Source organism: Aestuariibacter sp. GS-14 (genome assembly GCF_006494365.1).
Lineage (GTDB): Bacteria > Pseudomonadota > Gammaproteobacteria > Enterobacterales > Alteromonadaceae > Alteromonas > Alteromonas mangrovi.
The window spans coordinates 1-115,343 of record NZ_VHIP01000015.1; the positions used below are offsets into that span (position 1 = coordinate 1).

Annotated in this window: 97 protein-coding genes and 1 tRNA gene (1 of these 98 running past the window's edge); 54 read left to right on the forward strand and 44 right to left on the reverse strand. The window is 49.7% G+C overall.

Annotated features, from left to right (window positions below; translation table 11 throughout):
* Nucleotides 1-238: hypothetical protein (locus FJ444_RS21510; RefSeq protein WP_219993916.1), on the forward strand; the 238-nt coding region annotated here is incomplete at its 5' end.
* Nucleotides 239-463: 225 nt separating this feature from the next.
* Here FJ444_RS21510 and FJ444_RS17975 read toward each other — a convergent pair.
* The 9 genes from FJ444_RS17975 to coaBC form a co-directional block, all read right to left on the reverse strand.
* Nucleotides 464-1,240, reverse strand: a complete 777-nt coding sequence (locus FJ444_RS17975) for a transporter substrate-binding domain-containing protein (protein ID WP_140960670.1) — start codon at nucleotides 1,238-1,240, stop codon at nucleotides 464-466.
* Between the two features lie 141 nt (nucleotides 1,241-1,381).
* Nucleotides 1,382-4,459, reverse strand: a complete 3,078-nt coding sequence (locus tag FJ444_RS17980; RefSeq protein ID WP_255439303.1) for an error-prone DNA polymerase — start codon at nucleotides 4,457-4,459, stop codon at nucleotides 1,382-1,384.
* Nucleotides 4,443-5,888, reverse strand: coding sequence for a DNA polymerase Y family protein (locus tag FJ444_RS17985; RefSeq protein ID WP_140960674.1), 1,446 nt, complete (start codon nucleotides 5,886-5,888; stop codon nucleotides 4,443-4,445). The genes FJ444_RS17980 and FJ444_RS17985 overlap by 17 nt, the downstream gene beginning before the upstream one ends.
* Nucleotides 5,863-6,555 (reverse strand): hypothetical protein, encoded by a 693-nt coding sequence (locus FJ444_RS17990; RefSeq protein WP_140960676.1) that lies wholly within the window; start codon nucleotides 6,553-6,555, stop codon nucleotides 5,863-5,865. The genes FJ444_RS17985 and FJ444_RS17990 overlap by 26 nt, the downstream gene beginning before the upstream one ends.
* 91 nt (nucleotides 6,556-6,646) lie before the next feature.
* Entirely contained in the window at nucleotides 6,647-7,135 is a 489-nt protein-coding gene (locus FJ444_RS17995; protein WP_140960678.1) for a hypothetical protein, read from the reverse strand.
* A 36-nt stretch (nucleotides 7,136-7,171) separates the two neighbouring features.
* Nucleotides 7,172-7,498 carry a DUF1820 family protein gene (locus tag FJ444_RS18000; RefSeq protein ID WP_140960680.1) on the reverse strand — a complete coding sequence of 109 codons (327 nt, stop codon included), beginning with the start codon at nucleotides 7,496-7,498 and terminating at the stop codon, nucleotides 7,172-7,174.
* Between the two features lie 121 nt (nucleotides 7,499-7,619).
* Nucleotides 7,620-8,192, reverse strand: coding sequence for a TetR/AcrR family transcriptional regulator (locus FJ444_RS18005; RefSeq protein ID WP_140960682.1), 573 nt, complete (start codon nucleotides 8,190-8,192; stop codon nucleotides 7,620-7,622).
* A gap of 92 nt (nucleotides 8,193-8,284) precedes the next feature.
* Nucleotides 8,285-8,875, reverse strand: a complete 591-nt coding sequence (gene slmA, locus FJ444_RS18010) for a nucleoid occlusion factor SlmA (RefSeq protein ID WP_140960684.1) — start codon at nucleotides 8,873-8,875, stop codon at nucleotides 8,285-8,287.
* A gap of 66 nt (nucleotides 8,876-8,941) precedes the next feature.
* A complete protein-coding gene (gene coaBC, locus FJ444_RS18015; protein ID WP_140960686.1) occupies nucleotides 8,942-10,147 on the reverse strand; it encodes a bifunctional phosphopantothenoylcysteine decarboxylase/phosphopantothenate--cysteine ligase CoaBC in 1,206 nt (401 codons plus the stop codon).
* A gap of 192 nt (nucleotides 10,148-10,339) precedes the next feature.
* On the opposite strand from coaBC, the gene radC reads away from it, so the two are divergent.
* The 9 genes from radC to mutM all read left to right on the forward strand — a co-directional run bounded on the left by radC (nucleotide 10,340) and on the right by mutM (nucleotide 17,188).
* The gene (radC, locus tag FJ444_RS18020) at nucleotides 10,340-11,014 is read left to right on the forward strand and encodes a DNA repair protein RadC (protein WP_140960688.1); all 675 of its coding nucleotides are present in this window, start codon (nucleotides 10,340-10,342) and stop codon (nucleotides 11,012-11,014) included.
* Between the two features lie 171 nt (nucleotides 11,015-11,185).
* Nucleotides 11,186-11,599 (forward strand): hypothetical protein, encoded by a 414-nt coding sequence (locus FJ444_RS21435; protein WP_181405219.1) that lies wholly within the window; start codon nucleotides 11,186-11,188, stop codon nucleotides 11,597-11,599.
* 88 nt (nucleotides 11,600-11,687) lie between these two features.
* A complete protein-coding gene (locus FJ444_RS18030) occupies nucleotides 11,688-12,389 on the forward strand; it encodes a YjbF family lipoprotein (protein ID WP_140960692.1) in 702 nt (233 codons plus the stop codon).
* Nucleotides 12,382-13,113: a capsule biosynthesis GfcC family protein gene (locus tag FJ444_RS18035; protein WP_140960693.1), complete on the forward strand. Its 732-nt coding sequence runs from the start codon at nucleotides 12,382-12,384 to the stop codon at nucleotides 13,111-13,113. The genes FJ444_RS18030 and FJ444_RS18035 overlap by 8 nt, the downstream gene beginning before the upstream one ends.
* A 3-nt stretch (nucleotides 13,114-13,116) precedes the next feature.
* Nucleotides 13,117-15,222, forward strand: coding sequence for a YjbH domain-containing protein (locus FJ444_RS18040; protein ID WP_304539689.1), 2,106 nt, complete (start codon nucleotides 13,117-13,119; stop codon nucleotides 15,220-15,222).
* Between the two features lie 186 nt (nucleotides 15,223-15,408).
* Nucleotides 15,409-15,645 carry a 50S ribosomal protein L28 gene (rpmB, locus tag FJ444_RS18045; protein WP_140960695.1) on the forward strand — a complete coding sequence of 79 codons (237 nt, stop codon included), beginning with the start codon at nucleotides 15,409-15,411 and terminating at the stop codon, nucleotides 15,643-15,645.
* Between the two features lie 12 nt (nucleotides 15,646-15,657).
* On the forward strand, nucleotides 15,658-15,813 hold the full coding sequence (rpmG, locus tag FJ444_RS18050; protein WP_012516577.1) for a 50S ribosomal protein L33: 156 nt from the start codon (nucleotides 15,658-15,660) through the stop codon (nucleotides 15,811-15,813).
* Nucleotides 15,814-15,896: 83 nt separating this feature from the next.
* On the forward strand, nucleotides 15,897-16,373 hold the full coding sequence (locus FJ444_RS18055) for a hypothetical protein (protein ID WP_140960697.1): 477 nt from the start codon (nucleotides 15,897-15,899) through the stop codon (nucleotides 16,371-16,373).
* The gene (gene mutM / locus FJ444_RS18060) at nucleotides 16,373-17,188 is read left to right on the forward strand and encodes a bifunctional DNA-formamidopyrimidine glycosylase/DNA-(apurinic or apyrimidinic site) lyase (RefSeq protein WP_140960699.1); all 816 of its coding nucleotides are present in this window, start codon (nucleotides 16,373-16,375) and stop codon (nucleotides 17,186-17,188) included. Before FJ444_RS18055 ends, mutM begins: the two co-directional genes overlap by 1 nt.
* Before the next feature lie 6 nt (nucleotides 17,189-17,194).
* Here mutM and coaD read toward each other — a convergent pair whose 3' ends face one another.
* Both coaD and FJ444_RS18070 read right to left on the reverse strand, forming a co-directional pair.
* The gene (coaD, locus tag FJ444_RS18065) at nucleotides 17,195-17,680 is read right to left on the reverse strand and encodes a pantetheine-phosphate adenylyltransferase (protein WP_140960700.1); all 486 of its coding nucleotides are present in this window, start codon (nucleotides 17,678-17,680) and stop codon (nucleotides 17,195-17,197) included.
* Nucleotides 17,681-17,734: 54 nt separating this feature from the next.
* Nucleotides 17,735-18,472 (reverse strand): 3-deoxy-D-manno-octulosonic acid kinase, encoded by a 738-nt coding sequence (locus tag FJ444_RS18070; protein WP_140960702.1) that lies wholly within the window; start codon nucleotides 18,470-18,472, stop codon nucleotides 17,735-17,737.
* A gap of 87 nt (nucleotides 18,473-18,559) precedes the next feature.
* Here FJ444_RS18070 and FJ444_RS18075 point away from each other — a divergent pair, with 87 nt between their 5' ends.
* The 8 genes from FJ444_RS18075 (at nucleotide 18,560) to glpG (ending at nucleotide 27,423) form a co-directional block, all read left to right on the forward strand.
* Nucleotides 18,560-19,618 (forward strand): glycosyltransferase family 9 protein, encoded by a 1,059-nt coding sequence (locus FJ444_RS18075; protein ID WP_255439307.1) that lies wholly within the window; start codon nucleotides 18,560-18,562, stop codon nucleotides 19,616-19,618.
* 146 nt (nucleotides 19,619-19,764) lie between these two features.
* Entirely contained in the window at nucleotides 19,765-20,199 is a 435-nt protein-coding gene (locus FJ444_RS18080) for a hypothetical protein (protein WP_140960704.1), read from the forward strand.
* Nucleotides 20,199-21,386: a hypothetical protein gene (locus FJ444_RS18085; RefSeq protein ID WP_140960706.1), complete on the forward strand. Its 1,188-nt coding sequence runs from the start codon at nucleotides 20,199-20,201 to the stop codon at nucleotides 21,384-21,386. The genes FJ444_RS18080 and FJ444_RS18085 overlap by 1 nt, the downstream gene beginning before the upstream one ends.
* Nucleotides 21,387-21,388: 2 nt before the next feature.
* Nucleotides 21,389-23,839: an EAL domain-containing protein gene (locus FJ444_RS18090; protein WP_140960708.1), complete on the forward strand. Its 2,451-nt coding sequence runs from the start codon at nucleotides 21,389-21,391 to the stop codon at nucleotides 23,837-23,839.
* Between the two features lie 173 nt (nucleotides 23,840-24,012).
* Complete coding sequence (locus FJ444_RS18095; protein WP_140960710.1) at nucleotides 24,013-25,209, forward strand: glycine C-acetyltransferase; 1,197 nt, start codon at nucleotides 24,013-24,015, stop codon at nucleotides 25,207-25,209.
* Nucleotides 25,206-26,231 carry an L-threonine 3-dehydrogenase gene (tdh, locus tag FJ444_RS18100; protein ID WP_140960712.1) on the forward strand — a complete coding sequence of 342 codons (1,026 nt, stop codon included), beginning with the start codon at nucleotides 25,206-25,208 and terminating at the stop codon, nucleotides 26,229-26,231. The genes FJ444_RS18095 and tdh overlap by 4 nt, the downstream gene beginning before the upstream one ends.
* A gap of 8 nt (nucleotides 26,232-26,239) precedes the next feature.
* The gene (gene glpE / locus FJ444_RS18105) at nucleotides 26,240-26,551 is read left to right on the forward strand and encodes a thiosulfate sulfurtransferase GlpE (RefSeq protein WP_140960714.1); all 312 of its coding nucleotides are present in this window, start codon (nucleotides 26,240-26,242) and stop codon (nucleotides 26,549-26,551) included.
* Nucleotides 26,552-26,553: 2 nt separating this feature from the next.
* A complete protein-coding gene (gene glpG / locus FJ444_RS18110; RefSeq protein ID WP_140960716.1) occupies nucleotides 26,554-27,423 on the forward strand; it encodes a rhomboid family intramembrane serine protease GlpG in 870 nt (289 codons plus the stop codon).
* A gap of 80 nt (nucleotides 27,424-27,503) precedes the next feature.
* Here the strand turns inward: glpG and FJ444_RS18115 are convergent, their stop codons facing one another.
* Entirely contained in the window at nucleotides 27,504-27,908 is a 405-nt protein-coding gene (locus FJ444_RS18115; RefSeq protein ID WP_140960718.1) for a flagellar basal body-associated protein FliL, read from the reverse strand.
* A gap of 177 nt (nucleotides 27,909-28,085) precedes the next feature.
* On the opposite strand from FJ444_RS18115, the gene ubiA reads away from it, so the two are divergent.
* Complete coding sequence (gene ubiA, locus FJ444_RS18120; protein WP_140960720.1) at nucleotides 28,086-28,955, forward strand: 4-hydroxybenzoate octaprenyltransferase; 870 nt, start codon at nucleotides 28,086-28,088, stop codon at nucleotides 28,953-28,955.
* Nucleotides 28,956-28,959: 4 nt separating this feature from the next.
* On the opposite strand, the gene FJ444_RS18125 is transcribed toward ubiA, so the two are convergent.
* Nucleotides 28,960-29,211 carry an accessory factor UbiK family protein gene (locus FJ444_RS18125; protein WP_140960722.1) on the reverse strand — a complete coding sequence of 84 codons (252 nt, stop codon included), beginning with the start codon at nucleotides 29,209-29,211 and terminating at the stop codon, nucleotides 28,960-28,962.
* Between the two features lie 173 nt (nucleotides 29,212-29,384).
* Here FJ444_RS18125 and rep point away from each other — a divergent pair, with 173 nt between their 5' ends.
* A complete protein-coding gene (rep, locus tag FJ444_RS18130) occupies nucleotides 29,385-31,406 on the forward strand; it encodes a DNA helicase Rep (RefSeq protein ID WP_140960724.1) in 2,022 nt (673 codons plus the stop codon).
* Between the two features lie 30 nt (nucleotides 31,407-31,436).
* Here the strand turns inward: rep and FJ444_RS18135 are convergent, their stop codons facing one another.
* The 3 genes from FJ444_RS18135 to FJ444_RS18145 all read right to left on the reverse strand — a co-directional run bounded on the left by FJ444_RS18135 (nucleotide 31,437) and on the right by FJ444_RS18145 (nucleotide 36,104).
* On the reverse strand, nucleotides 31,437-34,067 hold the full coding sequence (locus FJ444_RS18135; RefSeq protein ID WP_140960726.1) for an EAL domain-containing protein: 2,631 nt from the start codon (nucleotides 34,065-34,067) through the stop codon (nucleotides 31,437-31,439).
* A 169-nt stretch (nucleotides 34,068-34,236) separates the two neighbouring features.
* Nucleotides 34,237-34,629: a cytochrome c5 family protein gene (locus FJ444_RS18140; RefSeq protein WP_140960728.1), complete on the reverse strand. Its 393-nt coding sequence runs from the start codon at nucleotides 34,627-34,629 to the stop codon at nucleotides 34,237-34,239.
* A 203-nt stretch (nucleotides 34,630-34,832) separates the two neighbouring features.
* The gene (locus FJ444_RS18145) at nucleotides 34,833-36,104 is read right to left on the reverse strand and encodes a hypothetical protein (RefSeq protein ID WP_140960730.1); all 1,272 of its coding nucleotides are present in this window, start codon (nucleotides 36,102-36,104) and stop codon (nucleotides 34,833-34,835) included.
* A 305-nt stretch (nucleotides 36,105-36,409) separates the two neighbouring features.
* Here FJ444_RS18145 and FJ444_RS18150 point away from each other — a divergent pair.
* Nucleotides 36,410-36,486, forward strand: a tRNA-Arg gene (locus FJ444_RS18150).
* Between the two features lie 414 nt (nucleotides 36,487-36,900).
* Nucleotides 36,901-37,443 (forward strand): ECF-type sigma factor, encoded by a 543-nt coding sequence (locus FJ444_RS18155; RefSeq protein ID WP_181405220.1) that lies wholly within the window; start codon nucleotides 36,901-36,903, stop codon nucleotides 37,441-37,443.
* Here FJ444_RS18155 and FJ444_RS18160 read toward each other — a convergent pair.
* Nucleotides 37,440-39,713 carry a serine/threonine-protein kinase gene (locus FJ444_RS18160; RefSeq protein ID WP_140960734.1) on the reverse strand — a complete coding sequence of 758 codons (2,274 nt, stop codon included), beginning with the start codon at nucleotides 39,711-39,713 and terminating at the stop codon, nucleotides 37,440-37,442. The two genes, FJ444_RS18155 and FJ444_RS18160, sit on opposite strands and share 4 nt — an antisense overlap.
* A gap of 160 nt (nucleotides 39,714-39,873) precedes the next feature.
* Between FJ444_RS18160 and FJ444_RS18165 the strand changes: the two genes are divergently transcribed.
* Entirely contained in the window at nucleotides 39,874-43,149 is a 3,276-nt protein-coding gene (locus FJ444_RS18165; protein WP_140960736.1) for a hypothetical protein, read from the forward strand.
* A gap of 12 nt (nucleotides 43,150-43,161) precedes the next feature.
* Nucleotides 43,162-44,628, forward strand: coding sequence for a VWA domain-containing protein (locus FJ444_RS18170; RefSeq protein ID WP_140960738.1), 1,467 nt, complete (start codon nucleotides 43,162-43,164; stop codon nucleotides 44,626-44,628).
* 45 nt (nucleotides 44,629-44,673) lie between these two features.
* Here the strand turns inward: FJ444_RS18170 and FJ444_RS18175 are convergent, their stop codons facing one another.
* The 6 genes from FJ444_RS18175 to FJ444_RS18200 all read right to left on the reverse strand — a co-directional run bounded on the left by FJ444_RS18175 (nucleotide 44,674) and on the right by FJ444_RS18200 (nucleotide 51,803).
* Nucleotides 44,674-45,237 (reverse strand): hypothetical protein, encoded by a 564-nt coding sequence (locus FJ444_RS18175; RefSeq protein ID WP_140960740.1) that lies wholly within the window; start codon nucleotides 45,235-45,237, stop codon nucleotides 44,674-44,676.
* A 9-nt stretch (nucleotides 45,238-45,246) separates the two neighbouring features.
* The gene (locus tag FJ444_RS18180; RefSeq protein ID WP_140960742.1) at nucleotides 45,247-46,065 is read right to left on the reverse strand and encodes a hypothetical protein; all 819 of its coding nucleotides are present in this window, start codon (nucleotides 46,063-46,065) and stop codon (nucleotides 45,247-45,249) included.
* A 4-nt stretch (nucleotides 46,066-46,069) separates the two neighbouring features.
* Nucleotides 46,070-46,813: a PEP-CTERM sorting domain-containing protein gene (locus FJ444_RS18185; RefSeq protein WP_140960744.1), complete on the reverse strand. Its 744-nt coding sequence runs from the start codon at nucleotides 46,811-46,813 to the stop codon at nucleotides 46,070-46,072.
* Between the two features lie 150 nt (nucleotides 46,814-46,963).
* Nucleotides 46,964-47,842, reverse strand: coding sequence for a nuclease-related domain-containing protein (locus FJ444_RS18190; RefSeq protein WP_140960745.1), 879 nt, complete (start codon nucleotides 47,840-47,842; stop codon nucleotides 46,964-46,966).
* 59 nt (nucleotides 47,843-47,901) lie between these two features.
* On the reverse strand, nucleotides 47,902-51,195 hold the full coding sequence (locus FJ444_RS18195) for a DUF3427 domain-containing protein (protein WP_140960747.1): 3,294 nt from the start codon (nucleotides 51,193-51,195) through the stop codon (nucleotides 47,902-47,904).
* The gene (locus FJ444_RS18200; protein WP_255439312.1) at nucleotides 51,192-51,803 is read right to left on the reverse strand and encodes a bifunctional 2-polyprenyl-6-hydroxyphenol methylase/3-demethylubiquinol 3-O-methyltransferase UbiG; all 612 of its coding nucleotides are present in this window, start codon (nucleotides 51,801-51,803) and stop codon (nucleotides 51,192-51,194) included. Before FJ444_RS18200 ends, FJ444_RS18195 begins: the two co-directional genes overlap by 4 nt.
* Before the next feature lie 207 nt (nucleotides 51,804-52,010).
* On the opposite strand from FJ444_RS18200, the gene FJ444_RS18205 reads away from it, so the two are divergent.
* From FJ444_RS18205 to FJ444_RS18215, 3 genes are all read left to right on the forward strand, one after another.
* The gene (locus FJ444_RS18205) at nucleotides 52,011-52,439 is read left to right on the forward strand and encodes a DUF3010 family protein (RefSeq protein ID WP_140960751.1); all 429 of its coding nucleotides are present in this window, start codon (nucleotides 52,011-52,013) and stop codon (nucleotides 52,437-52,439) included.
* Nucleotides 52,440-52,733: 294 nt separating this feature from the next.
* Complete coding sequence (locus FJ444_RS18210) at nucleotides 52,734-55,232, forward strand: glycoside hydrolase family 9 protein (protein ID WP_140960753.1); 2,499 nt, start codon at nucleotides 52,734-52,736, stop codon at nucleotides 55,230-55,232.
* A 142-nt stretch (nucleotides 55,233-55,374) separates the two neighbouring features.
* Entirely contained in the window at nucleotides 55,375-56,457 is a 1,083-nt protein-coding gene (locus FJ444_RS18215) for a GDSL-type esterase/lipase family protein (protein ID WP_140960755.1), read from the forward strand.
* Here FJ444_RS18215 and FJ444_RS18220 read toward each other — a convergent pair.
* Nucleotides 56,441-57,244 carry a CPBP family intramembrane glutamic endopeptidase gene (locus FJ444_RS18220; protein WP_140960756.1) on the reverse strand — a complete coding sequence of 268 codons (804 nt, stop codon included), beginning with the start codon at nucleotides 57,242-57,244 and terminating at the stop codon, nucleotides 56,441-56,443. The two genes, FJ444_RS18215 and FJ444_RS18220, sit on opposite strands and share 17 nt — an antisense overlap.
* A gap of 188 nt (nucleotides 57,245-57,432) precedes the next feature.
* Here FJ444_RS18220 and FJ444_RS18225 point away from each other — a divergent pair, with 188 nt between their 5' ends.
* The 5 genes from FJ444_RS18225 (at nucleotide 57,433) to FJ444_RS18245 (ending at nucleotide 64,367) form a co-directional block, all read left to right on the forward strand.
* Complete coding sequence (locus FJ444_RS18225; RefSeq protein WP_219993917.1) at nucleotides 57,433-57,960, forward strand: cupin domain-containing protein; 528 nt, start codon at nucleotides 57,433-57,435, stop codon at nucleotides 57,958-57,960.
* Nucleotides 57,961-58,023: 63 nt separating this feature from the next.
* On the forward strand, nucleotides 58,024-58,929 hold the full coding sequence (locus FJ444_RS18230; protein ID WP_140960758.1) for an AraC family transcriptional regulator: 906 nt from the start codon (nucleotides 58,024-58,026) through the stop codon (nucleotides 58,927-58,929).
* A 114-nt stretch (nucleotides 58,930-59,043) separates the two neighbouring features.
* Nucleotides 59,044-60,258, forward strand: coding sequence for an MFS transporter (locus FJ444_RS18235; RefSeq protein ID WP_219993918.1), 1,215 nt, complete (start codon nucleotides 59,044-59,046; stop codon nucleotides 60,256-60,258).
* A gap of 229 nt (nucleotides 60,259-60,487) precedes the next feature.
* Nucleotides 60,488-62,914, forward strand: a complete 2,427-nt coding sequence (locus FJ444_RS18240; protein WP_181405221.1) for a bifunctional diguanylate cyclase/phosphodiesterase — start codon at nucleotides 60,488-60,490, stop codon at nucleotides 62,912-62,914.
* 118 nt (nucleotides 62,915-63,032) lie between these two features.
* Nucleotides 63,033-64,367, forward strand: a complete 1,335-nt coding sequence (locus tag FJ444_RS18245; protein ID WP_181405222.1) for an MFS transporter — start codon at nucleotides 63,033-63,035, stop codon at nucleotides 64,365-64,367.
* Here FJ444_RS18245 and FJ444_RS18250 read toward each other — a convergent pair.
* Nucleotides 64,364-65,374, reverse strand: a complete 1,011-nt coding sequence (locus FJ444_RS18250; RefSeq protein ID WP_140960764.1) for a LacI family DNA-binding transcriptional regulator — start codon at nucleotides 65,372-65,374, stop codon at nucleotides 64,364-64,366. The genes FJ444_RS18245 and FJ444_RS18250 overlap by 4 nt on opposite strands.
* A gap of 326 nt (nucleotides 65,375-65,700) precedes the next feature.
* On the opposite strand from FJ444_RS18250, the gene FJ444_RS18255 reads away from it, so the two are divergent.
* Complete coding sequence (locus FJ444_RS18255; RefSeq protein WP_140960766.1) at nucleotides 65,701-68,136, forward strand: glycoside hydrolase family 2 TIM barrel-domain containing protein; 2,436 nt, start codon at nucleotides 65,701-65,703, stop codon at nucleotides 68,134-68,136.
* Nucleotides 68,137-68,215: 79 nt separating this feature from the next.
* On the opposite strand, the gene FJ444_RS18260 is transcribed toward FJ444_RS18255, so the two are convergent.
* Nucleotides 68,216-68,635, reverse strand: a complete 420-nt coding sequence (locus FJ444_RS18260; RefSeq protein WP_140960768.1) for a Dabb family protein — start codon at nucleotides 68,633-68,635, stop codon at nucleotides 68,216-68,218.
* A 251-nt stretch (nucleotides 68,636-68,886) separates the two neighbouring features.
* Here FJ444_RS18260 and FJ444_RS18265 point away from each other — a divergent pair, with 251 nt between their 5' ends.
* The 3 genes from FJ444_RS18265 to FJ444_RS18275 are packed head-to-tail and all read left to right on the forward strand — an operon-like array spanning nucleotide 68,887 to nucleotide 72,142.
* Nucleotides 68,887-69,480 carry a gluconate 2-dehydrogenase subunit 3 family protein gene (locus FJ444_RS18265; RefSeq protein ID WP_140960770.1) on the forward strand — a complete coding sequence of 198 codons (594 nt, stop codon included), beginning with the start codon at nucleotides 68,887-68,889 and terminating at the stop codon, nucleotides 69,478-69,480.
* Between the two features lie 26 nt (nucleotides 69,481-69,506).
* Nucleotides 69,507-71,234 (forward strand): GMC oxidoreductase, encoded by a 1,728-nt coding sequence (locus FJ444_RS18270; RefSeq protein WP_140960772.1) that lies wholly within the window; start codon nucleotides 69,507-69,509, stop codon nucleotides 71,232-71,234.
* Entirely contained in the window at nucleotides 71,234-72,142 is a 909-nt protein-coding gene (locus FJ444_RS18275; protein ID WP_255439313.1) for a sugar phosphate isomerase/epimerase, read from the forward strand. Before FJ444_RS18270 ends, FJ444_RS18275 begins: the two co-directional genes overlap by 1 nt.
* Before the next feature lie 37 nt (nucleotides 72,143-72,179).
* Here FJ444_RS18275 and FJ444_RS18280 read toward each other — a convergent pair whose 3' ends face one another.
* On the reverse strand, nucleotides 72,180-72,692 hold the full coding sequence (locus FJ444_RS18280) for an NUDIX domain-containing protein (RefSeq protein WP_181405223.1): 513 nt from the start codon (nucleotides 72,690-72,692) through the stop codon (nucleotides 72,180-72,182).
* A gap of 13 nt (nucleotides 72,693-72,705) precedes the next feature.
* Nucleotides 72,706-73,704, reverse strand: a complete 999-nt coding sequence (locus tag FJ444_RS18285) for a LacI family DNA-binding transcriptional regulator (protein ID WP_140960781.1) — start codon at nucleotides 73,702-73,704, stop codon at nucleotides 72,706-72,708.
* A gap of 280 nt (nucleotides 73,705-73,984) precedes the next feature.
* On the opposite strand from FJ444_RS18285, the gene FJ444_RS18290 reads away from it, so the two are divergent.
* From FJ444_RS18290 to FJ444_RS18310, 5 genes are all read left to right on the forward strand, one after another.
* Nucleotides 73,985-76,606: a TonB-dependent siderophore receptor gene (locus FJ444_RS18290; protein WP_140960783.1), complete on the forward strand. Its 2,622-nt coding sequence runs from the start codon at nucleotides 73,985-73,987 to the stop codon at nucleotides 76,604-76,606.
* Between the two features lie 73 nt (nucleotides 76,607-76,679).
* A complete protein-coding gene (locus FJ444_RS18295) occupies nucleotides 76,680-80,027 on the forward strand; it encodes a glycosyl hydrolase (protein ID WP_140960785.1) in 3,348 nt (1,115 codons plus the stop codon).
* Nucleotides 80,028-80,100: 73 nt separating this feature from the next.
* A complete protein-coding gene (locus FJ444_RS18300; protein ID WP_181405224.1) occupies nucleotides 80,101-80,763 on the forward strand; it encodes a glutathione S-transferase family protein in 663 nt (220 codons plus the stop codon).
* A 189-nt stretch (nucleotides 80,764-80,952) separates the two neighbouring features.
* Nucleotides 80,953-81,624 carry a hypothetical protein gene (locus tag FJ444_RS18305; protein ID WP_140960789.1) on the forward strand — a complete coding sequence of 224 codons (672 nt, stop codon included), beginning with the start codon at nucleotides 80,953-80,955 and terminating at the stop codon, nucleotides 81,622-81,624.
* A gap of 106 nt (nucleotides 81,625-81,730) precedes the next feature.
* The gene (locus FJ444_RS18310; protein ID WP_140960790.1) at nucleotides 81,731-82,771 is read left to right on the forward strand and encodes an FUSC family protein; all 1,041 of its coding nucleotides are present in this window, start codon (nucleotides 81,731-81,733) and stop codon (nucleotides 82,769-82,771) included.
* A gap of 177 nt (nucleotides 82,772-82,948) precedes the next feature.
* Here FJ444_RS18310 and FJ444_RS18315 read toward each other — a convergent pair whose 3' ends face one another.
* The 10 genes from FJ444_RS18315 to FJ444_RS18360 all read right to left on the reverse strand — a co-directional run bounded on the left by FJ444_RS18315 (nucleotide 82,949) and on the right by FJ444_RS18360 (nucleotide 94,748).
* Complete coding sequence (locus FJ444_RS18315) at nucleotides 82,949-84,430, reverse strand: bifunctional GNAT family N-acetyltransferase/carbon-nitrogen hydrolase family protein (protein WP_219993922.1); 1,482 nt, start codon at nucleotides 84,428-84,430, stop codon at nucleotides 82,949-82,951.
* A 242-nt stretch (nucleotides 84,431-84,672) separates the two neighbouring features.
* Nucleotides 84,673-86,913 (reverse strand): arginine/lysine/ornithine decarboxylase, encoded by a 2,241-nt coding sequence (locus FJ444_RS18320; RefSeq protein ID WP_140960795.1) that lies wholly within the window; start codon nucleotides 86,911-86,913, stop codon nucleotides 84,673-84,675.
* Between the two features lie 332 nt (nucleotides 86,914-87,245).
* The gene (locus FJ444_RS18325; protein WP_140960797.1) at nucleotides 87,246-87,722 is read right to left on the reverse strand and encodes a hypothetical protein; all 477 of its coding nucleotides are present in this window, start codon (nucleotides 87,720-87,722) and stop codon (nucleotides 87,246-87,248) included.
* Between the two features lie 120 nt (nucleotides 87,723-87,842).
* Complete coding sequence (locus tag FJ444_RS18330) at nucleotides 87,843-88,739, reverse strand: alpha/beta hydrolase (RefSeq protein WP_140960799.1); 897 nt, start codon at nucleotides 88,737-88,739, stop codon at nucleotides 87,843-87,845.
* Nucleotides 88,740-88,743: 4 nt separating this feature from the next.
* Nucleotides 88,744-89,568 carry a fumarylacetoacetate hydrolase family protein gene (locus tag FJ444_RS18335; RefSeq protein ID WP_140960801.1) on the reverse strand — a complete coding sequence of 275 codons (825 nt, stop codon included), beginning with the start codon at nucleotides 89,566-89,568 and terminating at the stop codon, nucleotides 88,744-88,746.
* A gap of 24 nt (nucleotides 89,569-89,592) precedes the next feature.
* A complete protein-coding gene (locus tag FJ444_RS18340; protein WP_140960804.1) occupies nucleotides 89,593-90,495 on the reverse strand; it encodes a VOC family protein in 903 nt (300 codons plus the stop codon).
* A gap of 2 nt (nucleotides 90,496-90,497) precedes the next feature.
* Nucleotides 90,498-90,923: a heme-binding protein gene (locus FJ444_RS18345; RefSeq protein WP_140960806.1), complete on the reverse strand. Its 426-nt coding sequence runs from the start codon at nucleotides 90,921-90,923 to the stop codon at nucleotides 90,498-90,500.
* Nucleotides 90,920-92,500, reverse strand: a complete 1,581-nt coding sequence (locus tag FJ444_RS18350) for a bifunctional 3-(3-hydroxy-phenyl)propionate/3-hydroxycinnamic acid hydroxylase (protein WP_140960809.1) — start codon at nucleotides 92,498-92,500, stop codon at nucleotides 90,920-90,922. Before FJ444_RS18350 ends, FJ444_RS18345 begins: the two co-directional genes overlap by 4 nt.
* A gap of 11 nt (nucleotides 92,501-92,511) precedes the next feature.
* On the reverse strand, nucleotides 92,512-93,753 hold the full coding sequence (locus tag FJ444_RS18355; protein ID WP_140960811.1) for an amidohydrolase family protein: 1,242 nt from the start codon (nucleotides 93,751-93,753) through the stop codon (nucleotides 92,512-92,514).
* A gap of 95 nt (nucleotides 93,754-93,848) precedes the next feature.
* Nucleotides 93,849-94,748, reverse strand: coding sequence for a LysR family transcriptional regulator (locus FJ444_RS18360; RefSeq protein WP_140960814.1), 900 nt, complete (start codon nucleotides 94,746-94,748; stop codon nucleotides 93,849-93,851).
* A 123-nt stretch (nucleotides 94,749-94,871) separates the two neighbouring features.
* Between FJ444_RS18360 and FJ444_RS18365 the strand changes: the two genes are divergently transcribed.
* Nucleotides 94,872-96,188, forward strand: a complete 1,317-nt coding sequence (locus tag FJ444_RS18365) for a family 1 glycosylhydrolase (protein ID WP_140960816.1) — start codon at nucleotides 94,872-94,874, stop codon at nucleotides 96,186-96,188.
* A gap of 55 nt (nucleotides 96,189-96,243) precedes the next feature.
* Here the strand turns inward: FJ444_RS18365 and FJ444_RS18370 are convergent, their stop codons facing one another.
* Complete coding sequence (locus FJ444_RS18370; protein WP_140960818.1) at nucleotides 96,244-96,957, reverse strand: hypothetical protein; 714 nt, start codon at nucleotides 96,955-96,957, stop codon at nucleotides 96,244-96,246.
* 77 nt (nucleotides 96,958-97,034) lie between these two features.
* Here FJ444_RS18370 and FJ444_RS18375 point away from each other — a divergent pair, with 77 nt between their 5' ends.
* Entirely contained in the window at nucleotides 97,035-97,766 is a 732-nt protein-coding gene (locus FJ444_RS18375) for a hypothetical protein (protein WP_140960821.1), read from the forward strand.
* Here the strand turns inward: FJ444_RS18375 and FJ444_RS18380 are convergent.
* Nucleotides 97,727-98,935 (reverse strand): HAMP domain-containing sensor histidine kinase, encoded by a 1,209-nt coding sequence (locus tag FJ444_RS18380; RefSeq protein ID WP_140960823.1) that lies wholly within the window; start codon nucleotides 98,933-98,935, stop codon nucleotides 97,727-97,729. The genes FJ444_RS18375 and FJ444_RS18380 overlap by 40 nt on opposite strands.
* Complete coding sequence (locus tag FJ444_RS18385; RefSeq protein WP_255439315.1) at nucleotides 98,925-99,623, reverse strand: response regulator transcription factor; 699 nt, start codon at nucleotides 99,621-99,623, stop codon at nucleotides 98,925-98,927. The genes FJ444_RS18380 and FJ444_RS18385 overlap by 11 nt, the downstream gene beginning before the upstream one ends.
* A gap of 174 nt (nucleotides 99,624-99,797) precedes the next feature.
* On the opposite strand from FJ444_RS18385, the gene FJ444_RS18390 reads away from it, so the two are divergent.
* The 7 genes from FJ444_RS18390 (at nucleotide 99,798) to FJ444_RS18420 (ending at nucleotide 109,994) form a co-directional block, all read left to right on the forward strand.
* Entirely contained in the window at nucleotides 99,798-100,355 is a 558-nt protein-coding gene (locus FJ444_RS18390) for a recombinase family protein (protein WP_181405225.1), read from the forward strand.
* A gap of 137 nt (nucleotides 100,356-100,492) precedes the next feature.
* A complete protein-coding gene (locus FJ444_RS18395; RefSeq protein WP_219993919.1) occupies nucleotides 100,493-103,201 on the forward strand; it encodes an HAD-IC family P-type ATPase in 2,709 nt (902 codons plus the stop codon).
* A 74-nt stretch (nucleotides 103,202-103,275) separates the two neighbouring features.
* Nucleotides 103,276-104,394 carry a hypothetical protein gene (locus FJ444_RS18400; RefSeq protein WP_140960830.1) on the forward strand — a complete coding sequence of 373 codons (1,119 nt, stop codon included), beginning with the start codon at nucleotides 103,276-103,278 and terminating at the stop codon, nucleotides 104,392-104,394.
* A 139-nt stretch (nucleotides 104,395-104,533) separates the two neighbouring features.
* Entirely contained in the window at nucleotides 104,534-105,781 is a 1,248-nt protein-coding gene (locus tag FJ444_RS18405) for an amino acid aminotransferase (RefSeq protein ID WP_304539733.1), read from the forward strand.
* Between the two features lie 89 nt (nucleotides 105,782-105,870).
* Nucleotides 105,871-107,271, forward strand: a complete 1,401-nt coding sequence (locus FJ444_RS18410) for an ethanolamine ammonia-lyase subunit EutB (protein ID WP_140960832.1) — start codon at nucleotides 105,871-105,873, stop codon at nucleotides 107,269-107,271.
* 3 nt (nucleotides 107,272-107,274) lie between these two features.
* Nucleotides 107,275-108,120, forward strand: coding sequence for an ethanolamine ammonia-lyase subunit EutC (eutC, locus tag FJ444_RS18415; protein WP_140960835.1), 846 nt, complete (start codon nucleotides 107,275-107,277; stop codon nucleotides 108,118-108,120).
* Nucleotides 108,121-108,212: 92 nt separating this feature from the next.
* On the forward strand, nucleotides 108,213-109,994 hold the full coding sequence (locus tag FJ444_RS18420) for a DUF885 family protein (RefSeq protein WP_140960837.1): 1,782 nt from the start codon (nucleotides 108,213-108,215) through the stop codon (nucleotides 109,992-109,994).
* Here the strand turns inward: FJ444_RS18420 and FJ444_RS18425 are convergent.
* Entirely contained in the window at nucleotides 109,954-110,208 is a 255-nt protein-coding gene (locus FJ444_RS18425; protein WP_140960840.1) for a hypothetical protein, read from the reverse strand. The genes FJ444_RS18420 and FJ444_RS18425 overlap by 41 nt on opposite strands.
* Nucleotides 110,205-110,966: a hypothetical protein gene (locus tag FJ444_RS18430; RefSeq protein ID WP_140960842.1), complete on the reverse strand. Its 762-nt coding sequence runs from the start codon at nucleotides 110,964-110,966 to the stop codon at nucleotides 110,205-110,207. The genes FJ444_RS18425 and FJ444_RS18430 overlap by 4 nt, the downstream gene beginning before the upstream one ends.
* A gap of 150 nt (nucleotides 110,967-111,116) precedes the next feature.
* Here FJ444_RS18430 and FJ444_RS18435 point away from each other — a divergent pair, with 150 nt between their 5' ends.
* The 3 genes from FJ444_RS18435 to FJ444_RS18445 all read left to right on the forward strand — a co-directional run bounded on the left by FJ444_RS18435 (nucleotide 111,117) and on the right by FJ444_RS18445 (nucleotide 113,790).
* A complete protein-coding gene (locus FJ444_RS18435) occupies nucleotides 111,117-112,274 on the forward strand; it encodes a sensor histidine kinase (protein WP_181405226.1) in 1,158 nt (385 codons plus the stop codon).
* A complete protein-coding gene (locus FJ444_RS18440; protein ID WP_140960848.1) occupies nucleotides 112,271-112,924 on the forward strand; it encodes a response regulator transcription factor in 654 nt (217 codons plus the stop codon). Before FJ444_RS18435 ends, FJ444_RS18440 begins: the two co-directional genes overlap by 4 nt.
* Nucleotides 112,925-113,040: 116 nt before the next feature.
* Nucleotides 113,041-113,790 (forward strand): CPBP family intramembrane glutamic endopeptidase, encoded by a 750-nt coding sequence (locus tag FJ444_RS18445; RefSeq protein ID WP_140960849.1) that lies wholly within the window; start codon nucleotides 113,041-113,043, stop codon nucleotides 113,788-113,790.
* A 53-nt stretch (nucleotides 113,791-113,843) separates the two neighbouring features.
* Here FJ444_RS18445 and FJ444_RS18450 read toward each other — a convergent pair whose 3' ends face one another.
* Entirely contained in the window at nucleotides 113,844-115,070 is a 1,227-nt protein-coding gene (locus FJ444_RS18450) for a threonine/serine exporter ThrE family protein (protein WP_140960852.1), read from the reverse strand.
* Between the two features lie 166 nt (nucleotides 115,071-115,236).
* Between FJ444_RS18450 and FJ444_RS18455 the strand changes: the two genes are divergently transcribed.
* On the forward strand, nucleotides 115,237-115,343 hold the beginning of the coding sequence (locus FJ444_RS18455) for a DUF6491 family protein (RefSeq protein ID WP_140960854.1). Its footprint extends 379 nt past the window's final position; only the first 107 of its 486 coding nucleotides appear in the window; it begins with the start codon at nucleotides 115,237-115,239; the stop codon falls past the right edge of the window.

Here is a 115,343-nt window from a genome sequence, read left to right on the forward strand (position 1 = left end):
CCATGTAACAGTAGAACACCGCCCGCGCCGGCTACGGGGCTCCCAATTAAAAGAAAGGCCCACTCGATTGAGTGGGCCTTTTTTGTTTCTGCCAGTCAACGGGCTTCCCGAAAAGTGCAAAGCAAAAGAATCGTCTTCACGCAAAGTGCAAAACCTCACACCTGTCTTCCCGGAAAGTGCGCAGCACTTGTCCGGGATCTCAGCCAATCCACATGTTGAAGCCAATCAACCTGTTTGAGTAGATCCCGGATCGAGGCCGGGATGAAAGATGTATCAGTAAACACACCCGTCTTCCCGGAAAGTGCGTAGCACTTGTCCGGGACCTCAGCCAAACTTAATATTGAAGCCAAACAACATGTTTGAGTAGATGCCGACACAACGCCGAGATTACCGTACGTTGAAATGAATCGAAATTAGATGATGTGGAAGTGTGTCAGAATCGACGAGGTGTAGTTGAATCCTGCTATTGTGCTAAGCCAGTTTTAAGTTCATTTAATACGGTAAGGGGATTGCTTAATCCATACTGTTTCTTCAGATTTGAAATCACTTTCGGATGCTCATTAATATACTTACTTATATCCGCTACAAGTTCGGGGTTGTTGAGAGTAGACAAGCAAAATTCTACCGTAGTCACGGGCAAATCCGGGTCTAAAATGAAACGGTCTATATCGTCCATAGTGTTCATTAAGTAGTTTGCGACAAAGTAATCCATATCAACTGCATCAGCACGATCGAGTTGTGCAAGATACAGTGCTGCTTTGTTGTCTGTTACCGATATTAGTGTGGTTTTGCCGTTGTCGATTCGATCTTGCCAATACAACGGAGAGAACCCCAGAACAATGGCCAATTTACGAATTCGGCTAATGCCCTGCCCATAACGCTCTTGTTTAACAAATGTTCCAACCAGGCTATCTGTTAATGGTGCACTGTAATACTTGGTGGCATTGTCGTTTACCGGATTCGTCCATGTAGGGTGGTCAGGATAAACAAGATCTACATTGCCCTTTTCCATTTCAACCTGGAGGCGCAAAACGGGCATTGCAACATATTCAAACTTAACACCTGTGTGCTCTGAATATGCTTCGAGTAGTGCCCAGGCAAAACCTTTGTCAGCATCTGCGCCAAATTCATAGTGTGGGAAGTAAGGGATATTCTGTGAGGCAACTACATAGGTCTCTGCAAATACATGCAAAGGTATAAGAGAAATGAGTACAAACAGAATGGAACGCAATGAACGCATACAAAACAACCTCAGTTTGATACCTTCAAACTTAGCAAGTATGCCAAAGAATACAAGTGTTAGATTGTATAATGCCTATTCACTTTAGTAATGGGTAAAAGAACAGTGTTTCTGAAATAGGAGAACAAACAACATTTTGGTCTAATGAAAATCCCTGGACTTGATCATGAGCTCATCAAACAGGTCATTTCTGTTAACCAGCTTACCAGCGATAACATGGCACACACCCTCTTTCGACCTCTCAAGAATGCCGTGAATTTCCAGAATGCGTGCTGTTAAAAAAGTCGCTTTTTGCGCTCTTGCAGAGTTTTGCCAAACAATTACATTAATATTGCCCGTATGATCCTCGATAGTAACAAAGGTTACACCGCCAGCTGTAGCAGGTGCTTGCCTGCCAATCACATTGCCTACTACCCTTACAGGTTTCTTGTGCCCAATGTTTATCAAATCCCGGGCAAAGGTAATACGTGACAATTTTCCAGCCTCTGCTAGCAGCGCAATGGGATGTTTATCAATAGACAGTTGTAATGACGCGTAGTCTTCAATCATATCTTCTGCTACCGACGGGGCTGCAAGCGAGTATGAATGAGTTTCGGCCGTGGTAAATAAAGGAAGTGACTGTTGAGTATCGGCCACTTTCCATCTGGCATCGTACCTATGTGCAGAAATCGTCGAAAGGGCGTTTGCACTTGCAAGGGCGGCAATATCTGTTTGGCTTAGACCGCAATTGTGCAGCTGACTTAAATTGATGAAACCCGTTGGCGGCCGTGTATTAGCAATATGTTTTGCAGCTGTTTCGCTAAGCCCTTTTACTTGTCGCAACCCTAATCTAAGTTCCCCAGCCTTCGTAAGCGAATGATCATATTGGCTGTGATTAATACATACCGGTAAAACTGTAATTCCATGAGCCTGTGCATCTTTTACTAATTGCGCAGGGGAATAGAAGCCCATTGGCCAACTGTTGAGTAAGCCGGTATAAAACTCAGCTGGAAAATAAAACTTTAACCACGATGAAACATAAGCAAGTACTGCAAATGAGGCTGAATGCGATTCAGGAAAGCCATATTCACCGAACCCACAAATCTGGTCGAACAGCTGTTGTGCAAATGCGGCTGTATAACCTCGCTCTGTCATTCCATCAATGAGCTTGGATTTAAATTGATATAATTTACCCGTTTTTTTCCAGCTAGCCATAGCGCGGCGCAATTGATCTGCTTCCCCACCCGTAAAACCAGCAGCAACCATCGCCAGTTGAATAACCTGCTCCTGAAAAATTGGCACGCCCATGGTTCTGCTCAACACTGATTTAACTTCTTCAGAGGGGTAAGTAACCGGCATATCGCCATGACGACGTTGTAAATACGGGTGAACCATGTCTCCTTGGATTGGGCCAGGACGAACGATGGCAATTTGTACCACAAGATCATAATAGCAGCGGGGCTTCAACCGAGGAAGCATCGACATCTGGGCCCGTGACTCAATTTGAAATATGCCAACCGTGTCGGCTTTACAAATAGCGTCAAAGACTTGAGGATCATCACCGTACTTCGACACAAAAGGAATTGAAACAGGTAATTGGTAACGTTGTTCAATCAGCGCGAATATTTTCCTGATGGCAGTAAGCATGCCTAATGCCAGTACATCGACTTTAAGCAGGCCAAGCGACTCCAAATCGTCCTTGTCCCATTGAATAACAGTGCGGTCCGCCATTGCAGCATTCTCTACCGGAACCAGTTCGTACAAAGGTCCTGCGGAAATAACGAATCCGCCCACATGCTGTGAAAGGTGTCGAGGGAAACCCAGCAGCGACTCTGTAATGCTAAATAAATGGGTAATGGCCTTACTATTCCGATCAAGACCTAACGACGCGAGTTGCGCTTTCCAACCAACAGTACTGTCGCGCAGGTTGATTTGTTTTAGCCAGAAACTCAATTGTGCTTCTTCAAATCCTAATACCTTTCCCACTTCCCTGAATGCACTTTTAAAGCGGAATGTAATCACGGTAGCGGCAAGGGCTGTGCGCTCACGGCCGTATTTTTTATAAATGTACTGAATGATTTCCTCCCGGCGTTCATGTTCAAAATCCACATCAATATCCGGTGGTTCATTGCGCTCTTTAGAAATAAACCGTTCAAAAAGTACGTTAATTTGCCGGGGATCAACGGCGGTAATTTCCAGGCAATAGCACACAATAGAATTTGCCGCTGAGCCTCTTCCCTGATACAAAATTTGCTGAGACTGTGCATACTGAACAATGTCGTAAATAGTGAGGAAGAAGTACTCGTAGCCCTCCGAATGTATGAGTGCGAGCTCCTTTTCGATGGTGGCGCGAATACTGTTGGATACCCCTTCAGGAAATCGCTTTACAATGCCTTGTTCAACGCAATGTCGAAGATAAGTGGTTGCGCTAAACCCTTCAGGTACTAACTCACTGGGATACTGATATTTCAGTTCTCCGAGCGAGAAAACGCATTGCTTTGTCAGGCTTGAGCTTTCGGCAATCCATCCCCGGGGGTACAAACGGGTGAGAGAAGTAAGCGGTTTTAAACTTCGTTCGTGATTTCTGAGTGCCTCAAAGCCCAATTCTTCAACGGTTTTCCCCGTTCGAATAGCGTGTAAAACGTGTTGGAGTGGTTGCCTGTCGGGATGATGGCAAACCGCCTGCTGAGTAGCAATTATCGGAAACTGAAATTGTTGACTCAGCCTGGTTACGTTAGCAAAGAGCAGAGAATCTGAGCCGTCTAGTAATCGGGAAGCACCAATCCAACAACGACCCAGATGATGTTTTGCTAGCCACTGACCCCAATGTTCATCCTGATCGCTTCCTGTGGGAAGCCAGATAATAAAGCAGTCGCGAACTGATTTTATATCCCATTCGGCCAGCGAATATTGCCCTTTTGGCGAACGGCGTCGGGCATTGGTGATGATGCGACACAACTCGCTGTAGGCTCGTTTGTTAGGGCACAACAATGCAAACCGAAAAGCAGGGGAAAAGTTAAACAAGCTCCCAACAACAAGTTTTACCGGTAAGTTGCTGGATTTGATCTCCTGCCATGCTCTTACCACGCCAGCCACAGAGCATTCGTCGGTAATGGCAATGGCCTCGTAGCCATAAAATGACGCGGTATTTACCAGCTCCTCCGGGTGAGAGGCGCCCTCTAAAAAGGAAAAATTACTCTGACAAACTAATTCGGAAAACATGTCAGCTAAAATATCCATGTACAAACCACTGAGAATCATGGTCTCTGAATACCCAAAGTCGCTGACCTTTCGCATTGGTGGCAATAAAATAATCACGCTTTACAGGATAGTTATCCCACCAACCCGTTTGTAAACGTTCTGGCCCGTATATGATCCGTGTTGAATCAGTTAACGGCCGGGGAGGTGAAATTAACCAGCAGGGTTGCTGACCTTGTGGAATAACAGCCTTGGAGTTTTCCTCTTTGTCTTTCGAAAAGGGTACCTGAAGATCCGCGCGGTGGTCGGCGCGAACCTTTGGGCGCTGAACGGCATTCTGCCCCAGTTTTGCCAGTAAGGCGCCCATCAGCATATTCTCAGCATGCTTGCTAAATCGCTCGGCAAACAGGTGATCGCTAGTGGCGTGAAATACAACTGTGTTGTCGCAGCAAAGCTGAAACCCCCGTAAAGGCGAAGTGAGTTCTATCTGCTCCAGTTTTAAAGAGAGCAAGCTTAACCAATCCTGAGCGTTGTGAAGGGGCGCACCCGAACGGATATTAATCTGTTGCTGAGGAGAATCGGCCAAATGCAACATTAACACGAGTGAGTCTGTGGTGAGGTTATGGCTTTTAAGGAATGCACAGCATTGCTCTACGGGGTGAGTTAAAAAACGGAGCAACCTGGTACTGTCTTCTAATTCAAAAGGCAATTCACACTGATACTGAAATCGCTGTGAGGGATGGAAAACGGGCCGTGGAGTGTGCTTGTTTCCTTTCAGTGCCAGCACATAACTAATTAAAGTATTGTCGAAACGCTTGCCTAATTCTTCCAATGGTATCTGAAATACGGCATGTAAGCTGCGGATCCCCATACGGTTAAACTGGGTGATGTGTTTTTCTGACAGCGCAGTTACGGCCAAACTGGCCGATTGTAATGCGCAAATCGCCTGAGCGTTTGTTTCATATATTGTATCTACTTTACCCTTTGCCAGCGCCTGTGCGGTTTCTACAGTTGGGCCAGTGGCAAAGTGATATCGCAATCCAGTTTGTTGAAGCGTGTGATGAAACAACGCCACGAAATTTCCCACAGACTGGTAATAATGAATGATAGGGTCCAGTTTAATGGCTAATCCCTGAGGCGCTAATAACACAATGTCTGATGCGATCTGGTAAAGTTGACTGGCTAACAGTGTGAGTAACCGGTTTTCAGACTCAAATGAATACGGTAAAAGCTGAATGCTGCTTTGCAGAGCACTTGCCTGAGCCAGGCCCATGCCTCGTTGAATGCCTGCACTGGCAGCTGTGCCAGATACTTGTAATATCTCATTGTTAACAGGGCAGAAAACAACCAGCGCTGCGTGCTTATCTTCAGCAAGCTCATGAATAAAGTGATCGAGCTGCAAAAAGGGAAAGTCAACATAAAGCCATTGCATAATCGCGTACTGCCTAACTGGCGGTGAGACTGGTTTCATGCAGGGTACTTGTTTGGAGCATGGCTGATTGAATAGCTTCATTGCTGGCAGGCAAGGGATTGCTAAGCCTGATGCCTGCTTTGGGCCAGCTGCCAACTACCCGGTGTACGTCAATAAACCATTGCTCTCCCTGCAAATACAACTCGCAATCTATATTTACCGGCAAGGTAGCGAGTGAATGCCGGGTATAATCTACATTCAGTACCAAACACTGATATTGTTTGCTCAATACCTGCAACCGGCGTGCAGCTCGGACATCCAGCGTATCGAAACTATACACAATCAGACTGCAGGCCTGACTGCGAATACACTGTTCGCACGCCCACAATGCTTGTTGCGAGGTAGAGGGGGTGATCAGCCAACTGTGTTCGATTAGTTGTTGCCTGGCAAGCCATACCGGATTAATCCGATAGTACCCGTAGATCCAGAGTATTTTTTTTCCTTGATGAATAAGCGGGTTGAAGATGGCTTGCAATAACTGTAATTCGCCACTCCCTACACCACAGCGAATGCGCGACAAACCAGCACGGGGAATGCCTCCCGCAAGCGCACTATCCAGTGTTTCTATGCCGAGCGGAAGCCGCTCAATCCCTTGCTGAGAAGATGAGTTTGCGTTTCCCAGATAGATATCCGGGTGTTTGGTGAGAGATTGGATTGCGCTTTTCATAATTCAATTTACTGTATTTATATACAGTATTGTAGCGCAAAAAAATGCCTCTGCAAGAGGCATTCATGGTGTTCAGTTGTGGGTAAAATCCTTAATTGCTGGCTGCTTCCGTTTTTGTTACGGGAAAGCTCATGCCTTTACAGGCAATAATAAAACCTTCCAGCGTATTTTGACTCCAGGCCACTCGGATTTCACTGGGTTGCAGCTTTACTTTTTCCCGCACGGCTTCAATGGTTAAGTCGGAATCGTGTAACACAGAATTCAGCGCTTCTTCAACAGTCATGCCCTTGTCCATACAGAGTACAGCGATGGTGCTGATATTGTGAAAAACGAATTGGAATACTTCAAATGCACCCGTCTCAATCAGGCCGCGTTTGTGCGACGATTCAAGACGTTCTACCAAAAAAAGCTGAATTTGTTTAGCCAGAACAACCATACCGCTGGTTGAGTCATTGATGCGGCGATTACTGGCTTTTAAATTGGATTGCGATAACACTAGCGCTCTTTGCAGATTCTGCACGCGCATTACAAAATAAATGAGTAACAAAATCAGCGCAGCTATAAAAGCAAACATCACCATCGGTTTCTTAATCCTGTTTTATTGGTGTTTATATTGTCAGTCTTTCTTCGGTGTATAAATTGGACTGGGGAATGCAGTTACTTTATCAGATAGTTGGGTGATTTTGGCAGTCCCTTGTTTTTTTACTGTATCAATACGTAACACATTGTGCATTGGAATATAGGTACGAGTGACGTCAGCAAACTCATTCTTGAGTTTTTCATGAGACGGGTCAAGGACTAACTGAGTGTGGTTGTCCCAAACAAAATCGCCAATTTCCACAAAGCCAAACAATCCGCCCTGAGACAATTCCCTTACGTACAGCTCATAACGTTCACCGTTACTAACAAATTGAATACGATACAAAATTTGCTTATCGGTCATAACTTCTCGCTAATTACACAACAGATATACGTGGATGAAATGGATGTTGAACGTGGCAGCCAGGCTGCCAGCAGCGAATTATAACTATTTCTGACCGGCGTACCAGAGGAGGTCGATGTGATTATGCCGCCAGAATCGGGTTGATCAACGCGTGAGTCGCTATGTGCAGTTCTTCTTTGGATTCGGCCAGAATACTGTTAATGGCAAAGCCCTGAACAAAGCAGGTAAGCTGAAGTGCGATAGCCTCCACGTTAATCCCTGCTTTAACAGTTCCCTGGCGCTGAGCTTGTTCCAGGCAGCCAATAAACCCAAGCTGCAAGCGATCAAGGTAATGGCGGCCCATCGATCGAATAGTGTCATCGTCATGACCCAATTCCGTAACCATATTGATCAATAAACATCCGCGGCCAAACATGGCGGAAATATACGCGTCAAAAAAGGCTTCAACAGAGGCAATACCGTGATGGTTTTCTAACTGCGCAACAATGGGCGCCAGCTTATTTTCCTGATAGAACTTCAGGGTTTCGTACAGGAATTGCTGCTTACTGCCAAATTCCAGATAAAACCCTCTGCGGTTGAACTCGGTGCGCGCAATAATTTCTTCCATCACTGCACCGTGATAGCTGTGCTCAAGGAAAATATCAATGGCTTCACCCATGATAGTGTCTACATCATACAAAGACTGTCGTGGCATGCGCTCGCCCGGCTCAATAAAGAATAAACGTTCTAAAGGTAGTGCGAATTTTCAAAAATGCAAGCAGCGGTGCAACACACCGCTGTATCAAACTAAATGAAAAAAGACTGCTTAAAGCACGCCCAGTGCTCGTTGAAATGCTCGGTAGGTTTACGCTGAAAACCACTGCGAATAAACTGATTAATTCTGCCGTCGGTAAAGCAAATCATTGTGTTAGCAATTAAGGCTTCGTCGGCAGACAACTGCTTACCTTCACGCAAACGGCGTTCGCGCAGAATTTGCTTGAGTTGTGTTTCTAAACGTTCGAACAGCTTGGCAATCCGCAAGCGCAAGCGCTCTTGCTCACCCAATAGTGCATCGCCATTTAAAATTCGTGTAATGCCCGGATTCTTCTCAGCAAAACCCAAAATCAGATGCAGAATCAACTGACAACGCGCCGCGGAGTCTTTTTCTTCATTAATGATTTTGTTGATACGCGAAAACAGGGTTTCCTCAATAAATTCTATCAGGCCCTCAAACATTCTGGCTTTGCTGGGAAAGTGCCGATAAAGAGCCGCTTCTGACACGCCTACTTTTTCTGCCAGTTTGGCTGTGGTAATGCGTTCACCCGGATTGGTCTCGAGCATCCCGGCTAACGCCTGAAGAATTTGTGCTCTGCGATTGGTTTTTTTTGCGGCAGGCATAATGAGCGTGCTTCCTCCATTGTCGGCGTGCCTTTTGGCTTACCGAATAATGCGTTCAATATAAAGTTAACTGTTTTTTAATTGGTATCGTTCGTTAATCAGCTTCAATAATGCCAACGCCAATTCCGTTTTTGGCTGCGGCGGTAGTTCAATGCTGCCGTCTTTCCAAAATACCTGTAGCGCATTTGCGTCACTATTAAAGCCAAGTCCTGCCCGTGTAATATCATTGGCAGCAATCATATCCAGTTTTTTATCGGCCAGTTTCTTTTGAGCATAAGCTTCAACATTCTGGCTCTCTGCCGCAAACCCTACACAAAAGGGAGGATTAGGCAATCCGGCAACCGTTTTTAGGATATCAGGGTTTTTTACAAAAGTAAGTGTTAACGTATCGGCTTGCTTCTTTATTTTGTTGTCTGCAATATCCGACGCCCTGTAATCGGCAACAGCAGCGGTAGCAATAAAAATATCATGGGCAGACACATGTGCCATCACGGCTTCAAGCATTTGCTCAGCACTTTCAACATTAATGATGTTGGCGCCAGGCGGCGTTGCCAAATTAACCGGACCCGCAACCAGTGTTACCCGCGCGCCCAATGCAAGGGCTTGCCGGGCAATGGCAAAGCCCATTTTTCCAGAGCTGTGGTTTGAAATAAATCGCACCGGATCCAGGCTTTCCCGCGTTGGGCCTGCGGTGATGAGTATGGATTTCCCAGTCAGGGGCTGCTCCCGGCTAACAAAGGTTATCAGGCTTTCAACAATATCCTGTGGTTCCAGCATACGCCCTGGCCCAACATCGCCGCATGCCTGCTCCCCATCAGCGGGTCCTACCAATAACGCGCCATAGTGCTGAATGCGATTAAGATTGGCCTGAGTTGGCATGGCTTTCCACATTTGCTGGTTCATTGCGGGGGCAATAACAACCTGCGCGGTCGTTGCAAGAAACAGTGTAGTGAGCAAGTCGTCGGCAATACCATTTGCCAGTTTAGCAATGGTATTGGCGGTGGCCGGGGCAATCAGTAAGATGTCTGCCCATTTAGCCAGCTCGATATGGCCCATTGCAGCTTCGGCTGTTGGATCAAGTAAATCCGTACTCACCGGATTGCCGGATACCGCCTGTAACGACAGTTCACTCACAAAGTGTGTTGCTGACTGGGTTAACACCACTCTGACTTTTGCACCCTGAGCAGTGAGTTTTCTTACCAGATCCGGGGTTTTGTAAGCAGCAATCCCACCGGTAACACCCAATACAACATTTTTACCTGCTAACGACATATATATTCACCTGACTGAATAAACGCCGAAAGACTACCACGCACACACTTTTCTGTGTAGCGATAGATCAACAGCATGGTGCACTTTGCCAGAGTGTGCGCCAAAAATGTGCATAAAACCCGGCATAAGTGCAGTAGGCAGCAATTTATTGTCTGTTTAAGCTATCGACTTCTTAACTGGCAGGGACCATTCATGACATTACTGAAGTTGCCTGAACAAGCCCGGCCCCGGGAGAAGTTATTGGCACAAGGGGTGGCACAGCTTTCTGATATTGAATTGCTGGCAATTCTCATTCGCAGCGGCAATCAGGGGCTATCGGCACTGGATATTGCCCGTTGCCTTTTGCAGACATTTGGATCGCTACGGGGTGTAATGACCGCCTCAAAAGCGCATTTGTGTAAGGTAAATGGCATCGGCGAAACTAAATACTGTGAGTTTCAGGCGGCGCTGGAAGTCAATCGTCGTCAGCTGGCAGAGCCATTACACGAGCGTTCAATGTTTCACAGCGCCGACGACGCCAAGCTCTTTTTGCGCGCGCAGTTGCGCGATCTGAACCAGGAGGTATTTGCCATAATGATGCTCAATAGCCAGCACCATTTACTGGCGTTTCGAAAGATGTTCACCGGTACGATTAATGCGGCCGCGGTGTACCCAAGAGAACTGGTAAAGCAGGCCCTGACCGATAACGCCGCCGCGGTCATTCTGGTACATAATCACCCTTCTGGTAACCCCACTCCCAGTCAGGCAGACATTGCTCTCACTCGTGATGTAAAAAAAGCCATGGATTTAGTGGATATTCAGGTACTTGATCATTTTATTGTGGCAGACAATCAGGTAAGCTCACTGGCTCAGCAAGGATTGCTGTAGAAAATTTAGCCAGATTTTATTGTAAAACAGCTTTTTGGCATGAAACATGGATAGTTTTCAGACTCAGGGCAAGGACAATTAATGACTGATTAATTTTTCTTATCCTATAGTCATCTTGTGCTAAATGCACTAATATGCCTTACTGGCGGATATCCAAAGAAAGGACTAATCATGAAGAAAACATTACTTGCTACGTTGATAGGTGCGTCTACTATCCTGTCAGCTGGTACTTATGCCCAGGACGAAAGTGCTGGTGGTACGGGTGCCGCTGGTGCTGCGAGTGGTAGCGTAGTATCTGCTGCTATTGCAGCGGGTGCAATTGTAACCTCTCTGGCTGCATCAATCATCGCAAACAACAAAGGCAAATCTACAATCATCGGCGACGGCGACGGCGACGGTGATGGAGATGGCGACGGCGATGGTGACGGCGACGGAGATGGTGACGGCGATTGTAACGGCGACGACGAGTTGGTTGATGGCGTTTGTATCGGTACCACCGTAACAAACACAGTTACCGTATCTGGTACGCAAACAATCACTGTGCCTGTAACAGTTACCTATATCTACGCACCTGGCGAACAGTAAGCGTAAAAGGTTTTGAAAAAGCCGCCTTCTGGGCGGCTTTTTTATTGTGTACTATGGAACCTGTTTATTCTAAGGCTTAATTTGCAGCATGACCGTTAGATTATTTCGCAGCCTGGTGTGTATCGGCCTGGTTGCCACATTTCTTGCAAGTTGTTCCTCAACGCATCGCTTATATCTGGATTCATTGCGACTGGCATTTCGCTCCGGTCCGGAAAAGAGTCTGGCTGACATTCAACAAAGCAACATCGATTTATTGCAGCTGGAGCTGGGCAACAAAAATCCGGTTTTTCTGGCGCTGGCTTTCAAAGAAGACAACACATCGAAGTGGGTATCAGCTGATCACGCGGTGTTTGTATTTCATTACGATAAACTGGTTAGAACGTCCGGCTTCCCTAGCGATTTACTTCAAACCAGTAATCTCACAGAAAACCATCTTGCGCCAGCGTTGAAGCCCAGCAGTACATCCTGGCAATATACCCTGGACATTGCCAACCACGAATACGGGTTACCGGTGAATGCAACGCTTGAATCATCTGGCAGCGAAACCATGGAATTTTACGGGCACACATTCCACTTGCAGAAATGGGTTGAGACCCTGCAGGCAAAACCCTCCACGCCTTACTGGGATTCCTCGTATACCTGGGAGAATATTTACCTGGTGGAGCCTGAGTCTGGCTATGTGATTTATAGCGAACAACGCGCCTCGCCGTTCACCGACGAAATGGTGATCACTTATGTGAGTCGTATTGCCAGACACCTTAAAGCACAAGAGGAGCAAGTACATGAGTAAGTATTGTGTTGCTCTGATGTTGGTGTTGGCAATGGGTAACGGTGCAATTGCTGCACAATTATCATTTAATGCACAAAACACCATCATTACCTTTGATAACCCGGTAAAACTGGCTGACGTATTGGAAAAACTGCCCAACCCACATGCCGCTTATTGGGCGGGAGCCGGTATTTACGAGCTCGATAGCGCCCAGGCAGAAGCGCAGCGTGCACACGTGATGAGCCTGTTGGCAGCACTGATCCACGAGCAAACTGACGGCACGGAACGTCACATGTTGCTCAGCAATATGTACAGGGATATCAGCAATTGGCATTTAATGCGGCGATTGGATATAGATGTCGATTACGATCAGGCGCGGCTAAATTCAAAGCGCAATCCTGGCTTTGTGTCAGGTCGATATTACATTAAAGCGAAACCACAAGTAGCCAGTATCGACCTTATGGGTCAGTTACAAGAATCGGTTACGCTGGCCTTTGAAAATGCGTTTACGGTAAGTGATTACCTGGCAAGCGTTGAGTCTTCCGACTACGCCGACAATGATTATGTGTATGTTATTGAACCTAATGGCAAGCTGACAAAACAGGGGATCGCCTATTGGAATGACACACACTACAAGCCCATGCCGGGCAGTGTGATTTTTGTACCGCTTCAAACCGGTTTGTTCAGCAACGACATTGACCAGCTCAATGACCAGATTGCCAAACTGCTACAACACAGGATGTAACTCTTGACTGCATTAAACTTAAGACTTGCCGTTGCAACGGCATTAATGAGTGGTGTGGCGGTAGCAGATGAGATACCGGCCGCAGACAACCCGTACAGCGTTACGCCATCGCAGATGGTGCAAGGTGGCGTGGGATTATGGCAAACGCCAACGGCCAGAATGATGCCCGAAGGCGCGCTGTCGTTAAACTATACCGATAACAATGAGTACCGTTTCTGGTCGGTGAGCCTGCAGCTTTTCCCCTGGATGGAAGCCACGGCGCGCTATACCGATACCCGCACACGCTTATACAGTAACGTAGACAGCTTTAGCGGCGATCAAACCCTGAAAGACAAAGGGTTGGATGTGAAATTCCGCCTGTGGGAAGAAAGCTATTACTTGCCTGATATTTCGATTGGCTTCAGAGACTTTGGCGGAACGGGTTTCTTCGACAGCGAATTTGTGAACATGAGCAAGTCGGTAGGGCCATTTGATTTCCACGCAGGTTTAGGCTGGGGATACATGGGTACCCACGACGACCTCACAAGCCCCTTCTGTAAACTGCGTGAAAGCTATTGTGAGCGGCCAACGGGGTTTTCTGGTCGGGGTGGTAAGGTTGACTATCAAAACTTCTTTAAAGGTCCTATGGCGTTCTTTGGTGGGGTTGAATACCGCACGCCGGTAGACGGGCTTACCTTGAAGGCAGAATACGAAGGCAACAACTACGTTGACGACCGCGCCGGTGAACTACCCCAGGATACGCGCTGGAACATTGGCGCCTTGTATCGCTGGAAAGGCTTTGATTTCTCGCTGAACTATCAACGCGGCAACACCGTCGGGTTTGGGGTGAGTTATCGATTGAATATGCACACCATGAAGCAGCAAAAAGTTGATCGTCCACCTATGGATATTACCAACCGTACGCCTGCTGCCGATGTGGAATCCATTAACAAGCAACGCCTGGTCAGAAATTTAGTGTTCAGGGGCGGGTTTGTTCCAAACGACATGGACATCGAAGCAACCAGCGCAACGATTTACGGTGTGCAAACCTCTTATCGCGACAACGAAGAGGCCACTGAGCGGGTGGGGCGTATTCTGGCGGCGGAATTGCCCGATTCCATTAAGGAATACCATATTGTAGAGCACGCAGGTAACCATCTCATGGTGGATACCGTAATCGATGCCGACAAGTTTAAGCAGCATGCCAGATATGAAGTGCCGGAAACGGACCTGCCGTCCACCTACCACAGACAGTCTCCTGACGACAAGGCGCGGGCTAATTTCACACCCAAAACCGAGTCAGGACTATTGTACGGGGCGGAATTCTTCTGGACCCAGTCTATTGGTAACCCGGAAGCATTTTACATGTACCAGGCAGGCTTGATGTTCACCGGCGGCTATCAGTTTAACCGCAATTTTGGCGTGTATGGCACGGTGAGCGCCACTGTGCTGGAGAACTTCGATAAGTTTAACTTTAAGGTAGATAACGAAGACTCAGCATTACCCCGCGTACGTACCCAAACCCGCGAATACGTTACTAATGGAGTGTTGTCGATGAACTCGCTGTATGGCGCGTGGTACGACACTTACGGCGAAGACTGGTATTACGCTGGCTATGGCGGTTACCTTGAAACCATGTATGCCGGTGTGGGTGCCGAGGTGATGTATCGGCCACTCGACAGTCGCTGGGCATTTGGGATTGATGCAAACTACGTACAGCAACGCGACTTTGAAAATGAATATGGATTACTGGATTATAAAGCCTTTACCGGTTTTGCCAGTGCCTACTGGCAGCCGGAAGTGCTGCCCGATGCGCGCATTCGTGTGAGCGTTGGACAGTTCCTGGCTCGCGACAAAGGGGTCAACATTGAATTTGCCAAGCGCTTCGACAGCGGCGTAGTGGTAGGGGCGTTTGCGTCTATCACCAATGTGTCGGCTGAAGAATATGGCGAAGGCAGTTTTACCAAAGGGTTCTTTATTTCTGTGCCCTTTGATTTATTTGTGTTAAAACCAGCAACCGGACGCGGAACATTCCCGTGGATCCCCATCGCGCGCGATGGTGGACAAATGCTGAATCGCCCGGTTAACCTGATTAGCACTACAGAAAAACGGTCGCCCTTTTTTGACTGATACCAGCCGCAAACGCAGGCCATGATCGGGTTTGCGCGACTTTTTTCGCTTTATGAGTTGAATTTGTCGCGCATTTGCTGTATAAAATGCGCCCTCTTTATTAAGGTTATATCGTCATTTGCGTCGCCATAAAAATATGAGCGAAAACAACTGACGCGACAAAATTCGTTGTTCTGGAGACAAATAATGTCAAGAGTATGTCAAGTAACAGGTAAGCGTCCTGCGGTAGGTAACAACCGCTCACACGCTCGCAATGCGACTCGTCGTCGTTTTTTACCTAACCTTCAAACTCACCGTTTTTGGGTTGAAAGCGAAAACCGTTTTGTGAAATTACGCCTTACTCCAAAAGGTATGCGTATTATCGATAAAAAAGGCATTGATTCTGTATTAGCAGACATCCGTGCCCGTGGTGAAAAGATCTAAGGAAGCCAAATCATGCGTGATAAAATTAAATTAGTTTCTTCAGCTGGTACTGGTTTCTTCTACACCACTGACAAAAACAAGCGTAACATGCCGGGCAAAATGGAAATCAAAAAGTATGATCCAGTTGTTCGTAAGCACGTTATGTTTAAAGAGGCCAAAATCAAGTAACAAAACTTGCTTTTGTCTCCACGAAAACCCGGCCCGCGCCGGGTTTTTTGCGTGATAAAAATTCAAATTAACAGGTAGTCAACATGGCCCGAATGTCTAAACGTGGATTTAACAACGTGGTGATTTTTGCCATGCTGGGCATGATATTCCTGTTTAATCTGAACAGCTTTTTACCTTCTGCGCCTGTTCCTACTGCTGTGCCGCTACTTCCCGCAGACAGCTATGTGTTGAAAATCGAACAGGGCAACTACAAACTTGAGCGCGTTGGACAGCAATGGCGCTGGAGCGGTGTAAGGCAATCTCTTGCCAGTACCCCTGAACAACATATTGACGTGTGGCGAAGCGCCACCATGGAAATCACACAACCTCCGCGAACCGTGTTACAAACCGAGCCATTGATCACTGTGGTCTGGTTGGCCGGTGCATCGCAGGGTTTGGTATACGCAATTGTGCCTACTTCCCAAAAGGTCTGGATCCAGTTTAATGGCGACTGGTATGTGCTTAATCAGGTGTCGGTGAATGCACTGTTACCCTGGTTAGGTGATTCGGAGGAAATGTAATGCCCGAATTACCCGAGGTCGAAGTATCCCGAATGGGCATTGCCCCGCATTTAGAAGGGCAAACCATCAGCCAGGTAATTGTTCGTGATGCGAGGTTGCGCTGGCCGGTCCCTGACACTATTCAGAATGCCGTTGGCAATGACGTTATCTCAGTTGAACGACGGGCAAAATACTTACTGATCCGGCTGTCCAACCAGGCTGTGATTGTGCTGCACCTGGGGATGTCGGGAAAGCTACGCGTATTGCCTTCTGCCACACCACCCGTGAAGCACGATCACATTGATATTGTGCTGAACAATGGCGTGTGTTTGCGCCTGAACGATCCGCGCAGGTTTGGTGCTTGTTTGTATCAGGAGCCACATGAGCCGCCAGGTAAGCTATTTGCTAACCTTGGACCCGAACCACTCACTGACGAATTTGACGCCAAGCGCCTAATCACCCTGGCAAAAGGCAAGCAGGTTGCGATAAAGAACTTCATCATGGATAACGCTGTGGTGGTAGGGGTGGGAAACATCTACGCCAACGAAGCCTTGTTTATGTCGCGCATCGATCCACGACGCAAAGCCGGTAACGTAAGTGCAAAACGCTACACAGTGCTAACCGAATCTATCAAGATAGTATTGGCAAAAGCCATTGAGCAGGGTGGCACTACACTCAAAGACTTCACGCAAAGCGACGGTAAGCCGGGGTACTTTGCACAATCTTTGAATGTGTATGGGCGAACGGGTGACCCCTGCTTTATTTGCGAAACGCCCATCAAAAGTGTGGTGATAGGGCAACGCAACACATTTTATTGCCCAAACTGTCAGTCTTAGCGAACGTTAGCGCTTGTGAAGCTTTTTCTCCAGCGCTGCTTTTACTGCCGGGTCGCAAAACTGGCCAACGTCGCCGTGGTGAAGTGCCACTTCTTTCACCAGCGTAGACGAAATAAATGAGTTTTCTTCGGCCGGGGTTAAAAACACGCTTTCCAGATCAGGATTCAAGCGACGATTCATGTTCGCCAACTGAAACTCATATTCAAAGTCGGCTACTGCGCGCAATCCCCGAATCAAAATGGTTGCCTGCTGCTGACGAGCAAATTCTGCCAGCAAACCACTGAATCCAATCACAGTTACGTTCGCTAAATCCTTTGTCACTTGCGTGATCAGGCTCACCCGCTCTTCCAGCGTAAATAACGGCTGTTTACTGGGATTGGCCGCAATACCCACGATCACTTCGTCAAACATTCGCGCGGCACGCTCAATCAGGTCGGCATGGCCGTTGGTAATGGGATCAAAGGTTCCAGGGTAAATAGCTCGGGTTTGCATAGTAATTACCAAAAAAGTGGATAGGGTAAAGGACTGACACTAACGGGTATTGAGCTAACTTGCAATTGGCTGCAAATAGCCCGCAGTGAGTGCCTGCCAGTTGTCGTCATTGAAATAATAGTGTTGCTGCGCTCGCGATTGTTCCTTTAGCAGAGAGCGCTGTAAACGGTCCAGATTACCGGGCTTCCAATCGCCGCCCTTTTTTAAACCGCATTTATCAAAGTCGATGAGCCAAAGTTTGTCGTGCTGATCAATCAGTATATTGTGGATATTCAGGTCATGGTGGTAAACCTGCTTATCGTGCATGCGCCTGATCACGTGGCCAATATTCTGCCATACCTGATTATCAAGAGGTGCACCAAGCAAACGCTGGTGAACTTCCTGACAGTGGGGGATTTGCTCCATCAGTATCGAAGCCTCATAGGCCAGCCCAAATCGACTCACCCGGCCAGCCAGCCCCATGGGGACCGGTAAACCAGCCTCACGCATAAAGTGCAGTAGTTGTAATTCGCGAAAGGGTCGTGAAGACTCCAACGTGGTAAACATAAACCGGCGCTGGGAAAAATGCCGGATTAACCCGCCCCTGCAATAGGTGCGAAGTACCATGGGCGCTGGTTGATCAATCATCACAGCGTCGCCACGGCCACTGCCCGGGACGCTATGTGTGCGCTGAGTCCAGTAAGCGGTGAATAACCAGTCCGGCGCGGGAGGCGAAATCCCCATCTCTTCACATGCCTGCAGGTTGTAAAGCACAATGTTGCGGCCATGTCGTGTTGGTACAAGATCAATCAAACGTGTTTTTCTCAGACATTAGACTTGTTTCTTGCTCTTGATTGTAATCAAATTACGGCGGTTTATCAGTGAAATGTGGAAGTTTATTTGTCTACCCTCAGTAAAATTACCGTTCCTCAAAATGGGTCGTTATGCCTGTTGCGGCTCTCTGCCATTGGTGATGTCTGCCACGCCGCTGCGATGGTGCATCGCATAAGAACACACCGTCCGGATATACGTATTACCTGGATCATCGGTAAGATTGAATACCAGCTTATGAAAGGCTTGGATGGCGTTGATTTTGTGGTATACGACAAGAAAACCGGCCACCAGGGTATGAAAGCCATTAAGGCGCAGTACAAAAACATGCATTTTGATGTGCTATGCGTTATGCAAATAGCACTGCGGGCTAACTTCTTGTCACGGGCGATCAGAGCCAGAGTACGGCTCGGCTTCGACAAAGCGCGCAGTAAAGAAGGGCACAGCTTGTTTATAAACAAGCGTATTGCGCCACAGCATCATCCGCATGTGCTGGAGGGGTTTATGGCCTTTGCCGATGCAATGGGTATACCGCCCGCTGAGCAATTGCAATGGGCATTGCCCTTGTCATCCGACGACCTAAAGGTGGGTGAGGGGCTTGCCGATACACTCGGAAGCTATGCCGTTATTTGTCCTGCGGCATCTAAAGCCGAGCGCAATTGGACTGCAGAAGGATACGCAAGTATATCAAAATGGCTGGTAAACCAGGGTCTTAAAGTATTATTGTGTGGTGGGCCTGCACCCTTGGACCGTCAAATTGGCGATGCCATTTTAGCTGCCGGTGGCCATGTTGAGCAGGACTTAATTGGAAAAACCACGCTTAAAGAACTTGCTGGCGTGCTGGCGAAGGCAAAAGTGGTTATTGCGCCAGATACCGGGCCGGCGCATATGGCAACAACGGTTGGCACACCTGTGGTTGGGCTATACGCACATTCAAACCCTGTGCGTACCGGACCTTACTTGAATCGGGACGATGTTGTATCTGTATACGCTACTTGTGTTGAAGAACAATTTGGCAAACCTTGGCAGGATTTACCATGGGGTACTCGTGCCAAAGGAAGCACTTTGATGGAAAAAATAACGCCTGAACAGGTTACACAGGTACTATCCCGGGTACTCAATCAATAGAATTTCACAGACTGTTGCTTTAATTATTGCTGTTCTTTTCTACACTTAGAGAAGGCTTTCTTTTGCAGTATGATGTTAAGTCCGCAAGGGGATGTACCAGGCTGAAACCGAAGTCTGTTTGTTAAGGAGCAACATTGCAAAGCGGAATGAGTCGAGCGCTGTTTTTAGTATTGTTCACATTGGTGTGTTGCCCTGTCAGGGCCACTGATACCGTGATCAATATACTGGCGAATGAGACGGTGAATACCGAAGCTCTGTCGCCGGCACAAGTGCGCTTAATTTTTGCTGGCAGAACCCAGTTTTGGCCAAATGGCGAACGGGTGAAAGTATTTGTGTTGCCCGCTTCCAACCCCACTCACACCGATTTTTGTCGCAGTGTTCTGCAAATCTATCCTTATCAGCTGGAAAGGATCTGGCAACGTATCACGTATTCCGGGCAGGGTGATGCACCTGTCATTGTTACATCAGTTGAAGATATGGTGGCAAAGGTTGCCGCCACTCCTGGATCCATTGGCTATGTCAATTTCAACGGGACTCCACCAGAAGGAACGTACTTATTACAGATTGGGGAGCGGGAATAATGCAAAAACTCGCAGTTAAAGGGTTTATTGCCTTTTTGGGGTTGTTCGTTGGTTGTGTGCAGGCCAATGATGATCTTTCCTGGCACGGCTTTATTGCGCAAGGAATAACACAGTCTCAGCACAGCGCTTATATCACTGACGACAACGCATTTACCTTCGAGTCTACCGAAGTTGGTATCAATGCCATCTATACTTTTAATTCAAACGTAAGCGTAGCCGGGCAATTGGTATATCTGGATGGCGGAAACCGCTATCGCCAGGGATCGCGAGTAGATTACCTGTTTTTAGACTGGCGGGTTGCTCAGTATTTCGACTGGCAAATGAACCTGCACCTCGGTCGTTATAAAAACCGTCATTGGTTGTATTCCGCCACGCAGGACGTTCCCCATACGCGCCCTTCCATTATTCTGCCGCAATCGGTGTATTACGATGGCAATCGGGATATGGCGCTGAGCAGTGATGGCATCGCTTTACAGAGCACCAAAGTGGGTGATTCTGGCAGTTGGGAAGTACGTTGGAGTCTGGGGCGCTCGCCACTGGCCAGGGAAGAAACAGAAAAGTTCTTAAGTCCTCTAGCGCAAGGGCGCGTAAAACAGGACATCGTTCATCAGTTTAGTACCTACTGGCAGCCAAACTTTTCTCAGTGGCAAATTGGTTTCAGCTTGCTTCAATCTGATTTTACGTACAAGCCGGCAGAGCAGGATATATTGCTTAATGGCAATTCTACTATTGAACGATTAACACTGGCGGTACGTTACGACAGTGAAAACTGGGAATTCAGCTCAGAACTGTTGCGCGATCGCTTGCGATACAGAGGCGACTTCACTCAAGGTGTTACGCTGGATATCGACAAAACCGGCGAAGGCGGCTATGCACAATTTCGTTATTTCCTTACCGACGCTATCACCGGATTAATGCGAATCGATAGCTACGACGTAGACAGAAAAGACCGTGATGGCAGGTTGCTCGATCTGAACCCGCTGGGACCGATTCCGCGCTACTACGGCTACATGGACACCGCTACGCTGGGTCTCAGCTGGGATTTTGCCCAGCAAATGCGGGTAAGTGCAGAGCTCTCCAGAACACGCGGTGCGGGCAGACTGGCAACGGTATTATTTCCTAGCTCACTCATTCAGGCCGATCCTTTCTGGAATACCTGGTCGGTGCAGTTTATGTACTGGTTCTGACCATGCGCCGATTATCCATTAGCTACAAGGTACTGTTCGTTATGCTGATCATGGTCAGCATAGTGTGTACGTTAGTGGTTGGCTTACTGCTGAAACAATCCTCCAGCCAGGAACACGAAATCAATCAATCGTTATTTGCCAGAGATGTTACCCGTTATCACCAGCTTCAGTCTTTACTCGGCGACAGGCTGTCGGTATGGGTAGAAAGCCTTAAGCACCAGGGCGAAGGGGAAACGTTAACCGAAGCACAGTTGCAGCTACAGTTACAACGTAGCAGTGACTTTTTGTTGCTGCAATGGGATGTATCCAGTGTATGGCTGATAAATGAGCTTGGTGAAGTAAATTTCAGTGAAGGTATGTTGCTACCCGATTCACTCAGGCCGATGGTGATGCAAACTCTGCAACAAGGGCGCCCTCAACAGGGTGTATATTGCGGCAATTTTTGCGAAATGGTGGTTAGCACGCCGATAATGTTAGCCGGTGGCAAAACCTATGCAGTAGTCATGACCACATCGTTACAGGAGTTACTTGCGCTGCTGAGCGAAGCCTCCCAGGCTGAGCTTGCTTTGGTGAGACAACCTGATACCGAAGTTGGCTATCAGTCCAGCCGGCTGTATCTCAATAGCACATTAAGCGACAAGCAATCGCTTATGATGCGAGGTGTGCTAAGAGATTTACCTAAGCAAACAACTATTAAACGACTGATTACCCGGGGCATCGAAGTAGTAAGTGGCAATAACGCCTATTACGCCATGTTATTGCCTTTGTTCAATAGCAACGCCAACGGGCATTATGTGATGTTTGTTCACGATATTGACGATCGCAAGCGCACCTTCAAAATTCAAAAGCTGATTATATTCTTAGGTGGACTGGGTTTGGTACTTACCTTTGTGGTGAGCATGTTTGTATTGTTACGCCGATACTCGCAAAAGCTTGAAGCGCTCTCTAACATGCTGCCATTATTGGCTAACAAGCGATTTGACGAATTTAAAGAGCAAAATAAGCGAAGCTTTTTTCGCAACCAGTGGTTTTCTGATGAACTGGATGTCTTGGGTAGCGCAGCCGAAGAACTGGCTGAAAAGCTGGAAACGTTGGATCAACAAGTAACAGTAAATACAGCAAAATTAGAAAAAATGGCTATGTTTGATAGCCTGACCGGTCTACCCAACCGTAACATGATGACCTTTCAAATTAATAAGTTGCTGGCGTCAGTTAATCGCGAAAAAGGGGGCATTGCACTGCTGTTTATTGACCTGGATAACTTCAAAAAGGTTAACGACAGCCACGGCCATCACTTTGGCGACGAGGTGGTAAAAGTAGCCAGTGAACGTTTGTCCAGAGCTCTACGTGAATCAGACCTTATCTCACGCTTCGGCGGCGACGAGTTCGTTATATTGCTGAATCATGTTGAAACCAACGAACAAGTGGAAAGTGTGGCAAAAAAACTCACGGCTGAATTCGTTGAACCCATGTGCATCGCTGAGCATACGTTTTATATTACTATCAGTATTGGTATTGCTTTCGTGCGGGATTCAAAGAGTAATGCGCTGGAAATGATGCGCCATGCCGACACGGCCATGTACGAAGCCAAATTACTCCGGGGATCCAGCTACCGGTTCTTCGACGCGAACATGAATAAGAAAGTCATGCGTCAGGTTGAGCTGGAGAGTGAAGCGCAGATAGCCATGAAAGAACAACAATTCTTCCTTGCACTGCAACCCCAAATATCACTTAAAACACTCAAGCTGGTGGGCTTCGAAGCATTACTAAGATGGCGTCATCCGCAGCGCGGACTGGTTTCACCTGGTGAGTTTCTGCCATTGCTGGAACATACGCCCATGATGGCAGAGTTGGATTTCTGGGTAATGGAACAAGCTATTATGTTGCTGTCGGAACTTCGAACACGGGGCTATCCGGGAGTGAAAATGGCGATTAACCTGTCGGCTGCGCAATTTGCTAACGAATCCCTGCAACCCTATCTTACAGAATTGATCGCCAAGTACTCGGTAGATGCCAGTTTAATTGAGCTGGAACTTACCGAAACTGTACTGGTAGCCGACATCGAGCGCGCCGTTCAGGTAATTCAGCAAATTCGTTCGCTGGGCTGCCAAATCGCTGTTGACGATTTTGGTACTGGCTATTCATCACTGACTTACCTGCGTTCGATCCCAAGCGACATCATTAAGATTGATCGTTCTTTTATAGCGGGCATGATGGAGGCGGGTACCGATCGCAATATCGTGGATTCAACCATTTCCATGGTGCGTAAAATGGGGTTAGAGGTGATTGCTGAAGGCATTGAAACCGCCGCCCAACTCAATCAGTTGCACAGTATGCAATGTCAGTATGGTCAGGGCTATTTTATTAGTAAGCCTATAGAACAACAGGTACTTTGGCAGGTGCTACAATCTCAGGTAATAAATGGGCGCTGGGTACTGCTTCACAACACCTGAGAACGTTTTTCTTTATAGTGGTTACTTGCAAGAAAGCGCAATGTTTACCTTTTGCGTGCTAAAAAGTTTACACCCTTCCCGTTTACGTAAAGGTCTGAAACGCGCTTCCGTAAGGCGTAAGTGCAGGCAGTTAGGTACAATAATCCGCATATTAAAACGAAGGGAGCCGCGCTATGTCAGCGTCATTCATTTCTCATATCGAAGCACAACTTGCCGCCACCAAAGAAGAAGGGCTGTACAAAGTTGAGCGTGTCATTTCATCGCAGCAGCAAGCCGATATTGAAACGCAGGACGGTTCGCACGTTATAAACTTCTGTGCGAATAATTACCTTGGTCTGGCTAACGATCCCGCACTTATCGAAGCGGCAAAAAATGGCCTGGACAGCCATGGTTTCGGTATGGCTTCCGTGCGTTTTATTTGTGGAACTCAAGACATTCATAAGGCGCTGGAAGCCAAAATAAGTCACTTCCTGGGCACTGAAGACACTATTTTGTATCCGTCTTGCTTCGATGCCAACGGCGGATTGTTTGAAACCATTTTAGGCCCGGAAGACGCGATAGTGTCTGATGCACTGAACCACGCCAGCATCATCGACGGCGTACGCCTTAGCAAAGCCAAGCGTTATCGCTATGCCAATAACGATATGGCGGCGCTGGAAGAACAGCTTATACAAGCCAGGGCTGATGGTGCGCGTTTTATTCTCATCGCTACCGATGGCGTATTTTCAATGGACGGCATTATTGCCAATCTGAAAGGCGTGTGTGATTTGGCCGACAAGTACGATGCCATGGTAATGGTAGACGACTGCCATGCAACCGGCTTTTTAGGCGATAACGGACGGGGTAGCCACGAATACTGCGACGTCATGGGTCGCGTAGACATTATCACCGGCACATTGGGTAAAGCCTTGGGCGGTGCGTCAGGCGGTTACACGTCCGGTAGCAAAGCGGTAATTGAATGGTTACGTCAGCGCTCACGTCCGTATTTGTTTTCCAACTCAGTTGCGCCACCGATTGTATCGGCGTCACTTAAAGTGTTCGACATGATGGCCGACGGTCATGCCCTGCGTGAACAGCTGTGGCGCAATGCAGCTCATTTCCGCTCGCGTATGGAAGCTGCGGGTTTTACCCTGGCGGGTAAAGATCACCCTATTATTCCAGTGATGCTCGGTGACGCTAAGCTGGCGAATGACATGGCAAACAAGCTGATGTCGAAAGGTGTGTATGTGATTGGTTTCTCGTTTCCGGTTGTACCGAAAGGGCAAGCGCGCATTCGTACGCAAATGTCGGCTGCACATACCATTGAGCATGTTGATAAAGCGGTCGACGCGTTTATTGAAGTGGGTCGTGAATTAGGGGTTATTGCATGAAGTCGCTGGTAAAAAGCCAATCCAAGCCTGGCATTTGGCTGGAAGATTCTGTCAAGCCAGAAGTCGGGCATAACGACTTATTAATTAAAATTCGCAAAACCGCCATTTGTGGCACCGACATGCACATTTACAACTGGGACGACTGGGCCCAGAAGACCATTCCGGTGCCCATGGTAGTAGGTCACGAATACGTGGGTGAAGTGGTTGATATGGGTCAGGAAGTGCAAGGCTTTAAAGTAGGCGACCGGGTATCAGGCGAAGGCCATATTACCTGCGGATACTGCCGAAACTGCCGTGCTGGTCGTCGTCACCTGTGTCGCAATACCCAGGGTGTAGGCGTCAATCGCGCGGGGGCGTTTGCCGAATATCTGGTTATTCCTGCATTTAACGCGTTTAAGATCCCGCACAATATCAGTGATGACCTGGCGTCTATTTTCGACCCATTCGGCAATGCGGTACATACGGCGCTGTCATTCGATTTAGTGGGCGAGGATGTATTGATCACCGGTGCTGGCCCTATCGGCATTATGGCTGCAGCAGTGGCCCGTCATGTAGGTGCGCGTCACGTTGTGATCACCGACGTCAACCCTTATCGACTGGCGCTGGCTGAGAAAATGGGCGTCACCCGTGCGGTTAACGTAGCCAATGAAAGTCTGAAAGACGTTATGAAACAACTGGGTATGACCGAAGGCTTTGACATTGGTTTGGAAATGTCAGGCGTGCCAGTGGCGTTCCGCGATATGCTGAACAACATGAACAATGGCGGCAAAATTGCCATGCTGGGAATCCCTCCCCAGGACGTAGCAATCGACTGGAATCAGGTGATATTTAAAGGTCTGGTGATCAAGGGGATCTACGGCCGTGAAATGTTTGAAACCTGGTATAAAATGGCCAGTCTTATCCAAAGCGGACTGGATATTTCGCCCATTATTACACATCAGTTTTCAATAGATGAATTCCAGCAGGGATTTGATACTATGGGCTCAGGACATTCAGGAAAAGTAATCCTTAACTGGCAGTAGCTCTTATTATGCAAGCGTTTAAACATATTTCTGTGGCACAAGTTGCCGAACAACTTGGTGATGTTGTGGTAGCCGACATCCGTGATGCCGGCTCATTTCAGGCGGGTCACATCGAAGGGGCGGTTAACCTGTCGAATGACAACCTGGCTGAGTTTATGGAAAACACACCCAAAACTCAGCCCGTGGTAGTGGTGTGCTACCACGGTGTAAGCAGCCAACAGGCAGCGCAATACCTGGTTGGACAGGGCTATGAACAGGTATACAGCATGGACGGCGGTTTTGAAGGCTGGCGATTAGGTCAACCTGTGGCAACCAATTAACAGTGGCCAAACCCCTCATAGCGATTCGCCAGCTACGGTATGCCGACCTGCTGGCGAGCTATTTAACTTCCCAATATATCGATGTCACAGTTGTTCACGACGCCGCACAAGACCAATACGTCGTGCAGCTTCATAACGAGCAGGACATGGATAAGGCATTGGCAATTTGTCATGCGTTCGTGAAGGCCCCTAACGATCCAAAGTATCAGCAGGCGGCCTGGCAACACTCTGAACGCACTGATGTTATTACACCATCCAAACCCACATTCGATACAAAACGCTGGCTGATCTGGCTTCGCAGAGCACCATTTTGCGGGTCAATGTTGTTTATCTGCACCGCTGTGTTTGTGTTGTCGTTTCTGGGCTTGTTCCCCTTTATTAAAGACCAGCTAATGATTCAGCCGCTGGGGCAGCTTGCTCAAAATAACCAGTGGTGGCGATTACTTGGGCCTGCGTTTATCCATTTCAGTATGCTGCACTTTGTGTTTAACCTGCTGTGGTGGTGCATGCTGGGTGGGCGTATTGAACACAAGCTGGGTAGCAGTTTTTTGATTCTGCTATTTGTCATTACTGCGGTAGTGAGTAACCTGGCGCAACTGATCGCTGCAGGGCCCAACTTTGGTGGCTTGTCTGGCGTGGTGTACGGTGTACTGGGCTTTGTTTGGATCATTGGCTGGCTTCGCCCTACTTGGGGGATTAACCTGCCTAAACCGGTAATTGGCTTTATGCTGTTGTGGCTGGTGCTCGGCTATGTCGATATTCTGTGGGTGAGCATGGCCAATGCGGCCCATACTGCCGGCTTAATCAGCGGGTGTATCATTGCCTGGATGTTGCACCTGGGCTCGGGTAACAAGGCCAGTCCCGCACAGTAAGCGGAAACCGGTGCAGACAGATAAAACAAAAACGGCAATACACCGTATTGCCGTTCAGTTCATTCGCACCTCGTATCGCGCTAGCTTTGATGCAGGTACTTGGTAAAGATAATTTCTTTAATCACCGGAGCGCCGGTTTCTTTCGACATAGAATCCTGAAACGCAGCCAAAATAGCCCGGCGAATGTCTTCGCGTCCGGTTAGTGACTTCACTTTTTCTTCTGGCTGGCGGCCAAAAATTTCAATCGCAGTAGAGCGCAGCAATGGCATGTGGTGTTCAACTAACTCGAGTTGATCAACGTTGCCTACCATCACTTCAATCATTACCCGAACGTAGCCCAGTTTAATAGCACTGGTGCCCAGGTAATTGGTAACAATTTCAGGTTCAATACCAATATAGGCGTAAGAAGGTTTGTCCTGGGCAAGCGCCGGGGTGGCGAAGAATATGGAGCCCACTAACATAACCAGCAGAGCAAATTGCTTCATTAAGAAGATTTCCAGAAAATTTAATTGCTTAAATTCTAGTTGAGAGAACGAACACGTACAACCTACTTTAGATTAATGTCGTAGGCTTTAAAGGGTGTTACACTGCCATTTTTAAGCATTAAGCCCTGAAACAGAGCTAAATAGCCTGTTCGCGGCAGAGTACTTTGATTGTAAAACATGTTGTTGACGCTACAAAACCTTCCTCACTATAAACGCTTAATGCGGCTGGATAAGCCCATAGGTATTTACCTGCTGTTCTGGCCTACATTGTGGGCGTTAATGCTGGCAGCCAAAGGCATGCCGCCGCTGCTGGAACTGGTGGTGTTTACGCTGGGCGTGGTAGTGATGCGTTCGGCCGGGTGTGTGATCAACGACTATGCTGACAGGCACTTCGATGGCAGTGTTAAACGCACGAATACACGCCCGCTGGTGGCAGGGGATGTTACCGAGAAAGAAGCATTACAATTGTTCGCCATGCTCATTGGCGTGGCGTTCGTGCTGGTTTTACAGCTTAGCTGGCAAACTATCTTATTGTCGGTAGTGGCGCTTGGACTCGCCGCCTGCTACCCCTTTATGAAGCGTTATACGTATTTGCCTCAAGCTGTGTTAGGTGCGGCTTATGGCTGGTCGATTCCCATGGCCATTATGGCGGTGTACGGCGATATTCCCGCCTGGGGTTGGCTGCTATTCATCGCTAATCTGCTGTGGACGATTGCTTACGATACCTTGTACGCGATGGTCGACCGCGACGACGACGTGATCATTGGCATTAAATCCAGTGCCATTTTGTTTGGCCGGTTCGACAAACTGATTGTCGGCACGTTAGATATCATTGTGCTGGCTATGCTGGCAGTCGTGTTTGAACTAACCGGGCGGGGCTTGCTTGCTTACGTGGGACTGCTTGCGGCTGCTATGCTGTTTATTCACCAACATTACAGCATACGTTTTCGCGACAGAGACGCTTGCTTTAAAGCGTTCCTCGACAACCACTATGTGGGCATGGTGATTGCCATAGGATTAGCAGCCGACTACGCGTTCGCGCTGTAGCTGGCTATTTACCGGCTTGCTGGGCTTCAAGGGCAGCGATGCGGCTTTCCATGGCTTCCAGCTTTTCGCGGGTGCGAATTAACACCTGAGTTTGAATGTCGAACTCCTCACGTGTAACTAAATCCAGTTTAGACAGTTGTGCCTGTAACACCTGCTTAATTTTTCCTTCCGCTTCTTCGGCCATGTGTTTTACGCCGGGCGGAACAGAATCGGCAATCTGACGGGCAATCTCTTCCAGTTTCTTTGGATCTAACATGTGGGTGTCCTGATATTGCGTTTTACGTGAAGCTCTATTCTAAAGTGATTTGCAATACAATCAACACTCGGATTATTGCGCGGGGTCGATTACAATACCGCTCCTGCGTGTTCGCTATGCGCATCTGAGTCTGAAACTAAATTCACCGAGCCTTTTACGAGCTATTTGCGTACATGAAATTAAATCCCGCCCAAGAAACTGCTGTTACTTATGTGTCCGGCCCCTGTTTGGTGCTGGCCGGTGCGGGCAGTGGTAAAACCCGGGTGATCACCAATAAAATTGCCCACCTGGTACGCAATTGCGACATGCCAGCGCGCTACATTGCGGCGGTAACGTTTACCAATAAAGCGGCGCGGGAAATGAAAGAGCGTGTGGCACAAACGCTGGGTAAACCTGAGGCCAAAGGTCTGAAGGTGTCTACCTTTCACACTTTGGGCTTAAACATTATCAAGTCAGAAGTAAAAGCGCTGGGGTTAAAATCGGGTTTCTCGTTGTTCGACGATAAAGACACCATGGCACTGCTGAACGACCTGACCGCACATTCCATAGACGGCGATAAAGATCAGCTGAAACTCTTGCAGTCGTGCATTTCAAACTGGAAAAACGACCTGCTCACGCCTGATGTGCTGCTAAAAAAGGCGACCAGTCAGGGTGAAAAAGAATTCGCTGGTTACTATCAGGAATACCAGAATCACTTAAAAGCGTACAACGCCTTAGATTTCGACGACCTTATTATGCTGCCCACGTTGTTGCTGAAAGCCAACGAAGCGGCACGTACCAAATGGCAGTCGCGCATTCGCTATTTGCTGGTGGATGAGTACCAGGACACCAACACCAGTCAGTATGAACTGGTAAAACTGCTGGTGGGTGAGCGCGCAAGGTTTACCGTGGTGGGCGACGATGACCAGTCTATCTACTCCTGGCGGGGCGCCAGACCACAAAACCTGAACCTGTTGCAGGAAGATTTCCCGCGCCTGAAGGTAATCAAGCTTGAGCAAAACTACCGCTCCTCCGGTCGCATTCTGCACTGCGCGAATATCCTGATCCAAAATAACCCGCATATCTTCGACAAAACCCTGTTTTCAGCATTGGGCTACGGTGATCACCTGCGCGTACTGGTGGCAAAAAACGAAGAGCACGAAGCTGAGCGGGTGGTGGCAGAACTGCTGGCGCATAAGTTTACCAATCGCACGCAGTTCAAAGATTACGCCATCTTGTATCGGGGTAACCACCAAAGCCGGTTGTTTGAAAAGTTGCTGATGAGTAACCGTATTCCCTACAAAATCAGCGGTGGGATGTCGTTCTTTGGACGCACCGAAATTAAAGGCATCATGTCTTACCTTCGCCTGCTGGTGAATCAGGACGACGACAACGCGTTATTGCGTATTATTAACACCCCAAGCCGGGGCGTAGGCAGGGCAACCCTGGAAAAACTGGGTAACTTTGCCAACCACCTGGGTGTGTCGATGTTCGAAGCGGCCTGTCACGACAGTTTAAACAGCGTATTAAGCGGCAAGGGCTATCTGGCGGTACACAACTTTGCGCGCTGGATTGTTACGCTGTCGGATGAAGCTGTTCGCGGAGATACCGCCGCCACACTGCGCGGCATGATCCGCGCAATGAGTTATGAAGAATGGTTGTACGAACATAGCCCAAGCCCTAAGGCGGCAGAAATGGCCATGGCCAACGTGAGTACGTTATTTGGCTGGGTAACCGACATGCTGGAAGGCAATGAACTTGATGCGCCCATGACGTTACAGGAGGTGGTAAACCGCCTGATCCTGCGTGACATGATGGAGCGTGGCGAAGAAGACGGTGAAGCCGATCAGGTTCAGCTGATGACCTTACACGCCTCTAAAGGTTTGGAATTCCCTATTGTGTTCCTGGTTGGCATGGAAGAGGGATTGCTGCCGCATCAGAGCAGCATTGATGAAGACAACGTAGAAGAAGAGCGCCGGTTGGCCTACGTGGGCATTACCCGAGCTCAGCGCGAACTCATTTTTACGTTGTCGAAAGAACGTCGTCAGTTCGGTGAACTGATCCAGCCCGAGCCCAGCCGCTTCCTGTATGAGCTGCCACCCGACGATCTGCAATGGGAAGATAAAAAGAAAACCGTAACAGCAGAAGAGCGCCAGCAAAAAGGGCAGGCGAGTATTGCCAATTTACGCAGTATGTTAGGGCAGTCGAAAAGTTAGCGTGTGCGCCGTTTAGCCTGGTTGGTGGGCTTATTTGGCTTCTGAGCTATGGCTTTTTGTATTTACCTGCATGCTGGGCAGCAACTGCGGTGGCTCAAGGAATCGTCCTTGTCCGTATACACACTCAATTTCTTTGAGGGCGTCCAGTTGCGAGATGGAATCTATCCCTTCTGCGATCACATCAAACTTCAAATGGCCCGAAATTAACATAACCGACTGGATCAGTTTTACGTTGCGCAGTGAGCGTGGCAGCGACTTAATAAACCGGTGGTCTATCTTGATAAAATCGAAGGGGTACGAGAACAAATAGCTCAGTGACGCCAGTCCGCTACCAAAGTTATCCAGTACCAGCGTTACACCGGCGCGTTTGAGCTTTTTAATAGCAGGCAATATGTACTGCGAACGGCGATTCAAATCGTTTTCGTCAAACTCAAATACCAACTGCGACGGCTTCACGCCCGACTCATTAATAATGGCCAGGATCTTGTTAACCAGCGAAGCTTGCAACAAGTGGTTAATAGACACGTTAACGCCAATACGCGGCTCGCGTCCGGCGTGGGCGGTTTTCGGCCACGATGCTAATAGCTGACATGCAGTGCGAAGCTGATACATATCCAAATCGAGGATCAAACCACTGTGCTCGGCAACCTGGCGGAATTGCTCGCGCGCCACTTTGCCAATGGTGGGGTGTACCCAGCGAACATAAATTTCGTGGTAAAGCGGCTGCTGATTACGAAGATCAACAATCGGCTGTATATAGCACTCAAATTCCGAATCGCGCAGCGAACGGCGAAATTCGTTTTCCAGCTCCAGTTCTTCCAGTAAGCGCTCGCGCATACTTTTATCGAACATCACATAACGGCCACGGCCCAGTGATTTGGCCTGATACATGGCTGCGTCGGCGTCGCGGATCACTTCGTCGGCGCTACGGTAGTAGTTTTCAAGATGTGCAATGCCAATACTCGCACCCGAATACATTTCTTTGCCGTCTAAAATAAACGGCTCAGAAATAGACTGGATAATGCGCGCAGACACTTCCTGCACATCATTGGAATCGGCAAAGGCGTCCAGCAACAACACAAATTCATCGCCACCTAAACGGGCCAGTAAATCGTGACCGCGAATACAGTGGGTGATGCGTTTGGACACTTCAATTAAGAATTCGTCGCCGGCATGGTGACCCAGTGTATCGTTAATGATCTTAAAGCGGTCCAGATCGATAAACAGCACTGCAAACATGTTTTCTGGATGGCGCTGCTTGTTGGCAATGGCCAGTTCAAGGCGGCTGGTAAACATAGCGCGGTTGGGCAAGTCGGTAAGCGCATCGTGATGGGCGTCGTGGATCAGCTTGCGCTCAATTTCTTTACGTTCTTCAATTTGCTGGCGTAACACTTCGTTGGCTTCGTTTAGCTCCTGCGTGCGGGCTTCAACGCGCTCTTCCAGCTGCTCGTTGTATGCCTGAATCGCATCTGCCCTGAATTTGCGCTCCAATGCTACCGCAATGTGGTGCGATACAAAGCGCAGTAATTCCAGATCGCGCGGCGTGTACTTGGCCGACTTACCGTAGGTTTGCACGGCAATCACACCGTAAACTTCGCCGTCGATAATCAGTGGTGAACCCAGCCAGGAGTTTGCTTGTTGCAAAATTTCCTGGGCTACCGATACATCAATTTCACCCGATTCTGTGAGCGATAAAATACGCGATGGGTCAATTAGTTCAGCCTGTCCCCGGCGAATAACGAATTCGGTAAGGCCAAGGCCCAATGCCCGGCGACCCGGCATTAACGCCTGGGTATCGCTAAAATACGGAAAATCCAGGTACTCGCGGGTGTCATCCAGCGTGGCAATGTAACAGTTTGGTGCACTGATCAAGCGGGCCAGAATATCGTGCAGTGCCTCGTAAAACGAATCCATATCCTTGCCGGCGGTGGCCGACAATTCCGATATTTCAAACAGTGCTTGTTGCAACGACTCTACCTTTTGGCGTTCCAGAATTTCTTCTTGTAAGTCGTCGTTGATTTGGCGTAACTGGCGTGTGCGTTCACGAATAGTGCGCTCGGTTAACTCGCGGTTTTTAACCCGGTCTACCGTGGTAACAATGTGCTGAGATACGAACAGCAATACCTCTAAATCTTCGTGGGTGTAGGCCACATTGGGATCGTAAGTTTGTACCACCATGGCACCAATCACCTGGTTACCACGTTTTAAGGGGACGCCCAGTAATTCATGTGGCGGGCTGCCAATTTCCTCAACCTGAACCTGTCGCTTGAATTCTTCTTTGTCTTCGTTGCGATAAAAGATGTGGTTGCCGGTATTGAGTATGTAACCAGTGAAGCCGTGCTTGAGCTTTTCTGCGGGGAGTTGCTTAATTACTTGCTCGTCGAATTCGTCAACAAAATACGCCATGTTCACGTATTCACTGTCGGCGTCGCAAAACGCAACGAAGAAATTTTCAGCTTCCATAAAGTCGCCGATAATTTCGTGAATAGCCGTATACAGATGAGACAAATTGCTCACCGAACTGGCTAATTCAGAAATATTAAACAGTGCCTTTTGAACGCGTTCGGCACGTTTATATTTGTCGGTAAGTTGTTGAAGTTGAGGAATAAGCTCCCTTAACTCCTCTTCAGACAACTCATATTTTGACGAATCGGATGACATGAAATTTGCTGCCAGCGCTCCTGCACACGGTAAACGATTAACGTACCTTATTCGCAACAAAAATTCTAGCGCTTATTCAAGCGCCAGAATTCTAAAAATAAGGCAAATTTTTGCAGCAGTGAGAAGCGCTTACCTGAGCGCAGAATTGGCTCAGACTGGCTAAATCAGCTTATACGCCTTCGGTCATGTACTCGATGGCAGCTTTGATATCATCATCGCTACACGCGCCACAGGTACCGCGAGGAGGCATTGCATTGAAGCCATTAATGGCGTGAGATAAAACGGTGTCGAAACCTTGATCAAGACGCGGTTTCCAGTCTGCTGCGTTGTGTAAGCGAGGTGCACCCAGCACACCAGAGCCATGACACGCTATGCACGCTTTTTTGTAAACATCTTCACCAGACAAAGCGCCTGCAGGAGCAGCGGCAGCCGCGCCAGCAACGTGAACAGCACCCACTGGCTTAATACGCTCTTTAATTGCGTCGTTAGACATTTGTTGCGCATTTACTGCGAAAACTGCAAAAAAAGCAGCGCCCATAGCTAACAAAGTTTTTAATTTCACTTTCGTCTCCAGGCAATACGGTCTTAAAAACATTAATCCGCATGATTATAAAGGTTAAAACGGCGGCGACAACTGTTTGAGACTAATTGATTAGCCAAACTACAACAAAATATGTAGAAAACTGCATTTTTTAGCCGCCTCACAGGCATTTAGATCACCGCACCTGCCAATATTCAGGCCGTCCAATGTAAAAACAGAGCAGATTAGTGTGCAAGCAATTGTGCCATGCTTTGATCCAGTGTGGCTTGCATAGCCATAGCCGCCCTGCCAACCGCTGCATCGTTAATGCCTGGCACTTCTGACTGCACGGCTAACGTAAATTCCCGGCCGCCCTGAACCATAGGCAAACAGACATGCGCAAGCAGTACTGTTTCACCCTGTTGCCGGGTTTCACTGGGGCCTGCGCCGATTTTTTGGAATATACGCCATTTCCCCGCAGTGAGTTCATCCAGCACCACGTTAGGTTCGCGTTTATCACCTGGCGCCAGGGTAGCAGCAATTGAACGCGCCAGCATAAGCCCAATTCCCGACATCATACCGCCCACGTTGCCAGCCGCACTGTTATGGCCCGGCGCATAAAGCAGCATGGTGAGGTCGCTGTTATCAAACCCAGGTAATTGTGTGAGTGGTTCGCGTTCGCCCGACATCAAGCGCTTTAAAAACTCCGCTTCGGCCAGCGTAGACATTGGCTTGTTACCGGTTAGTCCGCAATCGTCGCAGCGATAGGATTGATAACCCGGATCGTCTGGCCCTTCCGCATAGTGTGCAACGGGGTGGGAATAGCTCAGCGACGCGGAAGTCCATAAGTCAGATTCAGGCATAAACGCCACCGGCCCATAAGCCCCACGAAATCGCACATTGGCGTTTGGCGTGTTTATCCAGCCACTATGAAACAACTGCGTTAAATAATCGCGCCCCGCCACATTGGCAAAGTACGTTGCAATGGCATTGGAATTGCCATCGGCCACGCCCGCTTCGGCATAGCTGTGTACACTGGTTACCAAATCGGCCAAATGCGCATTACCTACCAAGGTATCTGCCGCAACACCCGGTTCAAATTTGCTGAGCGCCCCTACAATGGCCATTACCTTAGACGAGCTCCAGGGCTCATACACCACACTCTGTGTATTGGCATTGGCTAAATAGCGATACCCCAGGCCTGAAGGGGTTTGCGCGTAGTCGATCACCGTAATCTTACTTTGCGAAGCCGGTACGTTAAAAAAGGCCCAGTCATGGGCAACACGATTGTGCCAACCCGCACTCATCCCAGACTCCGCAACCGTTTTATAGTCAGCAGAATCCAGCGCCCGCACACACGAGGGTAAATAATGCGAAGTATCAGCCGGTTCGTAAGGCGCCGCACTAAACACATCTTCATAAAACGCCAAATCACTTTGTTCATCGGCGCTACACACGTTAATTCCTACCACAAAACAGGCTAAAAACGGTGAGGCAAAACACAGTAGTTTACGCATAAAATACCCGGGTATTGAACGAGTTAACCAGCCTAGGGTATTCGAAAGGAATAAGCAAAACCTGTGTGCATTGACCAAAAACCAACCAACCCAACACCCCATTTGAATTTTTACTGTAAATCTTGCAGCCGACCTCTTATAATGCGCCACTCAATACGCACCCGTAGCTCAGCTGGGTGAGTACCGTTCGCCTCAGGCGATTCGGGGTGACTTAACGTCACGCCGAAAGGCACGCAACGCCGCAACAGGACGTTGCGGCTGGAATGACCCACCAGGGACGGGTCAGAAACAAGTTCATAAAGTACGCACCCGTAGCTCAGCTGGATAGAGCGTTGCCCTCCGGAGGCAAAGGTCATAGGTTCGAATCCTATCGGGTGCGCCAGATATAAAAGAACCAGCCTTGTGCTGGTTTTTTTGTGTCTGCTGTATTCCGTGGATGAGAACCTAAGTTCGACAAAATTGCAGGGAGCAATTTTGAACGCGCTTTAGCGCGGCCCGAAGGGCGAGGCGCAGGACGCGCCGAGTAATCCTATCGGGTGCGCCATTCTCTTTATGAGTGATGGCAATGCAAGTCAATGGAATTTCGCCAATGCACCAGAAGTGAAAATAACTGCGAACGCATAAATTCATCCGTGGCAACCCGTTATCTTCATTCAGCAATGCCGCTCACTTCTGCCTACTCAGCCCGCGCTTAAATTACACGCTCACATAATCCGCAACGGATCCGCCAACACATTTTGTACTCGCATCAAAAGCATGAAATACTGAGCTTCTCATGGAGGTGAGGAGTAAAGCCTTGAGTGTAAGTAATCTTAACTATCAAACCGATACTGCTGCGGTTGAGCAGTTAACTGCCAGTCTTTACGAGCAATTAAAAAAGGTAGCCAGCACACAGCGATGGATCATTGGCACTGGTAGCGAAACATTGTGTACTACAGTGCTGGTGCATGAATCGTTTTTACGGCTTCGCGATGTACACAACTGGCAAGACGCAAACCACTTTTTGCGCACCGCCAGCAAGGCAATGCGATTTGCCCTTATCGACTACATTCGTTCGCAAACGTCCAGTAAACGCAATGCGCTGGACTTGCAAAGCTGGGTCACAATTCTGGACGGGCAAACACCACCCGGAGACTGGTTGCTTGAGCTTGACCAAGCCATTATTGCGCTGGAAAAAGAAAACGAGCGGCTTGCCCGGGTAGTAGAATGTTTGTTCTTTGCTGGCTTAACCGAGCAGGAAACCGCCAGCTTGCTGGGCATAAATGAACGCACCGTGCGGCGCGACTGGCAAAAAGCCAGAAGCTGGTTGTGCGTAACGTTAAGCGAGCAGTTACGCTAGAAACTGGCCAGCCGTCCGGCAAACTCTGCCGACACATGTTCCCGTGCTTTTTCGAGCACAGCTAGTGTAGCTGCCTTGTCCTCTTGTGATGAAAAGTAAAAGTACGCACTTTGCAGGGCGGTTTTAAGCTTGGCTTCTGTTTCCAGTTCCGACTGCAATGCTTTGTTGAACAGGACATCAAAACAGGTTGAGCTGCCAAGGCCCAGCAGCGCGTCAATTTCACACAACTGCGCTTCTATACCAAACGCTACCTGATGCTCCGACAGCGCCAGTGTTTGCATGTCTGCCAATGCCATTTCTGCCAGCTGTTTGGCTTCCTCTAATTCACCGGCGTCCAGTTTTAAGTTAATCAACCCGTTGATTTCTGCCGTTGCAAAAAGCGATGGGCCCAGGCTTTGCCGACGGGCACGAACCACTTCTTCGAGTAACTGTTTGGCTTCACTGTGTTTGCCGCTGGAATCCATGGCATAAGCCAGTAAATTCTGGGTGGCAAAATACCCACTGCTTTTGCCTAAACCATCGCGTTGCATTAACTGTAATGCCTGATTTGCATGGGCGGAACCGGCTTCCCACTGGCCGTTCAGAATGTACGATTTTGCCAGTGATCCATACAAACTGGCGATGGTGCCGGTGTTATTTGGGTACTGCTGCTCAGCTTCGTCTATGAGCTGGGTTAAGCGGGTAATGGCTTGGTTTAATCCGGCCTCATCTCTGGCGGCCTTTACTACCGTAAGATGATTGCTGAGTTTTCTAACCAAAAAATACTCGTAGTTGAATTCCTGTTGATTACGCTCAAAAAACGCTGCTGCTTTATCGAGTGCGAGCGTGGCATCCTGATCCCGATTTACGCCGTTTAGTGCCTCGGCGTAGCCAAAATAAAACCACGCCTGCTGATAGGCGTCGCCCTGGCTTACAAAAGGCTCTGCTTTTACAAATACGGCTACGGCGTGTTCGGGTTTATTCATGTCCTGATAGAGCCTGCCCATTTCAACTAACACCGGCAGTAACTGCGTGGCATTGTTGGGAAGCTGGCTGAGCAGGTCGTTAATGGTGGCTTCCAGCGCAGCATCAGCCGGTAAAAATTGTCCTTCGGCTAATGAATTTCTGAACACCTGCGACAGGTAATGTTTGGTAACGGCCATGCGCTGTTCACTGCGGCTTAGCTGGTCGCGTTCAATAATGGCGCGCTGCCCCTGAATCAACGCTACGCCTAGTAAGCAGGCAACGGTAAATGCCAGCACACTTCCCCATGGATTGCGCCGCACAAAGCAACGCAGTACATAAGCCATGCCGCCGTAATGTTTAACAGGGCGTTTATCCAGCAGAGCTTCAATGTCCTGACGCAAAGCAAGCACCGACGAATAACGCTGCTGAGGATGAGTTGCGCAGGCCTTGTTGATGATGGCGGCCAGCTCACCCGGCAATAAAGCTAACTGAGTATGTTGTAGCGCTGATTCGGCAAACATGGCTTTTACCAGCAGCCCCAGGTTTGATTGATTACGTCCGGGTTTGTCACCGGAACACAGGCTATACAGCACCAGTCCAAGGCTATAGATATCCTGGGTTACCTCAGGCGTGGCCTGCTGCCACACTTCTGGTGCCGAATAAGCTGGTGTACCCGCCTCTTTCGTCTGTGCATCCCCGGGTTCAGCGCTGATCCCAAAATCCAGCAACTTTAGCGAGCCGTCTTCGGCTACGATCATGTTTTCTGGTTTGATATCGCGGTGAATTAACCCAAAACTATGCAAATATGCTACCGCCTCGCAAATCCGTAAAAACAGTTTCAGACGTTCCCGCTGAGGCAATTGGTGCTGCTGGCAGTATTCCACTGGATCGCAACCCTTAAGATATTCAACTACCATAAACAGCGTATTGTCGGGGGTTTTGCCACCGTCGATGAGCCTGGCAATGTTCGGGTGGTTGAGTTTAGCCAGACGGCGTCGCTCCAAGGCAAACAGATTGGTGTCGCTCTCTTGCGGTTGCTTAACTAGCTTCAGGGCGGCGGGTTCTTTGTGTACATCGTCGTTGCGGGTAACCAAATAAATGTTACCGCTGCCGCCGGTGGCTATTTTTTCCTGCAAGCGCCACACGCCCAATTGATCATAGGGCAAGGGCTCGTGATGTTGCGGCTTATCAGAATCATAAACAAACAGCATTTTGTGCAGGGTATCTGCAATACGGGGTGACACGGTTTTAATGGCGGCCAGTTCAACGTCGCGCTGTGCAGCTGGGAGTGCCACTAACTTCTCAAACGTTTCAATTACATCCATTTTCCAAACCGTCCATTAAAGCCAACTGCCTGTATTGTGTGCGACTACTCCAAAAAATAACAAGCCCTGTTTGTGTTTTTTCCACCACCTTGTCCGCTTTTCAGTGCGCTTTGCGATTAATCAGGTAAACCCCAATACCCAGTGTGAGTGATTGTTTGTTATGCGCGTTCTGAAATTAATGGTTTTGCTGCTGCTCTGGCAGGGGCCGGTACTTGCCGATACCCGTTGCCCGGTGATCTATACCGGTAACCAGGGGGCAACCCTGAATCCGGGCGAGGTAGTAAGCTCACCTGATGTACCCGTAGCGGATCCATCGGGTTTATTTGCCTGGGTAAAAACCGGCCAGCATGACGGCTACCTGTTACCTGTTGAAGGCGATGCCAGTAAGCTGCATTTTAACCTGTTATGGCACCCAGCGTTGCCGTGGCAGGGCGGGCAGGCGCAAATTGTGTTAACCAATGGTGAGACTGCCTGCCCAGCGGTTACCGTTAACATTGCACCGTTGCAGCGGGCTGATGGCGCGTTTGATGCCATGTTAGCGTTGCTACGCCAAGGCGTAGATAACGAAAGCGTGCCATTGGGTCAGGATTACGAGAGTCTGAGTACCCAAACCGACAGCGGCGTGCCGGCATGGCAGGTGCTGGCGGCATTTTCTGCATCGCTGTACGACAATGACGATCCAAACGGTTTTGCCAATGCGCTGGCGCAGTTGCGTGCCGACCCCGAATTAAGTGAATCGCTGGCACTCATGGAAGGCTTGTTATTTGCCACTGGCATATTGGAAACCATGTACAACGACCTTGATTTAAGGGCTGAGGCATTGCGAGCGCCGGATAACACCGAACCCATGCCGCCGCAGTCGCAATTGTGGCGGCTGCCCGATGCGGCGCTTCGCCAATGGTATCCCCACACAGCATTAACCCCGCTGTTATACGAGCCTGAACTACACGACACCGCGCTTCAAATGCAGGTGAATGCCAGCACAAATGCCCCTGCGCCGTCACTTAACATTGCCGTATTTAAGGATGCCAGGTCGTTGTCGGAAGCCATGTATGCACAGTTTCACTCTGAAACCGGCTTATTGCCCGATGTGCAGATATATCGCGACGCGGCGGGCTCATTACTTACTGCAGGCAGTGCGCTTGCCACGGCACATGGTGCCAAGCTACTTGCCTCTTTTTACAGCCGGGTAGGCGAGGGGTTGTTCCTGTGGACCATGCTGGACAAACTGCGCGACGGCCTGTATCCCAACGCGATGATCGACATGAAAATAGACGCGTCGAACAACCTTATTTACGTTCAGTCTAAACCCGATAGCGGTGTAGTGAATGCGATTTGGGTAACGCCCAAGGCCAAAGGGCTGGATATGAGCAAGATTGCACTGGACTTTGTATTGCAGGTGTTACCAGTGAATAAGGTGGCAGGCGCGCGCTCTGGATCTCACGCCCGGCGAACCGCAAATCACGAAATTCTGGGGCGACCACTCACTGGCGCGGCCGAACAACAGTTTCAGCGTACCTTACAAAAAGCCCACCTGAACGACGGCATGCTGGAAGGGGTACTCGATACGTCAAAGTGGACAATACTGGGTAAGATCATTGAAAAACTGCCGGGCAATGGTGTGATTGCGCCATTTACTTATCCGCCGGTGAATATTTATCAGCGCGGCTATGTGGATTTGAAACTGTCTAAAACCGGCGTGGTTACGGTGGATTTTCCGGAAGACGGACTCATGGTGTATCAGGCGTCGGCGGCAGGCCGGGTGCTGCTAAATGCGTACACCCGTTCAGGCAAGTTTGGTAACACCAACGCCACGGCAGAGTACGAAGTGCGGGTAAGAGAAAGCCAAGGGCTTTACATTAGCCCAGCCAATCCCATTGTGATGCCCGGTGAATCGGTGCGGTTATTCATTGCTTGGGGTGGTGAAGAGCAGGCGCTGCCGCCTCAGTTTGCAGTGAACGTAGATACTTTACCGGGTGGGCATCAGTTTACGCTATCCAGTAAACCCGAACGCCTTACCATAAACGGCTATCCGCAGTGGGCATACACACTGGATGTAACCACCCTAAGCAACATGCAGTTGTTTCCGGTGCACGTAACGGCTTCATTAAAAAGCCGGCCAGAAATATCGGCAAAAGCGCGCATCGACCCTACTGCCATAGTGCCCGGCACCGGCTGTATTGAACCTGATAGCAGCGTAACGTTCTCAGTGCCGATAACCGGCGGTAAGAGCATGCCGGGTATAAGCTGGCGGGTGGCGCAGGGGCCAGGGCAAATTAATCAGAGCGGCCTGTATGAGGCGCCCGCCAACGCTAAAAAAGGCGAACAGGTACGTATTGAAGCCCGCTCACCCAAAGGCATGGTACTTACCCGTGATATGCGTTTGTCTTGCGGGTGCGAATGGCGCTTAAACGCCTATGGGCAGCAGTGGGAAGGCAACAATGTGTATGTTACCCGCTACAACGACACTAACAACCAGCCCAGCCATATGTTGCATGCGGGTAATGAGGATTCAACCATTGTGGTGGCGTCGGGGCAGGCGCCGCAACTGGGCTCACTGCTGGGCGTACTGAATGCAACGGTGGGGGCGTATAACCTGTTCACCAACGGCTGCAACGACGAAAACCGCGATAACCTGTGCGATCCGGACGAGCCGCGCGAAGGCGACCCGGTTGCGCCGCCCCCTGCCAGTTATACCATTACCGCCACCGACGGCGGTTTTGTGCAAGGCGTGATCTCGGGGCAAGCCATTGAAGGACACCGGCTCACGGGTAAACAGTCTATTCTGCCTGCTACACCCTTTAGCTTTCATTTTCGCGCAAAAGTGGCGCAGTTTAACATGCAGGATTTGGGCATTGCTCAGGCACTGGCGATGTCTGCGGGGGATACCTCTGAACAAACGCTGGCGCAATTTGCGCAATTAGGAGCCTTGTTTGGTGGTGAGAGCTGCAATACCGATCCGGAATGGGAAGATGCAAAGCGCAGGCGGGGGCCTAACGGGCAAGACGATGATGACGCGTATACCTACCCGGAGGAAGACGACAGCGCACAACCCCCTGAGGATGACTCAGGGCAAATGGAAACCGAAGATACTGATAACCCCTATGACTACGCCGATAACGATGAAAATGCCGACGGCGCCGATTCATCGCAAAGCACCAATGCGTTGCCCGACCACAGCATTCCCCTGCTGCCGGAGCTAACCTGCATAGCGCAGGGTCAGGTAATTAATTTTCACTTGCCGCCTACCCATAGCCCGCTGCGCGAGATGTTGGTGATAAAAGTAGATGAAACAAGGCAACTGGGCCCCGACTGGCGCTACCAGGCACCGGCAGTATTCAGTAGCCCATTTGTGCGCGTAGGCTTGTATGAGAAGTATACAGGCATGCGACTAGCCAATTATATTTACCCGGCTGGCTGTAGCCAGCCGCACTAAAGGATTAGCCCAATGAAATATACTTATTTGTTTTCAATGATGTTTATGTCGCTGGCATTTGCCAGTAATACACCGCCTGCAAATGTGCCAGCCAATGTAGCAGCCAATGTACCTGCCGCGATTATTGTGGATGCGTCTAATTCGATGTGGGGGCAGGTAAATGGCGTCGCTAAAATCGCTACCGCCAAAACGGCATTGCAGCAGCTTTTGCATAACTGGCCGGCCAATCGGCCTTTGTCGGTGTGGGCGTACGGCCATCGTTCCAAATCGTCTTGCGATGACATAGAGCAAATCGCCACGCCAGATAACGCCGATCCGGCCGCGCTTAAACGCAGTATTCTGGCGTTGTCTCCCAAAGGCAGAACCCCGCTCACTGCGGCGGTAGAGCAGGCAGCCACCTCCATGCAGGCCACTGGCGGTACTGTCATTCTGCTTACCGACGGCATTGAAAGTTGCGACCGCGACCCCTGTGCGCTGGCCGCTGAATTACAAGCTAAAGGCATAGCCTTTACTGCCCACGTGGTGGGATTCGACATAACCAACGAGCGCGACAAATCCCAGCTGAGCTGCCTGGCTACCAGCAGCGGCGGGCGCTATTTTGATGCTGGCAACGAGCAGGCACTGCTCGATGCGTTAGAACAGGCTCAGCAGCCGCAAGAACCCGCCCCGGCGCCGCAAATTGTATTGAGTGGTGCAGAACAAGTGGTTGCGACCCATCGGTTTACCTTAAGATGGCAGGGGCAAGCACAAATCGAAGACAAAGTGGTATTAGTGCCGTTAGGCGTTGCGCCTTCGCCGGGCAATGTGGTTGCTGAAGCCAAAACCTATGGGCGTAGCGAGGCTGAATTACTCGCCCCGGCCCAGCCGGGCCAGTACCAGGCGCATTATGTGTTCGATAGTTATAACCGGCGCGAAAGCATTGCTACACACACGCTTAATGTGGTGCCACTCACGGCCACATTACACTGGCAATCAGCCCCAATGGCAGGTAGCGAACTCACGGTACAAAGCGATATTCAATCCGACGCCGAATTAAGCCTGGTGCTGGTGGAGCATGGGCAAAACAGGCTAAGTGCAAGTTCTCGCGCCAGTTTTGCTAATGGCACAGGTAAACTGCGCTTAAGTAACCAAAGCGGTGAGTACGATGTTATTCTGGTGTCGAACTGGCATGCCAATGCAGAAGAACTGATCCGCCAGCCACTCACAATTCAGCCGTTGCAAACCCAGCTAAACGTAGCCTCGATACAGGGCCAAACCTTGCACATTGAATGGCAGGGGCCGGGTGCCGAGGGAGATAAAATCGTGCTGGTGGCTAAAGGTAATCAGGATAGCTGGGGCGGGGCACTCGATGGTGATTTTCCTGCGGGTACCACGCTTACGTTAACGGCCCCGGCACCGGGCCAGTACGATGTGCTGTATATCAGTGACTACTATGGCAATCAAACGGAGCTGGCGCGGATAAGCGTGGATCTGCCCTGAGCGGGCAGATCGCAACGCAGATAGTTATGAAGGTCGACACGTAGTTCAGAACTTGCCCTGCTCGCTAATGTGATTTAGCACCTGCTTAACGGTGTCGGGCGAGAGGTTGGCGGCAGACACCACTACCAGCAGGTCGCCAACCCGCAATATACCCTGAATTTCTTTGAGTGAGCCTACCGCTGCCTCGCGAACAAATCCCTGGCCACGGCCCATCTCTTCAACCGCCTGGTTGCCGCTGATCCTGTCCCAGTTCTGGTTAAAGTCCAGGCTTGTGCCATTGCCTTTTTCTTCCCGCAGCTTGTTTCCGGCTGCATAACTGTCTGGGTTATACAGGCTTAAAACGATCGACGGTTGTTTAAACTGCTCCGCAAAGGTGTTGGGTGCGGGCAGATCCACAAACAGCACTTTGCAGCGCGAACCCAGGCCGCTTTTACGGCGTTCAAAGTTATCAACTTGGGTAACCTCAAACGCTACCGGCGTTGCCAAAATGGGTTGCAGATTGTCTTTTTCAACCAAATTACATGCAGCATCGGCCTCTAGCGGCACACCTACTACCTCGTTACAGCCAATAAGCAGTGTTAGCAGGGCTAATGCAATTGTTTTACGCATAACACATCCTTAAAAAATATCCTTCAGAAAGCCTTTAATCTTGTCTTTCACTTTATCTTTAACCTGTTGCTGGGCTTCTTGTTTGGTCTCTTCAACTGCTTCTTCGCCAGCGTCTTGCATTAAACAAAGTGGGTTGTATTCAGCGCCTTCGGCGTTACAGTCCAACATGGCAGACGCCATGGAGAGATCCTGAATTCGGGTGTTGGGTGGCAGTGCGTAATAATCATCGGGCATGTCTTGCTGCGAGAGCGACAGCAGAACCATGCTGTTGTCTTGCCTCAACAGCCCGCCGTATTGATTTAGTTCGGAGCTGGTTTGAGCGAAGCTGTCTGCCGCCGACATATTCGCGCCCGCCATTTTTGCCCAGGTGGATGTCATGCTCATTAACGCACTGCGCACCTGCGCCAGTTGCGGATCCTTACTCAGCACTAATTCCGAACGCATTTTTTTGCCGTCCTGACGGTACGTTAAAACAAACACGTTGCCTTCAAAGCCCGCCACGGTTTCGGTTTTTCCGGTATTCACCACGCTGAATTCCGGATCCTCGCCGGTAGATGTGTTGTCTTGCGAGCCAAACGATACAGCAGCTATGTCGTTTAACGAGATGGCGGTGTAGCCTTGCGCATCGCTGCCACTTACGCTGTAAATATCGTCGCCTTGTTTCAATAAAAACTGACCCTGCGACATGTTCATGCGAATGTGCTGGTTGTTGCTAACCACTATTTCAACCTGTGCGCCAGACGAACGGTACGTTGCCTGAATGTCGGCCAATACAGGAGCCGACACGCAGCCAGCTAACAAGCTCAATAAAAGAGTAGAGTGTTTCATGGGGTTACCCTCTGGCCAATTTACGACGACACGCAATCCCCACCAAACCCAGCATAAACAGCATTAAGCTGGCAGGGGAGGAGGCGTTTGTGGTGGTATTTGGCTGTTCGCCATAAAAGTTAACCGTGTCTAACCAGGCATCAACGTAGGTGTAGGTTAGGTTGCCGCCGCGCTGGGTAAAGTTAAAAAATGCGCAGCGCACAAAGGTATTTGGCTGATCGCCACAGCCGTAGGCAGGATCGCTCCAGGTGAACGACTGGGCTAGGTCTACACCGTTCAAAATGGCCGCTTCGTATTCTTCAACAAAAAACGATTTCGAAATCGACGTATTGCCCGTAGGCGAAGGAATGAGGTTGTAGTCGTGTACGCTTACGTAATCTTTGGCTTGAGAGGTGGTATAAGACAGCGCGTCGTAGCTGGCGGTACCCGTGAGTAATCCTTCAATATCGAAGTCTTGCAGCTGCCATTGAATATCAACCCAGTTGTCATTCAAATCGACGTCTTCGTAACGCGCAGAATTGGCATTTAAGTCGCGGTCTACCACCTGGGCCGCAGCCGTATTAATGGTAAAGGTGCCAAACACGCGCTTGCCATTCGCAAAGCGCTGACCCAGCGAAATATCGTTGGAAAAGCTGTTGTATACAAAACCGGAAAAATCCCCGGATATCAGCGCGGCATTCACGTTACCGCACTGAGTAAACAAACCCATTGCAAGCGCAACAGGTATAAGGCGTTGAGAGTGTTTCATTTGGTATCCCTGTGAGTGTGTTGTAGTGATAAATCGTAACAACACAGGAAATCCGGACAGGGGTTGGGGAATTTTATTGGAATAGCGTTATTTTATTTTGTTGCGCCTGTTTTTATTCCTGTTTTAGGAAAGGTGTTTTCAGCTCTCTCACTAAAACTCGTCAGTACGCCGCATGGCTAATTGTTCAATCTGATGGTTTATCCGATCCAATGCCGAGTTATCTAATATTGGTCTTTTGGAAATGCTGTAATACTTGGTAAGTGATTTATGATTCATTACAGGCACAGCCGGCTTTTGTTTAATTTCAATATACCAACCAGGGATAACCACTAGAGGCTGCGTGACCACTTCCATTCCGGTGCTTTGCGTTAGTTCTTTAGATAACCACTGAGCTTGTCGTTTGGCTTGCTCGATAATTGATCTGTCGGTGAAGTTAGGAAACTGAATAGTGTCTCCCTCCACAATCAGTCTATGGGAATCCTTAGCTCCTTTAATATTGGGTTTTCGTCTGCCTTTTGTTTCGATAGCTAAAACGCCACCAGGATAGGTAACTACGTGATCAATGTTAAAGTTCGGCCCCTGGATATCATGAAAAACGCGCACGTTTCTGTCTGTTATTTTTGATAGAGCGTAAGAGACCGCCCATTCGGCTTCTATACCCAGTCTGACATTTCTTAGTTTGCTAAATTCTTTTATAGCTTTAAGTAAGTGATACAACGCAGCCGCAAAGAACAAACAAGCGTAAACCCACCAATGCGTAATTTTGATATCAAAACCCAAGAATTGAGAAATGGTTGGAATTGAAAATGGAAGTTGAAAATAAATGGTGGCCAGCATCATCCACGCCACCATATTAAAGTTCAAATCTTTCTGAGATTGGATAAGGGAAAAGGCTGGTATCCTAGCCATGTCATTGTATTCAAAGGGGATGCGAGATTTCTTCGATATCACCTTAGCGATAAAAGCAATGGCAAAGAAAAAGACTAAGATTGGCACCATTGCGAAAAAAATGACATAAAGTAATTCCAATTATTTCATACTCCAAAATCTGTGTAGCGTGACTATAACGAAAAGTATCTACCTATGTTTTAGCTACCCGACAACAACTCCCAAGTCACATTCATTGGCTTTTCGCCGTTGTGTTCAACGTACGAAACCTCACCATAAAACATAAAGGGAGCGGCTGTTTTGCCGCGTAATTTGCTCTCTCTCACGAATAAGTAAACTCGGCTACCCAGTTTCTTATGTTCTATGATTTCTTTGCCACGTTTGTTACTTGGTGAAGTGCTATTTTGTGACTGCCAGTGAAAGTGTTTCTCGTCTTTGAAGTAATCGTGATATTGGTGCTCACTACCTTTCCCTTGCTTGTTAAGCGTGACCAGTAACACCTGCGCGTTTTTCTCATTCAGTACCACATGGCCTGATTGCCAGTTTCCGGGGTTAAAAGTTTCGTTGAACAAGGGTGGTATGTCTTCGCGCATAAATTCTTGCCCTACGAATAACTCTAAAGGGTCAACTTTTCCTTTCAGGCGTGCGAAGGTCACCATGTCTTCACTGGCTTTGATATCAGCGTAGTCGGGGTTAGCTGCCCTGAGCGTGTAGCCATCTGCATCTTTAAGCACTTTTCGCAGTAGATATTGGTTGTCTCCTGCGGTGTCTTGGCGTTCAATGGCAACCGTGGCATTGCTAATACTACCAGCGTTGCTAGGGGTAATTTGTTCTAGCAATAAGTAGTCGCCGTCGTAGATTGGATTTTTCCCGCCATTCATTGAATTGCCCGATGCTCTAGCTATAAAGTGTTTGTTGGCGTCCAAATTGCCAAAACCGCTAGGGGCGTTAACTAGCTCTGATGCTTCAGCACTGCCGGTTTTGAAATGACCACAGGCAATTTTAATGTCAGGGAAGAACGGTAGCTGTACGGTTTTTGGGAATTGAACAACATTACTGGAATGAGCAGACGTTGGTAATCGATTCTGTTTGTAAGCAGCGAATCGTTGATCAACAACCTCTTTGGTCATGTTTACAAAGGTTTTGCTGTGGTCGGCCTGAATGCTTTGGTTGAAGCTAAATGTATGGCTGGCTAAGGTAAACCAAGAAATGTTGGATTCTGGTTCTTCAGTACACCAAAATGTGATCGGGTTTTCTCGCCAATGGCGCTTCCAGATTGATTGCGTTACTTCCTGAATATTTCGCTTACTTTCGGGTAAGTCACTTATCCATACTGGATTGTTTAGGTACCACTTGCGCGACCAGTCTGCCAAATTATCAACGCTGATGTGTGCTTGAAATGCATTATGTTCGATTAGCGTATCGAGCAAAATCAGTTTGTAGGCTTTGGAAAGGCGTGTAATTGCTAAGTCTTTAAACCATTGCAGATGCAATTCCAATACTTCGAGTTCGTCAGCAGATATATCCCCTTTAGAATCTACGAATTCCCACCATGAACCGCGGTTTTTGCGGAGTTTATCAATGCTTGCGCCGCTATTAAAAAACTCTGTATAAGTAGGTCTGCGTCCTAACGTATCTTTTAGCTTGTCGTATTGAATATCTAATTGATCTGTAGATAGGCTCGCTAGAAAATCAATAAACTCAAGATCGAAGTTTACGTAACAGCCGTCAGGTAATAATTGATTTGGGTTTTTTGCGATCTTAACCAATTGGTGCCTGTTTAGCGGTTTATTGCTAAGGCCAGCAAATAGCATTTCTGGGCGATTTAAAAAGCTATGGTGGTTACCTACAAAATCCAAGATAACTAATCTGTCTTTTCCTTCGCTTTGGCGTAATCCCCGGCCCATTTGCTGCAAGAATAGAATTTTGGATTCAGTGGGACGAAGCAGCATTACGGTATCTATCTGAGGTAAGTCCATTCCCTCGTTAAATAAGTCGACTGAGAACAGCACGGAAATGTCGCCGCTACTGAGTTTCTCTAGGGCCTCACTTCTTGTTAGCGCGGAGTCTGAATGCACGCTGGCCGCTTTCACGCCATGTTCATTAAAATAATCTGCCATGTAGTCTGCGTGTTTTCGGGACACGCAAAATGCTAGCGTCACTTGCTGAGACTTTTGTTGCCACTCTTTCAACACATGTTTAGAGCGGCCCTTGGTTGCTAACTTATTTGAAAGCTTTTCTGGGTCGAATTTGCCGTTTCGCCAAGGCAAATGTTCGTAGTCGACTTCTTTGTCGAAGATACCGTAATACGAAAAAGGGCATAGCACTTGCGCTTTAACCCCGTCGAAAAGATCTTGTTGATAAATCAGGTTGTTGTCGCACAATTTGAGAATGTCGCTGCCATCGGTTCTGTTTGGCGTAGCAGTAAGCCCAAGCATAAAGCCCGGGGTAAAGTGTTCTAACAGTCTTTGATATCCATTGGCAGCAGCATGGTGGAATTCGTCGATAATGAGATAATCGAAAGCGTTTGAGGCAAACTTGCTTAAGTGGGCGATTTGCCCAATTGTTTGCACTGATGCAAATAACAGATCGAACTCTGCATCCTTTTGCTTACCGCTATACCTGCCCACTTTTTTACTTGGTAGTATTTTTAAAAAGCTTGCTTCAGCTTGCAGTAGGATCTCTTCACGGTGCGCAACAAACAGGACTTTTCTTGCGTTAATATTCGCTACATCGAAAGCAGCCAAATAGGTTTTACCCATACCTGTGGCTAATACTACCAATCCTTTTGTTGCACCGGCATCACGGGCTTGCTTCAAAGCAACCAAGGCTTCAGATTGATGTTCTTTCGGGGTTGGGATTTCGTGCTCATGTTCACCGGGAAGTGAAGCTGATGAATACATTGGGGTTACAGTTCTAGCTTGCTGGTATCGGTGTTCGTATTTAGCTATCCAGTCGAATGACAGCGAGGTGACCTGTGGCAGGGTCAATAGATAATTGTACTGTTCTCGGATTTCTCGAATACGCGCAACCGATTCAAGATCGTTGTCATTTGGGTAGTCAATGCGGTAGTTCCACTCTATACCGTCTGTAAGTGCGGTCTTACTGATATTACTTGAACCCACAAACGCCCGCGCTGAAGCCATGCCTTGTAGGTCATTTCGAACAAAAATGTATGACTTCAAATGAAAGCTGGTGGCTTGTTTGCTCTCATAAACACGAATATCAGCGCCACGCTCTCTTAATAACATTAAACGCTTTAGCGCTTGGGGCTCAGTAATATTCATATAATCTGAAGTGAGCAGAGACAACTGTACATTTCTCAGTGAAGACGACATTGCAGCCTCGATGTCTTCAATGATCAGATTTAAGCCAGAATTTCGTATAAACGACACCGCAATTTCAATATTGGTTGCTGTTTTCAGCGCTGTTCGAATTTCGTGAAGCAGGTAGTGCTTGTCTCTGCCAGTAATTAAATAGTTAGTGGCTGTCATTCTGCTTCTTCGCGTATCAGTTCTGCTGTAACCCACGCCACTTCTTTGCGACTCAATGTGTCTTGGGTGGGGACTGGGCTTAAATTGCGCGCAACTAATCTATTTTCTGACGCAAGCGCTTCTAGCTCTTCGTAACTTACGGGGTGCATCGGGCGAGCTTCGTCGTTTGGCCCAAATCGCAAGCTTATATACATTTTACCGCTGGGAGAAAGTAGCGTTGCTAGCCGAGCTAGTGCAAGGGGACGAACTTCTGCTGGCAAATGCATCCATACGGCCGAGAGCAAAATTAAATCGAATTGCTTGTTAGTAATAGAGGTAGCTTCTAGGGTGGGCAAGCTAGCTTTGCACCAATTTACATTATTATGAGCACGATGTTGTGCAAGCTCTCTCAGGCCGTCAGCGGGTTCAACAGCAATTACTTGCCAACCCTTCTGGGCGAGCCAATTCGCATCTCGACCACTTCCTGCACCTACGTCTAAAGCCATACCTGGTTTTGTATTGTCTAAAAACGTATTCCAGTCATTGTGCACTTTTTCTGCATCTACAGAATTATAAAGCGCAAAGTAATGCTGGGCTTTGTCACTATAATGTTGAATAGTCCTGTTCACTACGTTGAGAGTCCTTCCTGCTGTACCGACATACATTAACTTGATATTGCACAGCTATCTACGGAAAAGTAAATAGTCACTGATTTCCTATCCACTACCCTGTGAAATAAGCAGCTAAAAGAGAAATCCACATAAACACAAAAACCAGCCCGCAAAACCGTTAAATCCGCTATACTCCAGGCTGTTTTTTAAAGGTGGAGCTTGGCAATGCGTGTATGTGGTGTAGAACTGGCGGGAAATGATGCAAACGTTGCTCTATTGGAGCTGGATAACGACATGTTTCGTCTTCCTGATTGCCGTACCCGTAAAGTGAGCTTGCAAAAAGCCGCTACTGCCCATGAGCTTAAGTACTTTCAGAAAAGCTTCGCGCAACTGGTGCAGGACTACAAAATCGAAACCATCGTTATTCGTCAGCGTCCGATGAAGGGCAAGTTTGCGGGTGGTGCTATTGGTTTTAAATTAGAAGCGGCGCTGGAGTTGTTAAACGGTGTGCAGGTTATCATAATGCCACCCACCGACATCAAAACGGCATTAAAAGATAGCCGTATTTTCATCGAATTTAGCGAAACGGGTTTAAAGGGTTTCCAGAAATCAGCCTTTGAAACGGCGTTTGCTTATGTGAGTCAACACCTGTAATTCACGCCCTAACGGCTTGTTTGCTGGTTTATGCCCTAAACAACGTAGCGTTGGGGTATTCCCTTCGCCATGCTAATTCTGCATAAAAGGGTTTAACATAGCCTCGCTGATATGGCTTGGGAGTCTGCGTTCAGAGTTTATTTGCTCTGGAACGTTCACTGCACCGCCAGAAGATAATGGTGTGGTTTTCTGTGGTTGCCCCACCCAAAACAACAACCCCATAATTTAATATCATAATTTCTTTCGCAACTTGAGTTGATAACCTTCTGTTAACAAAACTACAGGAGTGTTTGTGTGATCAAGTCTGTTCTCTATTCTGCGATTGCCAGTGCGCTGGTGGCTGCGCCCCTTATTACCTCTGCTGATGCCTCTGCCAATGGGTCTGCTGCTGTGCCAGCGCTAAACGATAAAGCCTATTTTTCTCAGCCTAGCCTCGACATTGTGGTGTTTAGCAATTGGTATAACGGGTTATTCGGCGATTCTAAAATCAGTGGGGTAGAGCTTATTCACTTTGGTGAGCGCATTGCCACCAACGGCGATGTGCGTTTGAGCGCCACGCCTGAGCAGTGGGATCCCATCCCTACTTTTGTCGAGCGCAAGGTTAACAATAACACCCATACAATTAGCGCTACCTTGTCGTATCCAGAGCATGACTTTACTTACACCATAAGCGCCACCCCCATTGAAAATGGCGTGGAAATTACCTTGTCGTCGCCGCGTCCAGTGCCTGCTGAGCTGGTGGGTAAAGCGGGCTTTAATATGGAGTTTCTGCCGGCTAATTACATGGAAACCAGTTTTTTGGCCGATGGCAAACCGGGCACGTTTCCGCTGTACCCTACCGGGGTAAAAGAAGTGATTGGCCAACATGAACCGGTGCCACTCGCTTCCGCTAAGCAACTGGTATTGGCCCCTGAAAACGATACCAAGCGGGTTAGCATTGAATCATCGGTGCCGCTAACGCTTTACGACGGCAGAGCAAAAGCACAGAACGGCTGGTACGTGGTGCGCGGCGTGTTGCCTGCCAATAAACAAGGCGAGTTGCTCACCTGGCGCATTACCGCCAGTACTAACGATGCCTGGTTGCGCAATCCCATGATTGCCCATTCGCAGGTAGGGTATTTACCCGGTCAAACCAAGCGCGCAGTGATTGAATTAGACCAACGCGCGCCGGTAAACGGCGTGGCAGAGCTGCTAAAAGTGAATGCCGATGGCACCAAAGCGGTGGTGAAAAAGCAGTCACCCGGGAAGGTGGAAAACTACACCCGTTACCAGTACGCCACGTTTGATTTTACCGATGTCACTGAGCCGGGTTTATACCAGTTGCGGTACGAGGGCACTACCACCGCCTCGTTCCCCATTGCTGAGCATGTGCTGGATGCCGCCTGGCATCCCACGTTGGATCACTATTTTCCGGTACAAATGGATCACGTGTTAATTAACGAGGCGTATCGCGTGTGGCACGGTGCTTCGCACCTGGATGACGCCCTGCAAGCGCCGGTGAATCACGAGCATTTCGACCTCTACGCTCAGGGCCCCACCACCGATACCCAGTACAAACCCGGCGAACATATTCCCGGATTAAACGTGGGCGGCTGGTACGACGCGGGTGACTACGATATTCGTACTCAAACCCAGTACCGCACGGTGCGTTTTTTAGTGCAGGCGTTTGAGGAATTTGGCATCAGCCGCGACACCACGCTGGTGGATTACGACCGCAAATTTGTAGATATCCACGTGCCCGATGGCAAACCTGATCTGCTACAACAAATCGAGCATGGCACACTGGCATTACTGGCGCAGTTCAAGGCGGTTGGGCATGCCATTCCAGGCATTATTGTGCCGGATATCAGCCAGTACACCCATTTGGGTGATGGCTTAACCATGACCGACAACCTGATTTATAACGCGTCGATGGCAGACACCGAGTCCAACGGCATTGAAAGCGGTGTATTCGACGACCGCTGGGCGTTTACCTCTAAATCCACACCGCTTAACTACGGTTCAATGGCTGCGTTGGCGGCAGCCAGTCGCACGTTGCAAGGTTACAAACCGGCACTGGCAAAAGAGAGTCTGGATACGGCCATCGCCGCCTGGGCAACCGAAGCCGATAAGCAGCCCGACTTGTTCCGTGTAGGTAACACCACCGGTGGCGGTTTGGAAGAAGAAAAGCTCAAAGCCGCGGTGGAGTTGTTAATTACCACCGGCGACACCCAGTATCAGCAAGCGGTAAACACCTTGTTGCCACACATTGAGGAGCACTTCGGTAGCAGTGCGGTACTGGCTATCCGCGCACTGCCGTTTATGAACAAAGCCTATCAGCAACGCATTCGCGCGGCGGCAGAGGCCTACAAACCCAAGCTTGAGGTGGCAACCAGCAAGAATCCGTTTGGCGTGGTGATCACTGAATACGGCTGGGCGGGCAACGGCACGGTGCTCGACATGGCAGTCACCCAGTACTATTTGCATCAGGCGTACCCTGATTTGTTCAGCAGCGATTTGATTTACCGTTCACTGGATTATTTATACGGCACACATCCCGATTCCGACATCTCGTTTGTGTCGAACGTAGGCACTGTGTCGAAGAAGGTGGCTTACGGTATGAACCGGGCGGATTACTCATTTATTAGCGGCGCCATTGTGCCTGGGGTATTGATTCTGCAACCGGATTTGCCAGAAAACATGGAAAACTGGCCGTTCCTGTGGGGTGAAAACGAATACGTGATCGACCTGGGCGCGTCGTACCTGTTTACCGTGAACGCAGCGCTAAAACTGGCAGGCAGACATTCACAATAGGTACAAAACACCAAAAGGGCGCTGCATATGCAGTGCCCTTGGTGTACTTAAGTGAGGCCGCAGGATAAGATTTTTCGGCTATCGCAATATAGTGGCAAATAACGGCAACATGAATAAAAGTGAGCAAACAGTGGGTGCAAGGATGTTAAAAAGGGTAATTGCGTTAGGGCTGTTAGCCTGTCTGCAAGTAAGCGTTACGGCATATGCCAGCGTGGTACCGGCCAATGATGCGGGGTATATGTATACCGGGCGTATCGATTTTGCTAACGCCAGTGCACCGTATTTAAGCTGGCCTGGTTCGTCGGTAAAGGCACGCTTCACGGGTGAGTCGCTTTCGGTTACGCTAAAAGACGATAACGGCAAGAATTACTTTAATGTAATTGTAGACGGCAACAACAGCTTTCCGTTCGTTATTGAGGCCAAGCAAGGCGAACACGAGTATTGGATCAGCAATACCCTTGGCGCAGGTGATCACTCGGTGGAAATATACAAGCGCACCGAGGGCGAAGAAGGCGGCACGCATTTTCTGGGTATTCGTATAGATGACGCGGCCAGGTTACTAGCGCCTCCTACCAAACCCACGCGCCGCATCGAAATCTACGGTGATTCGATTTCAAGCGGTATGGGCAACGTAGCGCCTTATAACGCCGGAGACAGCCTGCCGCGCGATAAAAACCACTATGTTAGTTACGGAGCCATTGCGGCCAGAGCACTCGATGCAGAGTTGCACACCATCTCGCAAAGCGGCATTGGCATTATGGTGAGCTGGTTTAATTTTATTATGCCGCAGTTTTACGATCAGTTAAGCGCGGTGGGTAACAACGATTCCCAGTGGGACTTCAGTACCTGGACACCTCAGGTTGTAGTGATCAACCTGATGCAGAACGACAGCTGGCTGGTGCCTGATCCTAAGCGAATATCTCCAAAGCCAACCGAGTCGCAAATCATTGCGGCGTATCAGGCGTTTGTGAGCACCATTCGTGCTAAGTACCCCAATGCGCATATCATTTGTGCGCTGGGCAGTATGGATGCCACTAAAGCCGGCTCGCCCTGGCCGGGCTATGTTGAATCAGCAGTCGCTAACTTAACTAACCAGGGCGACGACAAGCTGTCTACGCTGGTATTTCCGTTTAACGGTTATGGTCAGCATCCCAGAGTAAATCAGCACCTGAGTAATGCAGCGTTGTTAACCCAGGCCATTAAACAGGTTACTGGCTGGCAGTAACGCGTTTGTACCGACGTACATACCATTCGGTGCCCGCAATACTCAGCAAAATAGTGGCCATCCTGCAAAGGTTGGCCATTTGGTTGCCAATAGCAGTGGAGTCTACCTGCCAGAGCAACCAATAAGCATTCATAAGCGTATGCAGCGTGATCACAATCCACAGGTTATGGCCCCAGCGATAAAACAACCAGGCAAACCACAGGCCTCCAATGGCCGTAAACAGTGACGCGGTGGTAGCTTGCACAAGGGTTGCGCCCTGAAACCAGTGCCCTAAACCAAAAACAACCGCGCCTATTAAGGCAGCAGGCACAAAGCGCCAACCTGCCATTGCAATGAGTAAGCCCACCAGAAAGCCCCGAAAGAAGAGTTCCTCAAAGAATCCGGGGATCAGGCTTTTGGTAACCAATGCAGTAATCGTCGGCGCGGAAAACTCAAAAAACACAGCCAGCCCAACTCCCATTGGCAGTGAAAACAGCAGGCCAGCTACAATGCCGGTTAGTGGCTGGTTCATCAGCCCAATTGCCCCTATGTATTGTGTGCGGTGTTTCAGCAAAACGCCTGCTACCAGCATGGCAACTAGCCAGCAAATATAAGGTATGGCGTAGCGAATTACGTATACATCCACTATTGGTTGTATTGCCTTGGTAGCGAAGATAGCTAAGGTAAATGCAGTTAAAATTACCGCTGTGCTGATTGCCTGGCCTTTTTCCATTTGATTGCTCCCATCCTGAATAATGAGTTCACAGCCTATCGCTATTTGTACGCTGGCAAATGTGCCAAAAGTCACGCTGTGCCGATATTGAATTTACCCGGCGTGATTTGGCCGCGTTTGGCTAATCCAAGCCGGGTTAATAGAAATAGGCAAGTAGCCAAGACGATCGTTCTAACCCCCTACCTGTGTGCCGGATTAGTCTGTACACATACGAAATGGCGCAACCAGTATTCTTTAATACAGTGCCACTTACGGAGAGCATTGTGACTAAGCAAAATCGTGTGTTAGGCAGTGTGTTAGCGGGCGGTGTCGCTACCACATTATCGGGCGCTGCTGCGGCAGCTTCAGCGGAAGATATGCTTGCTTCTCAAATTCATTATCCCGTTAGCGAGCACCAATTTTTTACCGGCCCGGAAGCGTACTTTACCGGTAAGGTAGAAGTAGAAATGCTGTTCCCACCCAATGAAACAGCGGCTTACTCTGGCGCTTATGTAACCTTTGAAGCAGGGGCTCGCACCGCATGGCACTCGCATCCTGCCGGGCAGCATATGATTGTGATGACCGGTACTGCCCGTACTGGTACGCGCGACGGTAAGGTACTGGAATTTGGTCCTGGCGAAGCACTGTGGTGCCCGCCGGATATCGATCACTGGCACGGTGCGACACCCGACGCTCATATGAAACACCTGGTACTCACCGGCGTGAAAAACGGTGAAAACGTTGTGTGGAAAGAAAAGGTCTCCGACGCCGAGTACGGTGCGGATGTTAAGGCAGAAAAGCAGGCAGAATAGTCACCTGTTCACTACCCTTAGAACGAAAGGTTGTACTTAAGATAAAACGGGTAAGGTATTACAATGGTATTACAGAGTTTACAACAATCCATGGCCGCCACGCTTACTCGGCTGCAGGCCGATGAAGGGGATATCGGAACCGCTATCCCGGGGTTACTGTTGTTTCGCCGTAATCAACCATCTGATCCCGCTTTTTGCCTGGTAGAGCCCAGTATTGTGTTAGTGGCTCAGGGCCGAAAACAAATGGTGGCGGGCGGGGCTGCCTATCCCTATGACACCAGCACGTTTATCGTGAACTCGGTCGATTTACCTGCCAGTTCGCAAGTAATTGAAGCCAGCCCGGATGCCCCCTGCGTGGGATTGGTGCTAAAACTGGATTTCCGATTGCTGGCCGATCTGGTGTCTCAGGTAAATACGCCGGTAGTGGATGACGGCGCTGTGAAAGGTATAAGCGCAAGCTTAGGCACCATGACGCCAAAGTTGTTCTCGCCACTTACCAGGTTAGTGGAATTGTTGGAAGAGCCTGATGCTATTGACGTGATGGCGCCTATGCTGAAGCGCGAAATTCACTTTCGGCTGTTACAAAGCGACAAAGCCGCCATGCTGATGCACATAGCGTCATTCGACAGTCAGGCATTCCGGGTATCGAAAGCCATTAACTGGCTGAAACAGCATTTTAATTCCATGGTGCGGGTAGAAACACTGGCTAGCATGGCGAGTATGAGCCAGCCCACGTTTCATCTGCATTTCCGGCAGCTTACCGGTATGAGCCCGTTGCAGTATCAAAAATGGCTGCGGCTAAACGAAGCTAAACGCCTGATGATGAACAGTCAGTGCGATGCCTCTACTGCTGCCTTTGAGGTGGGATATGAAAGCCCGTCCCAATTCAGCCGGGAGTACCGGCGGATGTTTGGTGTGCCGCCCCGGGCCGATTTAGCTCAGGTACGAAAAAACAGCTCCCTCGTTTAACTCATATCCGTTAGTACACCGTTCAGTACCTCTATGTGTTGGAAGCCAGCGATGATCGTTTGCTTCAGCCTGTGGTGCTGCGAATCGGTCTTCATTCCACCCCAAGAGGTAATCATGCAGACACACCAATCGAGTCTCGACACGCCAGTAGATGAGCAGCCTGAAACACTGCAACCCGCCTATTGGAGCGGTGTCTTTGCAATGTCGCTCTGCGTATTTGCTTTAATTGCCTCTGAGTTTATGCCGGTGAGTTTGCTAACCCCTATTGCCAGTGCTTTTACGGTATCTGAAGGTCTGGTTGGGCAAGGCATTGCGATTTCTGGCGCATTGGCCGTGATAACCAGTTTATTTATTCCGGTGATTGCCGGTGGATTCGATCGCAAGTATCTATTACTCGGCATGACAGCGCTAATGGGCGTGTCGGGCGCAGTAATTGCGCTGTCGGGTAACTATTTTACGTATATGCTGGGTCGGGCATTAATCGGCGTCGTGGTTGGCGGCTTTTGGTCGATGTCGGCGGCAGCCGCTATGCGTTTGGTGCCAGCGCACAAAGTACCCCGTGCGCTGGCCATTTTTAATGGTGGCAATGCACTGGCAATGATTGTAGCGGCACCACTCGGCGCGTATTTGGGCGCAGTAATGGGCTGGCGGGGCGCGTTCTTCTGCCTGGTGCCCTTGTCTGTGATTACGTTCGCCTGGCAGTGGCGCAGTTTGCCGCTCATGCCAGCAGAGCCATCCGCCCATAAAGGCAATCCTGCACTCCAGGTTATTGGATTACTTTCCCGCCGCCACGTGTTTATTGGCTCCCTGGCGGTGGGCACGTTTTTCATGGGGCAATTTGTTTTGTATACCTATCTTCGGCCATTTCTTGAATCTGCCCTGGGGGCAAGCGTTCAAACCATTTCTACCATTTTACTCATTATGGGGGCAGCCGGTTTTGTAGGCACGTCGTTGGTGAATCGCGTGCTGGCAAAAAGCGTGAATAACACGCTGATTGTCATACCGCTACTAATGGCTTTGGTGGCTGTACTGATCATTAGCATGCAAGGTGCGTTTATTCCTGTGGTGGCACTGTTGGCGATATGGGGCTTTATTGCTACTGCCGCGCCTGTTGGCTGGTGGGCCTGGCTCACCCACAACCTACCCAACGACGCGGAAGCGGGTGGCGGCTTGCTGGTGGCCGTTATTCAGTTGTCTATTGCGCTTGGCTCAACCTTGGGTGGGCTGTTGTTCGATATGAGTGGCTATGTGCCCACCTTTGCTGTGAGTGCGGCTATATTAACGGTGGCTGCTGCGTTGGCATTCACGGTATCCAAGAATCTGAATTAATTAAATTTACCTCAACCACTGGCACAGGGTTGCCATACAACAATGTATAGACTAAACCTAATAAACAAAGGTAAGCCGTTGTGGTATGCATAATTGATATTATGAGACCAGCAACCTTCTGACCTTCAGTGGTTTACGTTATTCTGCGTGTCTTAGCTACAAGGACGGTTAGCGATGATCTATAAGCCCAGAGGCAGTCTTCGCGTACCTTTTTTAAGAGGTGCAGGTATTGAAATCTCATTCGTTAGATCATTTTAAAGCACTGGTTAGCTCTTCTTCCGATGCCATTATCAGTAAAACGCTGGATGGCACTGTAACCAGTTGGAATGCGGCTGCAGAACGCATTTTTGGTTATACCGAGGCCGAAATGCTTGGCCAGAAAATGCTGGTGCTGTTTCCACAAGCATTGCTTCACGAAGAAGATCGTATTTTGGATGCCATACGCAGTGGCAACACCATTGAGCATTTTCGTACTGCGCGTATTCACAAGTGCGGCAGAACAATCGACGTTTCCGTTACGATTTCACCTATTTACGATCACAAACACCGCATCATGGGTGCGTCTATCATTGCTCGCGATGTCACCGAGCACATGTCATTGCATCGCAAAGCCATTCATTTTGAATCCATAGTACAAAATTCCGACGACGCTATTGTGGGTAAAACCCTGGATGGCATTGTGGAAAGCTGGAACAAAAGCGCCGAAAGAATCTTCGGATACACGGCCATTGAGATGATAGGCGAAAGCATTTTGAAGTTGTTCCCCGAGGACCGCCTGGCAGAAGAAAAAGTCATTATTAACAAAGTGGCGCAGGGTGAAACCGTTGATCATTTCAGAACACAACGGCTACATAAAAATGGTGACCTTATTGATTTATCGGTAACCGTGTCACCTATAAAAGATCTGGAAGGCCGGGTGATTGGCGCATCAAAAATTGCTCGTGATGTCACTCGGCAGGTACTGTCTGAGCACCAGTTACTGCAGTTTCAGGCCCTTATTGAATCGTCGGAAGACGCCATTATCAGTAAGAGCCTGGATGGTCGCATTACCACCTGGAATAAAGCAGCCGAGCGCCTGTTTGGATACACCGAAGCGGAAGCGGTAGGGCAAAATATTGTCATGTTATTTCCGGAGGAGCGATTGGCCGAAGAAGACAAACTAATGAAGAGTTTGTTGGCCGGCAAATCCATAAGGCACTTCAGAACCACGCGCCTTACCAAAAGCGGTGAGAGGGTTTTTGTGTCGGTTACCTTGTCACCTATCCGGGATAAAGCCAAAAACATCACCGGCGTATCGAAGATAGTGCGCGATGTATCCTACGAAATAGAACAGGAAAAAGTGGTGTGGCGGCTTGCCAACTACGACAGCCTTACCAACTTATTCAACCGTACTGGCATGACCGCCTGTATAGAAGAGCTGGTGCAGCTTTCCATTGTCAGGCAGCGCAAGTTCGCATTGCTGTACCTCGATTTGGATGGGTTTAAGGCCTATAACGACAAATTCGGTCACGACTTCGGCGACCGTTTGCTTATTGCAGTAGCAGAAAAACTGCGAAAAGCGGTGCGCAGTTCTGATGAAGTTGGCCGCCTGGGAGGCGATGAGTTTGTTGTGTGCATGATGGGATTTGAAACCATTAAGCACATTCAGGTCACCATAGAAAATATCATCGGTGCCATCCACAGTATCGACGTTATTGATGATGTGGACATTTCGCTTACGGCCAGTATCGGTATTGCGATTTTCCCCGAAGATGGTCGAAGCTGCCAAACGTTGATCAGCCGGGCTGATCACGCCATGTACAGTGCAAAAAGTAAAGGCAAGGACACCTTTGAGTTTTACTCTGGTGTAATTGAAACGTCTATTCAGCAAGACAACTCCATGGTGAAAGAACTGCGTGATGCCATTGCTCACAATGGCCTTGAGCTGCGGTTTCAGCCGCAAGTTAACGCCAGCACACTGGAAGTGAAAAAAGTAGAAGTGCTGGTGCGCTGGAATCATCCCCAATTGGGCTTTGTCCCACCGGATACCTTTATTCCGCTAGCGGAAAAATATGGCCTGATCCGGGATTTGGATGCCTGGGTGATGGATGCGGCGTTAGAAAAGCTGGTGAAGTGGACAGGATTGTTCGGTATGGACTTTCAGGTGTCGCTGAATAAATCAGCTTATGAGCTGGTGGACGCGGAATTATCCATAAGCCAAATCCGCAATAAATTGCACGCCGTTGGCCTATGCGGCGAAAACATCATTATTGAGCTTACCGAACGCGCATTAATGGTTGACCCGGAAAGTGCGGAGAAAACCCTGAGGCAATTTACGGCGATGGGTATAGAGCTTGCCATCGATGACTTTGGCACGGGATATTCTTCGTTGGCTTACCTTAAATACTTCCCGGTGAAATACCTCAAACTGGATAAAACCTTTGTACACGCGTTCCAGCACAGCGAGACCGACAGAGTGTTGGTAGAAGGCGTACTGAATATAGCCAAACAACTGGGCATAGCGGTGGTGGCCGAAGGCGTGGAAACCGCAGAGCAGGTAGCCTTACTGAATGAACTGAATTGCGAATACTATCAGGGCTACTACTTTGCCAAACCCCTCACAGCCGACGAGCTGGAGAGTTTTGTGTTAGAAAAATGTGCCAATAAGGGGCACTAGGCGTACATGAATACTCTGGCTATACAGCACTCAGTTATATGCTTAACATAGCAGGCAATGTTAACTATGGGTAGTGAGCGGCGTTTGTGCACGTTGGTCATCACTGGGAAGGTATGTTTTGACAAAGTACAACGTTGCCCTGGGGTGTGGGTACTTTGCCATTTTCTTTGTGAGCCATGGCATTGGCACACTGGCTATTCCGTACTATCAAATGACGTTGGGGGTTGATCCACTATTGCTTGGGGTGGTGTTAACCATTCCGGTATTTGTGTCTGCGTTAATCAGCCCTTGGGTGGCGAATGTTATTGATGCCATTGCGCCACTAAAACACAGTCAGCGCATGTTGCTGATTGGCTCAGGTTGGATTTGTGCTGCAGCCTATGCCGCGATGTGGGCTGTACCAGTGCATTGGAGCGTCAACCAAAGCATTGCGTATTTGCTGGCGTGTTCACTGGTATTCTATTTCTTTGCTACCTTCATGACGGTGATCATGCGGTGTCAGGCGATGGAGGCCACCTCCGATACGCACGGCATTACCTCGGTGATGGGATTCACTTCCGTATTTGAAAAACTCGGTTCCATTCTGTATTTCTGGTTGTTTCCGTTGGCGCAATCCAAGTTGTTTAGCTCGCTGGCTGTGGGTATGAAAACCATTGGCTTGTGGGTGGCAGTGCTGCTGATTGGTGTGCTTTCTACTCTGGCAGGGATATGGGGAAAGTCGCGTAATGTTACAGCGATTGCTTCCCAGGTATTCAGTACCGAAAAATCGGTACCGTTTAACCCACAACTGTTGAAGCAAATAAATCTGCTGTTTGTGGTTACCGTGCTGCAATTTGGGTTAATTGGGGCCTGTATCAATGTCGATTTTTATTTGCTGGTGTACTTTGTTGAGGGCGGTGACATTGCCCAGGGGGCGTTCTGGAAGGGCTATTTGTCTACAGCCTATGCGGTAATGGGGCTCGTTACGATTCCTGTAATTGTGAAAGCAGGGAATAGGTTTGGTAAGAAACAAACCCTGTTTGCTATTTACCTCATCAACTGTATCAATGCCATGTTTAAATGGGTGTTGTATCAGCCCGATATGGATTACTGGCTGGTGTTGGATGCTGTACTTGGTGCGTGGATCTGGACCGCGCATTCAACGCTGATCCCTGCTTTGCTGGCCGATGTGTGTTACGAAAACCAACAGAAAACCGGTGTGTTAAGCGACAGTTTCGTCGTTGGGCGGCACAATCGGTTTTTAAATTTCGGGTTAGTGCTATCCTTTGTGTTATCTGGCTGGATGCTCAATGTTATCGGGTTCAACGCCGATACACCTGGTGCACAACCTTCAGGTGTTATCTACGCTATGCAGGCAATTTTGGTGGGCGGCAGTTTGCTTGTCAGTGTGTGTGCCATGGCAGTACTGTCGCGTTTTACCTTTCAGCGAAGCAACAGTACCGCATTGCGTTAATTCGACGGCGCGTTGGCGACACTTTCTCGTTCTATCATTGACGAGGTAAATAAATGGGTTTTGTTTTCCGGAGTGGTCGCATCTTTTGCCAAATCAATGGCCAGCTTCACGGCATACTCTGCCATTTCTTCAATGGGGTACTTTATGGTGGTAATGGTTGGCAGGCACGCTTTGCACATTGCAGAGTCGTCAAATCCCACAACCGACACCTGCTCGGGCACCTTGTAGCCATTTTTTACCAGTTCGTGAATGACGCCAACCGCCATTAAATCGTTATAGGCAATTACCGCAGTAAAGTGTTCATCGCGCTGGATAAGTTCCTGGGCACAGGCTTTGCCCCCTTCCAGGTTGGCAGTTGATTCAACCAACAGATTGTCGTTAAACGTTAGGCCCTGCATCATGAAGCCCTGGCGCACCCCCAATAACCGCAACTGTGGATCGCGATTCTGATAAATGCTGGTTGCAACGGCAATGGCTTCGTGGCCTTTTCTGGCAAGTAAATCAACTATTTGCGCGGTAGAGGCTACGTTGTCGAACCACACACAACGACTGGCAATTTTCGGAATGTAGCGGTTAATGATCACCAGGCCTTTGTAGCGTTCACTGAGCTCGATGAGTTGTTTGTCGGTCAGATAGTCGCTGTGCAGAATAATAGATTCGCAGCCTTTAGCGTGCAGGCTTTCAATCGCGGCAATCTCAGACTCTTCTTCGTACAGCGAGTTACAGATCAGCAGGCTGTATCCCACTGCGCGGGCAGAGACTTCTGCGCCTGCAGCCAGGTTGCCAAAAAACTCCATGGATATTTTAGGGGTAATGAGTCCCACATTGGTGGTGTGGCGATTAACCAGGGATTGTGCCGACGCGTTAGGCTTATACCCTAATTCCTGAATAATCTTCTGCACTCTGGCTCTGCAGGCATCACCCACCTTGCCTCTGCCATTTACCACACGGGAGACGGTGGCGGGAGACACGCCAGCCGCGCGGGCTACATCATTAATTTTTACCACTGTGAATCCTTTGCCTTTGCTGAATCACGCCATAGTAAATGCCATTTACTGCGCAAGTCAAAATGCTTTCCCTGATATTTCCCTCGCACATCGATGTGCAAGCAAGCGGTTTGGGAAATTATTTCCCTTTAGTGCGGGTATGGGTAGCGTTTTCACATTTTTATTTCTAGCGTTGTTAATTAATTTAACTTCATGTTTATTCGTTATTTTATCGTAAATTTAACTGCTTCAATTTCAGTTAATGCCTATGCCTGCATCATCTCCGACTTGAGTTGTTGTTAATATTCATTAAATAATAGGGAAAACGTTTACTTTGAATTAACGCAATGAAAACACAACATACGTTATGGTTGGTGGCGATCACACTACTGGTGTTGTTCGGGTTTACCCAATGCCGAACAACTGAGCAGACAGCCACACAAGCAAATGCTGAGTCACTGAATATGTACTCCGATTGGCATTTTATGCTTGATGATAATCCTGAATTTAAACAGGCTGACTTTAACGACAATACCTGGCGGCGTGTCACGCTGCCGCATGATTGGTCCATAGAAGATATACCTGGTACCCAAAGCCCTTTTAGTGCTGCAGCGAAAGATGCCTACAACACCGGTTATGCGGTGGGGGGCACTGGCTGGTATCGCAAGCACTTGCCCGGTATTGAGTCTGGCAAACAGTATCTGCTTGAGTTTGATGGCGTGTACATGAATGCCACTGTGTACGTTAACGGGCAGGAAGCAGCCCAACATTATTACGGTTATACCGGTTTTCAGGTCGACATTACGCCTTTCTTGCATCCGGGGCAGGGCAATGTCGTAGCCGTGCGGGTTCACAATAATGAGCAAAACAGCCGTTGGTATAGCGGGTCTGGATTGTACCGGCAAGTTACCTTGCATACCCTGTCGGCAAACCATATTGCTCGCTGGGGCACATCGGTTATTACCCAGGCTGGTAACCAAAGCGATAGCGCAGTACTGGTTGTTAATACGGCACTGCAACGGGATGAGCGTGATAAAGCTGGCGGGCTGACACTGGAACAAGCCGTTAAGCTAAACGGAAAGACGCTGGTAACCCAACGTGTGCCGGTAAGCAGCGACAAGATTTCGCAAACTATCAACATTAATCAGCCGCACTGGTGGGAGCCTGCATCGCCAGTGTTATACACACTCTCTCAGCGGCTGCTAAAAGACGGCGAGGTTATCGACAACATGGATACCCGGTTTGGTATTCGTACCGTAGCGCTGTCAGCCGAGCAGGGATTTTTGCTCAACAACAAGCCGGTATTACTAAAGGGCATGAATATTCACCACGACAACTACCTGCTCGGCGCGGCTGCGCATCCTAAAGCCGAGCGGCGTAAGGTAATGAGCATTCTTAATGCGGGATACAATGCGGTTAGAAGCGCCCACAACCCGCCTTCCAGCGCCTTTTTGGCGGCTGCGGATGAGTTGGGATTGCTGGTGATAAGTGAAGCGTTTGACGCATGGAATAAACGCAAGTGGGAGAATAAGAACGACTATTCTTCTGTATTTTCCAGTAACTGGCAGGGCGACTTAACGGATTTTATTGCCCGCGACATTAATCATCCCAGCATCGTCATGTGGAGCCTAGGTAACGAAATCCCGGAGCAGGGGGATGCACTGGGAGCACAAACAGCAAAACAACTAACGGATTTTGTACGTAAGCTGGATGCCAGCAGGCCGCTTACCGTTGGGGCGAATATGTCGGGTGAGCATGCACGGGCTTATCTGTCGGCTTTTGATGTATCGGGTTACAACTATGAACCGGGCAACTACGTGCACGACTTCAACGCGGGTATCTCGGCGGTAATGTATGGCTCAGAAACCTATTCAAAAGACGCCTTTGCCTACTGGCAATATGTTGAAGATTATCCTTATGTGATTGGCGACTTCGTATGGACAGGCTGGGATTATGTTGGGGAAGCCTCTATTGGCTGGACCGGATATGCCCCGGAGTGGGCTGGGCTGGCGCCGTTTCCCTGGACGCTGGCGTACACCGGTGAGATAGACGTACTGGGCAATTGGCGACCGGCTGCGTTCTATCGGCAGGTGTTATGGCACACCGGGCAACACGGCATTTCTGCTTTTGTGCAATCGCCTTCGCCATCATTGTCACCCACACCAAACCCAACATGGTATGACTACTGGACTTTCCCGGACATTCACCCAAGCTGGAGCTGGCCGGGGCAGGAAGACAAATCCCTCGAGGTCACCGTGTACAGCGTGTATCCAGGCGTTGAGTTGTGGCTGAACAATACCCTGATTGGTACTGCTCAAGCGGGTAAGCAAAACCAGTATATTGCAAAATTTACTGTGAACTATGTGCCTGGAACACTGGTGGCAAAAGGGCTGGATATTAGTGGAAATGTGCAGGAAGCATGGCAACTTACCACCGCAGGACCGGCTGCCGCGATTGCGATTAGTCGTGAAGATCAGCAACTGCGTGCCGACGGCCTGGACATTAACTATCTGCCCATACAGTTACTGGACGAAGCGGGCAATGCAATTTACCACTGGGAGCAGGATCAGGCGTTAACCGTAAAAGTGGAGGGCGCAGCAACATTAATGGCACTGGGCAATGCGCGGCCCGATTCGGCAGAGAGCTTTAAGCAACCATTTCGCCATACGTTTCGCGGTAAGCTTATGGCAGTGGTGCAATCTACCGGCACTGAAGGTGATGTCGTTGTAACGGTATCGGGGCAGGGGCTGAAACCGGCGTCAATCCGCTTTAACGCGCAATAATGCACACTCAATGTATGCCCGGTCATTTACCACCGGGCACATCGAACAAAAACGCATTCCACTGGGGCTGGAAACGCAGTTATGCCGATACCGAATCGTACACCACCACTTTGCTCCACAGATGCGAGCACTGCTCAACAAACTTCACATGCAGCGGATGGGTCTGGTAGGCGTCCTGATCCTCTGTTGTATTAAACAACATCAGCTCCGATACCTGATAGCTGCTGTCAATTACGTCGCGTTCTAACGTTGAGGCTGGCACGCCAACGTGCAGTCCCTGGATTTGAGGAATGGCTTTCAGGCTATTCAGTCCGGCAATCAGGGCGTCGCGATCGGCAGCGGAATCGGGATTTTTTAACCAAAAATACACCATGTGAACTACCGGCCCTAAGGTATTGCAGCCGGTGCCTGATGCTAACGCTGATGTGCTGGTAAGTGTGGCTGCGGCGGCCAGCGTACCTGCGGCTGAAATAAATTGGCGGCGATGTTGATCGGTCATGGTGTACTCCTTGTTGAGTAGCAAAATAAAGCATCATCCTACGGTATAAAAATACCGCTATGCAATGAGATTATTTGGCAAATTTTAGTAATAACTAAAGCAAAAATTACAATAAAAATGAACCGGTTCATTTGTGTAATGTCTCATGTTCACAGGATTTAATGCGTTTGCATAATAAGTCATAGTGTTATCTGTTTATAGTATGTTAAGTTAATTAACAAATCGAATGAAATCTGCCGTCAGAGGATAATATGCAGAGTCAGAACCCATCCCGCCGTACCATGTTAAAGCGCATGCTATTGGGCTTAGGTTTATGTGCTTCCGAAGGGGTATTGCTGAACAATGCCGTAGCGGCTGCGATGTCGTATGACGCCGCTACGTCACAAACCGGCTTGTTTACCTTACAGGAACGCGCAGTACTCAAGGCCATTTGTGAGTGTGTGATCCCGCGAACAGACACGCCGGGAGCTGTGGATGTGGGCTGCACTGAATTTGTAGAACATCAGTTGTTGGTGGTGTTCTCTGCAGACACCCAGCAAGACTGCAAGTCGGTATTACAATCCATTTATCAACGCTCGGCAATCGACACGGGTAAGTCTTTTGAATTGCTAACCACAGACGCACAAATTGCCTTGCTGGAAAAACTTGAAGCGATGCAGCAACCGTTCTCGCAGGAACAATACGGGCCATTTAAGCAACTCAAAAGCCTGATTGTGTTTGGTTACTACACATCCATGCCTGGCGCTACTCAGGAACTTACCTATCAGGCCGTGCCTGGACGCTTTGTGGGCTCAGTGCCCTATGCCGATATTGGCAGTGCGTACAGTTCCAAAGATTACTATTAAGCCAACGTCGCAGCAGGATTTTTAACATGACACAACATCGCTACGTAAATGAATCTGCGGAAGTCTACGACGCCATTGTAGTGGGCTCTGGTATCACCGGAGGCTGGGCCGCCAAAGAATTGTGCGAAAAGGGGCTCAAAACCCTGATGGTTGAGCGCGGCCGGGTGGTAGAGCACAGAAAAGACTACACCACTGAGGCCAAGCCGGTTTGGGAATACCCTAACCGAATGAAAGTGGCCAAGAAACTGATTGATGAGGAATACGCCATTCAACAGCAATGCTATGCGTTTCACGATGGCACTAAACACTTTTTTTCCAGCGACAAAGACTATCCTTACCACACCGAACCAGACGCGCCTTTTAGCTGGATCCGCGCCAACCAGTTGGGCGGTAAATCGCTGTTGTGGCACCGTCAGTCTTATCGCATGAGCACATTTGATTTTGAGGCAAATGCCAAAGATGGTCACGGCAACGATTGGCCCATTCGTTATGAAGACTTAGCGCCCTGGTATGATTACGTGGAGCGTTTTGTGGGGATCAGCGGCAATGCCGATGGTCTGCCACAGCTACCCGATGGTATCTTTCAGCCGCCATTTGAAATGACCGCACCGGAGCGGGATTTTACCGCGTTAATGAAAGACAAGCACCCCGACAAACCGGTGATCATGAGTCGCTGTGCTCACTTAACCGCACCGCAGAAGATCCAGGTGGACTTAGGCCGTATGCAGTGTATGGCGCGCAACGAATGCCAGAAAGGCTGTTCGTTTGGGGCCTATTTCTCTACCCAGAGTGCTACGCTGCCAGCCGCAGCCCGCACCGGTAATTTATACATTGCGCCGAACAGCGTGGTGGAGAGCGTAATTTACAGCGAACAAACCCAAAAAGCGGTGGGCGTGCGGGTAATCGACAACGACACCCTTGAGCAGCGCGAGTACTTCGGAAAAATGGTATTTTTGTGCGCTTCTACACTGGGCAGCACGCAAATTATGCTCAACAGCACCAGCAAACGTTTCCCAACGGGTATTGCCAATAGCTCGGGAGTGTTGGGACATTACCTGATGGATCACAATTACAATGCCTATGTTACCGCGTCTATAGAGGGTTACGAAGACGAGTATTACATAGGTCGTCGGCCCTCGTCGTTGTACATTCCCAACTTCCATTTTGAACCCAAGCGCTACCACAAAGCCTTTAAGCGCGGCTATGCGCTGGCAGGTAGTGCGGCACGCGCCGACTGGCAAGGACTTGGCGCATCTGATGGCTTTGGTACGAGCTTTAAGAACATGCTGCACAACCCAGGTAAGTGGGGGATTGGTTTAGGGGCGCAGGGTGAAATGCTGCCAAACCGTGACAACCAGGTGCAATTACACCCCACCAAAAAAGACAAGTGGGGCATGCCGCAACTCAGCATCAACTGTAAGTGGTCGGAAAACGAAACCCTGATGATGGAGCACGCCGCCGAGGTCTCGGTGAAGATGTTTCAGGATGCGGGCTTTGGCGATATTCATGCTAATGTGAATTACGCGCCGCCGGGACTGGCCATTCACGAAGTGGGGTCGGCCAGAATGGGGCGCGATCCCAAAGAGTCGGTATTGAATGGCTATAACCAGGCCCACGATGTGCCTAATTTGTTTGTAACCGATGGCGCGAGCTATTGTTCTACCGGTGTAGGGAATCCATCGATTACCTTTATGGCCTTAACCGCTCGCGCCGTAGATTATGCGGTGAAGGAATTTAACGCAGGAAGATTATAATGATAAAACAACTAGCAATGCCTTTCGCGCCCTTGTTGGCGGCGCTGACGATGGCCCTGATATTAACAGGCTGTGGAGACTCTGAAACAGAAACGGCACCCGTTGCGACGGCTGATGTGACGTATCCGGATTTTGATAAACCGGCTATCAGCATACAATTGTGGTCGGTTAAAGACGACGTAAAAGCTGATTTTGTGGGTACACTGCAAGCGCTGGCTAACATGGGATTCGACGGTGTGGAATTTGCCGGTGATTTTGGCCCGTATCAGCACAATCCAACCGGATTAAAAGCCAAGCTGGCCGAGCTGGGGCTGGCAGTAAGTGGCGCGCACGTTGGCTTTGATGCGTTGCGAGGCGACAACCTGGTAGCAACCGCCTTGTTTCATCAACAGTTGGGTACGCCCTATGTGATTGTGCCTTGGGATGATCGTGCGTTTGCTGCAGAAACTGTAGATTTGGTTGCGCAAGAATTAACTGCGATTGCTGAGCGGCTGGCGCCCTATGGTTTACGTGTGGGTTATCACAACCATGCGCAGGAAATGGCAGACTTTGGCGATATTACCTTCTGGCAGCACATTGCCAGTAATACCCCCGATTCAGTGGTGTTGCAGCAGGATGTGGGTTGGACACTGGTAGCAGAAAAAGATCCGGTTGCCATGGTTAAAGCCTATCCGGGCCGAACCCTGACAGCGCATTTCAAAGCACCTGAATATGACACACCCAAAGGCACGCCAATTGTGGGTAAGGACGGCATCAACTGGTTACCCATTTATCAGGCCACGGCAGCCATTGGCGGCGCACAGTGGATTGTGCTGGAACAGGAACAATATCCTGACGGATTAACGCCGTTAGAAGCCGTAGCCGCGACCAAACAAGGCTTCGATGCGATTATTACAGCGGGTAACTAACACTAACTGAGCCGATTGGTATGGTTAATTGGTATGGTTAAGTGGATTGCTGTTTGGCAATCCACCCACCTACCAGATTGCGAATAGACGGGAACGCAATATCCTCCAACCGGATATCGGCAGGTAACGCCCATATCAATTCACTGATTTCATCTTCGGCTACGGTTATGTCCGGCTGTTGGCTAAGCGTAGCCTCAAACGCACAATCACAGGTTTTATAGGTAATTCCGTTGTACTGGTAGGTGTTAGGGCGCGAACACACATAGCGCCAGTGGCTAATATCCAGCGCTAATTCTTCCTGTAATTCGCGGCTTAGCGCTTCTTCGAGGGATTCATTGTGATCCACAAAGCCGCCGGGTAAATCCAGCATGTCTTTACCCGGGTTACGCGCTCTGCGGGTGAGTAGCAGCTTGCCTTGCCACTGAACCAGCGCGGCAACCGCAGTAGCGGTATTGTGAAAGTACTCAAAATGACAGGACTCACACACAAAACGATGTCCGTTGGCAGAGCTGATAGTGGTGGCGGCGCAGTGGGGGCAGTGGGTAAACACAGCAGACTCCGGGTTAACTAAGATTTACAGGGCCTACGCTGTCGCGAATGATGAATTCGTAGGGCAATACATGTTCGCGGATCGCGGGTGGGTGTCCGTTTATTTGATCAATCAGTAAGCTGGCAGCACGTTCGCCCATTTTTTCTGCTGGCTGCGCAATGGTGGTTAACGTAGGCGTTACGTAACGCGCCACTTCCATATCGTCAAAGCCGATTACCGACATGTCTTCGGGTACCCGTAAGCCACGATCGGCAAAACCTTTAATGGCGGCAATGGCCATTTCATCGCTCATACAGAATACCGCAGTAGGGCGGTTGGGCAATTGGCAAAACTGCTCGGCAGCACTGATCCCCGACCAAAAGTTAAAATCGCCTTCAATCACCAACGTCGGGTCAAATTCAATACCCGCTGCCTGTAATGCCCGGCAATATCCCTTTTGGCGATCAGCAGTATGCGGGTTGTCTTTTAAGCCGGTTACCAGGCCAATGCGCCGGTGACCCAGTTTTACCAGGTACGACACGGCTTTTTCGGCAGCGGCCGCATTGTCTATGCGTACACTTACACCAGGGGTGTTTTCACAGCTGCTGGCCGTTACCGACAATACGCCATCTCTCGCTAACAGCGGTTCGCAGGAGCGGCTGGGACGCAGGTTGATTACGCCGTCAGCAAGGCGGGTTTCTACCATGCGAACAAACGCTTCTTCGCGTTCAAAGGTGTCTTTAGTATCACCCAACAGCACATTAAATCCGGCCTGTTGAGCGACGTTTTCAATGCCACTGATGAGTTGGGCAAAAAACAGATTAGCGATGTCGGGTACCATAACCACAATGGTATTTGCACGACTGCTGCGAAAACGCCGGGCAAGTAAGTTGGGTTTATACTTGAGCTTTTTGATGGCCGCTTCTATTTTCAGACGGTTTTTGGCTGACACTTTTTCTGGCGTACTCAGCGCCTTGGATACGGTACCCGTAGAAAGGCCCGCTTCTTTTGCGACGTCTCTGATAGTAGCCATGCTGTCCTCTTAAACTGGTAACGGATACAAGGTAAACCAATTGCTCCGGCGAGTCACTCTTTGCACTCCACTTCTAAAAAGCCAATCGTATGACGACTATTTTTCAAACTTATCTCCCAACTTCAATCAAACTCGCTCTTTTAAAATCAGCGCTTGCAGGCGATGTATAAATCAAAACTATGGAAATGCGAAAATTTAATATTTTACTTTTGTTGATGAAATGTAAATTCTTAGTGCGGTAAGTGTGAACCAAAAGCTTGCCGTACTGAAGGACACTATAATGAAACCAAAGCACATACCCTTGAAAAAACTGGCCCTGGCGGTTTGTACCGGCCTTGGCTATTTAGCATCGTCTGCTGCCATTGCTCAGGAAGCACAACAAACCGAGCAGGAAGTAGAAGTTATCTCTGTAACCGGTACCCTGATTGAAGGGGTGAATCCGGTTGGTTCAAACGTGATTGGTCTGAACCAGGAAAAAATTATTGAGCAGGGCGTTACATCTGCTACTGACGTGCTGCGTCGTATTCCACAAATGGATGCGTTTAACGAAGTACCTGAAAACACACTGAGTTCATCTATTCCGTTTGAGCCACCGCAAATTCGCGGTATTGGTGGCTTAAGTGGTATGGCAACACTGGTATTATTAAACGGTAACCGTTTAGTACCGGTGGGTCCGCTCAACTGGGTTGACTCGTCGATGATCCCTGCCAGCTTACTTGAGCGTGTGGAAGTTATTCCGGATGGTGGCTCGTCGATTTATGGTTCTGATGCGGTTGCCGGCGTAATCAACTTTATTCCTAAGAAAGACATGGAAGGCGGTGAGATCAGCGTACAGTACGGCATGGGTCACGGCGATTACGACCGCATTGATGTGTCGGGCGGCTTTGGTCACAGCTGGGACAGCGGAAACCTGGTAGCGGCGTTTTCTTATGGCGACCGCAGTGCCATGTTTGGTAAGGACCTCAGCTACATCAAAGAAGATTTAACCGCTCAGGGCGGCGCAGATTATCGCGCAACCGGCTGTAACCCAGGCAACATTCTGCTGAACAATACCTTGTACGGCTTACCGGGTGTGGATGCTGCCAATCCAAACTATTGCTCAAGCTACGATAATCAGTCGTATTATCCGGAAGAAGAGCGTTACTCGTTGTTCACTAACCTGAATCAGGAACTGGCGAAAGGGTTAACCCTGGACGTGCTGGCTTACTATTCTCGTCGTGATGCTGTGGACTATGACCCGGCTGACATTCGTACCTCTGCTACCATTACCTCAGACAACCCCTATTTTGTGGCTGTGGGTGATGAAACCTCTAACACCGTTGCATTCAGCTACGAAGACGTGTGGGGCAAAGCGGGTAAAAATCCTTCTGTGTATGAACAGTGGCAGGTAACACCCACCCTGACGTATCAGTTAACCGATAGCTGGAAGTTAAAAGGTACGCTGAACTACGGTAAGAGTGAATCAACTTACAACGATTATCAGATTAACTCTGAAGCACAGGCTGCGGCACTGGCTGCCACAACCACTGGTCAGGCGCTTAATCCATACGATGTAAGTCAAACCAGTGCATCGGTACTGGCGTCTATTGCCGACTGGCAGGAATACACGCTGTCTAAGCAGGATCTGGCGGAAGTAAAACTGATTGCTAACGGTGAACTGTTCGACATTACCGGCGGCACAATGCGTGCTGCGGTAGGTACCGAATACCGTGAAGAGTCGTTCTATCAGGTTGTAGATACCGGTATGACAGGCAACCCGTCAACCTCATCGGTTCGCGATATCGACCGCAGTGTGAAGTCAGTGTTCGGTGAATTGTATATTCCGTTGGTGGGCGACAACAACACCCTGCCACTGGTGCAGCATTTGGATGTGTCGCTATCGGCACGTCATGACCGTTACAACGATGTGGGTTCATCTACCAACCCGAAAGTAGCGGTAACCTGGAACCCAAGCGAAGATGTTACCGTACGCGGGACCTGGGGAACTTCGTTCCATGCACCGGCACTGGCTGACTTAGCGGCACCATTGCAATATGAACTGTTCTTACCGTTCAGCCCGTTCCGTGCGTCAGACAGCCCATTTGTACCGGACTTCTTTAAGCCAACTTTCCTGGTTAGCGGCGCGTCTGAAGGCATCAAACCTGAAAACGCAGAGACCATGTCTTTGGGTACCGACTGGTATGCTACCGACGAATTAAGAGTGTCGTTAACTTACTGGAGCGTGAAGTACGAAGATCGTTTGGATCAAAACGCTGGCTTCTTCTTCGGCCCGTCGTATTACGACGAAGAAGTGAACCAGGATTATTTTATTCTGGGTCCAACATCGGCTGAAGAAGTCATTGCGAAATTTGATGATTTACCCGTGGCGGGCTTCGATAGTCTGGAAACCATGTTTGCCATCTTCGGCACACCGTATGTGGTATCTGACCAGCGTAAAGCTAACATGGGTGCTTATGAGGTTGACGGTCTGGATTACTCTATCCAGTACTTTACCGACGTAGCACTGGGTGAGTTGGATGTAAATTTAAGTGGTACTTACATTCTGAACCGCGATAAGGAAAACGTAAAAGGCGCAGGCTTCAACGACACCCTTAAACAAGGTGACTTCAACAGCCCGATTTCCGCCTTTAACAGTGTAGCAACGGTGGGATTACGCAATGGTGACTGGTATGTATCAGGTACCTTGTTCTATCGCGGCGGTGCAGACGTGGGTGACGAATCAATCGATTCATTTACCACGCTGTCGCTGTTCACCAGTTATGATATTAATGAAGATACCCAGGTGTCATTCAACATTGATAACGCGCTGGATCAGGACCCGCCATTCCGTTTAATTGACGAAGGTGTGGCCTATAAGAGTATGGGCCGCTTTATGTCGGTTAGCTTAAGAACTAAGTTCTAAGCGCCTTGCACTTACAAAGGCTGGCCAGGTGGCTGGCCTTTTTGTTTTTCTTTTTCAATGTAAAGGATGCTGTATGCGATTTTCTCTTTTGCCGGTAAGCCGGGCTATTCGCACACTGCTGGTGGGCAGTGCTATGACGTCATTGTCTGTGGTAGCGGGCTCAATGAGCGACGCTGAGTTCCAGCAGCCACCTCAATATGCCAAGCCACTTGTATGGTGGCATTGGATGAGCGGCAATGTTACCGAAGACGGTATTGCCAAAGATTTGGCCTGGATGAACCGCGTAGGCATTGGCGGTGTGCAAAACTTTGATGCGCACCTGATGACCCCCAAAATCGTGGATGCGCCAGTGCAATATATGAGCGACGACTGGCAACAAAAGTTTCAGTTCGCACTGACTCAGGCACAGCAATACGATTTTGAATTTGGTATTGCGGCGTCGCCGGGCTGGAGTGAAACCGGTGGTCCCTGGGTTGCGCCGAAAGACGGCATGAAGAAAATCAGCTGGAGTGAAACGTACGTAACGGGCGGCAGTACGAAGCCTATTAAGCTGGCCCCGCCACCACAAACCACCGGCGTATTTCAGGACTACGCCCAGGGCACAGAGATGTTCCAGGATGACAGTCACGCCAAAGTTCACGTGCCACACTATTACGAAGATATCGCTGTGTACGCGATACCGCTTTCTGCCACACCCGTAGAGATTAAAAGCGTAGCAACCAGTTACGGAGAGCCGCTGTCGCTGGCGTTAATGCAGGATGGTTCTTATACCACCGGTGCTGCCACTGTATCTGGCCCACATGAAGCGCTGACGATTACCTTCGATCTTGGTGAACTGCGCACGTTGCAAAGCGCGTCGTTCGCCATGCCGATTCCCGGTATGTTCCTGCCTGCCGCGTTTGCGCCAGTAGTACAGGCCAGTGCTGATGGTAAGCACTTTACTGACGTCGCTGACTTTGTGGTTGAAACCAGCGTACAGAAAACCGTGTCTTTCGCGCCGGTACAGGCCCGGTACATGCGTTTAGTGATGCGCGCCAACCCCAATGGCAAGTTTGAATTGCCATCGTCTTCTGCGCCGGGTGCGGCACCTCTACCGGGTTTCAAACTACCAACGGGAGAGCCTCAGGCATCACCAGTAAACCTGCTGGAAGTGGCCTTTTATGAACAGCCTCGTGTACACCGTTTTGAAGACAAAGCCGGTTTTGGCATCGTTGAGGATTACTATCCACTGTCGTATCAACACAATGGTGAAGGTGTACCTGCCAACGACATTATTGATGTAACCGACGCCTTACAAGCAGACGGTACCCTTGCCTGGACCCCGATTGAAGGTAACTGGAAAATTCTGCGGGTAGGCTATTCGCTCACCGGTAAAGAAAACCACCCCGCCACGCCGGAATCTACCGGACTGGAGGTGGATAAGTACGATCCTATTGCCGTGCGTAATTACATTGAGTATTACCTGCAGAGCTACGCCAAAGCCAGCGGCAGCAACAAGCTGGGGGAGGGCGTAAAAGCCCTGCTGAACGACAGTATTGAGGTGGGTCCCTCTAACTGGACGCCGGCTATGTTTACAGAGTTTAAACAACGCCGCGGTTATGATTTACGCCCCTGGTTACCTGCGCTCACCGGTGTGGTGGTGAACAACGCCCAGGACAGCGACAAGTTTTTGTATGACTTCCGCCTGACGCTGGCTGAAATGATTGCCGACAATCACTATGGCGTGATCAGCAAGGTACTCGATGAGTACAACATGATTCACTACTCCGAAGCGTTGGAAAGCGGCCGTCCATCATTGGGTGATGGCATGCGGATGCGTCGTACTGCCGATATTCCAATGGCCGCGATGTGGTCGTTCGATACCAACAATAAAATTGGCCCTGCGCCGCAGTATTGGTCGGATATTCGAGAAGCGGCGTCGGTTGCGCACATATACGGACAAAACAAAGTGGCCGCTGAGTCACTCACGGCTGCTGCATCGCCCTGGGCTTTCTCTCCTCGCGATCTTCAGCCTATGCTAGACATGGAGTTTGCGCTGGGTGTGAACCGACCGATCATTCATACCTCGGTGCATCAACCGCTGGACAACGGCCCGGGCCTGAGCCTGTTTATTTTTGGTCAGTACTTTAATCGGTTAGAAACCTGGGCAGAATTTGCCAAGCCTTGGGTGACCTACATCAGCCGCAACACTTACATGTTGCAACAAGGGCGCTTTTACGCAGATGTAGCGTATTTCTATGGTGAAGAAACGCCACTTACCGCACTGCACAACGACAAGCCGTCGCAAGACGTGCCGCGTGAAAACGGTTTCGATTACGTTAATGCCGATATCATTCGCGATTTACTGCGTGTAGATAACGGTCAGTTAGTAACGCCAAGCGGCCAGCGCTATAAGGTGCTGTACTTAGGCGGTACTAGTGAGTACATGAGCTTGTCGGTACTGAAGAAACTGGCTGCTCTGGTAAAAGACGGCGCGACGATAATTGGACACAAACCGTTAGCGTCTCCTTCATTGCAGGATGATCAGGCTGAATTTACTGCTCTGGCCAATGCACTGTGGTCGGGCAATAGCGGCAGAGGACGGGTAATCGAAGCGGATGACATCACCACTGGCCTCAAAAAAGCCGGTGTTAAAGCCGATTTTGCTTATAACGCCAAACGCGATGACACTGAGCTGTTCTTTGTGCACCGTCATACCGACAGCGAAGAGATTTATTTCTATACCCATCGCCAAAACCGCAACGAGCCGGTCACGCTGCGCTTTGCGGTGAGTGATAAAACGCCGTATCACTACAATGCGGTAACCGGTGAGATTACCGCTGTTGATTACAAGCAAAAGCGCGGTGTGACTGAAATCAAACGCGAGCTTGCTCCGTTTGAGTCAGGCTACATCGTATTTGCCAGCGATGAGCGGGTAAGTGCGAAAAAGCCAGTCAAAGCCCGCACGTTTGCCTCTCTGGACAACAACTGGACGGTAACCTTCCAGCCCGGACGTGGTGCACCATTGGAGCCAGTAACCATGCAGGCTGGCAACTGGGCCAATAGTAACGACGAGCGCATTAAGTATTTCTCGGGAACCGCCACTTACCAGCAAACGGTTGAACTAAAGCAGTTACCCAATGGCAAGTCGCTGGTATTGGATTTGGGTGATGTACGGGAGCTGGTGGAAGTGAGTGTTAACGGCAAGGTAGTGGATACCTTGTGGAAAGCGCCGTATCAAATTGATGTTACGGACTTTCTGACGTTAGGCAATAACACCATTGCACTGAAAGTAACCAATCTATGGGTTAACCGTCTGATTGGTGATGCTCAGCCCGACACCAAAGACACCTTCACGTTTACCACCGTGCCTACCTATGTACCGGATGCACCGCTGCGTGAATCTGGCTTGTTAGGGCCGGTTGCGATTCTGACGAAATAAGTACTACAACATGAGGGGCAATATGCCCCTCTATTTGTCCTTCCGACTTCACAGTCTAAATTCGGAGTTAACCATGCACACCGTAACCGAAGCCCTAACCGAAGCCCTAACCGAATCCGTGACCCTGTATGCCTCGCCCGGTGCTTGTTCACTGGTCACTATGATTGCTCTGGAGCATGCCAGGGTACCCTATACATTGCGCAATGTGATACTGGCCAAAGGGGAGCACAAGCGCCCGGAATATCTGGCAATCAATCCCAAAGGCAAAGTACCTGCGCTGAATCTGAACGGGCGGGTGATCACGGAAACGCCGGCCATTCTCATCGCCCTGAATAGCGCCTGGCCGCAAGTGCGACTGTTCCCTGAAAGCGTAGACAGTATTCAACGCTTCAGTGATTTAAGCTATTTAGCTTCGGGCGTACACCCACTGGTAACCCGCTATTGTCGACCCGATCTTATCGCTGGCGATGCGCTCGTGACGGAAGTGAAAGAGCGAGCTGAGACCGCACTGGCAGGGATATTCAGTCAACTGGATGCAACGCTCACTCATCAGCCCTACTGGTATGGCGATAGCTGGTCTGCCATGGATGCATACTGGTTCTGGGTCATTCGTCGGCTGACGGGAGCGGGTTTTGCGCTGAATACCTATCAGCATGTCACAATGTATTTTGAACACATGCACACACTTGACGCGGTTGAACTCGCACTCAAGCATTCCACAGTCCGTCATCCCTGAATCGCAAAGCGATGTCACAATAGCCGTCATCCCTGAATCGCGAAGCGATGTCAGGGATCTCGCTTAAAGGCGCACGAGGTTAAAATATTCCTCAACCCGCCTTGCCGGAATCGCGAAGCGATATCAGGGAGCTCATTTAACACGCAATCGTGCTATCATCGGGGTAATTCGCCATTACTTCATTTCGATATGCTCTACCACATCCTGGGCGCGCTCAGTGCCGTTCTGTTTATTCTAACCTGGCTGGGATTGTGGGCACAGATCAGGCGTATTCATCTTCACCGACAAAGCAATGCGAAGGGCACGCAAAGTTTGTCGCTAAACCAGTTTGGCTCCAGCTTTTTTGCTTTCTACGCAAATTTTATGTTTGGCATAGCCGTAGAACCATTCAATCATTATTTAGTATGGACTCGCTGTGGCGCGCTATTACTTACACTGGTTATCCTTTGGCGCATCTGGCAGGAGCGGCGTACATCAACCACATTGATAACGCTGGTTCTCGCAGGTTGTGCCCTGACCAGCGGGTTTATTTCCATGGGCTTTCGCCCTTTTCCTGCCTTTGCTCAACTCGGGACCAACGGGTTAATGCTGTTGGTGACCGCCATTTTGATTCAGGGAACATTGCATCAATGGCTGATTTTGCGTCGTTATGGCGAGATAGGTGCGCTGTCTTTCGGTTTGTTTCGAAGCATATTAATTAAAGATGTCAGTACCTTGTTATTTGGCTTAACTATGCCGCTCAATCAGAGTTGGCCGTTGCTGGTATTAAATGGCGCCAGCGTGATTATGCGCGGCAGTGTGTTGTTGCAGATGGAGCTGATAAAGCGTAAGAACGCCTCGACCCTGAGGGCTCGTGGATAGTGTTCACCTTGCTGCACGCTAATTAACTCAAAGCACCCCGGGTATGCAGCGGGAATGAATATAACGGTGACTGAATGTCGTTATTACCTGGTACGGAGAATTCACAGTGGCTCGTATAGCTAAACAAGTACAAAGCGGGTTTATGCATGGCATTAAGTCACTTTTTGCCATTCAATCCGTTCCACGCCCACTCTCACTGATCGTCATTTGCTCCTTCTTCATGGCTATGCCACTTATGGCTGGTGTGCTTGCTGGCTACCCTGAGGTTGGGCTGACGACTTGTGTTGGTTCATTATTGGGGCTATATGGGGCGTCTTTTACGCCTGGTTATCGGGCCAGCGCACTTCTAAAAATGCTGCTGCCATTTGCAGGTGCTTATATTCTGGGCCTGGTTACTCAGCAAAACTTAGCGGCATCAGCCTTTTTCCTTGGGTTGGTTGCTGTCATTGCCATCTACCTTGCTCTGTACAAAAGAATGCGTCCTCCTGCGGGGTTCTTTTTTATTATGGTGTGCTGCCTTAGCAAAACTCACCCTGTTGCACTGAGTGATATTCCCGTTATCGCCGGTGCATTTCTGGCGGGCAGCCTAATGGTAACGGTTGCGGTTTACTTGCACGACCTGATAACCGTAAAGGACAAACCGCAAATAGAAGCAGGTCCTTCACAACCGTTTTGGCAGCTTGCAATAGCCGTGAAAGCGCTGGTCGTTGGGGGAACCGTGGGGGGAAGTTATTATTTTGCCAGTGTGGGTGGCATTGATAATCCCTACTGGGTGTCCATTACCGTTGCTGCCATATTACAGGGGCAGCGAATGACTGATTTCTGGCAGCGGTCATTGCACCGCGCGACGGGCACTGCACTGGGGATGTTGCTGGCAACGGGCATTTTTGCCTTTTCTCCTTCGCCATTAGTGCTGATTATTTTGCTGTTTGTGCTCGCGTTCACCATTGAAATGCTGATCGCTAAAAATTATGCGCTAGCCTGTATTTTTATCACGCCCTTAACCGTTATCCTTGCTCATACCGCTTCCATCGAGTCTGGTGCAGATATGTTGATACTGGCCCGCATGATTGATGTGTTAATAGGGGCGGGGTTTGCTCTCGTGGCAGGAGGGGTATTAAAGGCGTTACCGGTAGAGTATCGCTGACTAGTAAGCCAACCAATGCATCACATTAAGCAGAAACGGTGCATTCTGTGCTCCGCCGCATTAGATTAAACTCCTTGTCGGGCGTCGCCTTTTCTGTGTTGTGCTAGAGGCTTGCCGTAACCTCAAATGCATAAAGCGGTGCCTGCAATTCCTGTAATTGCAGCACCGCCTCTAAACTTATAAATCTTTAACCAGTTTCAACTGATACAAATCGTGGCGACGGTCGCGCATGGTATGCACTGCGCCATGGTTATGCAGTTGTTTTAGCAGGTCTAAATTTACGTCCACAATTAAGGTCATTTCTGAATTGGGGGTGGCTTCGGCTTTTATGCCCGTTGTGGGGAACGAAAAGTCTGACGGCGTGAATAAAGCCGACTGGGCATATTGAATGTCCATGTGATTCACTCTTGCCAGATTACCAACAGCGCCGGCAATGGCCACATAACACTCATTTTCGATTGCGCGTGCCATAGCGCAATGACGAACGCGGGTATAGCCGTTTTGCGTGTCGGTTAAGAAGGGAACAAACAATATATTCATGCCCTGATCAGCGAGTAAGCGGCTGTATTCAGGGAATTCAACATCATAGCAAATCACTATGCCTATTTTGCCGCAATCCGTATCGAACACCCGAATATCGTTACCGCCCGACATCGCCCAGTTGCGCACTTCAGAAGGCGTGGGGTGGATCTTATCATAGCGCTCACAACTGCCGTCCCGACGGCAAAGATACCCGGAGTTATACAGTTTGTTGTTATCAATTAGCGGCATGCTGCCGGTGATGATATTGATGTTGTAGGTAATGGCAAACTCAATAAATTTATCGCGGATGGCATCTGAGTGTTTAGCCAGTTGTCGAATCGATTCGGTAAAGTTAAGGTGATTAAACTCTGCCATCAGTGGCGCCTGGAAAAGCTCCGGGAACAAAATGAAATCGCTTTTGTAATCAGACACTGCGTCTACATAGAATTCCATTTGTTCGAACAACTCTTCAATGGTATCCATGGGGCGCATTTTCCACTGCACTAATCCCAACCGCACTTCTGAGCGTTCCGCATTTATCAGCTTTACCGATTTGGTGTAAAAAATATTCGCCCACTCAATTAGTGTGGCGTATTCCAACGACTCAGTATCGTCTGTGAGATACCCTTTGAGCAGTTTGCGCACGTGAAAATCGTTGGCGAGCTGAAAGCTCAGTACCGGGTCGTAAAACTCTTTTGCTTTCACCTTTTCGATGTATTGTTTGGCAGACATCTTGTCTGAATACTGAACGTATCCAGGCATACGTCCACCCGCTATGATTGAACGCAGGTTCAGGTTCTCACACAGTTCTTTACGGGCATCGTAAAGTCGTCTGGCTAAGCGTAAACCACGGTACTCCGGATGAATAAACACTTCGATTCCATACAGCACATCGCCTTTGGGATCATGCGTGGTGAACCGGTAGTCTGCTGTAATGTCATCATAGCTGTGATCATCGCCAAATTTTTGGTAATCAATAATCAGTGATAGCGCGCAGCCCACGACTTTTCCGTCTACACAAACACAGATTTGTCCTTCCGGAAATTTGGTTAATAACGTTGTGAGGATCTTGTCGTTCCAGGCAGCAAGGGTAGAGTTTACGTACACCTCTTTACAGGCTTCCCTCAGCTCAGTCATGTCTTTAAACGTTAAATGGCGCACTTCTACATGATTAGCATCCACAATGGCCTCCGGTTTATGAAATAGGTAAAGTTAGCCTTCTTATACAGCCTGAAGCTTACAGCATTAAAGTCAAGCATAACCGCTTGTTAGTCTCTCGCTTTACATCCAGTAACCCAAAAAAAAGCTGCTAACCGTTAACCGGCAGCAGCTTTAGTAGAGTTTAGACGTAGTGGGGTTTTGCCCCCAAACAAACGGCGTTATTCGCGTACGCAGTCAATGCTGTAATGGGTTTTGCCGTCTTTTACTTCTTTTACCAGGCCATGAATATAGGTCTCGAAGCCTGGGAATCTTTCATTAAAGTGGCTGGCAAAACGCAGGTATTCCACGCAGGTTTTATTGAAGCGTTCACCCGGTATCAATAGCGGAATGCCCGGTGGGTAAGGCGTTACCAGCATGGCGGTAATACGGCCTTCCAGCTCTTCAATAGGTACCCGGTCAACTTCCCGGTGCGCCATTTTCGACCACGCATCGCCTGGGCGCATAGCCGGAGTAAGGTCGCTCATATACATGTCGGTAGTGAGTCGGGCAATGTTGTACTGAGCGTACATCTGGTGGATTTGATGACACAAATCCCGCAGTCCCATACCTTCATAACGGCGGTTGTTTTCTAAAAACTCCGGCATACAACGCCACAATTGCATGTTGGTGTCGTAACAATCCTTAAACTGCTGTAATTCGGTTACCAGGGTGTTCCAGCGGCCTTTGGTGATACCAATGGTAAACATGATAAAGAACGAATACAGACCGGTTTTTTCTACCACAATACCGTGTTCACTCAGGTACTTGGTTAAGATACAGGCCGGTATGCCTACTTCGGCAAACTGTCCGTCAACGTCGAGCCCCGGCGTTAAAATAGTGGCTTTGATTGGATCCAGCATATTAAAACCATCAGCCAGATTACCAAAGCCGTGCCAGCGTTCATTTGCACGTAATGTCCAGTCTTCATAAGGACCCATGCCTTCTTCGGCCAACTCATCGGGGCCCCACACTTTAAACCACCAGTCTTCACCCCAGGCTTCATCTACGTTGCGCATTGCACGTCTGAATTCCATCGCTTCGGCAATAGATTCCTGAACTAACGCAGTTCCACCTGGTGGCTCCATCATGGCGGCGGCCACATCACACGAGGCAATAATCGAGTACTGCGGCGATGTTGATGTGTGCATCAGATAGGCTTCGTTGAATAATTCTTTATCCAGAGAATAGTTCTCGGCATCCTGCACCAGAATTTGTGATGCTTGTGAGATGCCCGCCAGTAACTTGTGAGTACTTTGGGTAGAAAATACCAGCGATTCTTTACAGCGCTGTCTGTCCTGTCCCATGGCATGAAAATCGCCGTAGAAATCGTGGAATGATGCATGGGGTAACCAGGCTTCATCGAACAGCAGTCCGTCTATCTTGCCGTCCAGTTCCTGCTTGATTTCCTCTACGTTGTACATCACGCCGTCGTAGGTGCTCTGTGTAATAGTTAGCAGGCGTGGCTTGGCGTTTTTATCGGTAATAAAGGGGTTGGCAGCAATTTTCTTCTGGATGTTTTCCCAATCAAATTCACTGCGCGGAATGGGGCCAATAATGCCGTAGTTGTTGCGGGTTGGCATTAAAAATACCGGGATAGCTCCCGTCATAATAATGGAGTGCAACACTGATTTATGGCAGTTGCGGTCAACAATAACCACATCGCCAGGCACCACGGTGGAGTTCCACACAATCTTGTTCGACGTAGAGGTACCGTTGGTGACGAAAAATAAGTGGTCTGCGTGAAATATTCGCGCAGCATTGGCTTCACTCTCTGCTACCGGTCCGGTGTGGTCGAGCAACTGGCCTAATTCTTCTACCGAGCTGCACACATCGGCTCGTAGCATGTTCTCACCAAAAAACTGATGGAACATATGCCCAACCGGGCTTTTCAGGAAAGCTACGCCGCCAGAGTGTCCGGGGCAGTGCCAGGAATACGAACCATCGGCTGCGTAGTCTACCAGCGCGCGGAAGAAGGGGGGCGGCAGTGCGCGAATATACGCTTTGGCTTCTCTCACTACGTAGCGGGCAATAAACTCTGGCGTGTCTTCAAACATGTGAATAAAGCCATGCAATTCACGCAGTATGTCGTTGGGAATATGGCTGGACGTACGGGTCTCGCCATACAGAAATATGGGTATGTACTGGTTTCGGTGGCGCAATTCCCCAACAAAGGCACGTAGCTGCGCCAGCGTGTCCTCCGCCCGGTCATCACTGAACTCCTCGTCATCAATACTTAAAATGAAGCAGGATGCCCGACTTTGTTGCTGAACAAACGACGTGAGGTCGCCGTAACTGGTTACCCCCAGTACTTCCATTCCTTCGTCTTCAATGGGTTGTACCAATGAACGGATACCAAGACCTGAGGTGTTTTCTGACCGAAAATCTTCATCAATGATGATGATGGGAAATTTAAAACGCATTACGAATCCCGTTTTAGTGTGATTAAGCAGGGGTGCCTGAATGTAAACTTCCACGCATGCCCTGATATGACGTAAAGGAAGCTATAGCCAACCTTATGTATAGGAAGTATATACCACTTTGCCAATACTTTTTTTACAGTACCATCTTGCCCGGCGATATTCATCCATCGATTGTTGGAAGGGTAAAATAATGCGATATAGGTAAGCGAGGGAGCGTGCATATCTGCTTACCACTTCCACGCAAATTGGCATGAGTAAGCGTTGTAGCAAAACTTTCAGGTGTGGGAGTATTACCCGTAAGGCTAACAGGGGCATGGTTAGCCCCTTTCTAATCAGGCAGCGTAATCGCGCAAAGCAAACTGCAGGGCAATGTACGACACCATGCCGCCGAGCAGGCCGCCCCATACCGTTTTCAGGATAAGTGCCTGAGTAAACGACACACTGCCAATGGCTGCCGACAACAGAACAAACAGCAGCAATGACACTACACCACTGGCCAAGGCAAATAAGAGTGCCCGTACAAAAGGATGGGTGGGTAATTTCGAGGCTGATTGCGCGCTGCTGTCAACGCTTACCTGGCCGCCTTTTATGCGTTTACGGGTTAAAAACGACGGAAAAAATGCCCCCATCAGGCCAATGGCGAGCCCCTGAGGTACTGAGTCGATCAACAAACCGCCTTCGCCGGTCATGCCGATATGCGATTGACCAGAGAATATCAAAAACACAAATAGCACACTGAATATAGCGTTGATCACGGCACCGATGAGCGTTTCGGTGCGCACATAGCGTTGTAGGGTAGGTGAGTTCATAGCTTGCTCCATGTAATTATGTTGTTAACAGTAAGCGAGCAGATAGCACAGCAACACCGGAATTTATGCATACCTGCTATAACGATTTTCGATAGCCATTAGACTATGAACAACGCAGTGTTAGCGGTGAGCGTTAAGAATATCGTGGATGAAGCCAACGATTTCATCAGCCAGGCGAGTGTCACTGGTGCCGAGGTGTCCAGCAATCGAATAATGGTTGTGACCAGACAACACTAATACGCGATCTAGGCGCTGATTATGGATGAATCGCTGTTCAACCAGACCCAGCCACTCCTGTTGGAAGCGCGAAGGGTCATATTCGCTGCAAGCTATAAATAGCGGTAGTGGGCACTTACTTATTGTTGGCATTGCCATACGCGTTTCGTAAAGCGCGTGGTCGCCATAGTAGATCGTGTCGCGGTCATCCAGTGGGGTGGCACCGTACAAGCCAGAGAGGAACAGCAAGCCTTTCACTGTATCCTGTGCTTGGTATTGCTGATGGTAAGTGGCAACGTGATTGGCTCCGGCCGACGTACCCATTAGAAATATTGCATCCGGGTTTCCGCCGTAGTCAGCAATGTGCTGCTTCAGCCATGTCACTGCAGCAGCCAAGTCATCAGCGCCAGCGGGCCAGGTATGCTCAGGCGCAAGACGGTAGTTAATCACTACGCCCAGCATGTCATATTCGGCTGCCATGCGGCCAACGCAGGCATTATACCAGCGGGTGGTATCGCCTTTGTCGCCTTTCAGAAAGCCACCGCCATGCACAAATACCAGCACCGGGCGCGACGAGGTTTTACGCGCGGCTAGGTCGTTGTGCAAAGCAGTTGGGCCATAAATGTCCAGTCTGTGTCGAGGGTGTTCGCCGTAGACAACATCGGTAGCGAGCGCCGGTTGGCGTGCAACCAACGCGGTTTGCTCTTCTGCAAATACGGCTAGCATGCCTTCCATCATGGCGGGCCCCATTTCGGTGCCAAGGGCCGCTATGCCATTACGCGCTGACGCAGACTGTTTCATGGTGTTACTCCGCTACAATAGTGTTGCTAAGCGTGCCCATTGGGCCAATCTCTACGGTTACCGTGTCACCGGGTTTCATCCACAGCGGCGGTGTGCGTTTCGCACCTACACCACCGGGCGTACCACTGGCAATCACATCGCCGGGCTTAAGCGGGGTAAAGCTGGAGATATAGGCGATAACCGTTGCGATGGGGAAAATCATATCACCAATAGGCTGCTGCTGAACGACTTGATCGTTTAGCTTAGTGGTGACATTCACCTCAGACAGATCACCCGCTTCGTCAGGTGTGATCATATACGGGCCGAATGGGCCGGTAGTTGGGAAGTTTTTACCCGGTGTAAACTGGCGGCTGTGCCATTGCCAGTCGCGTACAGAAGCATCGTTAAAACAAGCGTATCCAGCTACATGTGACATGGCGTCGGCTTCGCTGATATAGCGCCCACCCTTGCCAATGATAACCGCCAGCTCGCCTTCGTAATCCAAATCGGTAGACACTTTTGGCATAACGATAGGCTGATTATGTGCGCCTAGGGAGTCGGCAAAGCGCACGAAAATAGACGGATATTCCGTTGCCGCGCGACCGGTTTCCTGACGGTGGGTTTCGTAGTTGTGACCTACGCAAAATACCTTGCCTGGATTGGGAATAACCGGTGCCAGGGTAACGCTTTCAAGTGCAAGCTGTTCGTCGCTGCTCAGCGTAGCCAGGGTACCGGCATCCAATGCCGCTTTTAAGTCAGCAGCCTGACTGGTTAACACTTCAATGCTGTCACCGTGCAAACGGCCAAATCCGGCGCTGCCATCACTAAGGGTAAAACTAACGTATTTCATATTGATTGCTCACTTACTTACTGTTCAGGCTGGCTGCCAGGTACGTTTAAAGGGGAAGTTCGCTTCGGCTACTTTTAAGCCAGCAAAGTCTTTGTCGGACATGCCCCATTGATCAATGCGGTTTTCCGGCCAGGTCCAGTCTTCTGGTGCACCGGCCTGATAGTCTTCAGGTACAATTTCTACTGCTGTTGAAAATTCAACAACGGCGCCAAATGGCGCAATAAAGTAGGCAAATACGTTGTCGCCGGGGCCATGGCGACCTGGTCCCCAGGCTGGGGCGTATTTGTGATCACGCAGGCGGCCTACGCCGCGCATCACTGCGTCCAGATCGCTCATTTCAAAGGCAATATGGTTAAGTGAGTTGAAGCCTGCACGCGCAAATGCGGTGCTGTGGTGCGAGGCATTACAGCGCACAAATACCATGCCTTTGGTACGGTCTGACACGGTAAAATTTAAAATATCTTCTACCGCCAAACCGGATTGTTCGGCATCCACTGAGTTACACACCACATGGGTGAGTTTTACCGGCAATTCCGGATCGTCGATGGGGGCTACTTCTTCACTGCCGGCTAAAAAGCGGAACAGTTCGCCTTCTGGCAATTCCACAATGATGCCCTGACCGCCGCCCAAATCAGCTGACGTTTCAGCGGTCACATTGAGGTTTTTGGCCCGCGCGTTGCGTTCGATGCGCTCAATATCGTTTGGTTCGCACACAAAGGTAACGCTGCGCACGAACGACTCGTTGCCTTCTTCTAATGCAACCAGGTACGGGAAGCTGCCCGAACCGCGAATATAATGGGTGTTGGCTTTGGCGTCCGGGCGGTTATCCGCCGGACTGGCTGCCAGTTTGGTATGCCATATGTTTACCAGAAAGTCCGCGGCTTCAGCGGCTTTTGGCAGAACCATTTCAATACTGCGTAATCGCATGGTTACTTATCCTCGCTAAATTGCAGCGCTGCGATACCCGCTATTGCGCATTGTTCGTCTACATCACCGGTGTCACCGCTAATGCCAATGGCGCCGAGCAGTGTGCCATCGGGGGCTTTAATTAAGTTGCCGCCAGGCGAAAGAGCGATTTCGATACCTGGGATTGCGGTTAGGCTGGCGAAGAAAATGGGGTTGTTTTTGGCTTTCTCGGCGATGCCGCGTGTGTTAAAGCCCATGCCCAGTGCGCCTTTTGCTTTGGCATGTGCAATGTCACCCCGGTATAAACTGGCACCGTCCTGACGTTTAAATACTACGGTATGGCCGCCCGCATCCAGAATGCTTACTGCCAACGGTGATACGCCATGTTCGGTAGCGTAGGCGAGGGTGGCATTTGCCACACACTCGGCTTGTTGTAGGGTCAGAGTCATTGCACTGCTTCCTGTTGTTCATGGTATGCCGATGCGCCAAACAACTGATTGGCCAGTCTGTTCAGCAAGTCGCTAACAGTGGTTTCAGTGGCTGTGCCGTACACATAGTGATCGGGGCGAAGTAACACGGCGTCAGCACCTGCATCTGCTAACCACTGGCTTAAGGCATCGCACTTAATGGTGGAAAGCAGGGTTGCCTGAACATCGAGTTGTTGTTGCAGGCCGGTTAGCACTTTTTGGGTTGTGGCCGACAAAGCATTACTATTAACCAACAACTGCCACTGACCACTGGTCACGTCGTCCAGCAACTTGTGCTCGCCATTAACGTCAACCCAGGGTTGAATAAAGCGTGCACCGGCCTTTGCCGTGCCATCTGCTACCAGGCCGTTGCGTACCGGCGGAATAAGGTCGGCAGCAGTGGTGGGCAATTCATTGCGCTTCACCTTTTCGCGAATAGTGGCATCGCGCTGTGCGGCTTGTGCCGGGTCGAGCATACAAATGTAGCGGCCCGCATCCACGGCGGCGTTAATAACGGCTCGCACATGCGGATCTCGTTCGGTTTGATAGGTATCGAGTAAGCTATCCGGGGATAAGCCCTTTAACACCAAATCCAGTTTCCAGCTCAGGTTTACCGCATCGCGGAATCCATGACACATACCCTGTCCAAAAAATGGCGGGGTCTGGTGAGCGGCATCACCGGCTAAAAATACATTACCTACCCGCCATTGTTCGGCTACTAAGCCGTGGAATCGGTAGGTTGCAGCGCGCACAATCGTGTGGGGCACGTCTTTAAGCCAGGGTTTGAGCAATGCTGCTACGTTTTCCGGTTGCATCATTACATCGTCATCTTCACCGGGCTTAAGCATTAATTCCCAGCGACGGTGATTTCCCCGTCCTGGCACTACCGTAGCCGGGCGGTTTGGATCGCACATCATCACTGAAAGCTGCTGAATATCGCAGTCGTCTGGCAAATTGGCGATGGGTGGGAATGTTACCGGGCCGTCTACTTCGGCATCTACTACTAACCAGGGCTCTTCAAACTGTAAGTCGTCCAGTTTTACACCCAGGGCTTTGCGAACCTGGCTACGCGCACCATCACAGGCGATCACGTATTTCGCGCCAGCTGTGTATTTGTTGCCGTCGCACACCAGCGTAAGTGTAACGCTGGACTGTGTGCTGTGCAGATCAATCAACTCGGTACCCAGTTCAACTTTCACATTGTCGAATCGGTCCAGTGCATTACGCAGGTGATCCTCCAATTCGGGTTGATAGAAAAAGTAGTCGTTTGACCAACCAAAAGGACGCGGCTTGCCCGATGTACCCATGTAACGCAATACGCCGTGGTCGGCCCCTACGTGCAGGTGGCCTTCGGTATCCCGCATGTCGGGCAAAATGGTGTTGTGCAGGCCAATGTCCTGGAACAGGCGCACCATTTCGTGATCCAAATGTACGGCCCGGGGCAGCGGATAAGGGTTGGCTTCGCGTTCTACCACCAACACACTCCAGCCTTGCTGACCCAGAAAATTGGCCGCAAGCGCCCCTACCGGCCCGCAGCCGATAATTGCTATATCATACATAGTGACAGCTCCTAAGCGGCGGTGGTCAGTAATGACAACGGCAGTTTGTAGGCGTCACCGTCTTTCATGATCAGACTGATATTGGCTTTGTTTTGCAGTATCGTTACGTCTTCTGTTGGATCGCCGTCAATCAGCAGTAAATCGGCCAGATAACCGGTTTTAACCAAGCCTAACTCGTTGCCCATGCCCATGATTTCACCACCGAGTTGCGTGGCTGCATGCAGCACTTCTTCCGGTGTGTAGTTGAAATGTCGCACCCACAGTTCCAAATCACGCGCATTGCGACCATTGGGGTTGAATGGGAAGCCATAGTCACCGCCGGGTAGTAGCTTCATGCCACCCGCTTTGAGTTTTTCTACCAGTTTGATTTGGTGGGCCAGTACGTCTGCCGCATCTTCCTTCATGTAAGTCATGTCCATGTGCGGAGGTGGTGTGGCATCCAATGTGGCCTGAACAATACCAATGGTAGGCGCAACAAACATGTTGTCTTTGTTGGCCAGCAGCATGTCGATGGCTTCGTCATCGGCGTACGTGCAGTGATAAAGCACGCGGAAACCGGCACGCACGCCAAGCTTAACCGCTGCGGCAGCGTGTGCATGGCCGGTTAACCATACGTCGCTGGCTTTAGCTTGTTCGCCGGCGGCTAGGATTTCTTCTTCTGAATACAGTAATTCGTGAGATGCGCCGGGTTTTAGGGCGTTTTCACCAGAAATAAGAAACTTAACGGCTTTTGCACCAATATCGGCGCACTCTTTTACGAAGGCTTTCACGCCTTCCGGGCCGTGGGCATGCTGATCAGCTTTACCCGGATCCAACGCTGAATCATTTGGCGGCTCTCGCTCAACTGACGATGGAATTAATCGTGGACCCGGTAATCCGCCACTGGTGAGGTGCTCGTTCAAACTGATTTCGAGTTTTTTGCTGAGCGCACCGGCGGAGTAAGCGCTGGTAAAACCGTGATCAAGCAGAATACGCGCATTGCGTGCAGCAGTGAGTGCCAGTTCTTCGGGGGGTAAGTACATACCCGGCACAAATTTCTCTACTGACGTTGGCCATGTCAGGTGAGCATGCGCTTCCACCATGCCGGGCATCAGCACACGGCCGTCGGCATTGATGATCCTGTCACCGCTGTTAGCGGCGATGTCGGTGTCACTGACTTCAGTTATACGGTTGCCTTCAACGGCTACCGAACCGGAAAATGGTTTGCGGCCAGTACCGTCGAAAATACGGGCATTTTTTATGATAGTTCGCATGTAGGTTGTCCCTGTTTACGTCTGGGCTATCGCTATTTTTGGCCGCAGGATATATTTGATCAAATATTTATTTTTTTGTTAAGTATAGGTAAAAACTATGGATTGGCGTAACTTACCACATAGTCTACAAATGCTTGGGCAATAGGTGATAGTTGCCGCTCTGCCATCCACAATAAACCCACCTTGCGCTGGAAGTTAATTCCTTCAATGCCTACCGCACGTAACGAGCCCGCTTTGATTTCGGTGCTTACCAATTCGTTTGGCAATATGGTGATGTACTGGCTGTTTTTCACAATTGCTTTGGTTGAAAGAATCGAGTCAGACAGAATGACGTTAGCGGGCAGGCGTGCGCCACTGTTAATAAACAGCGCATCAATTTGCTTGCGGAATCCGCCCACGGCATCGGGCAGTACCCAATGACTGTTGCTTAGCTCACTCAGCTTTACCGTGTCGCCTATGTGCTCATTACCTGGCCCCACAATGACCGAGAAAGGATCGGTTAATACCGGTTGTTCACGAAACTCTTCGTTTGTCTCGCGCATACCCGATGTAACAATGGCCAGGTCAATTTCGTAGCTGCGCAACATGTTTTGAACAACGGTGTCAGGCCGCTCCAGAATGCGCAACTTGAAGCGCGGGTGCTCGGCGGAAAAGCCACCGATAACACGGCCCATGGTGGTAGATAGCGCCCCTGGTGTGCCCCCAATGGTAAGCGGACCGCCAATGTCTTCGGCCAGAAGCTGGATTTCTTCCTGGGCGCTGAGTAGCAGGCTTTCAACTGCACGGGCTTTCATTTCCAGGGCAATACCCGCCTGGGTTAATTCGATGCCCTGACGATTGCGGGTGAACAGCGTGGTTTGCAGCACCCGCTCAAGCTGGTTAATGGCCACCGACACAGACGGCTGTGACAAATGCTCTGCTCTGGCCGCGCCGCTGATGGTTCCTTCACGGCAAACAGCTAAAAATAAACGTAAGGTGCGTGGGTCGATTCTCATTGCCTGAATTCTCTTTGTATAGTCTGAAACTATATTAACAATAAAAATTATTATTTTATTTGTCACGTTATTCACGATATTTTTACAATCAGGCTATAAAAACTTAATGAATTCGAGTGCTGTATGATTAATCGACGTCAATTTCTGGCCATGGCCACTGCTACCGTTAGTGCACCGTTATTTGCAAAAGCGGCTACGTCTTCAGGTGAAGCAGGGCAGCCATTTCCGGATGATTTTTTCTGGGGTGCGGCCAGTGCAGGCCATCAGGTAGAAGGCAACAACGTGAATTCCGACATTTGGTTGCTCGAGCACGTACAGCCCACGTTATTCCGCGAGCCATCCGGCGATGCTTGCAACAGCTTTATGCTGTGGGAAAAGGATCTCGATTTGTGTAAGGCATTGGGTTTCAGTGCCTACCGCTTTTCAATTGAATGGGCGCGTATTCAGCCCGAGCCGGGCTTGTATTCACAGGCCATGATTGATCATTACAAGCGCATTATTGACGGCTGCCACAAACGCAATATGGTGCCGTTGGTGAGCTTTAATCACTTTGCCAGCCCGGTGTGGTTTGCCGCAAAAGGCGGCTGGACTAATCCTCAGGCTCCGGCGCTGTTTGCTGAGTATTGCTCAAAGGCCGCTGCACAACTGGCGGATGGCATAGGCTACGCGGTAACCTTTAATGAACCGAATCTTCTGCGTTTGCTCAAAGTGCTGGGGGTACCAGATTTTGTGTGGGACATGCAGGACAAAATGCTGACTGCCGCGGCTAAAGCCACCAACAGCGAGTATTTTTGTGGTTTGAACTCAGCCCGATTGGGTGATTTGGATGTGATCAATGAACAATTACTCATTGGTCATAAGCTGGCGCGTGAAGCCATTAAAGCCCAGCGCAGCAACCTCGATGTAGGCTTTACCCTGGCGATGCTGGACGATCAGTCCAAAGGCGGCGATGCCATGCGCGATAAAATGTGTGATTACAATTACGGTGCCTGGTTAGCGGTAGAAGAAACCGACTTTATTGGCGTGCAAAATTACGAACGGGTTGAATGGGGGCCAGACGGTAAGTTGCCGATTCCGGCTGATGCACAGTTAAATCACTCAGGACATTGGGTTGAGCCCACCTCACTGGCTAATTGTGTGCAATACACTTATAACAAAACCAAGAAGCCGATTGTGGTAACCGAGCATGGTATAGGTACCGAAGACGACAATCAGCGCAGCTGGTTTATTCGCGAGTCATTGCGCAATCTGCAACAAGCCATTGAAGACGGGGTGCCGGTAAAAGGCTATATTCACTGGACACTACTGGATAACTACGAATGGATCAGCGGTTACAACGAGCACTTTGGCTTGCATACCGTTGACCGCACCACCTTTGAGCGCAAGGCCAAGCCCAGCGCCCACGAATATGCGGCTATTGTGAAACGCAATCGCGTATAAAAGTGGCGGCGGGGAAAAGTGCCCTTTCCCCGTCGCTACGCCCTTTGGGTTGGTATTAGTACCGATAGGTATAGCTTATCCCCATCATGCATTCAGACAGCGTGTCATCGTCATACCCATCCTTAGCTGGCTCAAAATCATCGTAATTTACTGCGAAAGTGATTTCGGAGCGACGCGATAAATTCCATATTCCGCCCACAGCGGCATTCATAGAATTGTCCTGGTAGAAGTCGTTTAACTCTCGGTATTCGCCCTGAGCAAATAGCGTAAGTTTAGGATGCACCTGATATAACACACCCACATCGGCACGTATTTCACTGCGATTATCGCGCTCGTCTTCCAGCCACACTGCGTAATGGGTGCCAAACGTAAGCGCCAGTTCAGTCGACACCCGGTATTTACCGCTTATGCCTGCACCTACTGCATAGCTATCACCAAAGTCTTTGGACTCGTAAAAGCCCATTAACCCGCCTTCAGCCGCAAGTTCCAGATTGGGCATGCTGGCGTTATCAAAGGCGTTGAAGCGGTAGCGGACGCCCAGTGGACCAATAGTGACATCATCTGTTACACCATAGGCAAACGCAATTAACGGGGTTGTGATACTCTCACCATTGTGAGATTCGCCATAGCCAACACCAGCTATCACCACGGCCTCTTCGTCTTGCAATACTAAAGAGCGGGTTACCGGGTTGGGATCACTATAGACTTGCTCAGCCATTGCGCAGGGAGCAAGCAACAATAAGCAGTAACTTAATACAGAATATTTCATTTGGTTTTCCTTAGGAGTTTCTCGATACATTGTAAGTTGGAACCATTCTGTATGAGGCGCGGTCAAGCTAAGGTGAAATGAACGTGTTAAAGGACAACCTCGATTTGGAAACTAACCCATATCAAACACAGTTAACCCGATTGCGAGCCGGTGGATTTGCCGCCTTTGTGTGCGCGCTTTGTTATGTGGTTGGTATTGTCATGATTCTGGCTGTCATGCCCGATATCAATAACGATGGTGATGAGCGCTTAAAAGCGATAATGGATCACAGCCGGTTAATTCAGTTGTGGTATCTGATTATTTTTGTACTGTTCGGCCTGGCTTTATTGGTGTTGAACCGCAGTTTATACCAGCCCGCTTATCAGCAGTCAGGGCACTTCCAGCTTTTAGGTGCGCTTCTTGGGTATATGTGGGCTGCCTATGTGTTTGCCAGTGGTCTCATCGCTGTGCTTACCATTGAATATTTGATCATGCAGCCTGTCGATCAGATTGAACGAATCTGGCCGGCTATTTTTGCGATTCAAATGGGGCTGGGTGACGGGGTGGAATGGGTAGGCGGTGTGTGGATGCTAATGGTAAATACCAGTTTGCAGCGCTACCAGATCGCATCCAAACCAGTAACGCATTTTGGATTACTCACAGGTGCAATAGGCACTCTTACCGTGATGCCGGACATGGCGCTAGCTGGCCTGATATTTGGCTTGCTGCAAATAGTGTGGTTTTGCTGGCTGGGTGTGTTATTCATCACCGGCGCGGGCAATCAACCCGTCTATGCTTCCGCCATCAAGGGCGTTAATACCACGCGGTAACAAGTTTCGGTTTGCTCAAAATCGATTTTCCATTGCATCACACTGGCAATGCGTTGTACCAGATACTGCCCGTGTCCTAATCCCTGGTAATAAGGGCGATTGCTGGTGTCGGCCAACGGATTCTCAAACACCCATTTGCCGTTTTTCAGGCTAATGTTCATGCCTTTTCCACCACCGTGATATACCCCGTTGTTCACCAGGTTCTGGCAAAGCAGCGTCATAAGATAAGCATTGCCAGTTACCTTCGCGTTGTCGTCGATATCCAGTTCAGCAACAAACTTCAATTCTGGATGCACATGGTGTATCGCCAACAATACGCGTTCCAGAATGGGCAATACGGCTACGGCGGAAAATTGCAGGTTTTCCTTGCGGGCCAGTGCCAGCAGCACCTCAACGGTTTGTTGCAACGTGTTGGTGGCTTGCTCTAACAACTGACGTTCAGTGTCATTGGAATGGGATGTGGGCTGCACCGCCAGGGTGTTTTTTAGCAATGTAATGGGCGTACGCAATTCGTGACTTACATCGTGCGTAAAATCGCGCTCGCGTTGCCATGCATCCTGTAAGGCCGAGTAGGTAGACGTAAAGTTGGTGGCCAGTGTGCCTATTTCATCCTGGCGTTCGGTACCGGCAATGGAGCAGGGCGAATCCGGCGTTTGCGCTTTAACCGATGAGGCCAGCGCTTGGAGCGGCTTGGCAAGCCTGGAGGCTAAAAACCAGGTGCTGAGAATGGCAAGTATCATGGCCGCTGCCGACGCGCTGAATAAAAATACGCTGAACACATCGGTAAAGCTCGATAGCGGCGTAAGTGCGGAAGAGCGCATGGTAACGCCGTCAGCCGGTATGGCGGTATGGTTGAACGCTTTGAAGTACATCACTTCTTCGCTTTGTTTAGCTATCAGCATGCTATTGTCGATAGCGGCGCGCTGCCACGGACTGCTCGCTGGTTTGTCAGAAAGTGAAAATGCGTCAGAAGATAAGGCGCTTAACGCATGCTCAGAAAGCCAGTGATGTTCCAGGCGCTGAATTTCTAAATCCAGTAAATGCGACGCTACAATGTCTTCTGTTACATCCACAAACAGCACACTAAGGCGGGTGTAAAACAAATTAATTACCAGTACCAGGCTGCCAAACGCAATGAACAACTGCGCCTGAATGCCGCTAAGCTTCATGATTGAGCCCTGTTAGCTTGTAACCAATACTGCTAATGGTTTCCAGAAGGGGTTCGCCACTGGTTTTTTCCAGGGCTTTTCTGAGGCTGTACATATGAGATTTTAACGCATTGCTCTCGGGCGGTTCATCGCCCCAGATATGCGTGATTAAATCGCTGCGACTAACCGGGTAGGGGTATTCCACAAGCAGCTTGTGCAAAATACTGAAGCCAACCCCGGTTACTGTAACGGGTTGCTGTTGCCAATGTACGGATTTGGCCCGCGTATCAAGCGTTAGATGCCCTTCGCGAATCTGGGTATTGGTGTGTAATTGCGGGCGTCTTGCCAATGCTTCCACGCGAAGTGCCAGTTCGCGAAAATCAAAGGGCTTGGTTAGGTAGTCATCCGCGCCCTGCCCAAAGCCTTTGGCTTTATCCGTAAAGGCATCCCGTGCAGTGAGCATAAGCACCGGCGTTACGCGTGTAGCGTTTTGCTTAACTTGCTGGCACACGTCCAGGCCGTCCATGTCGGGCAGGTTTAAATCCAGAATGATCACGTCAAAGGTATGGGTGAGCGCAAGGTCGATACCTTGTTGCCCGGTGGCGGCAAAATCCACCTGCCATTTAAGGCCTTCCAGAAAACCCGCCACTTGTTTGGCAATCGCCAGGTTGTCTTCTACCAACAATATTCTAATGGATTTATTCATCATGATGCCTATTTTTGGTCCCTGCCTGGCTGACGCTATCAAACCTGTGCACACCGAACAAGTTTCAAAGGATAAATAAGCCCGGGTGAAATGAAGGTAAAGCAACTCAAAATACTTGTTTTTACAGAAGGGTATTCTACGCTTTTAATAAGTTTTCCAGGTACCCAGAATTCACCCGTGACGATCTATCTCTATATCGGCAGTAGCACTGAAAATCAGGATGTTGACCAGCAGGCTGAGCGATTGGCCGAGGTGTATCCTTACGACATCATAGTGCGGGAGCCCAACGCCGACCCCGGTGCCAAACCTAAACTCGACAGACTACTAAAACGCTTGCGATCGGGTGACAGGCTGATCGTGAAAGATGTATCCCGACTTGGGCGTAGTATTACCCAGGCTGCAAGAGTGGCCAAGGATCTGAAGTCGCGCAACGTGAAGCTGGTGGTAGATAACCTGGAGCCCCTGTGTAATCCCACATTAAGTGTCTTTACCCTGATTGAATGCGCCGCCCAGATGGATCGTGATTTGTTAAAGGACCGTCAGGCAATTGGTATTGCCAAAGCGCGCGCTGCCGGTAAATACAAAGGCCGCAAAGCCATCCCCTCAAAGTTGGTAAAAAAAGCCCAGGAATTGATTGCCAAAGGAATGAAGCGAAAAGATGTTGCCTCCACACTCAGTATTGGTGAGTCCACGCTCTACAAGTATCTGGCATTGGCCAAGCAGAAAGAAACATAACAGAGAAACTCTTCTTTTGATGTAAATCAGAGCTCTAAAAGGTCACCCCTGATAGCGTAGACTTTCAGGGAGGCTTCGCGTTTGTCTGCTGCGCAGAGCCTGCTATTTCCAGGTATGCCTTTCCCGGGAGCATGGTAATGAATGAACAGAATGCGTCATTTCATACACAAACCGGCGATGAAGTACTCAGCGCCCTTAACTCAACTGCGTCGGGTTTAACCGATGACGAGGTTGCTGCGCGTTTACAGCAATACGGCCCGAATAAACTGCCACAGGCCCCTCAGCCGGGCACCTTTACCCGCTTTATTAAGCAATTCGCCAACCTGTTGGTGATTGTACTTATCGTGGCTGGTGTACTTACCGCGTTGCTACAACACTGGATAGATACCTTTGTTATTTTTGGCGTGGTGATTGTAAATGCCATTATTGGGGTAATTCAGGAAGGCAAGGCTGAAAAAGCCATGGATTCCATTCGCAATATGCTGGCGTTAAAAGCGGCGGTGGTGCGCAACAGTAAACGCAGAACATTAGCAGGCGAGGCGCTGGTGCCTGGTGACATCGTGCTGCTGGAAGCCGGCGACAAAGTACCTGCCGATTTACGAATACTCCGCTGTCATGGGCTGGCTATTCAGGAAAGCCTGTTAACGGGCGAGTCGTTACCGGTAGAAAAATCCGTTCAGGCAGTAGCAGAAGACGCTGCGCTGGGCGACCGGGATTGCATGGCGTTTAGTGGCACTAGTGTCACAGCCGGTCAGGGCATGGGCGTTGTAGTGGCTACCGGCGCCAATACCGAAATCGGCAGAATTGGCGGTTTATTATCGGATGTGCAAAAGCTCACTACGCCACTGGTAGAGCAAATGGATGTGCTGGCCAAGTGGATCACCGGGATTATTCTGGCCATTGCCGTGATACTGCTGATGGTGGGCACCTGGGTGCTGCATCAGCCGTTTACCGAGTTGTTTTTAGCCGTTGTGGGGTTGTCGGTAGCGGCTATTCCGGAAGGATTGCCGGCAGTGCTAACCATTACACTGGCCGTTGGTGTGCAGGCCATGGCGAAACGGCATGCCATTGTGCGAGTGTTGCCAGCCATTGAAACCCTGGGGTCGGTGTCGGTGATTTGTTCAGACAAAACCGGCACCTTTACCCGCAACGAAATGATGGTGGTGAGTGTCGTCACTCACAATGCCAGGTTTGAGATCGACGGCGAAGGCTATGCGCCGGTAGGGGATATTCTGCGTGGCGGCGAGCCGGTGGATACCGCTTCGCAACCTGTACTCACCGACATTGCCAGGCTAAGCGCACTGTGTAACGACGCTGAAATACACTGTAAAAACAGCGTGTGGACTATTGAAGGCGACCCTATGGAAGCGGCACTGCTTTCTTTTGCTGGCAAAGTGAGTCTGCCCGATGGCGAGGATTACCGCCACGACTGGCCACGTACTGACGTGTTGCCGTTTGATTCGTCTACACAATTTATGGCAACGCTTAACCACAACCACAGCGGCACTGGGTTGGTACTGTTAAAAGGCGCGCCAGAGGTGATCCTGAAGCGTTGCCATTTGGCGATGTCGGATACGGGAGACGGTATACCTCTTGTATTGCAGGATTGGTTGGATAAAGCCGAAGCGTTGGCGCGGCAGGGGCAGCGTGTTTTGGCATTGGCTGCTAAAACGGTGTCTGCAGAGCATACCGTACTGGCTACCCGCGATACCGATGGTGAGTTGTGTTTATTAGGGTTGGTAGGCTTGATTGATCCACCACGTCAGGAGGCCATTGAAGCAGTGAAAACCTGTCAGGCCGCGCGAATCCAGGTAAAAATGATCACCGGTGATCATGCCGTTACCGCCCAGGCTATCGGTAAACAGCTGGGGCTAGCGCACGGTAGTGTGCTTACGGGCACGCAAATAGACGGCTTGACGGACGCCGAGTTAAAACAAGCCGTTCAGACTACGGATATCTTTGCCCGCACCACGCCCGAACATAAATTGCGTTTAGTGATGGCATTACAGTCACTGGGACTAACCGTGTCGATGACCGGTGATGGGGTAAACGACGCCCCGTCGCTGAAACGGGCCGACGCGGGTGTAGCGATGGGATTGAAAGGCAGTGAAGCGGCCAAGGAAGCCGCTGCAGTGGTGCTGGCTGACGACAATTTTGCCTCAATTGCAGCGGCGGTTGAGCAGGGGAGAACGGTTTACGCCAACATCAAAAAAGTGGTGAGCTGGACGTTGCCTACCAACGCCGGCGAAGCATTAACTATTATAGTGGCGCTGTTAGCGGGATTGCCTTACCCCATCACACCGGTGCAGATCTTGTGGGTGAATATGATCACTGCGGTTACTCTGGGAATGGCGCTGGCGTTTGAACCTACTGACAAAGACACCATGAAAAAGCCCCCTCGGCCGCGTGGACAGGCACTAATTCAGCCCGCTTTGGTGTGGCAAATATTGCTGGTGGGTAGCCTGTTTTTCCTGGCCGTGTTCAGTATCTATCAGTATGCCATAGAGGCCGGACACGATGTGAAGTACGCGCGTACACAGGCTATGAACATGCTGGTGGGGCTGGAAATCTTCTATTTGTTCTTTATTCGCACTATGCACCGCCGTTCAATATCGCTTGCGGGTATCAAAGGCACCAGGGTTGTGTGGTATGCCGTGAGCTTTGTGGTGATTGCACAACTGGCAATTTGTTATATTCCGCTGCTGCAAACCGTGTTCGGAACCCAGGCGCCCACCTTGAGTGATAACCTGCTAATTGTGATTACTGGCCTGATGATGTTATTGGTACTGGAAATAGAAAAGGTGTTGCGGCTTAGCCTGTATGCAAGGGTAAAAAAGTCAAAATAGGGTAGAGACCACCGGCATTTTATCTGGCAGACTGAATTTAAAAAGCAAAGACAAACGGATAGGTGGCAGGCTGTATGACTCAACGTCCATTACTCAGACATATTCGCGATCACAAAGCCTTGTTTATGGAAATTGCCCGCTTACGGGATGAAGCAGTGGCCGGAATGGGGCTGACTCACTACGAGTTTCATAAAACACCCAAATATATCAGTAGTACCGGTGAGCGGTTAACTATTGAGCCAGAGCGCAGTATTATTCTGCCCACTACCGATCTGCTGAAAGGCGTAAAAGGGAAATTGCTACGCGCTATTGAAGGCTTTTCCATTGTGCCTCACAGCGATTGTGGTTATCGCTATCCCACCGCGGCACTGGCCGGAAAAGACGCGCCGTTTATTAAACGCCTAAGATCAGAATATTTTCATCGGGTTGACGAAGACCGCAGTATTTGCCGGCCGGTAAACCTGTCATTTGGTATTAAAAGCCGCGGGAAAGCCGATAATCGCCAGGAATACGAAGTGTGGATCCCCGAGGAGTTACTCGAAGACGATCCTTCGCCATTACTGGTTAATCAATACGGTGAAGACTTGCCCGACGACGTTCGCCATTTTGCACAGCAGCCAGCAGTGATCCATGGCTGGATGGGAGTGAAACGCGCGGCATTTGAGGCCCTCTACCGTCCACCAGCGCACATGGGTGAACTGTTATTATGTGTGGGGATGTCGGTGGATGCCTACAACATTGGTGCGCGCCCCGACTTATCGTTTTCACCGGAAGCCGACAGTTCCATTGCGGCAAGCAATGCTGAGCTGGAATGGGAAATCATGGGGTATTATGCCCCTGTTGGCGTGCATTACGACCATGATACGTTGTGGGCGGCAATTAATCACACTCTGCAAGCCATTGCTGAGCCGCTCAATACGTTGTACGCCAAAGACATCATTCCGATTATGGAAAGTAAAACCGAGCGTATTTTAAGTGCGATTGAAGCCCACGGCAGCACGCCGGAGGATATTCAGCGTTTAAATTTGCGTCCGTGGGAGTTTCTGCAAACCAGCAGCGAGTCGCGGGTAAAAAGACAGGATCCCAATCGCTCGGTAAATTTCCTGGGCAGGTTAAACCGCTTGTTTTACCAACCAGAGCACAAATTACCGTCTATTAGTTCTTTGCACGATCTCATTGCTGATGACCGCTGATAGCGAGTCGTCAGCAATAGTTTCCAGCCTTTGAAAAGCCAGCTTTACGCACTGGATAAACCAATTGCGCTGGTGTTGTTCACATACAAAGGGGTAGGTGTATCATCCACGCGGATTGGTATAAACCTTTGGCACACCCGTGTTGTGTCCCTATCCCTCTGCCACAGCACAAGCAGACGGTAAACAAGGATTAATGATGTTTGAATCGGTAAATGCCTACGCTGGCGACCCCATATTATCGCTCATGGACACCTATATGCAGGATACCCGTGACGACAAAGTAAACTTAACCATTGGCTTTTACTACGACGAAAATGGCATTGTGCCTGACATGGCCGCAGTGAAGCAGGCCAAAGCGCGATTGTTTGCAGAGCCGCCTGCGTCGCCAACGTATTTACCCATGGACGGCTTGCCAGAGTACCGTGCTCGCGTGCAAACACTGGCTTTTGGTGACGCCCTCGCTGATGTGCAGGCTAGAACCGCTACCGTGCAAAGCCTGGGGGGCTCCGGTGCGCTGAAAGTCGGCGCTGATTTTATCAAGCGCTATTTTCCGCAGTCGCAGGTATGGGTAAGTAACCCCACCTGGGAGAATCACCATGCCATTTTCAAAGGCGCAGGTTTTGCGGTAAACACCTACCGCTATTACAGCGCTGAAACCAAAGAGCTCGACTTTGCCGGTATGCTGGAAGATTTGAATCAGCTACCCGCCCGTTCAGTGGTATTACTCCATCCGTGTTGTCATAACCCAACCGGTATTGATTTAACCGCACAGCAGTGGCAGCAGGTGATTGGCGTGATTGCAGAGCGGGAATTACTGCCGTTTTTTGATATGGCCTATCAGGGCTTCGGGCAAGGGCTGCAAAGTGACACCCTGGCCATTGCGCTGATGGCAAAAACAGGCCTGCCATTTTTGCTCAGCCATTCGTTTTCAAAAATCTTCTCGTTGTACAGCGAGCGCGTGGGCGCACTCAGTGTGGTCTGCGAAAATCCGGCCATTGCGCACAATGTGCAAGGCCAGCTTAAGTTTACCGTGCGCAGCAACTACTCTACGCCGCCAGCGCACGGAGCGCGCCTGGTGAATCTGGTGCTCAGTGATGCAGGGCTTACCCAGCAGTGGCAACAGGAGTTGACAGACATGCGTAATCGCATGCAAGCCATGCGCAGCGGTTTGGTTAAGCAACTCAGTGAGCATCGGCCGGATCGGGATTTTGGCTATTTGCAGCGTCAGCAGGGTATGTTCAGCTATACCGGATTAACGTCACAGCAGGTTGCGCGTCTTAAAGACGAGTTCGGCGTGTATATGATTAGCAGTGGCCGAGTGTGTATTGCCGGTCTGAACAGTACAAACCTGGAGCGTACGGCAATCGCCATTGCTGCGGTGCTATAAAAAGCGCTTAAAAAGCCGTCAATCACTTTGCAAAGTCCGTGTCTTCGCGGCAAGATGTGAACAGATACTCTGCCACAGGGAGGCGAGTGATGACGGCATACCGCTATCAGCAAGGACTAACGCTTTATCGATTCGACAATCTTGCCGATGTAATGGCCAAAGCGTCGCCGCTGCGCTCCGGTGATCAATTAGCCGGTATAGCCGCGATTACGGCTGAACAGCGCGTGGTAGCGCAACGCATATTGGCAGACTTGCCATTAAGCACCTTCTTAAATCAGACGCTCATCCCCTACGAAGACGATGAGATCACCCGTCTTATCATTGATACCCACGACAAGGTTGCCTTTGCACCGATTTCCCACTTCACTGTTGGCGATTTTCGTAACTGGTTGTTGTGTGAAACGACTACCACCGACCTGCTTCAGGACGTGGCACTTGGCCTGACACCTGAAATGGTGGCTGCGGTCAGTAAAATCATGCGCAATCAGGACCTGATTCTGGTGGCACAAAAATGCCAGGTAGTCACTGCGTTTCGCAATACCATTGGACTGCCCGGACGCTTCTCAACCCGACTACAACCGAATCATCCAACTGACGACTTAAACGGTATTGCCGCCAGTATCTTTGACGGCCTGATGTACGGCAGTGGTGATGCGGTTATCGGTATTAATCCCGCCACCGACAATGTTGCCCAGACAATCCGGCTGCTCAGTATGCTGGATGAAGTGATTCACCAGTACGGTATTCCTACTCAGTCCTGTGTGCTTACCCATGTCACTAATACCATTGAGGCAATCGGGCGCGGTGCGCCGGTGGATTTGGTGTTTCAGTCGATTGGTGGAACTGAACGAACCAACATGAGCTTTGGTGTGAACTTGAGTTTGTTACAGGAGGCGCGAGAGGCGGCATTATCCCTTAACCGAGGTACCGTAGGTAACAACGTGATGTATTTTGAAACCGGGCAGGGCAGTGCACTGTCGGCGAATGCCCATCACGGAGTGGATCAGCAAACCTGTGAAGCCAGGGCCTATGCGCTGGCCAGGGTGTTGGATCCGTTACTGGTTAATTCGGTAGTCGGGTTTATTGGGCCGGAGTATTTGTACGACGGCAAACAAATTTCCCGAGCCGGCCTGGAAGACCATTTTTGCGGTAAATTACTCGGCCTGCCGATGGGCTGTGACATCTGCTACACCAACCATGCGCAGGCTGATCAGGATGACATGGATAATCTGCTTACCCTGCTGGCCAGTGCCCACTGCCAGTTTATTATGGGGGTACCGGGGGCCGACGATATCATGCTGAATTACCAGACCACGTCGTTCCACGACGCGTTGTACATCAGGCAGTTATTTGGCTACCGGCCTGCGCCTGAGTTTGAAGAGTGGTTAGCCCGGATGAAAATTTTCAGTGCAAACCGCGACAGTTTACTGCAAGACACTATGCCAGCTAAATTTGAGCTGGCCCTTCGCTCATTAGAGGAGGACAGATAGCGGATGTCTAAAACAACAAAAGCCCCTACAGCAACCGTTACTACTAATCCCTGGCAAACATTATCTGCTTTCACCGACGCCAGAATTGCACTGGGCAGAGCCGGCACCAGCTTGCCAACGCGAGCCTTGCTGGACTTTCAGTTGAGCCACGCTCAGGCAATTGATGCTGTGCAAGCGGAGTTGGATGCATCGGCTATTCGCTCAGGTTTGCAAGCGCTTAGCTATCGGCAGAGTCATCCCGAGGTATACGACGTTAAAAGTCAGGCAGGGCATCGCCAGCAATATCTGCAACGCCCCGACTTAGGCCGCAAACTCAGCGAAGCGGATACGTTTGCACTTCAGCAGCAACGCACTGAACAGGGTTTTGATTTGGCTATAGTGATTGCAGATGGTTTGTCTGCCTGTGCCGTGAATCAGCATGCCGTTGCGTTTGTTGACGCACTGCTAAAGGAAATGTCGTTTGCCCAATGTGGCTGGTCACTCGCCCCAATTTGTTTGGCACAACAAGGCCGGGTCGCGCTGGGTGATGATATTGCCAGAGCGTTGCAGGCACGTATGGTACTGATGGTCATTGGAGAGCGCCCCGGACTGAGTTCCCCCGATAGTGTAGGACTGTATTTTACCTGGCAACCTCAACCCGGTTGCGACGACGCAAAACGCAATTGCATCTCCAATGTGCGTCCGAAAGGTTTGAGCATACAAAACGCGGCAAAACGCTGCCAGTATTTAATGCAGGAATCCTACAACAAACAACTGTCAGGGGTCGCCCTGAAAGACCGCTCCGACGATGCTTTGTTGACAGGTACCGCTCAGTCAGAGATATTTTTGCTCACAAGTACCACGAAGTGATGGCATTACTTTAATTTAACTTTCACTTGAACGGTATCAAAGAGAATTGACACCTCTAAAACGATAACAAAAAAACAAGAATAGGCTTAGCAATGAAGTACGTATTTAAGCTAGCAGGTAGCGTTAGAATGGCGCAGCTAATCGGATTGGTTGCGCTGGTGGGCCTGGCAGCCACCGGCGTTGCGCTGGCCAGTCAGAGCGATGAAACCTTTGAGGCACTCTATCAGGAAGAGTGGCAGAAACGACAGCAGCAATATGCGGTAGATGAAAACGCTGAAGTCAGCCGGATTCCGGTGTCGTTACCTGTAGTGCATGCAAAGGCTCAGGCCGACCGACTGGCTTACTGGGAATCAGTTCAAAGCAGATTGGCCGCGATACCGCTAACCGCATTGTCGGCAGAAAACCAAATTAATTACCGGGTCTTTTCGTTTCAAATTCAAAGTCTGATCAACGATCAGACATTCAAACTGTTCGAAAAACCGCTTACGGGTGATACCTCGTTTTGGGGCGACCTGACTTACATGCCCAAAGGGCAGTTTCTTACTCAACAGGATTACGAAAACTATCTGCTGTGGCTGGCCGACATTCCGCGCTATTTTGATGAGCAAATCATTAATATGCGCGCGGGTCTTGCCCGTGGCTTTACGCCGCCCGCCATTGCGTTGGTTGGCAGGGAAGCAACCGCTGCGTCGGTAGCCAATGCTGCATCGCCAAAGGACACTATTTACTTCAAGCCGTTTTCGGCCTTTCCGGCTACGTTTTCCACCGAACTGCAACGTACCCTTACCGCCAAGGCAAACGCGGTGATTAAGGCATCGGTTATTCCCGCTTATCAGCAATTGTTAGCCTTTTTAACCGATACGTATATTCCGGGTGCGGTTACCGAGCTGGACGCGTTTTCGTTACCGGATGGCCGGGATTTCTACCAGTCACAAATCTTCAAGTACACCACACTTACCCTTACGCCCGAGGCAATTCACGATATCGGCCTGAGCGAAGTAAGAAAAATAAAAGCGCGCATGCACGATGTAATGCGCGAAGTGGGATTCAGCGGTGATCTGGCTGAGTTTCTTAGCTTCCTGCGCACCGATCCGCAATTTTATGTCACGACGCCCCAGGCACTGCTTGATCGTGCAGCCTGGACTGCGAAAGAATTTGATGCAGTAGCCAAAAACTGGTTTGGCCGACTGCCGCGCAGCCGGTTTGCCATAATTCCGGTGCCCGACGATATTGCGCCTTATTACACTGCGGGTCGCGGTGGGCCGGGTATGTACCTGGTGAACACCTACGACTTGCCTTCACGTCCTTTGTATTCATTGCCTGCATTAACACTGCACGAATCCGCGCCCGGGCACGCTTTTCAAATGCCGTTAGCGGCTGAAAATACCGATATTCCGGCGTTTCGTCGCAATACCTACATTTCGGCCTATGGCGAGGGATGGGCGCTTTATTCCGAAAAACTGGGCGAAGAAATGGGCATGTACCATACGCCTTATGAAATATTTGGCATGCTGAGTTATCAGATGTGGCGGGCAGCGCGACTGGTAGTGGATACCGGCATTCACGCCAAGGGCTGGAGCCGCCAACAGGCACAGGATTTCATGAAGAACAACACCGCGTTGTCGGTACATGAAGTTACTACCGAAGTGGATCGCTATATCGCCTGGCCTGGGCAGGCATTGTCTTATTATCTGGGGCAGATGAAAATTGAAGCACTACGCGCTCAGGCCGAACAGGCGCTGGGTAGTCAATTCGACATTCGCGCGTTTCACGATACCGTGTTGCAGCTTGGCTCAGTGCCCTTGTCTGTGCTGGAGGCCCGTATTGAGCGCTTTATCGCGGAGGGTGGTCCGTCGTCCTACGCGAATAATTAAGCGGCTTGATAATCGTTACTGATGGGTGGGCTGGGGTGGCCCACTCGTGGCACAGGTCTGCGACATAGGCCACTACATCGGATTCTGCTACCGTTGATGGAATGATAATGTCGGTGGCAGCGCGTTTTTTTCCTTCGTTGCCAGCATAAAAGGCCATCCAGCGGTCGTTGCGTTTTACTACTTCGACCGCCCGTCCAAATACATCCAGTTTCATTGATTTTCCACGCCTTGGGCCTGCTGTGTAAAAGGGTTGTCGTTACCCGCCAGTTTTCGTGACTGAATGATAATGGCAATCGCGCCTACAATACCTGGAGCAATCCAGAATGCGAATTGCCAGGCACCGATGTCGGCTAACAGGGTGCGCCCGCCAAAGGCAAAAAAGGCTGTGTAAGCACCGATCCCCGAACCAATATAGCCCGACAGGTGTTCAATTAACCAGGCGTGTTTGCCCACTTCGGTTGCATAGGTAAAGCGCAACTGACTAATCGCATTCATTAAGCCAAGCGGCGCAAAAATCATCATCAGTACATGATTATGCATTAATCCGGTTATACCAATTACCAGGCTGGAAGTCACCAGCATGACGGCCGGAATCATCCTTGATGGACGGCGCATTGCACTGCGATCGTGTCTGGCTGACAGCGCCCAGCGCCCCATCATCAGATTACAGTACATCAGAATAGACAGGTGAATCAGAAACATTGCGAAGCGCTGCAAACGTTCAACTGATGCGCCAATGTTGCTGGATTGGCTGAAAATATCTGGCTTTACCTCAAATGGCATCATAATGAGCAGTAATGCCATTAACGCACCAGTAAACAGTGAAACCAGCATCACCTGCTGGTAATAGCCGCCAAAGCGGCGGTGATTAAGCGCGCCTTTGCGGGTAGCAATGGGTACCCAGAACAGTACCAGCGCCGCCACACTGGCAATTACATGGGTTACTAATAAGGATTGGTAGAATAAAGGCATGGTTGATCTCCGTGTGTACTCGCAGCAATGCATTCAGGTTACGCAAGCGGCGCCCGGTACATAAGTGCCGAAAGTCACCATGTAAAAAATGACTTTTGGCCTATTTCATTACACGGCGTAATCTTCAATACTACCGCTTGGTATAAATCGGTGATTAAGGACGACATGACGCTGGGTAATCTGTGGCGCAAGCTGATATCAAAAGAAGACGTTAATGCCTTGCTGACGGTGAGTTTGGTAATGGCCGCCAACATCTGGATGTTGCTGGGTCATGACAGCTTCACCGTTGCGCAGTTGTGCCTGGTGATTGCGCTGTTCGTGGCGTTTGCAGTGATGTTTCTGGTTACCACAAGGGATAAGTCATTCAAGCGCGACCGCCTCACCCGTCAATATTTACTGGCAGTGCAATACGCCATTGTACTGGCATTGTTTGCCGCCAGTCCGCTGGGCTTTAACGCCATTTTGCTGGTGGTATGGTCGGCGCAATTGCCGTATTTCTTGCCCTTGCGGTGGACATTATTGAGTTCGCCTTTATGGTCAGCCTTGCCTTGGTTTCTGTACGCGTTGGTATGGCAAACCAACGGTCAGTGGGTGTCAGGTTTGTTGTTCTGGACGTTTAATTTATTTGCGTTGCTCATGATGGAGAACCGCCGTAAAGCCGAGATGCAACAGCAACGGGCAGAGCAGGCAACCCGAGAGCTGCAGGCGCTACAAAATCTGATGCAGCAGGCCAGCAGAAAAGACGAGCGTACGCGCATCGCACGGGATATTCACGACGTAGTAGGGCACCATCTCACGGCGCTGTCACTGCATTTGCAGGTTGCCTCACATACGGTAGATGCTGCGCATAAACCGGCGATTGAGCAATGCCTGTCGATAGCCAGATTGCTATTGGCTGATGTGCGTGAAGCCGTGTCAGACATCCGCGAACTGGGTGAGTTGGATTTGTGTCAGGCCATTGACACCCTGATAGAGCCACTCAGGCATAGAGTTGAGTTTACCCTCAGGTGTGGCGATACCTCCGCGCTGTCGTTGTCGCAGGCGCAAACCGTATTGCGCTGTGTTCAGGAGTCGGTAACCAACAGTTTGCGGCATGGTCACGCCACACGCATTGAGATAGCCATCACACACGAAGCAGGCCAATATGTGGCTGAAGTGAGTGACAATGGCAGAGCCACCAGCGAATTTGTGGCTGGTAACGGTTTAACGGGTATTCAGGAGCGCATGGCAATGCTCAACGGTGAAGCCACCTTTAACGCCAGTTCAAGTGGCTTTGCTACCCGTTTAGTGTTTCCGGAGGCGTTATGACCATTAAGGTACTGGTAGTAGACGATCAGCAGTTGCTGCGCCAGGGGCTATGCAGTTTGCTGGCATTGTCTGATCAGGTAAAGGTAGTGGGCCAGGCAAGTGATGGCGAGGACGCGCTGAGCTGGATAGCGCAGCACCCCGGCCAGGCAGACGTAATGCTGCTGGATATTCGCATGCCAAAGCTGGATGGAATAGGGGTACTCAGGCAGCTTCAGCAAACCAACCAACACATACCAACGATTATTCTTACCACGTTCGACGACCATGACAGTTTGTTGCAAGCCATTCGTGCTGGTGCAATGGGCTATCTGCTTAAAGACGTGTCTTTGGATACCCTGGTAGAGGGGATTGCCAGTGTACATGCAGGTAATACGCTTATTCAGCCTGCGATCACAGCATCATTGCTCAAAGGGCTGCAAGGCCTGGGGCCGGGTGAAGATGCGGTGGCACCGGTGGAAACACTGTCTGAAAAAGAAAAAGCGATTCTGCGTTTAATGGCATCGGGCTGTAGTAACAAGGAAATTGCCCAGGCGCTGTTTAAATCGGAAGGCACGATTAAAAATCAGGTATCGGGTATTTTAGCTAAACTCGATGCCAGAGACCGAACGCGTGCGGTGTTGCGGGCAGTGGAACTGGGGATCATCAGCTAACAGTTTTTACACACATAGCAGCTTTATTACACATTTTTGCTTACACATTGCGTCTTGTAGCACGGTGTTTGAATGATTAAGTTTGCGGATACGATGGTTGCAACTATACACAGCACATGAGTCAGCATAAAGCACTGCCTAATCACACCTTGCAAGGGCAATTTTGGTTACCACTGTTAGCGTTATTTGCGTTAACGGTAGTCACGCAAATGAGCAACGTGATTTACCAGAAAGTAATGAATCAGCAGTCATTTGCAGACACCCTTGTACCAGGTATGATTTTCCTGTCAGTGCTTACCCTGCCTGCTTTGCTGATAGGGCTCAAGCTTGGCAGGGGCATGGGAATGGGGCTAATTAATCAGCGCGCATTGCAGGAAGGTGGTGCAGCCGCAGGCTTGAGATTTGCGGTTGCGCTTGCCATTCCGTTAGGGTTGAGTCTGCTGACGTTGCGCTGGCTATTGGTTGATTACCTGCCTCCGGAATTACCCGCCTATGGCTTCAGAGGGCCAGTTGGCGGGTTGCTGGTTTCTGTGGGCGCCGCCGTGGGTGAAGAAATCTGGTTTCGCTTCGGGCTGATGACGCTGCTGTTATTCATTGCCGTTAAAGTGCGCAAAACGGCACTTACCACTCATACCATTCCAATGATGATGATATTGCTGGTGGGGCTGGGATTCGGACTGGCACACCTGCCAAGCGTGGTAGCCTACGGTGCTCATTCTGGCTTTGCTGTGTGGGCAACCATTGCGGGAAATACGGCAGTTGCCGTACTTTATGGCTGGTGTTACTGGCGCTATGGTCTGCTGTCGGCCATCACTGCTCATTTTAGTGTAGATGTCGTACTTCACGTGCTGCCGGCGCTGGTTTAACCGGTAATCTGTTACCGGGAACCAGTAACAAGGCACGTTAACACAGCAACAGGTTACAGCGCCTTTTTGGTAGGAAATACTACGTTGGCGAAGATGAGTCCTGCTACCAGCGACATAAAGATCAAGAACACATCCTGGCCAAGGTGTTCAACGTTCACAAAATCCTGGCCGGAAATAAACGAATTTAACCCAATGTAGGTTTTAGAGCCTGGCACCAGCACAATCAGGCCATGCATCGCTACAATGGTGGCTGGCTGATTCGCGATGCGGGTAAATGCATTGGCCAGAAGACCCAGCGAGAACGCGCCCACGAAACTACCGATGCTTTGCGGCAAATAATCCGATGCCAGTGCGGTACTACTGTATGCCAGCAACGCCGACGCTAACGCCCAGGGAATATGCTTGGGACGGGTCTTAAAAATCGCAACCAGGCCAAAACACAATACCAGCACGGCCAGCCAGGTCGACCAGTACGGCAGGGATGACGCTGGGTTGTAGGTGTTTTCGCCGAAGATACTGAAGCCAGTAGCTACCCCCAGGTAGGCACCAAAATACAGCTTAAACAACTGCATTAAGGCATCCATGATCCGCGCAGTGCCCGACACCATATTGCGTGAACTTAGTTCGGCAAGACCCATGGTAAGCGCCAGACCGGGCACAAAAATAATCACCGATGACAAAATGATCAGCGGAATGTTTATGCCCGGGTCAAAATGACGACTAAACCCACAAGCCAGTAACGCAACCACAAACGCGGCAACGGGTTCCATCATCAGCGCGACACGTTTGGAGCGCTCCGACCACAACACCCAGAAATACACCACAAAGCCCAGCAGTACACACCAGCCCATCTCCGACCAGCTTGCACCCATCAGCAGCGAAAACGCACCGGTAGACATGCCATAAGACAGCCCCGTTACCCATTTGCCATAGGGGCTTGGCATGGTATCTATTTCGTTGAGTAGTTTGTCGGCTTCTGCCAGCGTAAGCTGACCGGTAAGCAACTGATTAGCCAGTTCGTCGGTACGCGATAACGAGTTTAAATCCAATTCTCCCGGATCTAACCGCGCCGCATGGCTGTACTCGTCTTCGTGCCGATCGCTCCAAATCACCACCGACAATGACGTTGGCGTAGAAATAAACGAAGCATGCACACCCAGATAGCGTGCTACCTCGTTAAGATAAGCTTCAAGCCGGAATGCGGGTGTACCGTATTTATGGAGCATCTTACCCAGTTTCAGTATGAAACGGCGGATTTGAATAAATTCTTTAGTGTCCAACGGTTAACTCGGCTTCGAAGTGATAATTATTAAAGGGAATAGGGCGCTAAATTACCATGTAGGGCCGGCAAGCGGAACCTTTAACGTATTTACCTGCCTAATTCCCGGTAGTAAACAAGCCCCAAGACATGGCTTGCAAGGCGCCTAAGGGCAGAAAGGGGAAGAAATGAAATACACACTGATGATTACGTTGTTGAGTTTGCTGTTAGCATCATGCGCAACGTCGCGTTTAAGCGACGAAGCCATGGAAACCTTAATTGAAGAATTTATTGC

Coding starts and splice junctions, on each gene's coding strand:
- FJ444_RS17975 (WP_140960670.1), bottom strand. CDS start 1,240: ATGCGTTCATTGCGTTCCATTCTGTTTGTACTCATTTCTCTTATACCT.
- FJ444_RS17980 (WP_255439303.1), bottom strand. CDS start 4,459: ATGGATATTTTAGCTGACATGTTTTCCGAATTAGTTTGTCAGAGTAAT.
- FJ444_RS17985 (WP_140960674.1), bottom strand. CDS start 5,888: ATGAAACCAGTCTCACCGCCAGTTAGGCAGTACGCGATTATGCAATGG.
- FJ444_RS17990 (WP_140960676.1), bottom strand. CDS start 6,555: ATGAAAAGCGCAATCCAATCTCTCACCAAACACCCGGATATCTATCTG.
- FJ444_RS17995 (WP_140960678.1), bottom strand. CDS start 7,135: ATGGTGATGTTTGCTTTTATAGCTGCGCTGATTTTGTTACTCATTTAT.
- FJ444_RS18000 (WP_140960680.1), bottom strand. CDS start 7,498: ATGACCGATAAGCAAATTTTGTATCGTATTCAATTTGTTAGTAACGGT.
- FJ444_RS18005 (WP_140960682.1), bottom strand. CDS start 8,192: ATGCCACGACAGTCTTTGTATGATGTAGACACTATCATGGGTGAAGCC.
- slmA (WP_140960684.1), bottom strand. CDS start 8,875: ATGCCTGCCGCAAAAAAAACCAATCGCAGAGCACAAATTCTTCAGGCG.
- coaBC (WP_140960686.1), bottom strand. CDS start 10,147: ATGTCGTTAGCAGGTAAAAATGTTGTATTGGGTGTTACCGGTGGGATT.
- radC (WP_140960688.1), top strand. CDS start 10,340: ATGACATTACTGAAGTTGCCTGAACAAGCCCGGCCCCGGGAGAAGTTA.
- FJ444_RS21435 (WP_181405219.1), top strand. CDS start 11,186: ATGAAGAAAACATTACTTGCTACGTTGATAGGTGCGTCTACTATCCTG.
- FJ444_RS18030 (WP_140960692.1), top strand. CDS start 11,688: ATGACCGTTAGATTATTTCGCAGCCTGGTGTGTATCGGCCTGGTTGCC.
- FJ444_RS18035 (WP_140960693.1), top strand. CDS start 12,382: ATGAGTAAGTATTGTGTTGCTCTGATGTTGGTGTTGGCAATGGGTAAC.
- rpmB (WP_140960695.1), top strand. CDS start 15,409: ATGTCAAGAGTATGTCAAGTAACAGGTAAGCGTCCTGCGGTAGGTAAC.
- rpmG (WP_012516577.1), top strand. CDS start 15,658: ATGCGTGATAAAATTAAATTAGTTTCTTCAGCTGGTACTGGTTTCTTC.
- FJ444_RS18055 (WP_140960697.1), top strand. CDS start 15,897: ATGGCCCGAATGTCTAAACGTGGATTTAACAACGTGGTGATTTTTGCC.
- mutM (WP_140960699.1), top strand. CDS start 16,373: ATGCCCGAATTACCCGAGGTCGAAGTATCCCGAATGGGCATTGCCCCG.
- coaD (WP_140960700.1), bottom strand. CDS start 17,680: ATGCAAACCCGAGCTATTTACCCTGGAACCTTTGATCCCATTACCAAC.
- FJ444_RS18080 (WP_140960704.1), top strand. CDS start 19,765: ATGAGTCGAGCGCTGTTTTTAGTATTGTTCACATTGGTGTGTTGCCCT.
- FJ444_RS18085 (WP_140960706.1), top strand. CDS start 20,199: ATGCAAAAACTCGCAGTTAAAGGGTTTATTGCCTTTTTGGGGTTGTTC.
- FJ444_RS18090 (WP_140960708.1), top strand. CDS start 21,389: ATGCGCCGATTATCCATTAGCTACAAGGTACTGTTCGTTATGCTGATC.
- FJ444_RS18095 (WP_140960710.1), top strand. CDS start 24,013: ATGTCAGCGTCATTCATTTCTCATATCGAAGCACAACTTGCCGCCACC.
- tdh (WP_140960712.1), top strand. CDS start 25,206: ATGAAGTCGCTGGTAAAAAGCCAATCCAAGCCTGGCATTTGGCTGGAA.
- glpE (WP_140960714.1), top strand. CDS start 26,240: ATGCAAGCGTTTAAACATATTTCTGTGGCACAAGTTGCCGAACAACTT.
- FJ444_RS18115 (WP_140960718.1), bottom strand. CDS start 27,908: ATGAAGCAATTTGCTCTGCTGGTTATGTTAGTGGGCTCCATATTCTTC.
- ubiA (WP_140960720.1), top strand. CDS start 28,086: ATGTTGTTGACGCTACAAAACCTTCCTCACTATAAACGCTTAATGCGG.
- FJ444_RS18125 (WP_140960722.1), bottom strand. CDS start 29,211: ATGTTAGATCCAAAGAAACTGGAAGAGATTGCCCGTCAGATTGCCGAT.
- rep (WP_140960724.1), top strand. CDS start 29,385: ATGAAATTAAATCCCGCCCAAGAAACTGCTGTTACTTATGTGTCCGGC.
- FJ444_RS18135 (WP_140960726.1), bottom strand. CDS start 34,067: ATGTCATCCGATTCGTCAAAATATGAGTTGTCTGAAGAGGAGTTAAGG.
- FJ444_RS18145 (WP_140960730.1), bottom strand. CDS start 36,104: ATGCGTAAACTACTGTGTTTTGCCTCACCGTTTTTAGCCTGTTTTGTG.
- FJ444_RS18160 (WP_140960734.1), bottom strand. CDS start 39,713: ATGGATGTAATTGAAACGTTTGAGAAGTTAGTGGCACTCCCAGCTGCA.
- FJ444_RS18165 (WP_140960736.1), top strand. CDS start 39,874: ATGCGCGTTCTGAAATTAATGGTTTTGCTGCTGCTCTGGCAGGGGCCG.
- FJ444_RS18170 (WP_140960738.1), top strand. CDS start 43,162: ATGAAATATACTTATTTGTTTTCAATGATGTTTATGTCGCTGGCATTT.
- FJ444_RS18175 (WP_140960740.1), bottom strand. CDS start 45,237: ATGCGTAAAACAATTGCATTAGCCCTGCTAACACTGCTTATTGGCTGT.
- FJ444_RS18180 (WP_140960742.1), bottom strand. CDS start 46,065: ATGAAACACTCTACTCTTTTATTGAGCTTGTTAGCTGGCTGCGTGTCG.
- FJ444_RS18185 (WP_140960744.1), bottom strand. CDS start 46,813: ATGAAACACTCTCAACGCCTTATACCTGTTGCGCTTGCAATGGGTTTG.
- FJ444_RS18195 (WP_140960747.1), bottom strand. CDS start 51,195: ATGACAGCCACTAACTATTTAATTACTGGCAGAGACAAGCACTACCTG.
- FJ444_RS18205 (WP_140960751.1), top strand. CDS start 52,011: ATGCGTGTATGTGGTGTAGAACTGGCGGGAAATGATGCAAACGTTGCT.
- FJ444_RS18215 (WP_140960755.1), top strand. CDS start 55,375: ATGTTAAAAAGGGTAATTGCGTTAGGGCTGTTAGCCTGTCTGCAAGTA.
- FJ444_RS18230 (WP_140960758.1), top strand. CDS start 58,024: ATGGTATTACAGAGTTTACAACAATCCATGGCCGCCACGCTTACTCGG.
- FJ444_RS18235 (WP_219993918.1), top strand. CDS start 59,044: ATGCAGACACACCAATCGAGTCTCGACACGCCAGTAGATGAGCAGCCT.
- FJ444_RS18255 (WP_140960766.1), top strand. CDS start 65,701: ATGAAAACACAACATACGTTATGGTTGGTGGCGATCACACTACTGGTG.
- FJ444_RS18260 (WP_140960768.1), bottom strand. CDS start 68,635: ATGACCGATCAACATCGCCGCCAATTTATTTCAGCCGCAGGTACGCTG.
- FJ444_RS18265 (WP_140960770.1), top strand. CDS start 68,887: ATGCAGAGTCAGAACCCATCCCGCCGTACCATGTTAAAGCGCATGCTA.
- FJ444_RS18270 (WP_140960772.1), top strand. CDS start 69,507: ATGACACAACATCGCTACGTAAATGAATCTGCGGAAGTCTACGACGCC.
- FJ444_RS18275 (WP_255439313.1), top strand. CDS start 71,234: ATGATAAAACAACTAGCAATGCCTTTCGCGCCCTTGTTGGCGGCGCTG.
- FJ444_RS18285 (WP_140960781.1), bottom strand. CDS start 73,704: ATGGCTACTATCAGAGACGTCGCAAAAGAAGCGGGCCTTTCTACGGGT.
- FJ444_RS18290 (WP_140960783.1), top strand. CDS start 73,985: ATGAAACCAAAGCACATACCCTTGAAAAAACTGGCCCTGGCGGTTTGT.
- FJ444_RS18295 (WP_140960785.1), top strand. CDS start 76,680: ATGCGATTTTCTCTTTTGCCGGTAAGCCGGGCTATTCGCACACTGCTG.
- FJ444_RS18300 (WP_181405224.1), top strand. CDS start 80,101: ATGCACACCGTAACCGAAGCCCTAACCGAAGCCCTAACCGAATCCGTG.
- FJ444_RS18305 (WP_140960789.1), top strand. CDS start 80,953: ATGCTCTACCACATCCTGGGCGCGCTCAGTGCCGTTCTGTTTATTCTA.
- FJ444_RS18315 (WP_219993922.1), bottom strand. CDS start 84,430: ATGACTGAGCTGAGGGAAGCCTGTAAAGAGGTGTACGTAAACTCTACC.
- FJ444_RS18320 (WP_140960795.1), bottom strand. CDS start 86,913: ATGCGTTTTAAATTTCCCATCATCATCATTGATGAAGATTTTCGGTCA.
- FJ444_RS18325 (WP_140960797.1), bottom strand. CDS start 87,722: ATGAACTCACCTACCCTACAACGCTATGTGCGCACCGAAACGCTCATC.
- FJ444_RS18330 (WP_140960799.1), bottom strand. CDS start 88,739: ATGAAACAGTCTGCGTCAGCGCGTAATGGCATAGCGGCCCTTGGCACC.
- FJ444_RS18335 (WP_140960801.1), bottom strand. CDS start 89,568: ATGAAATACGTTAGTTTTACCCTTAGTGATGGCAGCGCCGGATTTGGC.
- FJ444_RS18340 (WP_140960804.1), bottom strand. CDS start 90,495: ATGCGATTACGCAGTATTGAAATGGTTCTGCCAAAAGCCGCTGAAGCC.
- FJ444_RS18345 (WP_140960806.1), bottom strand. CDS start 90,923: ATGACTCTGACCCTACAACAAGCCGAGTGTGTGGCAAATGCCACCCTC.
- FJ444_RS18350 (WP_140960809.1), bottom strand. CDS start 92,500: ATGTATGATATAGCAATTATCGGCTGCGGGCCGGTAGGGGCGCTTGCG.
- FJ444_RS18355 (WP_140960811.1), bottom strand. CDS start 93,753: ATGCGAACTATCATAAAAAATGCCCGTATTTTCGACGGTACTGGCCGC.
- FJ444_RS18360 (WP_140960814.1), bottom strand. CDS start 94,748: ATGAGAATCGACCCACGCACCTTACGTTTATTTTTAGCTGTTTGCCGT.
- FJ444_RS18365 (WP_140960816.1), top strand. CDS start 94,872: ATGATTAATCGACGTCAATTTCTGGCCATGGCCACTGCTACCGTTAGT.
- FJ444_RS18370 (WP_140960818.1), bottom strand. CDS start 96,957: ATGAAATATTCTGTATTAAGTTACTGCTTATTGTTGCTTGCTCCCTGC.
- FJ444_RS18375 (WP_140960821.1), top strand. CDS start 97,035: ATGAACGTGTTAAAGGACAACCTCGATTTGGAAACTAACCCATATCAA.
- FJ444_RS18380 (WP_140960823.1), bottom strand. CDS start 98,935: ATGAAGCTTAGCGGCATTCAGGCGCAGTTGTTCATTGCGTTTGGCAGC.
- FJ444_RS18385 (WP_255439315.1), bottom strand. CDS start 99,623: ATGATGAATAAATCCATTAGAATATTGTTGGTAGAAGACAACCTGGCG.
- FJ444_RS18395 (WP_219993919.1), top strand. CDS start 100,493: ATGAATGAACAGAATGCGTCATTTCATACACAAACCGGCGATGAAGTA.
- FJ444_RS18400 (WP_140960830.1), top strand. CDS start 103,276: ATGACTCAACGTCCATTACTCAGACATATTCGCGATCACAAAGCCTTG.
- FJ444_RS18410 (WP_140960832.1), top strand. CDS start 105,871: ATGACGGCATACCGCTATCAGCAAGGACTAACGCTTTATCGATTCGAC.
- eutC (WP_140960835.1), top strand. CDS start 107,275: ATGTCTAAAACAACAAAAGCCCCTACAGCAACCGTTACTACTAATCCC.
- FJ444_RS18420 (WP_140960837.1), top strand. CDS start 108,213: ATGAAGTACGTATTTAAGCTAGCAGGTAGCGTTAGAATGGCGCAGCTA.
- FJ444_RS18425 (WP_140960840.1), bottom strand. CDS start 110,208: ATGAAACTGGATGTATTTGGACGGGCGGTCGAAGTAGTAAAACGCAAC.
- FJ444_RS18430 (WP_140960842.1), bottom strand. CDS start 110,966: ATGCCTTTATTCTACCAATCCTTATTAGTAACCCATGTAATTGCCAGT.
- FJ444_RS18440 (WP_140960848.1), top strand. CDS start 112,271: ATGACCATTAAGGTACTGGTAGTAGACGATCAGCAGTTGCTGCGCCAG.
- FJ444_RS18445 (WP_140960849.1), top strand. CDS start 113,041: ATGAGTCAGCATAAAGCACTGCCTAATCACACCTTGCAAGGGCAATTT.